The 115,343-nt window shown below is 51.4% G+C and carries 100 protein-coding genes (2 of these 100 only partly in view); 43 read left to right on the top strand and 57 right to left on the bottom strand.

Translation table 11 applies throughout. From position 1 onward, the window contains the following. Positions 1 to 3,509 carry the 3' portion of a sensor histidine kinase gene (locus tag FH871_RS14865; RefSeq protein WP_171062851.1) on the top strand. Its footprint begins 166 nt before the window's first position, so 3,509 of the gene's 3,675 nt are visible here — the last part of the coding sequence; its start codon lies beyond the left edge, outside the window; its stop codon occupies positions 3,507 to 3,509. Positions 3,510 to 3,535: 26 nt separating this feature from the next. Here FH871_RS14865 and FH871_RS14860 read toward each other — a convergent pair whose 3' ends face one another. The 5 genes from FH871_RS14860 to FH871_RS14840 all read right to left on the bottom strand — a co-directional run bounded on the left by FH871_RS14860 (position 3,536) and on the right by FH871_RS14840 (position 6,275). Further along, the gene (locus FH871_RS14860) at positions 3,536 to 4,099 is read right to left on the bottom strand and encodes a DUF4256 domain-containing protein (RefSeq protein WP_138992205.1); all 564 of its coding nucleotides are present in this window, start codon (positions 4,097 to 4,099) and stop codon (positions 3,536 to 3,538) included. A gap of 49 nt (positions 4,100 to 4,148) precedes the next feature. Further along, entirely contained in the window at positions 4,149 to 4,538 is a 390-nt protein-coding gene (locus tag FH871_RS14855; protein ID WP_138992204.1) for a DoxX family protein, read from the bottom strand. A gap of 6 nt (positions 4,539 to 4,544) precedes the next feature. Next, complete coding sequence (locus tag FH871_RS14850; protein ID WP_138992203.1) at positions 4,545 to 5,027, bottom strand: SRPBCC domain-containing protein; 483 nt, start codon at positions 5,025 to 5,027, stop codon at positions 4,545 to 4,547. Positions 5,028 to 5,046: 19 nt separating this feature from the next. Next, positions 5,047 to 5,370, bottom strand: a complete 324-nt coding sequence (locus tag FH871_RS14845) for a helix-turn-helix transcriptional regulator (protein WP_138992202.1) — start codon at positions 5,368 to 5,370, stop codon at positions 5,047 to 5,049. A gap of 137 nt (positions 5,371 to 5,507) precedes the next feature. After that, a complete protein-coding gene (locus FH871_RS14840) occupies positions 5,508 to 6,275 on the bottom strand; it encodes a toxin-antitoxin system YwqK family antitoxin (RefSeq protein WP_138992201.1) in 768 nt (255 codons plus the stop codon). A gap of 106 nt (positions 6,276 to 6,381) precedes the next feature. Here FH871_RS14840 and FH871_RS14835 point away from each other — a divergent pair, with 106 nt between their 5' ends. Continuing rightward, positions 6,382 to 7,944, top strand: coding sequence for a glycoside hydrolase family 43 protein (locus tag FH871_RS14835; protein WP_138992200.1), 1,563 nt, complete (start codon positions 6,382 to 6,384; stop codon positions 7,942 to 7,944). Between the two features lie 16 nt (positions 7,945 to 7,960). Here FH871_RS14835 and FH871_RS14830 read toward each other — a convergent pair whose 3' ends face one another. The 5 genes from FH871_RS14830 to groES form a co-directional block, all read right to left on the bottom strand. Continuing rightward, positions 7,961 to 9,076 (bottom strand): hypothetical protein, encoded by a 1,116-nt coding sequence (locus tag FH871_RS14830; RefSeq protein ID WP_229317304.1) that lies wholly within the window; start codon positions 9,074 to 9,076, stop codon positions 7,961 to 7,963. A gap of 100 nt (positions 9,077 to 9,176) precedes the next feature. Next, complete coding sequence (locus FH871_RS14825; protein WP_138992199.1) at positions 9,177 to 9,554, bottom strand: hypothetical protein; 378 nt, start codon at positions 9,552 to 9,554, stop codon at positions 9,177 to 9,179. Positions 9,555 to 9,701: 147 nt separating this feature from the next. After that, the gene (locus FH871_RS14820) at positions 9,702 to 9,866 is read right to left on the bottom strand and encodes a lmo0937 family membrane protein (RefSeq protein WP_114407910.1); all 165 of its coding nucleotides are present in this window, start codon (positions 9,864 to 9,866) and stop codon (positions 9,702 to 9,704) included. A 366-nt stretch (positions 9,867 to 10,232) separates the two neighbouring features. Next, positions 10,233 to 11,867 (bottom strand): chaperonin GroEL, encoded by a 1,635-nt coding sequence (groL, locus tag FH871_RS14815; RefSeq protein ID WP_114407920.1) that lies wholly within the window; start codon positions 11,865 to 11,867, stop codon positions 10,233 to 10,235. Between the two features lie 95 nt (positions 11,868 to 11,962). Next, the gene (gene groES / locus FH871_RS14810; RefSeq protein ID WP_114407921.1) at positions 11,963 to 12,256 is read right to left on the bottom strand and encodes a co-chaperone GroES; all 294 of its coding nucleotides are present in this window, start codon (positions 12,254 to 12,256) and stop codon (positions 11,963 to 11,965) included. 277 nt (positions 12,257 to 12,533) lie between these two features. Between groES and FH871_RS14805 the strand changes: the two genes are divergently transcribed. Beyond that, complete coding sequence (locus FH871_RS14805; protein ID WP_138992198.1) at positions 12,534 to 13,271, top strand: hypothetical protein; 738 nt, start codon at positions 12,534 to 12,536, stop codon at positions 13,269 to 13,271. A gap of 204 nt (positions 13,272 to 13,475) precedes the next feature. Next, on the top strand, positions 13,476 to 14,588 hold the full coding sequence (locus tag FH871_RS14800) for a DUF2911 domain-containing protein (protein ID WP_138992197.1): 1,113 nt from the start codon (positions 13,476 to 13,478) through the stop codon (positions 14,586 to 14,588). On the opposite strand, the gene FH871_RS14795 is transcribed toward FH871_RS14800, so the two are convergent. The 4 genes from FH871_RS14795 to FH871_RS14780 all read right to left on the bottom strand — a co-directional run bounded on the left by FH871_RS14795 (position 14,539) and on the right by FH871_RS14780 (position 17,329). Beyond that, positions 14,539 to 15,279 (bottom strand): DUF4386 domain-containing protein, encoded by a 741-nt coding sequence (locus tag FH871_RS14795; protein WP_138992196.1) that lies wholly within the window; start codon positions 15,277 to 15,279, stop codon positions 14,539 to 14,541. The genes FH871_RS14800 and FH871_RS14795 overlap by 50 nt on opposite strands. A gap of 16 nt (positions 15,280 to 15,295) precedes the next feature. Beyond that, positions 15,296 to 15,766 (bottom strand): hypothetical protein, encoded by a 471-nt coding sequence (locus tag FH871_RS14790; RefSeq protein ID WP_138992195.1) that lies wholly within the window; start codon positions 15,764 to 15,766, stop codon positions 15,296 to 15,298. Positions 15,767 to 15,845: 79 nt separating this feature from the next. Continuing rightward, positions 15,846 to 16,409 carry a Crp/Fnr family transcriptional regulator gene (locus tag FH871_RS14785; protein WP_138992194.1) on the bottom strand — a complete coding sequence of 188 codons (564 nt, stop codon included), beginning with the start codon at positions 16,407 to 16,409 and terminating at the stop codon, positions 15,846 to 15,848. A 53-nt stretch (positions 16,410 to 16,462) separates the two neighbouring features. Then, positions 16,463 to 17,329, bottom strand: a complete 867-nt coding sequence (locus FH871_RS14780; RefSeq protein WP_138992193.1) for a GNAT family N-acetyltransferase — start codon at positions 17,327 to 17,329, stop codon at positions 16,463 to 16,465. 292 nt (positions 17,330 to 17,621) lie between these two features. On the opposite strand from FH871_RS14780, the gene FH871_RS14775 reads away from it, so the two are divergent. The 9 genes from FH871_RS14775 to FH871_RS14735 all read left to right on the top strand — a co-directional run bounded on the left by FH871_RS14775 (position 17,622) and on the right by FH871_RS14735 (position 33,176). Further along, positions 17,622 to 18,335: a hypothetical protein gene (locus FH871_RS14775; protein WP_138992192.1), complete on the top strand. Its 714-nt coding sequence runs from the start codon at positions 17,622 to 17,624 to the stop codon at positions 18,333 to 18,335. Positions 18,336 to 18,630: 295 nt separating this feature from the next. Next, the gene (locus FH871_RS14770; protein ID WP_138992191.1) at positions 18,631 to 19,329 is read left to right on the top strand and encodes a hypothetical protein; all 699 of its coding nucleotides are present in this window, start codon (positions 18,631 to 18,633) and stop codon (positions 19,327 to 19,329) included. A 225-nt stretch (positions 19,330 to 19,554) separates the two neighbouring features. Then, positions 19,555 to 19,893 carry a PadR family transcriptional regulator gene (locus FH871_RS14765; protein WP_114407927.1) on the top strand — a complete coding sequence of 113 codons (339 nt, stop codon included), beginning with the start codon at positions 19,555 to 19,557 and terminating at the stop codon, positions 19,891 to 19,893. A gap of 132 nt (positions 19,894 to 20,025) precedes the next feature. Then, on the top strand, positions 20,026 to 22,608 hold the full coding sequence (locus tag FH871_RS14760) for an ABC transporter permease (protein ID WP_212768231.1): 2,583 nt from the start codon (positions 20,026 to 20,028) through the stop codon (positions 22,606 to 22,608). 146 nt (positions 22,609 to 22,754) lie between these two features. Next, positions 22,755 to 25,388, top strand: a complete 2,634-nt coding sequence (locus tag FH871_RS14755) for an ABC transporter permease (RefSeq protein WP_138992190.1) — start codon at positions 22,755 to 22,757, stop codon at positions 25,386 to 25,388. An 88-nt stretch (positions 25,389 to 25,476) separates the two neighbouring features. Beyond that, positions 25,477 to 28,086 carry an ABC transporter permease gene (locus FH871_RS14750; protein WP_229317302.1) on the top strand — a complete coding sequence of 870 codons (2,610 nt, stop codon included), beginning with the start codon at positions 25,477 to 25,479 and terminating at the stop codon, positions 28,084 to 28,086. Between the two features lie 102 nt (positions 28,087 to 28,188). Next, complete coding sequence (locus tag FH871_RS14745) at positions 28,189 to 30,852, top strand: permease prefix domain 2-containing transporter (protein ID WP_229317300.1); 2,664 nt, start codon at positions 28,189 to 28,191, stop codon at positions 30,850 to 30,852. A 212-nt stretch (positions 30,853 to 31,064) separates the two neighbouring features. Beyond that, positions 31,065 to 32,222 carry a pyridoxal phosphate-dependent aminotransferase gene (locus FH871_RS14740; RefSeq protein ID WP_138992189.1) on the top strand — a complete coding sequence of 386 codons (1,158 nt, stop codon included), beginning with the start codon at positions 31,065 to 31,067 and terminating at the stop codon, positions 32,220 to 32,222. Positions 32,223 to 32,318: 96 nt separating this feature from the next. After that, the gene (locus tag FH871_RS14735; protein WP_138992188.1) at positions 32,319 to 33,176 is read left to right on the top strand and encodes a prephenate dehydrogenase; all 858 of its coding nucleotides are present in this window, start codon (positions 32,319 to 32,321) and stop codon (positions 33,174 to 33,176) included. 102 nt (positions 33,177 to 33,278) lie between these two features. Here the strand turns inward: FH871_RS14735 and FH871_RS14730 are convergent, their stop codons facing one another. Then, positions 33,279 to 34,523 carry a GTPase family protein gene (locus FH871_RS14730; protein WP_138992187.1) on the bottom strand — a complete coding sequence of 415 codons (1,245 nt, stop codon included), beginning with the start codon at positions 34,521 to 34,523 and terminating at the stop codon, positions 33,279 to 33,281. A gap of 420 nt (positions 34,524 to 34,943) precedes the next feature. Between FH871_RS14730 and FH871_RS14725 the strand changes: the two genes are divergently transcribed. The 7 genes from FH871_RS14725 to FH871_RS14695 all read left to right on the top strand — a co-directional run bounded on the left by FH871_RS14725 (position 34,944) and on the right by FH871_RS14695 (position 41,891). Beyond that, the gene (locus tag FH871_RS14725) at positions 34,944 to 35,720 is read left to right on the top strand and encodes a hypothetical protein (protein WP_138992186.1); all 777 of its coding nucleotides are present in this window, start codon (positions 34,944 to 34,946) and stop codon (positions 35,718 to 35,720) included. A 176-nt stretch (positions 35,721 to 35,896) separates the two neighbouring features. Further along, a complete protein-coding gene (locus FH871_RS14720) occupies positions 35,897 to 37,210 on the top strand; it encodes a TolC family protein (RefSeq protein WP_138992185.1) in 1,314 nt (437 codons plus the stop codon). A gap of 49 nt (positions 37,211 to 37,259) precedes the next feature. Beyond that, positions 37,260 to 38,351 (top strand): efflux RND transporter periplasmic adaptor subunit, encoded by a 1,092-nt coding sequence (locus FH871_RS14715; protein WP_138992460.1) that lies wholly within the window; start codon positions 37,260 to 37,262, stop codon positions 38,349 to 38,351. A gap of 136 nt (positions 38,352 to 38,487) precedes the next feature. Next, complete coding sequence (locus FH871_RS14710; protein WP_138992184.1) at positions 38,488 to 39,744, top strand: FtsX-like permease family protein; 1,257 nt, start codon at positions 38,488 to 38,490, stop codon at positions 39,742 to 39,744. Between the two features lie 3 nt (positions 39,745 to 39,747). Beyond that, positions 39,748 to 40,440, top strand: a complete 693-nt coding sequence (locus tag FH871_RS14705) for an ABC transporter ATP-binding protein (protein WP_138992183.1) — start codon at positions 39,748 to 39,750, stop codon at positions 40,438 to 40,440. Then, positions 40,424 to 41,449 (top strand): sensor histidine kinase, encoded by a 1,026-nt coding sequence (locus FH871_RS14700; protein WP_138992182.1) that lies wholly within the window; start codon positions 40,424 to 40,426, stop codon positions 41,447 to 41,449. Before FH871_RS14705 ends, FH871_RS14700 begins: the two co-directional genes overlap by 17 nt. A gap of 79 nt (positions 41,450 to 41,528) precedes the next feature. Then, complete coding sequence (locus FH871_RS14695) at positions 41,529 to 41,891, top strand: hypothetical protein (protein ID WP_138992181.1); 363 nt, start codon at positions 41,529 to 41,531, stop codon at positions 41,889 to 41,891. Between the two features lie 103 nt (positions 41,892 to 41,994). Here FH871_RS14695 and FH871_RS14690 read toward each other — a convergent pair whose 3' ends face one another. Then, positions 41,995 to 42,447 (bottom strand): PA2169 family four-helix-bundle protein, encoded by a 453-nt coding sequence (locus tag FH871_RS14690; RefSeq protein ID WP_306439237.1) that lies wholly within the window; start codon positions 42,445 to 42,447, stop codon positions 41,995 to 41,997. 86 nt (positions 42,448 to 42,533) lie between these two features. On the opposite strand from FH871_RS14690, the gene FH871_RS14685 reads away from it, so the two are divergent. Further along, entirely contained in the window at positions 42,534 to 43,319 is a 786-nt protein-coding gene (locus FH871_RS14685; protein ID WP_138992179.1) for a LytTR family DNA-binding domain-containing protein, read from the top strand. Between the two features lie 137 nt (positions 43,320 to 43,456). Here FH871_RS14685 and FH871_RS14680 read toward each other — a convergent pair whose 3' ends face one another. The 6 genes from FH871_RS14680 to FH871_RS14655 all read right to left on the bottom strand — a co-directional run bounded on the left by FH871_RS14680 (position 43,457) and on the right by FH871_RS14655 (position 49,950). Further along, the gene (locus FH871_RS14680; RefSeq protein ID WP_138992178.1) at positions 43,457 to 44,752 is read right to left on the bottom strand and encodes a hemolysin family protein; all 1,296 of its coding nucleotides are present in this window, start codon (positions 44,750 to 44,752) and stop codon (positions 43,457 to 43,459) included. Positions 44,753 to 45,020: 268 nt separating this feature from the next. Continuing rightward, on the bottom strand, positions 45,021 to 47,657 hold the full coding sequence (ccsA, locus tag FH871_RS14675) for a cytochrome c biogenesis protein CcsA (protein ID WP_138992177.1): 2,637 nt from the start codon (positions 47,655 to 47,657) through the stop codon (positions 45,021 to 45,023). Positions 47,658 to 47,798: 141 nt separating this feature from the next. Next, positions 47,799 to 48,239 carry a cytochrome c maturation protein CcmE gene (locus FH871_RS14670; protein WP_138992176.1) on the bottom strand — a complete coding sequence of 147 codons (441 nt, stop codon included), beginning with the start codon at positions 48,237 to 48,239 and terminating at the stop codon, positions 47,799 to 47,801. Between the two features lie 84 nt (positions 48,240 to 48,323). Further along, positions 48,324 to 48,533 (bottom strand): CcmD family protein, encoded by a 210-nt coding sequence (locus tag FH871_RS14665; RefSeq protein WP_138992175.1) that lies wholly within the window; start codon positions 48,531 to 48,533, stop codon positions 48,324 to 48,326. A 42-nt stretch (positions 48,534 to 48,575) separates the two neighbouring features. Then, complete coding sequence (gene ccsA / locus FH871_RS14660) at positions 48,576 to 49,274, bottom strand: cytochrome c biogenesis protein (protein ID WP_229317299.1); 699 nt, start codon at positions 49,272 to 49,274, stop codon at positions 48,576 to 48,578. A 7-nt stretch (positions 49,275 to 49,281) separates the two neighbouring features. Beyond that, positions 49,282 to 49,950 (bottom strand): heme exporter protein CcmB, encoded by a 669-nt coding sequence (locus FH871_RS14655; RefSeq protein ID WP_138992173.1) that lies wholly within the window; start codon positions 49,948 to 49,950, stop codon positions 49,282 to 49,284. Positions 49,951 to 50,275: 325 nt separating this feature from the next. Here FH871_RS14655 and FH871_RS14650 point away from each other — a divergent pair, with 325 nt between their 5' ends. Both FH871_RS14650 and feoB read left to right on the top strand, forming a co-directional pair. Further along, positions 50,276 to 50,503 carry a FeoA family protein gene (locus FH871_RS14650; protein WP_114406273.1) on the top strand — a complete coding sequence of 76 codons (228 nt, stop codon included), beginning with the start codon at positions 50,276 to 50,278 and terminating at the stop codon, positions 50,501 to 50,503. Positions 50,504 to 50,562: 59 nt separating this feature from the next. After that, complete coding sequence (gene feoB / locus FH871_RS14645) at positions 50,563 to 52,701, top strand: ferrous iron transport protein B (RefSeq protein WP_138992172.1); 2,139 nt, start codon at positions 50,563 to 50,565, stop codon at positions 52,699 to 52,701. Positions 52,702 to 52,803: 102 nt separating this feature from the next. Here feoB and FH871_RS33145 read toward each other — a convergent pair whose 3' ends face one another. Both FH871_RS33145 and FH871_RS14640 read right to left on the bottom strand, forming a co-directional pair. Next, entirely contained in the window at positions 52,804 to 52,971 is a 168-nt protein-coding gene (locus FH871_RS33145; RefSeq protein ID WP_171062850.1) for a hypothetical protein, read from the bottom strand. 439 nt (positions 52,972 to 53,410) lie between these two features. After that, entirely contained in the window at positions 53,411 to 54,910 is a 1,500-nt protein-coding gene (locus FH871_RS14640; RefSeq protein WP_138992171.1) for an NAD(P)H-hydrate dehydratase, read from the bottom strand. 185 nt (positions 54,911 to 55,095) lie between these two features. Between FH871_RS14640 and rplS the strand changes: the two genes are divergently transcribed. Next, positions 55,096 to 55,473, top strand: a complete 378-nt coding sequence (rplS, locus tag FH871_RS14635; protein WP_114406239.1) for a 50S ribosomal protein L19 — start codon at positions 55,096 to 55,098, stop codon at positions 55,471 to 55,473. Between the two features lie 167 nt (positions 55,474 to 55,640). Continuing rightward, the gene (gene dapF, locus FH871_RS14630; RefSeq protein WP_138992459.1) at positions 55,641 to 56,411 is read left to right on the top strand and encodes a diaminopimelate epimerase; all 771 of its coding nucleotides are present in this window, start codon (positions 55,641 to 55,643) and stop codon (positions 56,409 to 56,411) included. A 4-nt stretch (positions 56,412 to 56,415) separates the two neighbouring features. Here the strand turns inward: dapF and FH871_RS14625 are convergent, their stop codons facing one another. Next, positions 56,416 to 56,724, bottom strand: a complete 309-nt coding sequence (locus FH871_RS14625; RefSeq protein ID WP_138992170.1) for a rhodanese-like domain-containing protein — start codon at positions 56,722 to 56,724, stop codon at positions 56,416 to 56,418. Positions 56,725 to 56,962: 238 nt separating this feature from the next. On the opposite strand from FH871_RS14625, the gene htpG reads away from it, so the two are divergent. Next, positions 56,963 to 58,792 (top strand): molecular chaperone HtpG, encoded by a 1,830-nt coding sequence (gene htpG, locus FH871_RS14620; protein WP_138992169.1) that lies wholly within the window; start codon positions 56,963 to 56,965, stop codon positions 58,790 to 58,792. Positions 58,793 to 58,870: 78 nt separating this feature from the next. Here htpG and FH871_RS14615 read toward each other — a convergent pair whose 3' ends face one another. From FH871_RS14615 to FH871_RS14595, 5 genes are all read right to left on the bottom strand, one after another. Further along, positions 58,871 to 59,458 (bottom strand): hypothetical protein, encoded by a 588-nt coding sequence (locus tag FH871_RS14615; RefSeq protein ID WP_138992168.1) that lies wholly within the window; start codon positions 59,456 to 59,458, stop codon positions 58,871 to 58,873. Between the two features lie 35 nt (positions 59,459 to 59,493). Further along, positions 59,494 to 59,979 (bottom strand): hypothetical protein, encoded by a 486-nt coding sequence (locus FH871_RS14610; RefSeq protein ID WP_138992167.1) that lies wholly within the window; start codon positions 59,977 to 59,979, stop codon positions 59,494 to 59,496. Between the two features lie 31 nt (positions 59,980 to 60,010). Beyond that, positions 60,011 to 60,943 carry an OmpA family protein gene (locus tag FH871_RS14605; protein WP_138992166.1) on the bottom strand — a complete coding sequence of 311 codons (933 nt, stop codon included), beginning with the start codon at positions 60,941 to 60,943 and terminating at the stop codon, positions 60,011 to 60,013. Positions 60,944 to 61,155: 212 nt separating this feature from the next. Continuing rightward, entirely contained in the window at positions 61,156 to 63,204 is a 2,049-nt protein-coding gene (gene rho / locus FH871_RS14600; protein WP_138992165.1) for a transcription termination factor Rho, read from the bottom strand. Positions 63,205 to 63,595: 391 nt separating this feature from the next. After that, the gene (locus FH871_RS14595) at positions 63,596 to 64,741 is read right to left on the bottom strand and encodes a mechanosensitive ion channel family protein (protein ID WP_138992164.1); all 1,146 of its coding nucleotides are present in this window, start codon (positions 64,739 to 64,741) and stop codon (positions 63,596 to 63,598) included. Positions 64,742 to 64,809: 68 nt separating this feature from the next. On the opposite strand from FH871_RS14595, the gene FH871_RS14590 reads away from it, so the two are divergent. The 3 genes from FH871_RS14590 to lptC all read left to right on the top strand — a co-directional run bounded on the left by FH871_RS14590 (position 64,810) and on the right by lptC (position 67,465). Then, entirely contained in the window at positions 64,810 to 65,541 is a 732-nt protein-coding gene (locus tag FH871_RS14590; protein ID WP_138992163.1) for a type III pantothenate kinase, read from the top strand. Continuing rightward, entirely contained in the window at positions 65,525 to 66,811 is a 1,287-nt protein-coding gene (locus tag FH871_RS14585; protein ID WP_229317298.1) for a hypothetical protein, read from the top strand. Before FH871_RS14590 ends, FH871_RS14585 begins: the two co-directional genes overlap by 17 nt. 99 nt (positions 66,812 to 66,910) lie before the next feature. Then, on the top strand, positions 66,911 to 67,465 hold the full coding sequence (gene lptC, locus FH871_RS14580; protein ID WP_229317296.1) for an LPS export ABC transporter periplasmic protein LptC: 555 nt from the start codon (positions 66,911 to 66,913) through the stop codon (positions 67,463 to 67,465). Positions 67,466 to 67,472: 7 nt separating this feature from the next. Here the strand turns inward: lptC and FH871_RS14575 are convergent, their stop codons facing one another. From FH871_RS14575 to FH871_RS14525, 11 genes are all read right to left on the bottom strand, one after another. Further along, complete coding sequence (locus FH871_RS14575) at positions 67,473 to 67,901, bottom strand: cytochrome c (RefSeq protein ID WP_138992162.1); 429 nt, start codon at positions 67,899 to 67,901, stop codon at positions 67,473 to 67,475. Continuing rightward, on the bottom strand, positions 67,898 to 68,545 hold the full coding sequence (locus FH871_RS14570) for an SCO family protein (protein WP_138992161.1): 648 nt from the start codon (positions 68,543 to 68,545) through the stop codon (positions 67,898 to 67,900). The genes FH871_RS14575 and FH871_RS14570 overlap by 4 nt, the downstream gene beginning before the upstream one ends. 72 nt (positions 68,546 to 68,617) lie before the next feature. Next, on the bottom strand, positions 68,618 to 69,040 hold the full coding sequence (locus FH871_RS14565) for a hypothetical protein (protein WP_138992160.1): 423 nt from the start codon (positions 69,038 to 69,040) through the stop codon (positions 68,618 to 68,620). Positions 69,041 to 69,077: 37 nt separating this feature from the next. Then, a complete protein-coding gene (recN, locus tag FH871_RS14560; RefSeq protein ID WP_138992159.1) occupies positions 69,078 to 70,742 on the bottom strand; it encodes a DNA repair protein RecN in 1,665 nt (554 codons plus the stop codon). A 9-nt stretch (positions 70,743 to 70,751) separates the two neighbouring features. Next, a complete protein-coding gene (locus tag FH871_RS14555) occupies positions 70,752 to 70,994 on the bottom strand; it encodes a hypothetical protein (protein WP_138992158.1) in 243 nt (80 codons plus the stop codon). Positions 70,995 to 70,997: 3 nt separating this feature from the next. Then, positions 70,998 to 71,918 carry a DUF4835 family protein gene (locus FH871_RS14550; RefSeq protein ID WP_138992157.1) on the bottom strand — a complete coding sequence of 307 codons (921 nt, stop codon included), beginning with the start codon at positions 71,916 to 71,918 and terminating at the stop codon, positions 70,998 to 71,000. Continuing rightward, positions 71,915 to 73,135 carry a bifunctional phosphopantothenoylcysteine decarboxylase/phosphopantothenate--cysteine ligase CoaBC gene (gene coaBC, locus FH871_RS14545; RefSeq protein ID WP_138992156.1) on the bottom strand — a complete coding sequence of 407 codons (1,221 nt, stop codon included), beginning with the start codon at positions 73,133 to 73,135 and terminating at the stop codon, positions 71,915 to 71,917. Before coaBC ends, FH871_RS14550 begins: the two co-directional genes overlap by 4 nt. A gap of 130 nt (positions 73,136 to 73,265) precedes the next feature. After that, the gene (locus FH871_RS14540; protein WP_114406225.1) at positions 73,266 to 73,586 is read right to left on the bottom strand and encodes a DNA-directed RNA polymerase subunit omega; all 321 of its coding nucleotides are present in this window, start codon (positions 73,584 to 73,586) and stop codon (positions 73,266 to 73,268) included. A gap of 69 nt (positions 73,587 to 73,655) precedes the next feature. Continuing rightward, positions 73,656 to 74,540 carry an outer membrane protein assembly factor BamD gene (locus FH871_RS14535; protein WP_138992155.1) on the bottom strand — a complete coding sequence of 295 codons (885 nt, stop codon included), beginning with the start codon at positions 74,538 to 74,540 and terminating at the stop codon, positions 73,656 to 73,658. Between the two features lie 142 nt (positions 74,541 to 74,682). Then, positions 74,683 to 75,324, bottom strand: a complete 642-nt coding sequence (locus FH871_RS14530) for a T9SS type A sorting domain-containing protein (protein ID WP_138992154.1) — start codon at positions 75,322 to 75,324, stop codon at positions 74,683 to 74,685. A 187-nt stretch (positions 75,325 to 75,511) separates the two neighbouring features. Then, positions 75,512 to 77,506, bottom strand: a complete 1,995-nt coding sequence (locus FH871_RS14525; protein ID WP_138992153.1) for an OstA-like protein — start codon at positions 77,504 to 77,506, stop codon at positions 75,512 to 75,514. A gap of 160 nt (positions 77,507 to 77,666) precedes the next feature. Here FH871_RS14525 and tilS point away from each other — a divergent pair, with 160 nt between their 5' ends. Both tilS and FH871_RS14515 read left to right on the top strand, forming a co-directional pair. Further along, positions 77,667 to 79,037, top strand: a complete 1,371-nt coding sequence (tilS, locus tag FH871_RS14520; RefSeq protein ID WP_138992152.1) for a tRNA lysidine(34) synthetase TilS — start codon at positions 77,667 to 77,669, stop codon at positions 79,035 to 79,037. Between the two features lie 139 nt (positions 79,038 to 79,176). Next, positions 79,177 to 81,483 carry an OmpA family protein gene (locus FH871_RS14515; RefSeq protein WP_138992151.1) on the top strand — a complete coding sequence of 769 codons (2,307 nt, stop codon included), beginning with the start codon at positions 79,177 to 79,179 and terminating at the stop codon, positions 81,481 to 81,483. A 58-nt stretch (positions 81,484 to 81,541) separates the two neighbouring features. Here FH871_RS14515 and FH871_RS14510 read toward each other — a convergent pair whose 3' ends face one another. Beyond that, entirely contained in the window at positions 81,542 to 82,330 is a 789-nt protein-coding gene (locus tag FH871_RS14510; protein ID WP_138992150.1) for an SDR family NAD(P)-dependent oxidoreductase, read from the bottom strand. A gap of 296 nt (positions 82,331 to 82,626) precedes the next feature. On the opposite strand from FH871_RS14510, the gene FH871_RS14505 reads away from it, so the two are divergent. Further along, entirely contained in the window at positions 82,627 to 84,330 is a 1,704-nt protein-coding gene (locus tag FH871_RS14505) for a sodium:solute symporter (RefSeq protein WP_138992149.1), read from the top strand. Between the two features lie 200 nt (positions 84,331 to 84,530). Here the strand turns inward: FH871_RS14505 and FH871_RS14500 are convergent, their stop codons facing one another. Beyond that, entirely contained in the window at positions 84,531 to 85,448 is a 918-nt protein-coding gene (locus tag FH871_RS14500) for a DUF2911 domain-containing protein (protein WP_138992148.1), read from the bottom strand. Positions 85,449 to 85,529: 81 nt separating this feature from the next. On the opposite strand from FH871_RS14500, the gene FH871_RS14495 reads away from it, so the two are divergent. The 3 genes from FH871_RS14495 to FH871_RS14485 all read left to right on the top strand — a co-directional run bounded on the left by FH871_RS14495 (position 85,530) and on the right by FH871_RS14485 (position 87,892). Then, on the top strand, positions 85,530 to 86,063 hold the full coding sequence (locus FH871_RS14495; protein ID WP_138992147.1) for an NUDIX hydrolase: 534 nt from the start codon (positions 85,530 to 85,532) through the stop codon (positions 86,061 to 86,063). 91 nt (positions 86,064 to 86,154) lie between these two features. Then, a complete protein-coding gene (locus FH871_RS14490) occupies positions 86,155 to 86,535 on the top strand; it encodes a hypothetical protein (protein ID WP_138992146.1) in 381 nt (126 codons plus the stop codon). A gap of 154 nt (positions 86,536 to 86,689) precedes the next feature. Further along, on the top strand, positions 86,690 to 87,892 hold the full coding sequence (locus tag FH871_RS14485) for an FAD-binding oxidoreductase (protein ID WP_138992145.1): 1,203 nt from the start codon (positions 86,690 to 86,692) through the stop codon (positions 87,890 to 87,892). Between the two features lie 3 nt (positions 87,893 to 87,895). Here FH871_RS14485 and FH871_RS14480 read toward each other — a convergent pair whose 3' ends face one another. Genes FH871_RS14480 through FH871_RS14470 form a run of 3 tightly spaced genes read right to left on the bottom strand, consistent with a single transcriptional unit; the run spans position 87,896 to position 90,319 of the window. Further along, positions 87,896 to 88,117 (bottom strand): macro domain-containing protein, encoded by a 222-nt coding sequence (locus FH871_RS14480; protein ID WP_229317331.1) that lies wholly within the window; start codon positions 88,115 to 88,117, stop codon positions 87,896 to 87,898. Next, complete coding sequence (locus FH871_RS14475) at positions 88,114 to 89,736, bottom strand: S8 family serine peptidase (protein ID WP_138992144.1); 1,623 nt, start codon at positions 89,734 to 89,736, stop codon at positions 88,114 to 88,116. Before FH871_RS14475 ends, FH871_RS14480 begins: the two co-directional genes overlap by 4 nt. A 58-nt stretch (positions 89,737 to 89,794) precedes the next feature. Beyond that, complete coding sequence (locus FH871_RS14470) at positions 89,795 to 90,319, bottom strand: hypothetical protein (protein ID WP_138992143.1); 525 nt, start codon at positions 90,317 to 90,319, stop codon at positions 89,795 to 89,797. Between the two features lie 362 nt (positions 90,320 to 90,681). Here FH871_RS14470 and FH871_RS14465 point away from each other — a divergent pair, with 362 nt between their 5' ends. Next, positions 90,682 to 91,752: a hypothetical protein gene (locus FH871_RS14465; protein WP_138992142.1), complete on the top strand. Its 1,071-nt coding sequence runs from the start codon at positions 90,682 to 90,684 to the stop codon at positions 91,750 to 91,752. A gap of 66 nt (positions 91,753 to 91,818) precedes the next feature. Here FH871_RS14465 and mnmA read toward each other — a convergent pair whose 3' ends face one another. Continuing rightward, the gene (gene mnmA / locus FH871_RS14460) at positions 91,819 to 93,000 is read right to left on the bottom strand and encodes a tRNA 2-thiouridine(34) synthase MnmA (protein WP_138992141.1); all 1,182 of its coding nucleotides are present in this window, start codon (positions 92,998 to 93,000) and stop codon (positions 91,819 to 91,821) included. A gap of 390 nt (positions 93,001 to 93,390) precedes the next feature. Then, entirely contained in the window at positions 93,391 to 93,837 is a 447-nt protein-coding gene (locus FH871_RS14455) for a putative quinol monooxygenase (protein ID WP_138992140.1), read from the bottom strand. Between the two features lie 130 nt (positions 93,838 to 93,967). On the opposite strand from FH871_RS14455, the gene FH871_RS14450 reads away from it, so the two are divergent. Then, positions 93,968 to 94,870, top strand: a complete 903-nt coding sequence (locus FH871_RS14450; protein ID WP_138992139.1) for an AraC family transcriptional regulator — start codon at positions 93,968 to 93,970, stop codon at positions 94,868 to 94,870. A gap of 32 nt (positions 94,871 to 94,902) precedes the next feature. Here the strand turns inward: FH871_RS14450 and FH871_RS14445 are convergent, their stop codons facing one another. Together FH871_RS14445 and FH871_RS14440 are read right to left on the bottom strand one after the other, a co-directional pair. After that, positions 94,903 to 97,155, bottom strand: a complete 2,253-nt coding sequence (locus tag FH871_RS14445; protein WP_138992138.1) for a xanthine dehydrogenase family protein molybdopterin-binding subunit — start codon at positions 97,153 to 97,155, stop codon at positions 94,903 to 94,905. Between the two features lie 36 nt (positions 97,156 to 97,191). Continuing rightward, positions 97,192 to 97,647, bottom strand: coding sequence for a (2Fe-2S)-binding protein (locus FH871_RS14440; RefSeq protein ID WP_138992137.1), 456 nt, complete (start codon positions 97,645 to 97,647; stop codon positions 97,192 to 97,194). 362 nt (positions 97,648 to 98,009) lie between these two features. On the opposite strand from FH871_RS14440, the gene FH871_RS14435 reads away from it, so the two are divergent. Beyond that, positions 98,010 to 99,230, top strand: a complete 1,221-nt coding sequence (locus FH871_RS14435; protein WP_138992136.1) for a PQQ-dependent sugar dehydrogenase — start codon at positions 98,010 to 98,012, stop codon at positions 99,228 to 99,230. 200 nt (positions 99,231 to 99,430) lie between these two features. Beyond that, positions 99,431 to 102,478, top strand: a complete 3,048-nt coding sequence (locus FH871_RS14430; RefSeq protein WP_171062849.1) for a caspase family protein — start codon at positions 99,431 to 99,433, stop codon at positions 102,476 to 102,478. A gap of 1 nt (position 102,479) precedes the next feature. Here the strand turns inward: FH871_RS14430 and FH871_RS14425 are convergent, their stop codons facing one another. Then, the gene (locus tag FH871_RS14425; RefSeq protein WP_138992134.1) at positions 102,480 to 103,190 is read right to left on the bottom strand and encodes a LytTR family DNA-binding domain-containing protein; all 711 of its coding nucleotides are present in this window, start codon (positions 103,188 to 103,190) and stop codon (positions 102,480 to 102,482) included. Next, positions 103,187 to 104,245, bottom strand: coding sequence for a sensor histidine kinase (locus FH871_RS14420; RefSeq protein ID WP_138992133.1), 1,059 nt, complete (start codon positions 104,243 to 104,245; stop codon positions 103,187 to 103,189). The genes FH871_RS14425 and FH871_RS14420 overlap by 4 nt, the downstream gene beginning before the upstream one ends. A gap of 143 nt (positions 104,246 to 104,388) precedes the next feature. Here FH871_RS14420 and FH871_RS14415 point away from each other — a divergent pair, with 143 nt between their 5' ends. Together FH871_RS14415 and FH871_RS14410 are read left to right on the top strand one after the other, a co-directional pair. Then, positions 104,389 to 106,365: a DUF5995 family protein gene (locus tag FH871_RS14415; protein ID WP_138992132.1), complete on the top strand. Its 1,977-nt coding sequence runs from the start codon at positions 104,389 to 104,391 to the stop codon at positions 106,363 to 106,365. Positions 106,366 to 106,383: 18 nt separating this feature from the next. After that, a complete protein-coding gene (locus FH871_RS14410; protein WP_138992131.1) occupies positions 106,384 to 108,366 on the top strand; it encodes an adenylate/guanylate cyclase domain-containing protein in 1,983 nt (660 codons plus the stop codon). Between the two features lie 48 nt (positions 108,367 to 108,414). Here FH871_RS14410 and FH871_RS14405 read toward each other — a convergent pair whose 3' ends face one another. From FH871_RS14405 to FH871_RS14395, 3 genes are all read right to left on the bottom strand, one after another. Beyond that, complete coding sequence (locus FH871_RS14405) at positions 108,415 to 108,639, bottom strand: hypothetical protein (RefSeq protein WP_138992130.1); 225 nt, start codon at positions 108,637 to 108,639, stop codon at positions 108,415 to 108,417. Between the two features lie 396 nt (positions 108,640 to 109,035). Beyond that, on the bottom strand, positions 109,036 to 109,893 hold the full coding sequence (locus FH871_RS14400) for a sugar phosphate isomerase/epimerase (RefSeq protein WP_138992129.1): 858 nt from the start codon (positions 109,891 to 109,893) through the stop codon (positions 109,036 to 109,038). A 21-nt stretch (positions 109,894 to 109,914) separates the two neighbouring features. Further along, on the bottom strand, positions 109,915 to 112,410 hold the full coding sequence (locus FH871_RS14395; protein ID WP_138992128.1) for a glutaminase family protein: 2,496 nt from the start codon (positions 112,408 to 112,410) through the stop codon (positions 109,915 to 109,917). A gap of 164 nt (positions 112,411 to 112,574) precedes the next feature. Between FH871_RS14395 and FH871_RS14390 the strand changes: the two genes are divergently transcribed. Together FH871_RS14390 and FH871_RS14385 are read left to right on the top strand one after the other, a co-directional pair. Beyond that, the gene (locus tag FH871_RS14390) at positions 112,575 to 112,784 is read left to right on the top strand and encodes an alkylphosphonate utilization protein (RefSeq protein WP_138992127.1); all 210 of its coding nucleotides are present in this window, start codon (positions 112,575 to 112,577) and stop codon (positions 112,782 to 112,784) included. A 163-nt stretch (positions 112,785 to 112,947) separates the two neighbouring features. Next, positions 112,948 to 114,192, top strand: a complete 1,245-nt coding sequence (locus FH871_RS14385) for a lytic transglycosylase domain-containing protein (RefSeq protein ID WP_229317295.1) — start codon at positions 112,948 to 112,950, stop codon at positions 114,190 to 114,192. Here the strand turns inward: FH871_RS14385 and FH871_RS14380 are convergent, their stop codons facing one another. Both FH871_RS14380 and FH871_RS14375 read right to left on the bottom strand, forming a co-directional pair. Further along, complete coding sequence (locus tag FH871_RS14380) at positions 114,193 to 115,230, bottom strand: DUF4249 domain-containing protein (protein WP_138992126.1); 1,038 nt, start codon at positions 115,228 to 115,230, stop codon at positions 114,193 to 114,195. It abuts the gene before it with no gap. Then, positions 115,230 to 115,343, bottom strand: the 3' end of a protein-coding gene (locus tag FH871_RS14375; RefSeq protein WP_229317293.1) for a TonB-dependent receptor. 2,244 nt of this gene lie beyond the right edge of the window; 114 of the gene's 2,358 nt are visible here — the last part of the coding sequence; the start codon falls outside the window, past its right edge; its stop codon occupies positions 115,230 to 115,232. The genes FH871_RS14380 and FH871_RS14375 overlap by 1 nt, the downstream gene beginning before the upstream one ends.

The following is a 115,343-nucleotide window of genomic DNA, read 5'->3' as shown; positions in this document are numbered from 1 at the left end:
AGGATCGGCGGGGCGTCATTTACGTCGGCAATTTCGCCGGGGTGCTCGAATATGACGGATTGAACTGGCGGACGATCCCGACTACCAACATCACGAAAGTGTCGGCGTTGCTGCGGGCCAAAAACGGAACCATTTACGTGGGAGCCAATGGCGAATTTGGCGTTCTGAAAGCCGACAGCACCGGAACGCTCGGTTTTGTCAGTCTGAGTCAGCGGGTCAAAAGCCGGTTTGATGAGGTTCTGTCGGTACTCGAAATGCCGGATGGGATCTACTTCATCACCCAAAACCGGGTGTTTCGCTGGAACGGAAAAGCCGTCAACGAGTGGGCCGTGGAGCAGGCGGTTCTGTCGGCGTTTGAGGTAAATCAATCCCTTTATCTTTTTCGGAAACAAAGCGGTTTAGGCGTGTTTCGGAACGGTTCGATCACACCGGTCAGCCAGAGCGGGAATGTGCCGGTGCTGTTTGACTTGCTCGACATCTTGCCTTTGAATAAAGATCAGTCGTTGCTGATCACCAGCAACCAGGGCCTTTTTCAGTTGTCCAACAACACCATTGACGTTTTCAGCAGCCCGGTCAACGCCTTTCTTTCGGCTCATCAGGCCACCAGTGGCGTGGTGTTGAGTGATCGCACCATGGCGATCAGCACCTTGCGGGGCGGCATATTAATACTGAACCCCAACGGACAACTCAAACAGGCCATTCGGGGCATCGAGGGGTTGACCGATCAACTCGTCAATGCGATGTTTACCGACCGCGAAGGGACCATCTGGCTGGCGCTCAACAATGGTCTGGCGCAAATGGAGGTGCCTTCGCAACTGACCTTGTTCGGCACGTCGTCGCGGTTGACGGGCGAAATCATGGACATCCGGCGGGTGGGAAACACGGTTTATCTGGCTGCGCTGAATGGTCTTTTTCAATTGACCAACACGGCCGTTCGCCCGGTGCCGGGCCTGAACATGAGCTGTTTTTCGCTGGCCGAAGCCGCCGGTTCGCTTTTCGTTGCCACCAGCAAAGGCGTTTATCAACTGACCGGCGACCAAAAAAAGATCTTGACGCAATCCTATGCACTCAGCCTGTCGGTGTCCCGAAAAGACCCGACGCGTCTGTACGTCGGAACGGAAAACGGTGTGGGCATGCTGACGGTTTTCCGCGAAAAACCGGCTTCCTATCGGCCCATTACCGGTTTTTCGGAGCGTGTGGTGGGCATTCACGAAGACCCATCCGGTACGGTTTGGCTCGAAACACTGACGGCGGGTTTACACCGGCTGATCGCTACGACAAACGGGGTTCAGGTGGTGGAAAGTCAGCAGGGGTTGCCCACGTTGTTTTACAACCGCGTTGCGGTTACGACGCAGGGCGTGCTGGTTTTCAACGAAAAAGGCATTTTTCGGTACAATCCGGCACAAAACCGGTTTGCTGCCTATAATCCGTTTGGCACGGACAAACCGGGGACGGCGTATTGGAAAAATAACCTGATGGAAGACCGAAGCGGGAACATCTGGACGGTGGAAGGCGACAAAAAAGGCGTGACACTGTATCAAAAACAGGGCAATGGTTTTAAGGAATTTACGACGCCGTTTCTGCCGGTTTCCACCTCGCCGGTCAACGTCATTTACCTGGATCAGCAGGGGCTGGTGTGGTTTGGCGGGCGCGATGGCGTGATTCGGTACAATGCCGGTATTGCCAAAAAATACGAGTTGCCGTATCAGGCTCTGATTCGGAAAGTCCAGACGCTGGACGAGAAAAACCAGTTCAGCGATGTGAGCTTTGAGTATTCGGCGGCCAGTTTCCCGATTGCAAAAGGGCTGAATTTCCAATACCGGCTCGAAAATTACGACAAAGCCTGGTCGGACTGGACGCCGGAGAGCAAAAAAGAATATACGAACCTGCCGCCGGGCAACTACGTGTTTCGGGTCCGCGCCCGGAATATTTACGAAACCCCGAGTCAGGAAGCGACCTATTCCTTCCGGGTTTTTCCGCCCTGGTATGGGCGTTGGTGGGTGATCACGCTGTTTGTTCTGGCTGCCGGTTTGCTCATTTACCTCGTGGTGCGTTGGCGACTGAAAGTGCTGATGCGGGAAAAGCAGGCACTGGAAACGCTGATTCAGGAGCGGACGGAAGAGGTGGTCAGCCAGAAATCGGAGCTGGAAAAGCAGTCGGAAGAGCTGGCGATCAAGAACGACCAGCTCGAAAAAATCGACCTGATTGTGCAGTCGATCAACGCCGAAATCGACTTCGCCAACCTCTTCCAGACCATTCTGACGAAGTTTTCGGTGATCCGGAACATGACGAGCGCGAGCTTTCTGGTGTATGACAAACCGACGAATTCGTACCACTTCAAGGCGCTGCGGAGCAATCTGGAGTTGGCGCACGTGGCGTCGGTTGGGCTAACGCGCGAACAGGCCGAAAACCGCTACCTGTCGCAAACCGTCGAAATATTCGAAGATATTTACCTGAAAAATGACGTTTACTACGAACCGCTGAACAGCCCGATCGACGATCTGGATACGCCCAAGTCGTTGATTACCATTGTGATCGAAAACAAAGGCCACATCGAAGGGTTCATTACGCTCGAAAACGCCACCCGGTCGGGTGCGTTCGACCAGCGCGACATCAGCATGATCGGGAATCTGCGGGAACACCTGATTGCGGCTTTCATCAAAACCCGGCTGCTCGAAAACCTCGAAAATACCCTGCACGACCTCCGAAACACGCAGCACGAACTGATCCGTCAGGAGCGGCTGGCGTCGGTTGGGCAGTTGACCAAAGGCATCGTGGATCGGATTTTGAATCCGCTCAATTACGTCAGCAATTTCTCCCAGTTGTCGGAAGAAATCATCCACGAATTTACGGACCGGCTTAAAAAGGAGCAGGACGTGCTTAGCGCCGATGTGCGGGACGACATCATGGATGATCTGGATGTGTTGAAGATGAATCTGGCTAAAATCCAGGAACACAGCGCCAGCACGACCCGAATTCTGAAAGACATGCAGGTGCTATTGCGGGAAAAGTCCCGGGATTTTCAGGACACCGATCTCAATCAGTTTGTCGAAAACAAAGCCCGGTTTGCGTTGCACGAAATGAAAGGCGATTACCCGGATTTTGCCATCAGTCTGGTGTTGAATCTGGATAAAAAGCCCATCCGAACCAGCCTGCTGCCGAACGAATTCGGGCAGGTGGTCCAGAACATTGTGAGCAATTCCTATTATACCCTGTTCGAAAAGAGTAAGCTGACCAAAGACTTCATGCCCGAAGTGCGGATTGTCACCAGCCGGGTAGATGATCAGGTCATTTTACGCATCCGGGATAACGGCAAAGGCATTCCGCAGCGGGAAATCGCCAACCTTTTCAATCCGTTTTTTACCACCAAACCCACCTCCAAAGGCACCGGCCTCGGCCTGTTCATGACCAAAGACATCGTGCAACTCCACCGGGGGAAAATCGAAATCAGCTCGAAAGAAGGAGAGTACACCGAGATTCAGATGACGCTGCCGGTTTTGGGTGATTAGGGTATGATGGCGATTTTGTGGACTGGTTAAACCCGCAATGAGCCACGGAACGCCCGGGCCGCATAGTACGATTCGGCACCGTTGTGGTAGACAAAAACCGTGTTGTAGCGACGGTCGCAAAAGAGCGCACCACCGAGTTTTCGGATCTCGGCCGGGGTTTGAATCCAGCTCGATGTTTTGGTATCGAATGTTCCCAGTTGCTGCAAGGCCCGGTATTGTTCTTCCGTTAAAAGCTCGATGCCCATGTCGGTGGCCATCTCAACGGCACTGTGTGCCGGTTTGTTTTCTTTCCTGGATTCCAGCGCTGCATGGTCGTAGCAAAGGCTTCGGCGGCCTTTGGGACTTTCCGCCGAGCAATCATAGAAAATGTATTCGTCCGTCTTCTGATCATAGCCCACCACATCCGGTTCGCCACCCGTGCTTTCCATGTCGTCGAGCGACCACAGTTTGGCCGGATTCGCTTCCAGTTTGGCCTGCACCTTTGCCCAGTCAAGCCCGGCGTGGCGGTTCGTGTTTTTCTCAAAACGGGCTTTTAATAGGTTAAGAAGTTCTTCCCTTTGTTGGGCCGACAATTCGTTTCGATGGCTCATTCTGATTGATTTGTTATACGTTTTTTCTGCCTGTTGATTCAAACCTTCATTATCCTACTGCTTGACTCATCGTAAACCTCCTGTCCACCGGCCTGAAAGACCAGGATACAAGGGTTAAGATTAGTAACAATAGAGGGCCAAACAAGTCTTTAGCGTCATCCCGTACGACTAAATGAGAGAAAACCGCCCCCGACATGGCGAAGAAAAAGCCAGCGTACGTCCACTCCTTGAGTAACGGAAATTTAGGGATCAGGATGGCAATAACACCTGCGATTTTCCAACTGCCGATCAGGGTTAAAAAATAGATGGGATAGCCCAAACGGGTCATCATGTCTACTTCTTCTTTCATTTTAATCAATTGCACGATTCCGGTTGACAGCATTCCCAGGGCCAGCCAGATCGTGGCAATCCAGTAGATGAGTTTATTTCTCTTGGTCATTTCCGGCTAGATTAACTGGCGTACGATGTCCTGCAAACGGTTGTGGGCCATGTTGATACCATGAGCGAAGGGGAGCCGCAGCATCTGGTCCCGGAGGGCCACGGATCGGTAGACAATGTGCATCGTGAGTTTGCTGGTGTCATCGGTCAGGTGTTCAAATTCCAGGAATTCAAGCTGAACCTCAAATCGGATCGCCGAACCGGGCGTATGCTCCATCTCGAAGGTTCGGGTGATTTTTTGGTTTGGTACAAATTCATGGATCACGCCATGGGTCTGCAATACCACGTTTCCCTGCGCATCGGCGGTTTCAAATTGCCAGCTGCCATGCTTTTTATTTTCAAGTTTCAGCACCTTCGTTCCCATCCATTGCGCCACCAGATCAGCTTCTGTATAGGCTTTAAAAAGTAATGATACGGGCAATTCAAATTCCCGGGTAATCACCAATTCCTGTTTGCCGTCTTCAGCCTTAATTTTTGTTTTTCGTTCCATACCAGCCTGGTTTATCTGTCTATTTTTCTGGTTTATAATTTTTCATCAGGGTTTCCAATTTGTTGAATCGATCATCCCACAGCGTGCGGAATGGTTCGATAAAATCCGCTACTTCTTTCATCTTTTTTGCATTGATGTAATAGTAAATTTCCCGGCCGTTTTGGTGCTGTTCCAGCAATTCGCACTCGGTCAGTATTTGCAAATGTTTGGAAACGGTCGGTCTTGCGGTGTCAAAGTTGGAAGCGATGGCTCCTGCCGTCATCGAGTGGGAAGCCACCAGCAGCAGGATGGCCCTGCGGGTTGGGTCGGCCAGGGCCTGGAATACGTCACGTCTTAAATTCATTGTGTAGTCATTTGACTACAAATATACGTGTAGCTATTTGGCTACGCAAATTTTTCTGTTTTTTCTATCAGACAGGGGACGACTGACCGACGACCGATGGAGGAAGAGGTTGTGCGGTTGTCACGACAGAACTGCCATCACTGAATATCGTAACTTCCGCCGTAGACTTTGCCATTGCTGAAATAGATGCTGATCAATAAATCGCTGGCAATGGGCTGGTCATCGACGATAACGGGTTGCCAGCGGGGCATATCCCGCAGGGCCGTTACGAGTTGACGGGCCAGTTCGCGCTCGGCCGGGGGGCGGTTTTGGATGTAGGCCAGCGGCTTGAGTCCAAACAGAATGCCCTCTTCCGACAGGGTTCCTTCCAGCGTGAAAAAAACCGACGGTTCAGTGGGCTGAATGTGACGAAGCCGCTCCTTCAATACGGTGATGAACTGCTTTTTACCGCCTTCAAATTCCGCTTTTTTGATGAGGGGCTGGCACTCGACCGGTGTTCCTTCGGGCGTAAAACATTCGCCTTTCCGGGCAGTTCCCAGTTTGTATAATTCCCGGCGTTTCAGGGTGCCATCTTCGTAATACGAAAAATAAGGCCCGTTGATCTGGCTTTCTTTAAAATCGCAGGTCCAGTGCAGTTGCCCGTTCGGATACCAGGCGCGGGTTTGCCCGTGACGGATTCGGAGCTGAAAATCCCGGTAGTGTTCTTCCAAAAGCCGCCGGTTGGCTTTGTCATACACGCGGAAGGTAGCCACGCGTTTCCAGCGATCGTGGTAGGTGACTTCCTCAATCGAATTCTGAAATTCCCGGCGTTCAATCCGGTTCTTCATCCGGCGACTTTTTTTGTTTTCATCGTCGGGCTGGGCGACCAGTAAGGTGGCCAGGGCTATCAGAAAGAAGCTGTTCATCGGGCGCGGAATGGATTTTACTTTTCACTAACTATATAGCTGCGAACGCGTACTTTTGTTCAACGGAATCGAGTCAGCCTGTTCATTCAGTAACTAAAAATAGCGCATGAAGTCAATTTATATAACCATTACTACATTTTTTTTATTTTTTCAGGGTCTGGCGCAGTCACGTCCGCAACCAGGTCCGACGGTTACGTACCGCAATCCGGTTATTGCCGGTGATTTTGCCGATCCGTCGGTCATCCGCGTGGGCGACACCTATTACGCGGCTGGTACGTCGTCCGAATGGGCACCCGCCTATCCGATTTATTCGTCGAAGGATCTGGTCAACTGGGCGTATGTTGGCCCGGTTTTCACCGCCCTGCCCGAGTGGACCATGGGAAGTTACTGGGCGCCGGAATTGTATCACCGCAACGGTATTTTTTACGTCTATTACACCGCCCGCCGGAAATCGGACCAGCGTTCGTTCATCGGCGTGGCCACCACCCGCGATCTGCGGAAAGGCTTTACCGATCACGGTATCCTGCTCGAATGGACGTCTGAAGCCATCGACGCTTTTGTGCTGGAAGATCAGGGAAAACTTTACATCACCTGGAAAGCCTACGGGCTGGACAAAGGAAAGGCCATCGAGCTATTGGGGGCCGAACTGTCGCCCGATGGCCTGAAGGTGACTGGCAAGGCGTTCACTTTGCTAACAGCGGAACGCGGCAACTGGGAAGCGGGTGGCGCGGAAGGGCAGGCGTTGTTTAAACGGGGGCGGTATTTCTACATGCTGTATTCGGGCAATACCTGTTGCGGAGCCAATTGTAACTACCAGGTCGGTTTGGCGCGGGCCGAAAAGCTACAGGGGCCGTGGCAAAAATACGCCGGCAATCCGGTGCTGGTGGGCGACGACACCTGGAAATGCCCCGGACACGGAACCGTCGTGACGACGCCCGACAACCGGTATTTCTATTTGCATCATGCTTACAATGGCACCGATTTTACGTTTACGGGCCGCCAGGGGGTTCTGAGTGAGCTGGTTTGGGACGAGCAAACACAGTGGCCGGTTTTTCGGTATGGAACCACGACGCCCGCACAGGCCGAATCGCCCATCCGAATGGGGCAGAAAACGGACGGAAGTCTGGCCGTTAACTTTGAAAAACCGGTGGGTGATTTGCCCTGGGTTTGGGATGTGAGTTTGCCAAAACCGGCGTTCAGCGTGGCGGGTGGTTCGTTCAAAATACAGAACACCGTTGCTACGCCAACCGGGAATTTTCTGGGATTTGTGGTTAAAAAAGGTACCTATACCTTTTCCACCACCATTGAGCCGCAACCGGATGTGTTGCAAAGCATCACGCTTTACGGCGATGCCGCGAATGCGCTGGGGTTCGGGGTTCGCCAGGGAACGCTGGAACTCTGGCAGGTGAAAGAGGGTGTCCGGCAAATCCTGAAATCACAACCGCTGCCGACGGCTTCTGCGGTTCATTTGCAGTTAAAAAGCCGTTTCGGCCAGCTTTACGATTTTTCCTGGTCGACGGAAGGAGGGAAGCCCGAACCTTTCCTACCGATGCCGGTCGGTGGCGGCTACCTGCCCCGCTGGGATCGCGCCCCGCGCGTCGGCCTGAGTGTTTCGGGTGAAAAACAGGGCTACGGGGTCGTGCGGTCCATTGGGATGCAGTATCATTGAAAAACCAGACCGGTTTTCAGGGCAAACCGCCCGTAATTTCCTTCAAATAAGCAAAAAACGCTTTCTTCCGGAGGGAACTGATCTGCCAGTTGACGGGAATGGACTGATAGCCGTCGTTGAAACCTTCGTCCTTCATGCGGTAATCGAAGAATCCCCAGGACGCATAGGCAGTGGTAGCGGCCTGAAAATTGTTGGCGGGTTTATCGAAATCAAAATGATCGTCTTCGTTGAAGACCAGCGGCATGGGGCGGTAACCGGCCACGGCGCGGGTCTGCTGAACCATGTCGGCAATTTTGGCGGCCTCTTTCACGCCATTGCCGTGTAGAATCAGATAGTCGGCTTCCCGCACCACGTTCTCCTGCGGGATTTTCCCGCCACTGTAGCTCGCGCTGACCAGAAACCGGTGGCCGTTTCGTTTCTTTGCCTTCACGCGCCGGATCAGCTCGTGAACCCGCTCCGCCTTCAAAATGTCGTGGTCATACCGGATGTCACACTCGTTGTTGATCTCGATCAACACATTCCGATAACCGCCGTCGGCTAAAATTTCCATTGTATTATCAACGGCATCGACGACAGCCGCTTCATTTTTTAAGTACTCATCCTGGCCGAAATAGAACAAACCCAGAATGACCACCATGCCCAGCTCATCGGCTTTGTCCAGAATCCGTTTCAACCGGTTTGCAAAATAAGGGTCATAACTGCCGTTGGGGTTGAACATAGAATTGATCCACGGCTGGTTTTTGGAGTAACCTTCCGGGCTGCCGCCCTGCAAATTGAGCGTGATGGCCAGCAAACCGTGTTTTTTCCAAACCGGCATGGCGGCCACAAATTCCGCGGTGTTGCGGTTGGGGTCCCAGGTTTTGGTGTCGGGATAGGCCCACTTGGGGCGGGTTTCCGGGTTTCGGTCGTCAAAAATGCCCTGCACCATGCGGGAATTAGGCAAGAGCCCTTCGATCTTGTGGCCATTCCAGGTACGTCCTTTGAAGGTGGGTTTGCCGTTGATGTAGAACTGGTCGCCCACGATGGAAACCGTCGTTTTTCGTTTGGGCGGTTTGGATTGGCCGATTGACCAGTGAGGGAGAAAACAAAGAAAAGACAGGCTGACAAGCAGGGCAAGGGAACGGTTTTTCATGAAGGTTCAGGAACGGAATTGGGCGACAAGGTATTGATTTCCCGAAAAAAGAAAAAGGGCACCGTTCGGGTGCCCATCGTTCATTAGTCTGTGCCGGTTTTTAGCTCCGGTTTCGTTGTTCCAGTTGATAAAGCCGGTCGCGTTGCCGGGAGGTCAGCACGGAGAGTAAATCTTTCCGTTTTTGTTGCTGCAACTGCCGGTATTCCCGGCGGTCGTTGCGTTCAGCGCGCGTCAGGCCCCGGCGCTCGTAGCGATCCTGGATGTTCCTGATTTCGCGTTTCTGGCGGTTGGTCAGGTTCAGTTCGTTCTGCCAGCGTTCCAGCTTATTTTCGAGGGGAATCTCCCGCACGTTGGGGTGGTCGTAACGGCCATAGCGATCATCATTTCGGTCGTAGCGGTCGTTCACAGTGGGCCTTTGCGTCGTACAACCGCCGATCGTCAGGGCCACAGCGGTTACCAGGATCAATATCTTTTTCATGTTCGTATCGAATTGTTGTTCGTTGATGTGTTTTGGATGCGGATCGGCAGCGAAGGTTTAACGGGGCATGCAAAATTGATCGAAAAGCAAAAAAGCCCCCGGAAAATTCCGGAGGCTTTGCCTATATGATTTGTTGATTTCGGCTATCTACACAACCCGGTCTCCGCGAATCAATCGTAAAATAATGGCAATGACGGCGATCACCAGCAAGACGTGGATGATGTTGCCCATACCAAAACTACCAAAGCCCAATAATCCTACCAGCCAAATGATGATTAAAATCACCGCAATGACATAAAGCAAATTTCCCATGACGTTTCCTGTTTTGGTTTAATGAAACTGTGATACGGTTATGGTTTAGAAAAATGCGTGCCAATTGTGGAAAAGGCGGTTTTTAGGCCAAAAAAGGCTGTTTTCTGATTTTTTAGTGAAAAGTTGTACCCATAAATGACACAAAACTGGTGTTATAGTGTAGAAAATCCTACCCATGTTTTTCGGATAAAGCGCTTCTATTCCTTGGGAGGGTGGTAAAAAGAATCAGTTTTGGGTTTCTTCCAGAGCAACCAGCCAGCCTGTTTAATAAAGTTGTGTGGTCGTAGTGTATTGGCAAAAGGTACGAACAAAAAAAGCCCCCGACAGATTGCCGGGGGCTTTTGTATGCGTAAGGGGAGGGGATGATTACATCATGCCGCCCATGCCACCTGGGTGACCGTGTCCGCCACCACCAGCCGGTGCTTCTTCCGGTTCGTCGGCGATCACACATTCGGTGGTCAACAACAAGCCAGCGATCGAAGCGGCATTTTCCAGGGCCAGACGGGTTACTTTCGTCGGGTCGATGATACCAGCTTCCACCATGTTTTCGTAACGATCTTCGCGGGCGTTGTAACCATAGTCACCTTCGCCGGCTTTCACCGCGTTCACAACCACGGAGCTTTCGCCACCAGCATTGGCTACAATCGTCCGCAGCGGAGATTCCAGCGCAACGCGGATGATGTTCACACCGGTTTTTTCGTCTTCGTTGCGGGTTTCAACCGCATCCAGGGACTTGATGGTCCGGATGAACGCAACACCACCACCGGCCACGATGCCTTCTTCAACGGCAGCGCGGGTTGCGTGCAGGGCATCATCAACGCGGTCTTTCTTTTCTTTCATTTCTACTTCGGTAGCAGCACCGATGTACAGAATCGCTACACCGCCCGACAGTTTCGCCAGACGTTCCTGCAGTTTTTCCTTGTCGTAGTCGGAAGTCGTGTTTTCGATCTGTGATTTGATCTGGTTGACACGGCCCGTAATATCTTCTTTTTCACCTGCACCATTGATAACAGTTGTGTTATCCTTGTCGATGATGATTTTTTCGGCAGTGCCTAAAAATTCAATAGAAGTGTTTTCCAGTTTGAAACCACGCTCTTCGGCGATGACCTGGCCACCCGTCAGGATCGCAATGTCTTCCAGCATGGCTTTCCGGCGATCGCCAAAGCCCGGTGCTTTCACAGCGGCCACTTTGAGGGCACCACGGATTTTGTTGACAACCAGCGTAGCCAGTGCTTCACCATCGACATCTTCGGCGATGATCAGCAACGGACGGCCGGTTTGAGCAACCTGCTCCAGAACCGGCAGCAATTCTTTCATCGAAGAAACTTTTTTCTCCGAGATCAGAATGAACGGACGGTCCAGTTCAACTTCCATTTTGTCGGTATTGGTTACGAAGTAAGCCGACAGATAACCGCGGTCAAACTGCATACCCTCAACGGTTTTTACTTCCGTTTCCGTACCACGCGCTTCTTCAACGGTGATAACGCCTTCTTTACCCACTTTTTCCATGGCATCGGCAATCATCTGGCCGATTTCCTCGTCGCTGTTGGCCGAGATCGTTGCTACCTGAGCAATTTCTTTCGACGTTTCGATGGCGCGGGATTGTGAACGCAGGTTGTCGACCACGGCAATCACCGCTTTGTCAATACCGCGTTTCAGGTCCATCGGGTTGGCACCAGCCGCTACGTTTTTCACCCCGATCGAGTAGATCGCCTGGGCCAGAACGGTAGCCGTCGTGGTTCCGTCACCGGCTGAATCAGCGGTTTTGGAAGCCACTTCTTTCACCAACTGAGCGCCCATGTTTTCGATGGCGTCTTTCAGTTCAATTTCTTTGGCAACGGTAACACCATCTTTGGTGATCGCCGGTGAACCGAATTTCTTATCCAGAATAACGTTCCGGCCTTTCGGTCCCAACGTTACTTTAACAGCGTCGGCGAGGGTATCAACACCCTTCTTGATCCGATCGCGGGCGTCGATATCAAAAAATATTTTCTTAGACATGAGTGAAAAGGAATTAATGGTTTTAACGAGTAATGCAAACGGGTTTCCGGGCAGCCAGTGTCAGTTAAAACTGAACCGGGGCTGGCGGGAGAACCTTAGATAATGGCAAAAATGTCCGATTCACGCATAATGAGGTATTCTTTTCCCTCAACGGTGATTTCGGTACCGGCATACTTACCGTACAAAACGGTATCGCCAACCTGAACGGTCAGAGGCTCATCTTTCTTGCCCGTGCCAACGGCGACAATCGTTCCACGTTGTGGCTTTTCTTTGGCGGTGTCGGGGATGATGATACCAAATGCGGTTTTTTCTTCAGCAGGAGCTGGTTCAACCAGCACCCGGTCAGCCAACGGTCTTACGTTTACTTTACTTTCCGTTAGTGCTTCCATAATGGGCTTGTGTTTTAGAAGTTAAATTGTTTTGTGCTTAACTAGGGCCCGACATACTGTCGAACTGACGGTCGATTTTGGTCACTTATTGTGCCAGACCACTTTTTTCTGGTAATACTGACAAAATTTCCGATTTATGATGTCAGTTTGGTAATCAGTGGGTTAGGGCAAAGCCTTTTTGGTCGGAGAAAAAAAACGCCAAACACTATTTGGCAGAATGCGAATTTTCGTTAACTTACTTAGCAACAAGACTGTCTGTTCTTCATTCGTTTTCACTATGAAAAAACTTCAGAAAGACTGGTTGACGCAAGGACTGATTGATTTAGAGTACAAAAAATTTGTCGTTCTGGCCTATCTGCAAAACGTTCAGCAACACTTCTCTGACAAAAAGTTATACCCTGACCTGACGGAATTGCGGGATCATTACGAGACCGGCCTCCGTTTTCGGAACCGCAAAGGTACGCTTTCTGCTTCATTCCCCAAGGACGCTACCGGAATTGACCCCGAAAGTCTTACGGTACGGTACCAATCCCGGCAGGAAGACGATGAGTATATGTCCGAAATCGACTCCATCATCAATTTTGCCCTGCCCCGATTCGGGCAAACCCTGACGAAAGGGCAGCAAATGGCCGACGAACTGGCCGCAAACCTGACGCTGACTCCCATCGGTATGCTGCCGCTGCGCCGGGATGAAGGCTATATCTTCCTCCATTGGTCGTCGCATTCCCAGACCCATATCTATTATTTCAGCCTGACCTGGACGGGATTGTCGCTACCGGGATTGGCCCTGTCGACGACGCAAACCGGCAGCCAGCCGATCCGGACGCGCTACATCGACTCCGTGCGGAAGGGCGTCGGGCGGACCTACGAAACCCTGAAACTGGAACTGATCCGCCGTCGGCCTTTTCTGCCCAACCCGGCCACGTTCATGGTAGAATCAAAACGCCGTCTGCCGCTGGAGGAAACACTGCTGCCGATGGCGGAAAAGTTGGTAGAGCGGGAGGTTTCAGAGTAAAAGAGAAATTGTTTCGCGGAGTTGAGCGGAGAAAAAAAGAGTTACGCAGAGATTTTTTTTATTTCCTCCGCTCAACTCCCTTTTTCCTCTGCTCAACTCCGCGAAACAATTAATTACCCTTTCTCGCCAAATCCCCCAGAGTGCGGGAGTTACACCCGGTTTTCATCCGTTTATTTTGACGGTAAACACTTTATCGACAATACCATGAAAGCACGGTTTATCCTATTTCTTCTGGTTCTCAATGCAACGCTGGTTTCCGCCCAGCAACTCACCGCTATTCCCGATGGCGGCAACAAAAAAGCCTTCGTTTCGGAACAAATTGGCCTGACAAAAATCACCATTCACTACAGCCGACCCGGTGTGAAAGGGCGGGAGGGAAAGGTTTGGGGAACACCGGTGGCACATTACGGACTGGTGGACCTCGGTTTTGGCACCAGCAAAGCCGCCCCCTGGCGGGCGGGTGCCAACGAAAACACCATCATTTCGTTTTCGACCGATGTCAAAGTCGAGGGCAAAGACCTCCCCGCCGGAACGTACGGGCTGCACATGCTATTGGGCGAGGCCGAAACAACGGTTATTTTCTCCAAAAATTCGACCTCCTGGGGTAGCTTTTTCTACGAACCTTCGGAAGATGCGTTGCGCGTGACGGTCAAAAACCAGCCTCTCGACAAGAGCGTGGAGTGGCTCAAATACGAGTTCATCAACCAGACGGACAACGCGGCAACGGTGGCACTTGCGTGGGAAAAACGCCTGATCCCGTTTACGGTTGAAGCCGATGTGGTGAAGATTCAGTTGGCTTCTTTTAAAAACGAATTGCGCAATTCGCAGGGCTTTACGTGGCAGTCGTACGTTCAGGCGGCTACGTATTGCCTTCAAAATAAAACCGATCTCGATCAGGCGCTGGCCTGGGCCGATCAGGCCGTTGGATTGCCCTTCATTGGTCAGAAAAATTTCCAGACGCTCAGCACGAAAGCGATGGTTTTGGTGGCCCTCAACAAACAGGCCGATGCCGATGCGGTGATGAGGGAAGCCGTTCCGATGGGAAATATGAATGAATTGCACCAGTATGCGCGCACCTTACTCCAGCAGAAACGGATGAAAGACGCCTATGCGGTTTTTAAGGTGAACTACGACAAGAACCCGAACCAGTTTACGACCAACGTCGGGATGGGCAGGGGGTTGTCGGCCCTCGGTGATTTCAAAAAAGCGTTGCCGTACCTGAAGGCGGCTCTGCCCCAGGCACCGAACGAGCTGAATAAGAATGGCGTCACGGCGATGATTCAGAAACTGGAAGAGGGAAAAGACGTGAATCAGTAAGAAAGGAGTTATTTCGGAATCTTACCCCAATTATGATCAGCCAACCCAGCCACAGCGTGCTTCCAATCAATCCAGCCAACTCGAAAACAGGGAAGTTAGGCATTACTGTAGCGGCTAGTTCGGTTTGCGCCAGCAAATAAATTCCAGAGGCTGTGTACCCGAAAACCGCCACCCATCGCGGAAATACCTGGAGTTGATCGAACATCCACGCCATCAAAACCGTCCAGATAATGGTGAACAATTGCCCGATGTGCTCGCCGAGAAGCACCCCGCCAAATTGGTGAACCACCTGGAAAATAACCGTGATCGATTCGCGAACGGAAGGATCCGAGGTATGAACGTAGCGGTCGGCCAGAGCCGGTACGACGAACACCCAGCGTAATAGTCCGATGATCTGGGCGATGCCGGAAATGACGCCAACTGTGGTGGTCCAGCGAACCAAAGGGTGTTGATTTTCAAAGTATTGTCCTAGCTTGATGTATGCAACCAGGAGGGGAAAACCGCTGAGGGCAAACGCCCACCAGACGGCGATGAGCTGGGAGCCGCCTTTGTGGAATTGAGTCAGGATGATGCCCGGATTCTGGCGGAGAATGTCGGGATAATCGAAAATGATCGTAAGAACCGTGTAGGGAATCAAGACCAGGATGGAGCCAGTAACCAGCAGATTGCCGGTGGTTTTAAGGGGATTCATAATGGGGCTGAGGTAATTACTTAAAGAAGAAAGAATAGCTCAGCCCCGGCGTGGGGTTGATTTTTACAGAATGGTTGGGAGCTGCCAGCAAAGCGGCACCGATTCGTACGTTCAGGCCTTTCCAGATCATCCAGCGAAAACCGGCGTCGACCATCAGGCCGTTGTCGTTTTGATAGGTTCGGTCCAGCCCCCGGACGTATGACAGTGAGGTGTAAAAGGACGACGGGTTTTCCTTGCGTCCTAGCGGAAGGAACCACAAACTGACACCCGCCCGAACAAAGGAAGTGGTCTGGTTTTCGCCGGTACTGTTTTGGGAAACGATGGTGGGGTAATAGCCTGCATGAACGGAAATCTGCCGGTGGCGGTATTCCAGACCAACGGATGGATTTCGGAACGCATTGATGCTGAGTTCGTTTTTGGAGAATGACCGTTGGGCGTAAGCGCTGGAGACTGTGCTGAAGAGTAAAAAAAGGATGACCTGTTTCATATCGTGTTTTGGTAAATGGAACGATACAAAAGTCGGCCGCTGCCCGGCCAGTTTACCGGACATTTGTCTATAAATGCGGTTAACGGCTATTTTTTCGAATACGGCTCAGGTGGCGGGGTGTTACGCCCAGAATCGAAGCCAGATACTGTTGTGGTACTTTCTGGAGCAGGTGCGGTTCTTCGGCCAGGAGTTTCTGGTAGCGTTCCTCGGCGGTGAGGGTGATGAGGTCGAAGCGGCTGTCGTCGATGCAGACGATCTGACTTTCCAGCAATTCGACGTAAAACTGCCGGAAGGATTCGCTTTGGGCCCGGAGGGCGTCAAACTGAGCTTTGGAAATGATCAGGACCTTGGCATCGGTGAGTGCGCGGATGTTTTCTTTCGCCGGAACCTGTTTTAGAAAGCAACCGAGCGAAACCACAAAACTATTTTCCGACGCAATGTAAGTCGTGATTTCGTCGCCATCGTGGTTGAAAAAATACTGAAAAACGCCGGTCAGCACGAAACCAATCTGCTGGGTGGTCTGGCCTTCTTGCAAAAAGTAATCGCCCTTTTGGAAGGATTTCGGTTTGATGTCGACCAGGATCGTTTCCTGATCCGCTCTGGAAATGCCAATTTGCTGGAAATATGTTTCTAAGGCGTTCATCGTTTTTTAGAAAAAAGATCTGTTCCTCCGAGCAACTCTGTGGAAGAGCATCGTTACCGTAGCGGTAACCGGAAATAATCCTGCCCCATCTGAATCGTGAAACCGGATTTCTGGTACAGCTTCAGGGCTGGTTCGTTGGCGGAGTCTACTTCGATTAGAATGGTTTCGGCCATGGACTCCTGTAGAATGTCCAGGATACGGAACAGAATGGTTTTGCCGATTCCCCGCCCCTGAAACGCCGGGCAAACGCCCAAACCAATAATCCAGGCGTCGTTTTGTACAAAATTAATCGCCACCATTCCGATTGGTTTTCCATCCAGCATGGCAATATACTGCGTGAGATGGGGCGTTGTGATGGTGGTTTCCAGCAGTTTACGGGCTTCGTCGAGGGTGCCCCCAAAGATCGTTTGACTCAGTTTCGACAACGGTTCCAGGTCTGCCATGCCAGCCTTGACGAGGGGAATCATCGGCCTGGAAGCCGGAAGCACCACCGACGGCAATGGTTCCCAGCGCAGTTGGTATTCGGTATTGGAATACGTGGCTCCCAACTGACGGGCGAAGGCCTGCCCCGATTCGGAAGCCCGTTCCGTAATTAACAGGAGGTGCTCATAGCCGTAGTTTCGGGCTGCTTCCGCAGCCACTTCGAGCAGGGTCGAAAAGCACCCTTTCCGCCGGGCTTTGGGGAGCGTATAGCCGCAAAATTCAACCACGCTGGTCGTCGGAGCAAAAGCCGATAAAAGGCCAATCAACACGTCATTTTTGTAGAGTAAAAACCAGTGGCACATTGACTGGAAATAATTCATGGATTTATCCCAGTGAATGTGGCCCATCAACCCATCATCGGCCTTACATTTTATTTCGAGAGCCTGAGCGGCCAGGTACTGTTCCTGATTTAATTCGGTCAGTGAAAGGATCTTCATGCTGCAAACTTACGGTAAAAACAGAAAAGCCAGACTCTCCCCATGCAACCTTAAACACTTTTTGGTACTCTATAGCGTACACACATCAACTCCGGCTCGATGGAGCCTGTTCCACTGTCCATTCCGGGACAAAAAGTGTCCACTATTGGACGCGTAGCCTTCGACCTAAACGCAAATACCGTGATTTTGATCGATTAAGCAGACTTCATCAGGTTTGGCAACAGATTTGTTCTGCAAACATTGAAATAATACTTTACCCTTTTATATTCTGTAAACAACAAATGCACAAATCATGAAAACCCTCCTCCAAAAAACAGTCCGCAGATGCCAGAATTGGCTAGTCGTGAGTCTCTTCCTGTACGGTTTGACGGCGACCGCACAGTCCGATTATTATGCCAGAACCGACTCGGCCAGGGGATATTGGAAAATTCAGACCGACTACACGACCCAGCAGACCAGGATCCGTTTTTTTAACCGCTGGCACGAACCGATTTATGAAGAATCGCTGTCGAATCGGTATGTAAAACTGACGAATCGGAACATCCGCTTGTTCGACACGATGCTGGAGCGGCTGTCGACCAACCAATTGCTGTCGGCCGAAGTCAAAAGCCATGAGTTGGTGGCCACCAGCGGCAGTGAGCCTTACCACGTTGTGTCGACGCCGTTGTCAACTCCGGTTTCTACATCTTATATACTGGCATCACCTGAAGAAACCCTGGATGTCAATCCGTTTCGCTCCGATGTCGCCATCAGCAGTACCGGTAAACTGAAAATCCATGTTGCCAATCTCCGGCAAGAACCCATGCTGGTGTTGTTACTGGATGATCAGGGGCGGTATGTATTCAAAGAAAAATCGGCTTCATCAACCTACAACCGGACGCTGAATCTGACCCGTTTGCCGGAAGGGAAGTTCCGGTTTGAAGTCGAAGGAACACAAAAGCGGTACGCCTACCGGTTAATTATTCAAGCCAATCCGCAGTCGTATCAGCTTCGGGCCATTCCCTGAGGGCGCGCCGAAAGCTTGGTAAGGCTCAACTGGCTTTCTGTCCCGCTTTTCCCCTCATTCGTCACTTGCATTGAGCGGTTTGCCGACAATTTTGCTGCTTTGTATTCAGAAATCACCCGCCCGCAAAACCGTACAAAACCGGACAGGCTTTGTACGGTTTCGGACAGTGCGATTTTTGAAAAATGCCCTCCATTGAATCAGAATGGCGTTTCTGATTCTGGTAAGAGATTTGTTTTACAAAGTTTGAAATAATAATAACCAAATTAACAACCTGTAAACAACACGCACAATTCTCATGAAAACCGTTCAAGAAAAAACCGCCTACCGGTTCAAAACTCTCCTGATTCTGCTTCTTCTGGTCAGCACGCTTGTCGGTCATGCTCAACCGGATTACCACTCCGGCCCGGATGTGACCAAAGGATATTGGAAAATCCAGACCGATTACAACACCCGCAGCACGGTCATCCGGTTTTTCAACACCCGGCATGAACCCGTGTATCAGGAAACGCTCCGGGGCCAGTATGTCAAATTGACCAAACGGAATATTCGGCTGTTCGACGAAATGCTGGATCGGGTGGTCAACAATCAACTGTTGGCATCGCAGGTTCGCTCGTCGGAGTTGCTGGCTTCCAATGACGTTGGCTATTCCAAAGCCGCTGCGGTTTATGCCTACGAAGAAACTCCGCCGTCGGTTGTGCCGGAATTCAATGCGAAATTTCTGGTCAATCCGCTGGTGAATTCCTACGGCAAACTCCGCATCAACTATGCTAATCCCGACCGGAAGCAGGTCATCATTGAACTGACCGACGAGTCAACCAACCTGATTCATTACCGGGAACTGAACCGTCAGGCGGGCTACAACCGGTATTTTGATGTAACCCACTTGCTGAGTGGGAAATACCGTCTTCAGGTCAAAGGAGCCGGTGAAACGATAAACTACTGGCTGACCATCGACAAACCGCATCACCGCTACGAGCTGAAAGCGGAGAAGTAAGGCGGTTTACGGTTTTCAGTTTACGGTTGAAGAATGCGTCAGCCAGCATGCGTCAGCAACCTGTAAACTGAAAACCGTAAACTGAAAACCTGTTCGGGTTCGGACAACCGGACTGTACGAATTCGGACAGGTTCGATTTCGGAAACTGCTTAAATGGCCTGATTAGGCCATTTTTTGTTTCTGGCAGCAGATTTGTTCTACAGAAGTTAATTATATCTCTTTTCCATGAGACGATCGTATTTAGGCGAGTTTGAGGAGGTGGTGTTGCTGACAGTAGCGGTTTTAGGAACCGGTGCCTACGGCGTGGCCATCACCGATGAACTGGACCGGCAAACGGGCCGGGCCGTCAGCATCAGCGCCGTTCACGCGGCTTTGCACCGGCTGGAAGAAAAAGGCATGTTGAAGTCACACCTCGGCGAGGCAACCGCCGAACGGGGTGGGCGACGCAAACGCCTGTTTTCGGTTACGGTGCTGGGGAGTCGGACGCTGCACGACATTCGGGCCGTCCGCGACCAGCTCTGGGATTCGATCTCTCCACAGGGGCTGCCAGCCGTGAGTTTGTGAATGAATAGTGTAGAATGAAAAAATAATGAAAAGGAATATCGAACGCCGAATACTGAATAGCGAACATCGAAGGAATCGGGTCACCTTTCCATATTCATTATTCAATATTGAGTGTTCGATATTCCCGCGATCATGAAACCCCAAAAACCGCCACAATGGGCTAGCCGACTTCTGGCCTGGTTTTGCGCTCCGCACCTGCTCGAAGAAATCCAGGGCGATTTGCACGAGCGGTTTGTTCGCCGGGCTAGGCTGTTCGGAGAGCGGGATGCCCGCTGGCAATACGCTTGGGAAGTGCTGAAGTTTATGCAACCCCGATTTTTGAAAAGGAAACCGGATTATTCCCCCAAACCGCAAAGGATCGCTATGTTACGCAACTATTTTACGATTGCCTGCCGGACCATTCTTCAGCAAAAGAGTTACGCCTTCATCAACGTGATGGGCCTGGCCCTGGGGTTGTCGGCCTGCATTGTCATTTTTCTGGTGTTTCGAAATGAACTCACCTACGATGCGTTTAACCGGAAAGCCGATCGAACCTACCGGGTAACGATTTCCGCCGGGGATTATAATCCAAGTGTTTCGTTTGCCATTGCTCCGGCTTTTCGCACCGATTTTCCGGAAATGGAGCAGGTTTCTCAATACTATTATCAGGGAGAAGCCCAGATACAGGTGGATAAGCAACGGTATCTGGAAGAAAGCTTTGCCTACGCCGATGGTTATTTTCCGCAGGTCTTCGATTTTAACTGGTTGGCCGGAGACCCCAAAACGGCTTTGCAGGAACCCAATACGGTCGTTTTGACGGAAAGCATCGCCCGGAAATATTTCGGTGATCAGGATGCTCTCGGAAAAACCATTCGGCTGGATAATGCGTACGATTTGCGCGTCACCGGTGTCATGAAAGATCTGCCGTCGAACACGCACCTGGTTTTTAATTTTCTGGTTTCGTGGGAAACCGTCCGGAAAAAGCTCGACACGCCCCACTTCTGGTCGATCTCGGGTGGCTACCTCTACGTGGTGTTACCGGAAAAATTGCTGCCCAAACGCGTGGAAGCGCGGATTCCGGCTTTCATCCGGAAAAACTGGGGCGACGACATCGCCAAAGATGCCGCGTTGCTGCTGCAACCGTTGCGGGAGATTCATTTCGATAAACGGTACCTTACTCAAATTACGATGCCGCGCTCCAAAGAAACCATCTACGGTCTGGCGGGTGTTGCTCTGGTCATTATCCTGACGGCCTGCATCAATTTTGTCAATCTGGCGACGGCCCAGGCCGTTCGGCGGTCGAAGGAAGTGGGCATCCGGAAAGCCCTGGGTGCTTTTCGGCGGCAACTGGTGGGCCAGATGCTGGGTGAAACGACCCTGCTGGTGGGTTTGGCAACGGTTCTGGCGCTGGGGGCGGTTTGGGCCTTTCTGCCCCTGACCAAACCGCTGTTGAACATCGGGATCGATGCCAGCCAACTGGTTGAACCCCAGGTGATCGCGGTTGTTTTTGGGGTTGTTTTGTCAACGATTCTGCTGGCGGGTTTGTATCCGGCCTTCGTTCAGTCCGGTTTTCAGCCCATCAAAGCCCTGAGATCCCGGTCTACAGAAGCATCGTTTGGCGGAATGACCGTCCGCAAAGCCCTGGTCATCCTGCAATTTGCCATCACCCAGGTGATGATTATCGGGACTCTGGTGGTAGCCAGCCAGATGGATTTTTTCCAGAATCAGGACATGGGTTTTGAAAAAGAGGCCATTGTTTCGTTCCCGACTGGGGCTAAAGCGGATGTCCTGCGGCAGAAACTGCAGGACAATCCCGGTGTTCAGCAACTCAGTTTCGCTTCCGCCGGTCCGGCTTTCAACTTCAACTTTATGCCCTTTGCTTCACCCGAGTTGGGGATGGTCGAAAACGACGTTACAGAACTGAAACTGGTGGATGAAAACTACATTTCGATGTATCACCTGGAACTGCTGGCGGGCGAACCGATCATCAAAACAGCGGAGGATGATACGATTCGCAATGTGATCGTCAACCAGACGCTGATTCGCCGACTCGGTATTCAGAAGGATGAAGATGCCATCGGCAAGCGGGTGCGCGTCGGGGGCGGACCATCCATTATCCGGGGCGTTGTTCGGGATTTTCAGAGTGAATCCAAGCATAAAAAAATCCGCGCCTGTGTTCTGACCTACAATTCGCGGGCTTTCTGGCAGGTCAGTGTCAAGCTGCGTCCGCAGAACCTGCGTGAAACGCTGGCGACGATCGAGAAAGACTGGACTGACTTGAATCCGGAGTCAATATTTCGGTATGAGTTTGTGGATGAGCACATTGCAAAACTATACAAGCAGGAAGAAACCCTGTACAACGCGTTCCGGCTGTTTGCGGGAATTGCCATCGTCATCGGCGGGTTGGGCTTGTTCGGTCTGGTTTCGCTGATGGCCGTTCAGCGGACCAAGGAGGTCGGTATCCGGAAAGTACTGGGCGCGTCGGTGGGCAGCATTGTCGTGCTGTTGTCGCGGGAATTTGTGTGGCTCATGCTGATTGCCTTCGTCATTGCGGCTCCACTGGCCTGGTATGGCATGGATGCCTGGCTACAGGAATACGCCTACCACATTCAGATCGGTCCGTCGATTTTCCTGGTTGCGATATTGGTCACGTTCGTCATTGCGGCTTTTACCGTGAGTTTCCAGTCGATCAAAGCGGCTTTGGTGAATCCGGTGAAGTCATTGCGTTCTGAATGAAGATTAACACTGAATAACGAATATTGAATAAAGAATATCGAATAACGAAGTGGTGCTACTGCCATTAGCGTTCGTTACTGCCTTCCTTTCGTTGTTCAGCATTCGTTATTCAATATTCGATATTAAACTTTATCAGTTTCACTGACATGCCGACACCCCCCCAACCGCCCCGCTGGGCTACCCGACTGCTGGAAATGGCCTGCGCTTCTCCTTTGCTGGAGGAGATGAAGGGCGATTTGTACGAGCGGTTTTTGCGGAATGCCCGGCTGTTCGGAGAACCGTACGCCCGGCGGCAGTATGTCCGGGAAGTACTGGGGTTTGTGCGTCGGCGACCGGGCCGAACGTCGGGGGTAATCCGGAAACAATTCACAGCAGAATCTTCACAAGTGTATCTATTTCAACCGGCTATGATCCGTAACTATTTCAAAACCGCCTGGCGTAATTTGCTGAAAAACCGGTTTTATTCCTTCATCAACATGACCGGTCTGACGGTCGGGCTGGCGGTTGGGATGCTGATTCTGCTGTGGGTGCAGGATGAACTGAGCTTCGACCGGTTTCATGCCAAAGCCGACCAGATTTACCGGCTCGAAAATCGTGTTGGCACTGGCAGCAGTCAGCAAATCTGGCGGACGACGGTTGCGCCGATCGCCGAGATGGGGAAAAGGGAATTGCCCGAAATAAAAGATGCCGTTCGCATCACCCAAAGTAATATTTACAGCCTCTACAGGTACAAGGGAAAAACCTTCACCAGCGAACAGTCGGCCTTTGTCGATCCTACCCTGTTTTCAATTTTTGATTTTGGGCTTATCAAGGGAAATCCGGCGAATCCGTTCCCGAACGACCAGTCGGTGGTGCTGACGGAAGCCACCGCCCGGCGGTATTTTGGCGATGCCGAACCCATCGGAAAAGTGATTACGGCCGACGGGAAAAAACGCTTCACCGTTACGGGTGTGATCCGGAATTTTCCAAAAAACACCACTTTTAACGGAGAACTCGATCTGCTGTTACCGATTTCGCTCTGGTTTAAAACCATCTATGCGGAACGGAAGGATGGCCGAAACCAGGATAACGATTTTCATGAGTTCAATTATGTCACGTTTTTACTGCTCGAACCGGGCGTTTCGACGGAGGCTTTGGCAACCAAACTGCGGAACATTCACCTGCGGAACAAAGCGGATGATACTGATCTGACGTATCTGCTGCAAGCCCTGCCCGACATGCATTTGTACAAGTCGGACGGCAGCGACGGCGGTATCGAAACTGTTCGCATGTTTACCATCATTGCGCTGCTGATTCTGGTCATTGCCTGCATCAACTATGTCAATCTCTCCACCGCCCGTTCCATGCTGCGGTCCAAAGAAGTGAGTATGCGGAAAATCGTGGGCGCGGCAAAAGGGCAGTTGTTTTTGCAGTTTATCATTGAAACCGCCCTGCTTTTCGCGCTTTCGGCGCTGCTGGCAATTGGGTTGATGAGCTTATTGATGCCGTTCTACAACGAGCTTTCGGGAAAACAGCTCGTCATCGATTTAACGGACCTTCGGATGTGGCTGGTGATCGGGTTGACCATTACGGCCACCCTGCTGGTGTCGAGCATCTATCCGGCCCTGTTGCTCTCTTCGTTCGAACCCCTGAAAGCCTTAAAAGGGAAAGTCTCGGCGCGGTTGAGCGATGCGGTTTTTCGAAAAATACTGGTCGTCGTTCAGTTCGCGTTCACTGTCATGCTGATTTCCGGGACCTTGATCATTGGCAATCAGTTGGAGTATATTCGCTCGAAAGAGTTAGGCTATGATAAAAGCCACACGTTTTCCCTGCATATGCGCAGCATGTCTTCTCACTATGAGGTCGTTAAAGCCCGCTTACTGAGCCAGCCGGGGGTGACGGACGTTACCCGTTCCGACGCCCATATTGTATCGCTGAATCAGCAAACCGGGAGCAGCGATTGGGATGGGAAGAAAGTCGGGGAGACCATGATGGTGAGTCCAATGGCCATCGACAAGGATTTTATTCCATTTTTCAAAATAAAACTGGAACAGGGCGAAAATTTTACGGGTGCGGTTTCCGATTCAACGCATTTTATTTTGAACGAAACCGCCGTCAAAGTCGCCCGTCTGAAAGAACCCATCGGCAAGCGGTTTAAACTCTGGAATCGGGAAGGAACGATTATTGGCGTGGTGAAAGATTTTCATTTTGCGTCCCTCAAACAGAAAATCGAACCGGCGATTTTTTATTACAACCCAAAAAATGAAGATCGAATTTACGTCAAAACGACGGGTAAAGAAGCCGCCGGAGCCCTGGCCGCGACCGAGCGTTTGTGGAAGCAATACAATGCCGATTTTCCCTTCAACTACGCTTTTTTGGATGAAACCTTCGATGACCTCTACCGAACCGAGCAACGCACCGGAACACTCTTCAACGTGTTTGCCACCATTGCCATCGTGATTTCCTGTCTGGGGCTGTTCGGTTTGGTCGCCTACACGGCGCAGGTCCGCACCCGCGAGATTGGCGTTCGGAAAGTGCTGGGAGCTACCGTGCCGGGCATCATCGGGTTATTGGCCAAAGATTTCGTGAAGCTGGTATTGATCGCCATCGTTGTGGCGGTTCCGGTGGCGTGGTATGTGATGGCTCAATGGCTCGAAGGGTTTGCGTATCGCATTGATATCCACTGGTGGATGTTTGCCACGGCGGGTTTGCTGGCACTGGCCATCGCCCTGCTGACGGTTAGTTTCCAAAGCATCAAAGCCGCGTTGATGAATCCGGTGAAGTCACTGCGTTCGGAGTGAAAAGTAATACTGAATATCGAATAACGAAGTGCGGTTCGGTTTCTTCCATATTCGATATTCAACATTCAGTATTCGATATTCAAACGATATGAAACCGCCTAAATACGCTGATAAACTGTTGCAATTCTTCTGCGCTCCCCATCTTTTTGAGGAGATTCAGGGCGATTTGTACGAGCGGTTTTTGCGCAATGCGAAGCTATTTGGACTCCCCTACGCCCGGCGGCAATATGTCCGGGAAGTGTTGAGTTTTCTAAAGCCCTTTTTCTTCAAACGACAAGCTAATGAACATCCATCCATCTCTTTCCTGAATCCTGTTATGATTCGCAATTATCTGAAAATCGCCTGGCGGAACATCGCCCACAACAAATCCTTTTCGGCCATCAACATCCTGGGCCTCGCGCTCGGCATGGCGTGCAGCCTGCTCATTCTGCTCTGGATTCAGGACGAATTTAGCGTCGATGCCTATCACGCCAATGGCCCGCAGCTTTACAACGTCATGGAACGCCAGTTCTACGACGGCAAAGTGGACGCAAGCCCGGGAACACCCGCTTTGCTGGCCGATGAACTGAAAAAAGAATTCCCGGAAATTGTCTATGCGTCCGGCCTTTCCTGGGAGCAGGAACTGACGTTTTCGGTGGGTGAAAAACTGAACAAGGAAAAAGGCCGGGCTGCCGGACCTGACTGGTTTAAGATGCACAGTCTTCCCTTGTTAGCCGGAACCGCCGAAACCGCCTTGAACGGGCCGACGAATATTGCCATTTCGCGGCAACTCGCGGAGAATTATTTTGGTAGCCCGCAGGCGGCTATGGGAAAGAGCATTCGACTCGGTAACAAAGATGATTATCAGGTCAGTGCGGTTTATGAAATGCCGGAAAATAGCTCGGAAACCTACGACTATGTGCTGAGCTGGGCCGATTTTATGCGGCACAATGAATGGCTCAAAGAATGGGGTACCAACGCGCTTCAGACCCGCATCCAACTCCGGACCGACCGCAACGGTGTACCGGCTGATCCCGGCCGGCTGGAAGCAAAGATGAAGGCGTTTCTGAAAAAATACAATCCGAAAATGGCCACGAAGGGGTTGGATATCCAGCTTTTTCTGCAACCGTACCCGGAAGCGTATCTCTATTCCAATTTCAAAAACGGCTATCAGGATGGCGGACGCATCGAATACGTCCGGTTGTTTGGCATCGTGGCGGTTTTTATTCTGCTGATTGCCTGCATCAATTTCATGAATCTGGCTACAGCCCGGTCGGTGAAGCGGGCGCGGGAGGTGGGCGTTCGGAAGGTTGTTGGCGCCGGTCGGGGCTGGCTGATCGGGCAGTTCATTGGCGAAGCGCTGGTGCTGACGTCGCTGGCGCTGGTTCTGGCCGTGGGCGTGGTCTGGATGCTGCTGCCGGTCTTCAACACACTGACCGAAAAGCACATTTCGTTCCAGTTTGCAAACGCGTCGTTTTGGGTAACGTTGCTGGTCATGACACTGGCTACGGCTCTGATCGCGGGCAGTTATCCCGCCCTTTTCTTATCTTCATTGAATCCGGTTCGGATCTTGAAAGGAAGCATCCGGTTTGGTTCCGGGGCGCGGCTTTTCCGGCAGAGCCTGGTGGTTTTTCAGTTCGCCCTGTCGATGCTGCTGATCATCGGAACCATCATTGTCTACCGGCAAATCGATTTTATCCAGACCAAAAACCTGGGCTTCGACCGGGAGGGAATGATTTATCTCCAGGCTGAGGGAGATTTGGCCGCCAAATACGAAACGTTCAAACAGGAACTGCTCCGGATGCCCGGCATCCAGACCGTAACGTTCATGAACGGAACGCCAACCACTAGTTTCGGTACGACGGGCAATGTTCAATGGCCGGGTAAAGACCCCGCGACCAGCATTCAGTTTCAGTTTTCACAAGTCGATTATGATTTCACGAAGACCCTGAAAGTCAAGGTTGCCGGGCGTGATTTTTCCAGGGATTTTGCCACCGACTCGGTCAGTTATCTGATCAACAAAACCGCAGCCCGCCGGATTGGCTACCGGGACCCGATTGGAAAACCGCTGACCTTGTGGGGCAAACCGGGTTTGATCATTGGGGTGGTGGACGACTTTCACCAGAATTCCCTGCATGTGGCCATCGAACCGTTCATTGCCAAATTAAGTCCGGCCGCCGAGGGAAAAAACATCATCATTCGCACCCAGCCGGGCCAAACGAAGCAGGCCCTGGCGAGTCTGGAAACGATGTGGCATCAACTGAATCCGACGTTTCCATTCACCTACCAGTTTGCTGATGAGGCCTTTCAGCGATTGTACCGCAGCGAAACCGTGGTCGGCACGCTGGCCAACTACTTCGCGTTTCTGGCAGTTTTTATCTCCTGTTTGGGCTTGTTTGGTCTGGCGGCTTTCATGGCCGAACAGCGCACGAAAGAAATTGGCGTCCGCAAGGTATTGGGTGCTTCGGTGACCAGCATTGTCAGTCTTCTTTCGCAGGATTTTCTCAAACTCGTGGGCGTTGCCATCGTCCTTTCCTCGCCCGTGGCCTGGTATGCTATGAACCGGTGGTTGCAGGATTATGCCTACAAAGTTGAGATCGAATGGTGGGTTTTTGCGTTGGCGGGCTTGCTGGCGGTCGGCGTTGCGCTGCTCACCATCAGTTTCCAGAGCATCAAAGCCGCGTTGATGAATCCGGTGAAGTCGCTGCGTTCGGAATGAAAAGTAATACGGAATATCGAATGTTGAATAACGAATATTGAAGTACGGTCCGATTTCTTCGCTGTTCGTTATTCAACATTCATTGTTCGATATTGAAATGAGATGAAACCGCCTAAATACGCTGATAAATTGTTGCAATTCTTCTGCGCTCCCCACTTGCTGGAGGAGGTGCAGGGCGATTTGTACGAACGCTACGGGCGGGACCTGGCGGAGGTGGGCGTCCGAAAAGCCAACCGCCGGTATGTGGCTAATGTATTGAAATTTATTAAGCCTTTTGCGCTGAAACGTCAGAACTCTGCGTATCCGTCACCTTCTTTTCTGCATCCTGTCATGATTCGCAATTACCTCAAAACCTCCTTTCGCAATCTGATCAAAAACCGGGTCAGTGCGCTGATCAACCTTTTCGGGCTGAGCCTGGGTGTCACTGCCTGTCTGGTGATTTACCTGATTACCAACTATGAACTCAGCTACGATACGTTCCACGCCGACCGCGGACGGATTTATCGCCTGATTGGTACCGAGAAATTTGGCCCCAACGCCGAAACCCATCCGGCGGGTTTTGTTCCCAATCCGGTTCCGCTGGCGATTCGCAAGGAAGTGACCGGGCTGGAAACCGTAGCGGCTTTTCACAACATTACGTCGGCGGTGCTGATTCCCAACGGCACGGAAAACCCGAAGCGGTTTGAGCCGGGGAAACACGGCGTCGATAACCAGGAAATTGTGGTCGTTGAACCGCAATACTTCACTATTTTCAACTACCAGTGGCTGGCGGGTAATCCGAAAACCGCCCTGACCGAACCGTTTCAACTCGTGTTGTCGGAGCAAAAAGCCCGCAAATACTTTGGCGATTTGCCGCTTGAACAGATTCTGGGCAAAGAGGTGATTTACTGGGATTCGGTTCGGGTCAGCGTCGCCGGGATTGTAAAGGAATGGGATAAACCGACCGATTTTACGTTTACGGATTTCATCTCCTTCGCCACCATTCGCAGCAGTCTGATGAGTAAAAGCATCAATCTCGATGACTGGAATGACATCTGGTCGTCGTCCCAGGCTTTCGTAAAACTGCCGGAAGGAACGGACCCGGAGCAACTCACGGCGTCTTTTCAACAGTTTTCCAAACGGCATTTCCAGAAGGAATTTAAGTTTATACCCGGTTTGCAACCGCTGGCCGACTTGCATTTTAATGCGGATTATGTTGATAATTATTCCCGGAAAGCGCACCTTCCAACGCTCTACGGCATGATGGGCGTTGCGGTTTTTATCCTGCTGATTGCCGCCATCAACTTCGTCAATCTGTCGACGGCCCAATCGGTGCAGCGGGCGAAAGAAATTGGTGTCCGGAAGGTGTTGGGGAGCAGCCGGAAAAGCCTGATTTTTCAGTTTTTGAGCGAAACCACCCTGCTGACACTCACGGCGGTCAGTATTGCGCTGGTGCTGGTTGGTCCCATTCTCTCCGCTTTTCAATCCCTCACCCCCAAAGGGCTGGCGTTTGAATTGTTCAGTCTGGAAACCCTGCTTTTTTTGTTGTTCGTCACCGTAACGACCTCGCTGCTGGCCGGTTTCTATCCTTCGCTGGTGCTGTCGTCGTACCGGCCGGCCCTGACGCTCAAAGGCCAGACAGCGCTGAAAGGGGGGCAGAAAGGGTATTTCCGCAAAGGACTGATCGTTTTTCAGTTTACGGTTTCGCTGGTATTCATCATCGCTACCCTGATCGTAGAACGGCAACTCAGTTACATCCGCAACAAGGAACTGGGCTTTTTGACCGACGCCATCATTTCCATCGATGCGGGCCGGGCGGGCAAATCCGATGTGCTGGCGCAGCGAATCCGGCCCTTGTCGGGGGTGGAGCGGGTGTCGATGCAGTGGTTTCCGCCGATGGGTATGAGTTACATGATGACCAAAATGAAATACACTGGCAAGCAGGAAATCGAGATGGATGTTTCGGCCAAAGTGGGGGACGAGAATTTCATTCCTTTATACGGTATTCGTCTGTTGGCCGGGCGAAACTACCTGAAAAGCGATTCGCTCCGGGAACTGGTCATCAATGCCACGTTTGCCAAACGGCTGGGTTTTAAAAAACCGGCGGATGCTCAGAACCAGTTTCTGGATTTCAATGGTAAAAAAATCCCGATCGTTGGGGTCGTGGCCGATTTTCATGAGCAGTCGTTTCACGACAAAATTGATGCGACGTTCATCGGGTATCTGCCACAGCAGTCCCAAAATCTGGGTGTCAGACTGACCAGCAATGGCAAAAACATGAACGATGTGAAAGCTACGCTGGCCAGCATCGAAGAACAGTGGAACGCCATTCATCCCGATAAAAAATTTGAATACGAATTCCTGGACGACCGGATTGCGCGGCTGTACGAAAAAGAGCAGAAAACCAGCCGCCTGGTCAACACCGCCACGGCCATCGCCATTCTGATTTCCTGCATGGGGTTGTTTGGGCTGGCCACCTTTACGGCCGAGCAGCGTACCAAAGAAATCAGCATCCGGAAAGTGCTGGGGGCTTCGGTGGCGGGTATTGTCGCCCTTCTGTCGAAAGACTTCCTTAAACTGGTGTTCATCGCCCTGATTCTGGCCGCACCCGTGGCATGGTGGGCCATGAACGAGTGGCTGAAAGATTTCGCCTACAAAGTGGACATCGAGTGGTGGATCTTTGCCCTGGCCGGACTCCTGGCGGTTTTCATCGCCCTGTTGACGATCAGTTTCCAAAGCATTCGGGCGGCCTTGATGAACCCGGTAAAAAGTTTGCGAAGTGAGTAGTCTGATCGGACCGCCGACGCGGCCGGGATTAAACGGATTCTTGTGATTGACCTGACGAAAGGAGTATATCAGTTTAATCAAAAAAATCAGCTCCATCCCGGCCGCGTCGGCGGTCCGATCAGAACGGTTCTGCTCTTTACACGGAAATACCGTACTTTTGCGGTTCGTTATTTTATCCGTGTAATTTGTCGCTTCAGCGACCCATTCATCCAATGATTATTCCATTAGCTCACCGTGCCGGACAAACGCAGGAATATTACTTCTCAGTCAAATTGGCCGAAGTTCGTAAACTGCTGGCTGCCGGGCACGATGTGATCAACATCGGCATCGGTAATCCCGATATGATGCCGTCCGACAATACAATTCAGGCCTTAACCCACTCGGCACAGCAACCGAATGCCCACGGGTATCAGTCTTACAAGGGGACACCCGGTTTTCGGAACGCCATTGCCGGTTATTACGCCCATACGTACCAGGTTTCGCTCGATCCCGAAACGGAAATCCTGCCGCTTCTGGGTTCAAAAGAGGGCATTACGCACATTTCGTTAACCTTCCTGAACGAAGGCGATGAAGTGCTGGTGCCGGAACTGGGCTATCCGGCATACAACGCCGTGAGCAAAATGGTGGGTGCCCACGTACGGAATTATCCGCTTTTGGAAAATCAGGGCTGGCAACCGGATTGGGAAGCGATGGAAGAACTGGTGTCTGACAATGCCAAGATTCTCTGGCTCAATTACCCGCACATGCCCACGGGCGCTCCGGCGACGCAAAAACTCTTCGAGCAGGCCGTCCGGTTTGCCTACGACTACAGTTTGTTGCTTTGCCACGACAATCCGTATAGCCTGGTTCTGAATAAAAAACCGCCCATCAGCCTGCTTTCCATCGATGGTGCTAAAGAGGTTGTCATTGAAATGAACTCGATGAGCAAGTCGCACAACATGGCGGGCTGGCGGGTTGGCTGGATGGCGTCTTCAAAACCGTACATCGATGCGGTTTTGTCGATCAAAAGCAACGTCGATTCGGGGATGTTCAAACCGGTTATGGACGCAGCCGCCGAAGCCCTGACCAATTCGGATGCCTGGCACGCGGAACGAAATGCGGTGTACGAAGGCCGTCTGGAAGCCGCTACGGCTTTTCTGGATGCCCTGCATTGCACCTACACCAACGATCAGGAGGGCATGTTTCTGTGGGCCAAACTGCCGGATTCGATTGAATCGGCCGAAGCGCTGGTGGATGACCTGCTCTACAACAAGCACGTTTTCATTGCCCCCGGTTTCATCTTCGGCCCAAAAGGAAACCGGTACATCCGGGTGTCGCTGTGTATGCCCAAAGAGCGAATCTGGGAAGCTGTTCAAAGAATCTCTAACTAAACCCTGATTCCCTCTGATGTACGCTGGTCAACTCTGTGAAACAACTATTACACAGAGTTGACCAGCGTACATCAGAGGGAATCAGAGAAACAGAATATGACAATCACAATCGTTGGAGTGGGTTTACTGGGCGGGTCGTTTGCGCTGGCGGTTCGGGAGAAGTACCCGAAGGCGAAATTTATCGGCGTGGATGCGTCCTCCGTGCATGGCAAACTGGCATTGGCCAAAGGCATCGTCGATGAAATGAAACCGTTGGTTGAGGCCGTGGCCGTCAGCGATCTGGTCGTGCTGGCTACACCCGTCAACAGCATTCTGGAATTGCTGCCCCAAATTCTGGATCAGTTGCCAAAAGGGGGCACCGTCACCGACCTGGGGTCAACGAAAGAACTGATTTGCCACTTGGTTGATAGCCACCCGAAACGGGCGCAGTTTGTGGCCATTCACCCGATGGCCGGAACCGAAAATTCGGGTCCGGGGGCTGCTTTTCGGGAGTTGCTGCCCGGCAAAAACCTCATCATCTGCGACCGGGAGAAAAGCGACTCTGACAGTCTGAAACTGGTGGAAGCGCTGTTCAGCGACATCGGCATGAAGCTCTTTTACATGAACCCGCAGGAACATGATTTGCACCTGGCCTACGTTTCGCACCTGAGCCACATTAGTGCGTTTGCGCTGGGACTGACGGTTTTGGAAAAGGAAAAAGACGAGCAGGCCATTTTCGATATGGCCAGCACCGGTTTCAGTTCCACGGTGCGGCTGGCAAAAAGTTCTCCGCAAATGTGGGCGCCCATTTTCGACCAGAACCGGGCGAATGTCTCCCAGGCTTTGTCTGATTACATCGAATTTTTGCAGCAGTTTAAAGCCATTATCGACGATCAGAACCTGGACGATTCATTCGAATTTATGGCCAAAGCCAATCAGATCCGCCGGGTTTTGGAGGGAATCGACCGGAAGTGATGTAAAAAGGAATGATAAATGTAGAATGATGAACGCTGAATGTAAAAGTGCCGGTTTGGCTACTAGTTTACATTTAGCGTTCATCATTTATAATTTTACATTTCAGGTTTTGCTCCGTTCTCCTTCAAAAACCGCTTTCGCGTTCTCAATGCTTTTCTTTTGAATGAAGTGGGCCGTAGCTGCTCTGCCAATCCCCAGGGTTGCGGTGGTTGCAATACCGGCGGAAACCGCACTGCCCACGCCCGGAAAGAAGATTTTAACGGAAGCCCGGGCCAGTTCGCGCAGCACCAGACCGGCACTGATCGTGGCCCCGATGGCGGTCAGGAATTCTTTCGCGGTATCCTGACTCAGTTGGCGACCGGCCACATACGCAATGGCGATGATCAGCGTGATCTGCAAGGAGGTGATCGGTATAATATCGCCCAATGGAATCGGCACGGCGGCAATTCCCCCACAGATGGCCGCCACCACTTTGGTGAGCCGGTTGGCAATCGACTCCTGGAGCGTGCGAACCTGACTCAGCCGGGCAAAAGCCAGCTTGCCTTCTTTCGGCAGTTCATTGAAAATATAATCCAGCAGTTCGTCGATCCGCCAGCGCTCGTCGGAGCGGAGCGTGTCATTTTTCCAGGACTGGTACGATGAGACCCCCAAGACCGTAATCAGCGATTCTTTTAAATACGGATCGGCTTCAAATTTCGTTTTGAGCAGGTTTTCAATGACCTTGACCCGCTCCAGTTTTTCGTTCAGGTCTTCCGGGTCTTCGTCCTCCGGTTGGTGCAAACGCACATTTTTGGGTTCGAGCGTATCGCAATGGGTGGCAACGACCAGAATGGGCGGGCGGTAGTTGTGGACTTTCTCAACGGTTTTACTGATTTCTGTGAGTGCTTCTAAGTCGTGGTTGATTCCGGAATCGGCTTCGGTGGCTTTGATCAGAAACAGGATTAAATCCGGTGATTTCTCCTTTAAGGCGTTGAGGATCGACTCGATGGGAGAGGCTGCGGCATCGGCTTCGTCGGGGCGCGATCCCTCCTGTAAACCACGGGTGTCCAGAATTTCGAGGGTTCCCATGTCGCTCGAATACGGCCACCAGGTAGCCTCGCCGGTTTGGGCTTTTTCGTGACCCACTTCCGCGACTTTACGCCCAAAAATCGCGTTGATCAGGGATGACTTGCCGCTGCCCCGTCGGCCGACGAGGGCAAACCGGGGAGAACGCGTTTCAACGAGCAACTGGCGAAATTCGCGGATTTCCTGACGGACGTCCTTCGCGACAGACTCCGGGACACGATCGAGTAAGGTTTCCAGTTTCTGTAGGACCTCACTGATTTGGGATTGCAGGGGTTGGCTCATGGGAGTCAAGTATAGGCAAATTGGCCGGTATTTTATCCGGAAATTACAGCACCGGTGTAATACTATACACCAGTTGCGCTTTTTTTGTTTGGCGGCTTTTTGGCATCAAACCGTTCCAAGTTTTCGATTGCACCCATATACAATCACCCCGAATTTCCCGGACCAGGTCCGAATTTCCGGTCTGGTACCGAATTCCCCGGACGATATCCGGGGCTAATGATGAGAGCCCTTTGGGCTGGGGTTGGGGGTATGCCGAATTTCCGGTCTGGTACCGAATTCCCCGGACGATATCCGGGGCTAATGATGAGAGCCCTTTGGGCTGGGGTTGGGGGACAATGTCGTAAATATTTTGGGCACTAACTTCCAACGGTTCAGGTGACTACCGGGTCTATCCTCCAAATGACCAAACCCCGTTCTCCTATGAAAAACCGACTACTTCTGCTGCTTTCTGCCGCCCTGTGGCTGGCCTGCCAGCCCGGTGACTCCTCTGAATTTGGCATCGAACCCGGCGGCAATATCTACAACGACGAAGCGTCGCCAACCCAAAAGCTGTATTGCAACGGCACCAATTGTGATAATCCCAACAACATTGAAAAGTACACCTACAACTCGGCCGGAAAGTTGACGCGAATCGATTACGTTGGCCGGGTTGCCAGCGGGAAAATGGAGACCTATTCGTATTATGAATACCGCTATAATCCGAATGGTCAGTTGGTTGCAAAAACCCGGTTTGGCCAGTATGGCGCCGGTTCCAACTGGGTCGCTTACGATGAAACCGAGTATGAATATGCCGATGGTGTACTGAAAACCGAGCGGAATTATTTCAACCAGCGGAATCCGGAGCAACGCGTGCTGACTGGTCTGGTCGAATACACGTATAAAGACGGGAAAAAAACAGAGCAAAAGTGGTTCGATTCCAACCAAAAACTGAGTAGGCGGGTGGTCTATGAATACCAGGAAAATGTGTTGATCCGTGAAACCTGGTATTTGGATACGGATAAAGCTTTCCGCTTATTTACGCACACTTTTGCCGGAAACCGCCGGCAAATCAGCGAACACTTACCGAACAGCAGCGATCAAATTGCGCTCATTGAGAAGACTTACGACAAACAGGGGCGTATTTTGACCGAGGAAACCAAAGTGAACAATCCCTTGCTGTGCGTAATGATTGCGGGTATTATTCGGTATACGTATTGAGAATCCGGTTTCACAAAATAAAACCGGACCAGAAGGCAATCCGCAGTGGGTTGCCTTTTTCTGTTCATTCGCTCGTCAAAATGTCCGGTTTGGAGCTTGATTTTTCCGGTTCGCGGAGGTAAAAAACATAAGGAGAAACCTTTTCTTTTGCTTTGTACAAGAATTTCGATTCGTGTATGAAAAAGGTGTTCATCGTCATCCTGTTATTGATCAGCCGAGAAGGAGGGGCGCAAACCGTCGTTCGGACGGTGCAGGAGGCCCTTCAACTGGCCCGGCAGCAAAATCCCGATCTGAAAATTGCCCGGCAAAACCGCATCACGCAGGAGCAGCAACGGGCCGCCACCCGCGCCAGCCTGATGCCAACGGCGCGGGCCTTTACCAACCTCGACTATAATTATGCGCTGCCGACGCAGTTGATTCCGGCGGAGTTTCTGGGTGGTCAGCCCGGCGAATTCCGGTCGCTGCAATTTGGCGTTCCGTTCAACCTGACGGCGGGCGTGGAGGTTTCGATGCCCTTGCTGAGTCGCCCCAACCGCCTGGATGTCGGATTGACCAACCAGAATTTACGCATCATCGACGACCAGAATCTGGTGTTGCAGGACGAAGTGTCGACGCAGGTCGCCCGGGTGTACCACGCCACCCTGCTGACCCGCTCAGCCATCGACATTGCCCGCCGGAACGTGGCCAATGCCGATACCATCGCGACCATCGCCCGGTATCGACTGGAAAAAGGACAGATCGAACCGCTGGAATACAACCGCTTGCAATCCATCCGGCTGACGGCCGAGGATGTGCTGCGGCAAAATGAACTGAGTTATGTCCGTAACCAAAACCAGATGAAGGTATTGCTGGGGATTGCCTTGCAGGATTCGCTGGTGCTGGAGCAGGATCTTGTTGGGCCGTCTGCGCAAGCCGGGTTTTTGGCCCTGAACGGAACCGTCGAACGTCCACAGATCACCGTCCGCCGTTCGCAACTGGCGTTGTTTCAACAACAGTTGAACCGGGAAAATGCCCTGCGGTGGCCTACGCTGTCGGTGTATGCCCGGTATTCGGCCCAGGCGCAACGGAAACAGTTCGACTTTCTGGATTTTAGCGAAAAGTGGTTTCCCATTGGCGTAGCCGGTTTACAACTCAATATTCCCCTGTATACGGGCGGTTTGCGAACGGCCAACCTGAACCGTGCCCGGCTGCGGATCGAGCAGGCCCAGACCGAACTGGCGTATGAACAAACGCGCGCCGAGGTCGATAACCAGGATATTCTGAATGCGTATAACCAGGCCGTTCGTTCACTGGCTTTTAACCGGCAGAATTTCGAGTTGAACGAGCAGAACACGCAGATTGCCCTGGTGAAATACCGGGCGGGAATCTTCGCGTATGACCAGTATCTGAACGTATTCAATGAGTCGTTAAACGCCCAGAACCGCTACCTGAATACGTTGTCGAACGTGTTTATCAATCAGACGATTTTGCAGATCAGAAATGGACAATAAAGCACACCCCGGATTGAATTACGAACTCCTGCTTCCCACGGTTGCGGGAATGCAAAAGGGCCTCATTCTGCTGGCTATAGCGGTTTTATCCGGTTGTAACCGGAAAGAAGAAGGCACTTCGCCGACTTACAAAGACCTGACGGAAGCGGTATATGCATCGGGCGGTATTTACCCCCGGAATGAGTACAAAGTGCTGGCCAATGCCGACGGTATTTTGCAGCAGAAGCTGGTTCGCGAAGGTGATTCAGTCAAACGCAGTCAGTTGTTGTTTGTGCTGGAAGATATTACACAGGACGCGCGCGAACAGGCTACGGCCAACATTTACCGGCAGTCGCAGGCCAACCTGAGCGACAACTCGCCGGTTTTAGCCGAACTCGAAGCGCAGGTTCGCACGGCGCAAACCCGCCTGGCCAACGACTCGGTCAACTATGCCCGCTATCGGGATTTATACCAGCAAAATGCGACGTCCAAAGCCGAGCTGGAGCGGGTTCAACTGGCCTACCAAACGTCTCGGAACGACTACATTGCCCGGCGCAGTTCGTTGCAACGCACCCGGAATCAGTTGTATGTCGACTTGCAAAACTCCAGGAGTCAGTACGTGGCCAGCGGGCAGGAGCAGGGCAACACCCGCGTCCGGAGTTTTGTGGATGGCAAGGTGTACGAGATTTTGAAAGAACCGGGCGAAGTCATTCGGCGGAACGATCAGCTTGCGCTGATTGGGAGTGGGCATGATGTGTTTGTGAAACTGGCGGTCGATGAAAGCGATTTCGGGAAGATTCGGGAAGGGCAGGAGGTGGTGGTCAAAGCGGATGTTTATCCCAATAAAGTGTTCAGGGCCCGGGTTCGGAAGATTTATCCGAAGCTGAACCGGGTCGATCAGTCGTTCCGGGTCGATGCGGATTTTGTCGGTGAACGACCCGACGCGTATTACGGATTGACGGTCGAAGCCAACATCATCATCAGCCAGAACAAGCGGGTGCTGACGATTCCAAAGTCGTATGTGGTTGGAAATGACAGCGTTTGGGTCAGTGAGAACGGTGATAAGAAGAAGATAAAGATTGTGAAGGGCGCCGAAAATTTCGATCTGGTTCAGGTGAAAGGTGGTTTGAGCGAACAATCGATTTTGATTAATCCGGAATGAATGTAAAAAGATATTTCGGAGAGCTTAGCGGAGTTTAGAAGAGTTAAGCTGAGGGAATTAATAACTCTGCTTCACCGCACGGGCGGCCCCGTCCCTTTTCCTCCGCTAAACTCAGCGAAATATTTCCCCAAAACTCATGAATCTCAGCATCACCACCCAAATTGCCAGAACGCACCTGCTGTCGAAGAAGCGGCAAACCCTCGTTGCCATGCTGGGCGTGACGTTCGGGATTGCCATGTTCATCACCATGATCTCGTTCATGCAGGGCGTCAACCAGTTTCTGGAAGACTCGGCACTGGATGCCAGTCCGCACGTGCGGATGTACAACGAGGTGAACACGCAGCGCCCCGCCCTGATCGATCAGTTGAACCGGAGCGACTCGGCGTTCAACGTCATCTACCACCAGAAACCGAAGGAGCAATTGTCGCGGCTGAAAAACGGTTTTCTGATCGCCCGGCGGATCGAGCAGGAACCGGGCGTGCTGGGGGTTTCGCCCCAGCTCAGTACGCAGGCGTTCTATAACAACGGTCCCATTCAGATTTCCGGCACCATCGCCGGGGTTGACATTGATCGCGAAAACCGGCTGTACAACCTGAAAAGCCGGTTAAAATCCGGAACGATTGAAGCCTTGCGGAGCAACCCGAACGGGCTGATTATGGGCAATGTGCTGGCCCGGAAGCTCAACGTTCGTGAAGGCGATAAGGTGAGTGTGACGACGCCGACGGGGGGGACGATGATTCTGCGGGTGGTCGGCACGTTTGGGTTTGGCATCGGAACGGTCGACAACACCAAGAGTTACGCCAATTTATCGACGGTGCAGGAGATTTTGCAGAAAGATGCGAGCTATGTGACCGATATTCACATCAAAATGTTCGATCCGTTGCTGGCGCTGCCACTGGGTAAAAAACTGCGGGCGATGTACGGGTATTATACGGAAGACTGGGCGACAGCGAACTCGGCCATCCTGGCGGGCGAAAAAATCCGGAATGTCATGACGTTTGTGGTGTCGATGACGTTGCTGGTGGTGGCCGGTTTTGGCATTTACAACATCATGAACATGAATGTCATCAATAAAATAAAGGACATCGCCATTTTGAAAGCGACCGGTTTTGAAGGGAAAGATATCGTCCTGATTTTTCTGCTCCAGGCGGTTTTTATCGGCGTATTGGGTGGATTACTGGGGCTGTTGATTGGCTTTGTTCTCAGTTATTTATTGTCGATAACGCCGTTCAACGCCGGGGATTTTTTAAGCATCAAAACGTTCCCGGTTATTTTTGATCTGAAATACTACGGAATGGGTCTTCTCTTCGGATTGATTACGACGGTTTTAGCCGGTTATTTCCCTTCGCGAAAAGCCTCGAAAGTAGACCCGGTTTCGATATTAAGAGGATAAACGATGGAAAAGGTATTAAAAGCATCGCATTTCAATAAGTACTTCACCGAACCCGATCGATTTCAGGTGCTGAAAGATGTGACGTTTGAAGTCAATAAAGGTGAATTCCTGGCGATCGTTGGCAAGTCGGGGTGTGGCAAATCGACGCTGTTGTATTTGCTGTCAACGATGGATACGGAGTATGAAGGAACGCTGGAAATTAATGGGCAGACGTTAACGGGTCGCAGTCAGGATTATCTGTCGAAGTTTCGGAATGAACACCTCGGTTTTGTGTTTCAGTTTCACTTTTTGTTGCCGGAATTCACCACCTTACAAAACGTGATGCTTCCGGCTTTAAAATTGGGAAAATATTCGCAAGAAGAGGTGGAACACCGGGCCTACGAAAAGCTGAAAATGATCGGAATGGAAGACCACGCCCGCAAACTATCGAGCAAATTATCGGGCGGACAACAGCAACGCGTGGCCATCGCCCGCGCCTTGATCAATGATCCGACCATTGTGATGGGCGACGAACCAACGGGAAACCTGGACAAGACCAATACCGGGATTGTCTTCGATATTTTCCGCGAAATTGCGCAGGAAAACCACCAAACCATTATTGCCGTTACCCACGACCCCGACTTTGCCGCCGGTTGCGACCGGGTTATCGAGATGTCGGACGGCATGATCATTTCCAGCCATGAAAATCAAGTTTAACAAATACGTCGAGCTGCTGTTGCTGTGGGGAGCGCTGGGTGGCGTGGTGGGTCGGCAGTGGCTGATGCCTGATATTACGTGGCAGATTCAGGTTGAATTATTCTTTTTATCCTTTTTTGTTTTGAACGCCATCTGGCTGTTTCATTACTGGTTTAACGACTACCTGAACCGACGCTTACCTTTTGAAAAAAACATCAAATTACGCGTTGTGATTCAGATTATTGGTGGGTGGGGCATTGTAAAAACCGTGTATTTGGTAATTAGTTATTTTGTTTATACCGAGTTATTATCGGCACAATTAACGAGCGTTCCTTTACTGAACCGGTTTAGCGTGATCATTATTGGGATGACGGTTTTTTTAGCGAATACGGTGGTATGTCTGGGCTTTATTGCCAGTCATTTCCTGAAACAATGGCAGGAGAATGCCATTCGGGCGACCCAACTCGAAAAGGAAAAAATTCAGGTGCAACTCGATAGTTTGAAAAACCAGATTAGTCCGCATTTCCTCTTCAATAGTTTGTCGTCGCTGGACGGCTTAATTCACGAAAATCCGGATTTAGCGTCGCAATTTTTGCGGCAATTATCGAAAGTATTCCGGTATGTCATCCAACACAAGGATAAGGATCTGGTGAGTTTAACCACCGAAACCGACTTTATAAATAACTACATTCTGCTCCTGAAAACCCGCTTTAACGGCTCACTTGATATTCAGGTGAAAATCCCACCGGCCTACGCCGATAAAGCCATTGTGCCGGTGACCTTACAAATTTTGATTGAGAATGCCATCAAGCACAATATTGCCAATGCCGGGCAGCCGCTGACCATTCAGATCGTGGCGGATAAAGAGTACGTCTCCGTCGAAAATAACCTGCAACGAAAACCGCGGGTTGAAACATCGAATGGGCAAGGGTTGACCAATCTGAAAGCTTTATACCACTTTTTGAGCGAGAAGGATGTGAAGGTGGAGGAACACAATGACCGGTTTCGGGTGAGCGTTCCCTTGGTTTAATGAAAAATGAACTCTGAAAAATAACAAATGAATGGCCAATCGTCGTACATTGTGCGCAATCATCATTTCGTGAAAAACTATGACGCACGCACACAACGCCGACCAACTGCTGGACATTACGCTCCGGGAGTTGACTACCGATCCGGTTCATTTGCAACCGATGGCCAATAGCTTTATTGATCAATGGGTCCGGGCGCTCGGATCGGGCCACCTGGTTCTGGACGATATTTCGGATGAACTGGAGCAACTGAAGGCGGCACTGGCCACCGGAAAAAGCCTGCTAATTGCCGAGTCGCTGCATTCACTGGCGAAGCTGACCCGGAAAAGTCTGGAGAATGCGGAAGAAGAAATGAAAGGAAAACTTCAGGAACTGGCGACTACGCTGGATGCGGTTTCGACGGGATTGGGAAGGAAAGGAAAACAAAAAGAGAATATTGAATAATGAATGTTGAATAGCGAATAACGAAGTCAGAACCAAAGCAAAAAAATCAGCTCTCTTTCGTTATTCGCTATTCAACATTCATTATTCGCTATTATTTCAGATTTTACTCAGTAACATCCCGCAGCGTCGCGATTTGATCGCGGGTCTGGCGGAGTTCGTCGAGCTGGGCGCTGAGGGTTTGGCGGATGTAAGAAGGAATGCTTTCATCTTCCAGCGTTTCTTCGTATTCTTCAACCGCAGCATTTTCGCCAAAAACGCAGGATTCAAGTACGGTATGGCGATCTTTGCCCGTAAAGGCCGATTTGATGTCGATCCAGGCCCGGTGAATTTTGCTGCCGGTACTGGTTTCTTCAACACCGGGAACCTGTCCGCCAATGCGAACGATGCTGTCGGCCAGTTCGCTCCGGAATTTCCGGCTTTGTGAAGTCAGGTTCTTGAAGAGAGAAGCCAGTTCGGCGTCTTCAATGTCCTCGGCGGCTTTTTCAAAACCATTGATGCGGTCGTTATTTATTTTAACCAGATCATTCAGAGAGTCAACGATTTCGTCGTTTGTCATGATTGCAAGGTGTGTTGATTATTACCTATTTTAACTGGATCATTCAGCGAATGTTTAATAAAATGCGATTTTGAGCGTAAAAAGGCATGACTATTTTACTGATCGAAGATGAACCGCTGGTTGCCAAAACGTTGGCCCGACTGGTTCGGCAACTGGAGCCGGAGGCCCATCTCGAGGGTCCGCTGGAGAGTGTTCAGATGGCGCTGGAGTGGTTTGGCCGCCACCGCGCCACCGATCTACCGGAGCCGGATTTGATCCTGTCCGATATTCAACTTTCAGACGGAGTCAGTTTTGATATCTACCGTGTAATCAATCCGAAGTGTCCCATCATTTTTACGACAGCCTACGACGAGTATGCCATTCGGGCGTTCAAACTCAACAGCATCGATTATCTGCTGAAACCAGTCGAACCGGACGAATTGAAAGCTGCTTTCGACAAATACCACCGTTGGCGGCAGGGCGGTACGTCGGCCGATTTTCGGGATCAGCTCCGGGATTTACTGGCGGACGTATCAGCACCGACGAAAAAGTACAAACACCGGTTTATGGCGCATTATCTCCGGAATATTGTGCCGGTTCTGGAAGAAAACGTGGCGTATTTCTGCCGGGATGAGCTGATTTATCTTTATACGATGGACGGGCAGAAACTGGTGACGGATTATGGCTCACTGGATGAACTGGAAGAACTGACCGACCCGGATGTTTTCATTCGGGCCAACCGCCAGTGTCTGGTCAATCTGCATGCGATCGCGGGTTATCAATCGCATTACAGCGGCAAACTGATTGTCACCCTCCGAAAACCGGCCACGACCGAATTGACCATCAGCAAAGAAAAAGCCGCTGTGTTTCGGGAGTGGTTTGAGCAGGGGTGATTTTAGAATAGAGAAGTGAGAATAGAGAAGTGAGAATAGAGAAGTGAGAATAGAGAAGTGAGAATAGAGAAGTGAGAAAAGAGAGGTGGTAACGGATTTAAGAGAATGTCTTTACTCTCTTGTCTCTGCTCTAGCCTCTAGTCTTCCTTCTGAACAATCTGAACCCGCACCAGATCGATCCGGGCTTCCGTCATCGACAGAATTGTAAACGTAAACGGCGGCATTTCAATCACATCGTTTACGTTCGGAATTTCGCCATTGATCGATAAAATTAAACCGCCCAGGGTGTCATAATCGCCTTCCGGAATGCCCCAGCCGTACTTTTCATTCAGATTTTCGATTTCGTGCCGGGCGCTCAGAAGCCAGGTGTTGTCGTCCAGTTGCCGTTCGTCCCAGTCTTCGTTGGTGTCGTATTCGTCCTGAATCTCGCCGAAAATCTGTTCGACCAAATCCTCGACGCTGACCAGACCCGATGTCCCCCCGAATTCATCGACCACCAAAGCGAGACTTCTGCGTTCGGCCAGAAACTTTTCGAGCAACAACCGGGCGGGCATACTGTCCGGCACAACCCGAATGGGCGTCAGGATGCTCTCGATGGTTTGTGGTTTCTGAAACAGGGCGAGGGCGTGGCAATAGCCGATCACATCGTCAATGTTGTCACGGTATACGACAATTTTTGAGTGGCCGCTGTCCTGAAAACATTTCTTCAACTCTTCAATGCTGTCTTCCACATCCACGGCCGTAATTTCCGTCCGCGGAATCATGCAATCCCGCACGGCTACATTGCGGAAATCGATGGCATTGTTCAGGATTTCGGTGTCGATGTCGATTTCTTCCTGACTCGAATCGACCTGCTGTTTCTGCTGGTTGAACTGCTGAAGGTAGTGGTTCAGGTCGATCAGCCCAAAAACCGGCCGGACTTCGGAGTACTGACTTCCCGGAATAATCTTGACGATGCCTTTGGTGAGCCAGACCATCAGCCGAACGATGGGGGCAATGGCCTTGTAGATGACCCAAATCGGGATGGCCAGCCTTTCCATGAACGCATCGGGGTGAATGAGCGCCAGGCTTTTGGGAACATAATCCGCGAACGGCATGAAAACAACCGTTAGAATCAGCGTTTCGATGACGATCAGCGTAACGGGATGGTTGAACGCATCCGGGACGTAGGCCGACAGAAACGGGTTGAGGGCCGTCACGCCCAGCACACCATATAACACCAGAAAGAGCGTATTCCCGGTCAGGGTGGTGCCAACAAACAGAATGGGTTGTTTCAGAAAGGCTGATACCAGCTTCTCGCCCAAGGGCCCCTGTTTACTGTGCAGTTCAAAATAAAGCCGGTTCACCGATTGGTAGGCCATCTCGACTGCCGAGAAAAAACCGGCCAGCACCAGTGCCACGAATGCTCCGAGGAGAATACTGTAGGATTCCATAGGGTTTCTGAACCGCGGGGCCGTCCGTGCGGTTCAAGACTTTTTCTTCTTTTTTCGGGTTGGTTTCACCGGAACGTTTGGTTTTTGTTTGACCGAATTCAGGTGTACGCCACGAACATACATAAAAGCCAGCAAAAACGCCAGACACAGCATAATTAGCCAGTAATGTTCGCCAAATGTACGCGTCCGCCGGAACTCCAGAACCCATAATATGAGGCAGCCGATGGAAAGGGAAATAAGAACGGTTTCTCTGATTTTCATAAAACGGCTACTGCGAACTGCCCACCAGCGTCGGCTTCTTTTTGTCCCGCATCTTGGTGAATTCCCGGTAGCGACGAATCGCAGCCATCGAAAAACCGATGACGAGCACAAACGTCCCGATCCAGAGCAGGTTGATGAGCGGCATTTCCTTGGCTTTCATCACGATGTAATCGCGCTGGGTGGTGTTGGCCGTGAAGGTAAACAGGCCGGTTCGCGGGTCGATTTCGTTCAATTGAAGCCGTAAACCGAGTTCTTCGTTGGTTTCGGCCTTCCGGCCCACCATGCGGTCCTTGATGATGAAGGCCGGCGACAGGGTATATTCCCGCTCCTTGTCCAGCACACGAACCACGGCTTTGACGGCCGCATCGTTTGGCCCGAGGGGCGTTCCTTCGATTTCGCGGGTTTGAATGATGTTATCAAAAACCGCTACGTAGTCATTCACAAAGAAGGTGTCTTTGGGGGCAATCCGGTAGGTTTCCGTCGGGCTCCAGGTGCCTTCGCTGCTGGGGTCAGGAACCGTCGCGACGTAGGTATACAAGTCTTTGCCCGGCATCCGGCGAATGTCCGGCGAGGGCAGAAAACCGCCTGCGCCCATTTGCTCGTTGATCTGACCACGCGGATACAAGGTGAAAATTTTGCCTCCCGGTTCGCGGTATTCCACTTCGTAATAGGTGTTTTCGGGGTGCAGGGCAACGGTATCGCCTTTTTTGTGGTACAGCTTGCCGTTTTGTTCAATATCCCGGGTCGCAATGCCGTGAAAACTCAGCTCCGGCGTGGCGCCCACAATTGGCTCGACCCAGTTGCGGGGAACGTAGTCCGGCACGTCGCGAATTTCGATCCGCTGGCCCCGGTAGGTCAGCAGATAACCGCTCATTTTCTGCGGCTGATTCAACCACAGGATGACGTTTTCCTTGTTTTCCTTGTTGTCGTTTTTCGTAAAATCTTCCCCTTTCGAAATCAGCAAACCGGTGTTGTTCAGGGAGACAATTTTGGAATAACCCGACGAAAACAAAATCCCGATCAGCATCAGAGCCACGCCAATGTGCGCCACTGCGCCACCCGACAGCTTGTAATTCCCCCGAACGACGCCCCACAAAATGCTGGAATTCGCAACAATGGCGAAAACCGATGTGGTGAGCAGCACCATGAAGGCCGGTTTCGTAATGTCCCCATACGCAATCAAACCGCCACTGATGAACATCGTAATGATGCCGGAAGTAATGAGGGAGTTCAGGTTGCCTTTGCCCACTTTCCGCCACCAGATGAATTGCCCGATCCCTGTCAACAGCGCAATGGCCGAGAAAAACCAGATCTGGAATTTGTTGTAGTGCGCCACCTGATCGGCGGGCATGGCGATGTTGGGGCTGAATCCGAAGGCTTCACCAATTTTGTTGTAAACCGGAAAAGAGGTGGTGTTCAGGACCTGAAAACCGGCCAGACAGAGCACAATGGCACCGATGAACAGCCAGAATTCTTTGGAATACACGGAAGTTTCTTCTTCGTCTTTCTCGATCAATTTCCACTTGAAACTGATCAACACCACGGCCATGGCCACGAAAACCAGCATGTAAATCAGCAACTGACCAGAAAGCCCTAAATCCGTAAAGGAGTGAACCGAGGCATTGCCCAGAATACCGCTGCGGGTCAGGAAGGTCGAATACAGAATCAGAAGAAAAGTGGCTACGGAAAGAATGATGGCGGTTTTCAAACCGGTTGAACTCTTTTTGGCAATCAGCATGGCGTGAATGGACGCAATCAGGACCATCCAGGGCACCAACACCGAGTTTTCGACCGGGTCCCAGTTCCAGTACCCCCCAAAATTAAGCGTTTCGTAAGCCCAGTAGCCGCCCATCAGAATCCCGACGCCCAGCACCATCGCCGAAAACAACGCCCAGGGCAGCGCGGGACGCATCCATTCTTTCGGCTCGTTTTTCCACAAACCGGCAATGCAAAAAGCAAACGGAATCAGCGTGGTAGCATAGCCCAGGAAGAGAGTCGGCGGGTGAATAACCATCCAGTAATTTTGCAGCAGCGGGTTCATGCCCTTGCCGTCTTCCGGAATGTAATTCGGATTGCTGGTGAAAATGGGTATATCGGCCAATGCATCCCGCATTAATATGAACGGTGAACTACCCACTTTGAAAGTATCACCAAAAACTACACCCAGAATCATGGACGCCAGAAACGCCTGAACCAGCGCAAAAACCGTCATCATGGGGGCTTCCCACTGGCGCGAACTGAGGCTTTTCGCCCGGTCGTCGCGGTTGGTTTGAATCAGGACAATGCCCAGAATCACGTTCCAGAACAGCCAGAGCAGAAAACTGCCTTCCTGTCCGTGCCAGAAGCTCGAGATGATGTATTCGGCCGGCAACGCGCGCGACGAGTAATTCCAGGCGTAATGGTATTCGTAATAATGATTGGAAATGATGTAGAACAGACAGGCGACGATACCGAAAATGGCCACACCGTGGAGGTAAAAAGCACCCCGGGCCAGCCAGCGCCACTGCGTTATCTCCCGCTTGTTTTGCAACAGTTCGCTACCCGCCAGTGAAATCCGGAGGTAGGCAAACGTGGACATCAGGGCCGTAACAAAGGATATAATAACAAAAAGGTGGCCGATATTACCGACGGTTGTATGAATCATGCTTGGAATGATTGAATGGTTTTGATGGTTAAAAATGGTTGAATGGCTTTGATGGTTAAAAATGGTTAGGTGATCGAACGCTTTCAATCATGACCTATCCACTCAACCATTTTCACCCATCAGAACCATCTCGCCATCCGTTTATAACTTTGCCGTTTTTGCTTCGTACTCCTTCGTTTCCAGCTTGTTATCCTGGTATTTCGACGGACATTTCAGCAGGATTTTGTCGGCCCGGAAATGATCGCCCTGCATGCTGCCGATGACCACCACCTGTTCGGAACGGTCGAAGTCCTGCGGTTTGGGCGAGTTGTAGACCACTTTCTGGAGGTGGTTTTCGGTGTCGACCAGCGTAAATTCAAAGCGGTTGGGGTCGACCTGGGGTTGATACACCATGTTGATGATCTTGCCCTGAGCGTCTTTAGTCAGCGTGCCCACGACGTGAACGCCGTCGGATTCGCCACTTTTCGCCAGTTCAGCCGCCTGGGTGAAAGTCACGTAGGAACTGGCATCCCCCGCCGTGGAGATGATGATACCGATTGCCAGGGCAATCACGACAATACCGAGAATATGTGTTTTTTTCATGATTGAGAGGAAAGAAGCGAGACAAGAGAATAAAGAAAGTTAGGATGCATTTTTGTCTTTACTCTCCTGTCTATCGTCTCATGTCTATTTAGAAATCTCTTTTTCCAATTTACTAATTTTCGTATCCAGTCGGATGAGGTAGGCAATGACCCCCGCAAAGGTGACCAGAAATACGGCCACCACGACCCAGATTTTACCATCGGCCCGAAGCCGGTCAGCCATCTCAATTTCCTGAGCCTGACTGCTGAACGACAGCAATACCAATAAGCAAAGGACTAGGAATTTAGGTATCATAATAGTGAGTAGTGTAAAGTGGTAACAAGTTTGGTCAGCTAATCATTCCGCAGTGGAATGGGCTTTGGGCAGAGCATCGTTGACATGATCCAGCCGGTCGCGCAGTCGACGCAGCCGCACCCGCAGTTGGGTAATCCAGACGCCCAGTAACGTCATCCCGATCACAGACGGATACAACACCAGCCGCATGCCGCTGTCCATGTCGTATTTGCCAAAAGCCGGGTTGCCGCCGTTGCCCGGATGCAGTGAATCGGTGAGCCGTGGCAGGATAAAAATGAGCGGCACAAAAACCGCAAAGGCAAAAATGTTGTAGATCGCCGAAATCCGGGCCCGGCGCAGTTCGTCGTCGAACGAGTTCCGCAGAATCAGGTAGGCAAAATACATCAGCATTCCGACCGCAACGCTGTTTAGTTTCGGGTCATTAGGCCACGGATCACCCCAGGTGACGCTGGCCCAGAGTGAGCCGGTGGCACACCCCAGAATACCGTAGAGAATGGCGCTGTTGGCAAACTCCACGGAAATGTGATCGTCGTCCATGCGCCCTTTTCGCAGATACCGGATCGAGTAGATCATGGACGTCAGCATTAGGATGATCATCGAAAACCACAGCGGAACGTGAAAGTAAACGTTGCGAATGCTCTCATTCAGAATGGGTTGACGGGGAACCGTTCCCAGAAGACCGACCCAGATCACGTACGTCATGATGACGACGGCCAGGGCTTTCCACCAGTTTTTTTTCATAGTCATTTCAACTTCTCCACAAATAGGGAAATAACAACACCGACAACACCAGAACGATGGCATCGATGGCCAGCAAAGTTCCGATTTCGTCCAGACTAACGCTACGATCCAAGCCATCAAGTGCATTTTTTGATACCCGAATCAGCATAAGCAACAAAGGAAGCACCACCGGAAAACTCAAAACCGCCATGAGCGTCGCACTATTTTCGGCTTTGGAGGCAATGCCCGCAACCAGCGTCAGCGAAGCCGCGAAGCCGATGGCACCCAGCAGCAGATTGACCACAAACAGCGGCATGTCCATCCCCTCACCGGGAACGCCCATCACCAGCGTGTAAATCCCGAACCCCAAACCGGCCAAAACCAGCATCAATAGGGTGTTATACACAATCTTGGACAGGATGATTTTCTGCGGGCTGACCAGCGTGTAATAGTACAAAAGCCGCCCGGCGCGTTCCTGAACAAAACTTTTGGCAATGGCATTGATGGCCGTAAACAGCAGGATAATCCAGAACAAGGCGTTCCAGACCATCGGTGTCAGTTGGTTTCGGCGCAGGCTGAAGCTCAGAAAACAGACGAAAACCGTGCTGACGATGTAGAGCAGCATCCCATTCAGGGCATATCGCTGCCGCCATTCCAACCGAAATTCTTTGCTGATTAATACTCTGAGCTGTTGCATCGCGCTGTTGCCTGAGGGATTTTACCCTCCGTCATCCGGCCAAAATGTATGAATTTCGAGTGTTTGTACCAGATTCTACAAAATTACAACACAAACCCCAGTTCAGCTTGATACCAGGACGGTTTTTTCACGGGCAGGGGAGAAGGATCTCCGGAATTAATCCGGTTTGTGGAATCTATTCGTTTTAACTAATTATTTCGTTTACGCGCTCTGCCAGAAAACCCCGGTTTTTTTGAAACATTTCTTGTAAAAGCGAACGGATATCCGTTAACTTGCATTAATTTGTAATGAGTCTAAATATCATACGCGAATGTCCCACCGAAAAATACAGAAGCGCAGTGTCGCCGATTTAAAGGTTGGCGAAAAAGCGGTAATCGAGTCATTCAGTGACCAATGGATGTCGCTGAAGTTGCTTGAAATGGGATGTTTGCCCGGTACGGAAGTGTGTCTGCACTGCAAAGCACCGTTGGGGGATCCCATTTGCCTGAATGTTTCCGGGTATTGTTTATCGATGCGGAAATCAGAAGCGGCTACCATATTAATCGAACAATAATATCGCCAGGGGGCCGGGTGTTGTAGGACAGTTCCCGGCTTTTTCATTCTATAGTACCCTTGAAATCAAAACCTGTCATCGCCCTCGTGGGCAATCCGAACTCCGGAAAATCATCGCTGTTCAATCAATTAACCGGCCTTCGCCAGAAAGTGGGCAACTTTCCCGGTGTAACCGTCGATAAAAAATCGGGAACGGCTTTTCTGAATGAGACCACCGAAATTTCGGTCATCGACTTGCCGGGTGTTTATAGCATTTATCCCAAGTCTGTCGACGAACAGGTCGTAACGGATATTCTGGCCAATCCGCAGCACCCTGATTACCCGGATGTGGCCGTGGTGGTGGTCGATGCCTCCAATCTAAACCGCAACCTGCTGTTGTTCAGTCAGATTCAGGATTTGGGCGTGCCGGTTATCATGGCGCTGAATATGCTGGATATTGCCCGGCAGCAGCACCTGGAAATCAACGCCGTTCGGTTGTCGATGCAACTGGGCGTGCCGGTGGTGAAAATCAATGCGCGGATCGGGGAGGGGCTGGAACTGTTGAAGGTTGCGATCGAGCAGCAAATCGGTCAGCCGACGGTTTCGGAAACGCTTTTTTTCGATCCCGGACAGCAGACGGTTTTAACGGGGCACGACATGAAGGGGCTGATTGCCGATGTTCGGCAGCAATACCAGCTCACCAATAATTATCTCGCGCTGCAATACCTCATTCAACACGACGGATTTTCGTTTCTCGGACAACCGCAACGGGTTAAACTGGACGGCCTGATTGAAAAATACCAGTTCGACGAGGTCGATTTTCAGGCGAAGGAAACCATTGGGCGGTACAAGCGCATTGGCGAAGTGGTTAAAACCGTCGTGAAGGACAAACGTCCCCTCGACCAGTCGACCTGGAGCCAGCGGATCGACCGGATTCTGCTGCACCCGGTCTGGGGATATGCCATTTTTGCCACGGTTTTGCTCCTGATTTTCCAGGCCATTTTTGCCTGGGCGCAGCCCTTTGTCGATGGCATCGACGCGGGTGTGGCCTGGCTCAACGGCACCCTGCACGAACAACTTCCCGACAGTCCGCTCACGGATTTACTAACGGACGGAATCATCGCCGGGGTGGGCGGAGTCGTCGTTTTCATTCCGCAGATTGCCTTCCTGTTTCTACTGGTTTCGCTGCTTGAAGAATCGGGTTATATGTCGCGGGTGATGGTGCTGATGGATCGCATTATGCGGCAATTTGGACTAAACGGCCGCAGTGTGGTGCCGCTGATTTCGGGTGTGGCCTGTGCCGTTCCGGCCATCATGGCCACCCGCAGCATCGGTTCCTGGCGTGAGCGACTAATCACCATTCTGGTGACGCCCCTGATGAGTTGTTCTGCCCGCTTGCCTATATACACCATTCTCATTGCGCTGGTGGTCCCGGAAAAAACCGTCTTGGGCTTCCTGAATTTACAGGGCGTTGTGATGATGGGGTTGTATCTCTTGGGGCTGGTGGCGGCTCTGTTGGCGGCCTATGCCTTCAAACTCATCATCAAAGCCAAAGAACGGAGCCTGTTTGTGATGGAACTGCCGACCTACAAATGGCCGCGCTGGAACCACGTCGGCATCACGGTATGGGACAGTGTGACCTCATTCGTCTGGCAGGCTGGGCGGGTCATCGTCGCGATCTCCATTGTGCTGTGGGTGCTGGCGTCCTACGGTCCCGGTGATGCGCTGGAACAGGCCGAAAACCGGGTACGGAGTCAAAATGCCAACCTGCCCGCTGAACAGGTGGAAAACCGGGTCGCTTCCGAAAAACTGGAAGCCTCATATGCCGGTCGGTTCGGGAAAATTCTGGAGCCGGTGATCAAACCGCTGGGCTACGACTGGAAAATCGGAATTGCCCTCATTAGTTCGTTTGCGGCCCGTGAAGTGTTTGTCGGAACCATTGCAACTATCTACAGCATCGGGAGTGCCGACGAAGGAAACGACAATACGATTCGGGAAAAACTGGCGGCAGAAATCAACCCGGAGACGGGCGGACCGATGTATACGCCCGCAGTGGCTTTTTCGTTGCTGGTTTTTTACGTATTCGCGATGATGTGCATGAGCACGATCGCAACCGTTTACCGCGAGACCAAAGGGTGGAAGTGGCCCCTGATTCAGTTAGCCTACATGAGCGTTCTGGCGTATGGGTCCGCTTTTCTGGTTTATCAACTGATGAAATAAAAAAACAGATTTCATCAGGAGCGGCCGGTTTTGAAATCCGCTTTTCCTGATGAAATCTGTTTTGGTGTGGATTATGCTTTGGTGTGGATTACTCGGTTTACATTACCAGAACAACCCTTTTGAAATGATCGGGTAAACGAAGTGGAAGAGAATGTAGGCAAAAATCATGACGGTCAGGACGCCCAACAATGAAATCTGGTCAATTTCAAATCGAGCACGGCGGCCTCCTGTACGATTCGCTCTCCATTCTTTTGGGACAACATTTCTCATGGTAATGTTCAATTATGGTGTTGATATAGGATATGCTGGATATAGGCTACAAAATTCGGCAATTCAGGCGGTTTTGGTATGCGTACAACTACGTGATTTTCAAAACAGGTAGTTTTTACATGTCAAGTTGTAGCAGATTACTTAATCTCCAGTCAAATACTATTCCAGTGGATACCGGTTTTTCAACTTGACTTACCAAAAGGAAAACTTGCTTGATTTTCAGTCTGTTATTTATTGTAAAAAAAAGCTAAAAAGCATTTTTTTGTTTTTTATAAACAAGAGCCGATGGGTAAGTGTAGATTTTTTTCTACACCCCTTGGGAACGTATTACACAACGTTAGACCCGCTTGTATCTACGATGGTTGTAAGAAAATAGATGGAGGAGGAGAAATCTTTTTTGATGACGAGTATTTCTACGATAAAACACTCGCCACCGGCTTTAATCCCACCGCAGGGATTCGATGATGTCGGAAGCCGTCAGACCAATCGGGCCATGATGTTCGGCGGCCCGGTCGCCCGCCCGCCCGTGTTCAAAAACGCCCAGTACTGCTGCTTCCACCGGGTCATACCCCTGAGCGATCAGGGCCGTTAGAATGCCCGTCAGAACGTCGCCGGTTCCGCCGGTACTCATGCCCGGATTTCCGGTCGAATTGAAATGGGTGGTGCCGTCCGGCGTCGCAATGGCCGTATGGGCACCTTTCAAAACGACGACAAACTGGTTGCGCTGGGCAAAATCCCGCAGAATACCCAATTTGTCATAATCGCTCGTCCAGCGTCGCGTCAGGCGCTCAAACTCTTTGGGGTGGGGTGTTAAAATGCTGTTCTTCGGTATTTTATCGATCAGGTCGCGATTCCGGGCAATCAGGTTAATGGCATCGGCGTCGATCACCATCGGTTTTTGGGCTTCCGAAAGCAGTTTGCGCAACATCGCCAGGGTTTCGGGAGCGGTGCCAATGCCGGGGCCAACACCAATAGCCGAATAGCTGCTTAGCTCGGGTGCTTCCAGTTCCGACTGTCCTGACAGAATGTGTAAATGGCCATCGGGCAGGCACATGGCTTCCGGGACTGTGGTTTGCAGGATTTCGTAGCCGCAACGGGGCATCTGTACGGTCAGCAGCCCCACTCCCGACCGCAAACACGCTCTGGCCGAGAGAACACCGGCCCCAATTTTTCCGTAACTGCCGACCAGCAACAGGGCGTGCCCGAACGATCCTTTGTGCGAGAACCGGTTTCGTGGGCGTAACAAATGGCGGGCTTCCTGTTCGGTGGTGTAAAAATAAGTCGTCGGCGTTCGTTCGATAAAGACCCGGCTCAGACCAATATCGACCCAGTGCCATTCCCCCACGTAAAGCCCCAGGGTCGGTTGCAGAAAAGCCAGTTTCGGCAGATGAAAGGCGACGGTATAATCCGGCTGAATGATGGTAGAATTGGGGCCGTTGGCGGTGTCGGCAAAGAGACCGCTGGCAATATCGACCGCAACGACTGTGGCCGGACTGTGGTTGATGGCGTCGATCACCGCCTGAACAATGCCCTCTGTGGTTCGGGAGAGCCCGGAGCCCAGAATGGCGTCGATCACCACTTCCCGGTTTCGAATAATCGGTATATCGCGTTCATTTTCAATGTAATTGATCGAAGAAATCAGCTTCAGCCGCCGGTGGTTGTGCATGAAATCATCGGATTCGCGGGGAGCGTAGCGGACCACATACGTCTGCACGGAATATTCCAACTGGGTCAGCAAACGCGCAATTGCCAAACCGTCACCGCCGTTGTTGCCTAATCCGCAGAAAATCCGAACGGGACGGGTTTTGTCAAACCGGGCCGTATACCAGTCGGTAAACGCCTGAGCAGCCCTTTCCATGAGGTTGATGGGCGCAATGGGTTCATGCTCAATGGTATATTGATCGAGGGTACGGGTTTGTTCAACGGTCAGAATTTTCATCAGGCTGGATCAACTGGGACTAACGGGTTCGGGTCTTCAATGGCGAATTAGCTAAAAACCCGTTAACTTTCCACGGTTCGGGGGGCAATCAATTTATTTTAAGGGCAACTATTTATAAAACGGAATCTTTTGGCTATATTTGCGGCTTATTAGGAAATTTCATACCCCCGAAGATATCTACGGTCATGAGTGAATTAATTAAACTGGTCGAAGCTGAGAATGCAGGTCGGCGGAACAATTTTCCGGACTTCCACTCAGGCGATACAGTCAATGTACATGTTAAAATCCGTGAAGGAAACAAAGAGCGGATTCAGGTTTACTCGGGAACGGTAATCCAGCGCCGGAATCCGAACACCAACGGAGAAACGTTTACAGTACGCAAGATCTCAAATGGTATCGGTGTAGAACGGATTTTCCCGATTCTGTCGCCGAATATCGACAAAGTTGAATTGGTTCGTCTGGGCCGCGTTCGCCGGGCACGTTTGTTCTATCTGCGTGGCCGTCAGGGTAAAGCAGCACGGATCAAGGAACGCAAGGCTAAAGTAAGACAGCCACAGGCGTAGTACTGCCCCTCTTCTCAGTAAGAAAGCTGTCTGTCCGGACGGCTTTTTTTGTACCCCAAAAAAAGAGTTAAGAATTATTAATTAAGAGTTAAGAGTTAAGAGTTAAGAGTTTTGTGTGCGTCAGCCAACTCTTAATTTTTAACTCTTAACTCTTAACTCTTAAAATGATCGATTTCTTCAAATACCAGGGAACCGGCAATGATTTCATCCTGATCGACGACCGCGCCGAAACCTTCCCGGTTTCGCAGGAACGCATCGCCCGGCTTTGTCACCGTCGGTTCGGAATCGGAGCCGATGGCTTGATTCTGCTTCGCAATCACCCGGAGTATGACTTTCAGATGGTTTATTTCAATGCGGATGGCGCCGAAGGCAGCATGTGTGGCAATGGCGGACGCTGCATCGTTCGTTTTGCGCACGATTTAGGCCTGTTTGAAACGGAAACCCGTTTTCTGGCGGTCGATGGCGAACACCAGGCTTCGGTCAACGAAGCGGAAGTATCCCTGAAAATGAATGAGATTGCCGGGATCGACCAGCAGGCGGATTACGCTTTTCTGAATACCGGTTCTCCGCATTACGTGAAAGTGGTGGAGGATGTCGAGTCGATGGATGTCGTAGCGGAAGGTCGGCCGGTTCGCTATGACAGTCGGTTTGCACCCGGTGGGACCAACGCCAATTTCATGCAGCCTATTGGTGCTAATGCCTTGTTTGTCAGAACCTACGAGCGGGGTGTTGAGGACGAAACCTATTCCTGCGGTACGGGTGTAACGGCCTCGGCTTTGGTTGCGCACCAGCAACTCGGCATGAGCAGTCCGGTTTCGATTCAGACGCTGGGTGGAAATTTACGCGTCTCTTTTGTGGTCAATACCGACGGAGGTTTTAGCGATCTTTATTTAATCGGCCCGGCGGTTCGGGTATTCACTGGTTCGGTAGCAGTTTAAATAATTATTCTTCGGCTCCAAGAATACCGCCTTTGAGGTGATACAACTGTTTTTCTTCCATTTCGGGATGGCGGCAGAAATCCTTCACCGCCACCCGGCTGCGGACGCCATTGGTGCAGACCACAATCACGTTGTCATATGGCAGCAGATAATGCCGTTTGCTGCGGATTTCGGCTAGTGGAATGTTCAGGCCGCCGATGTTAAATTCTTCAAATTCCCATTCGTCGCGCACGTCGACAATGACGGTTTCCGGTTCCATCACCAGCGACTCCATTTCTTCCGTTGTAATGTCGGTATATGTTTTCGGATTCACAGGCGATAGGGCAGTGTAGATGGGTGGTTCATTCGGTGTCATTGCATACGAAACACGAAAATAGGAAAGGGTGTTTTCTCAGTCCGGAAAATAGTAGCGGATCCGCGATCTTTTATTTTCCGTCGACCTTTTACCGGCTTTTTACTGCCAACTTGTCACATTCTGACGCTCTGGAACAGTTGTTGGTGCCGTCTGGGCATCAGTTTATTGCGTCAATCATACTCTAATTTTTATTGTCATGAGCTCGACCATTCAGGAAAAAGGTCAAATTTCGATTCATACGGAAAACATCTTTCCGATCATCAAAAAATTTCTCTATTCCGATCACGAGATTTTTTTACGGGAACTGGTTTCAAATGCCGTCGATGCATCACAGAAACTGAAAAAACTGGCTGGATTCGGCGAATTCAACGGTGAGCTGGGCGATTTGAAAGTGACCGTCACCCTCGACGAGGAAGCCAAAACCATCACTGTCAGCGACCGGGGCATCGGGATGACAGCGGAAGAAATCAAGAAGTACATCAACCAGATTGCGTTTTCCGGTGCGTCGGAATTTCTGGAAAAGTACAAAGACAAGCTGGACGAAAAAGGCGCGATTATCGGTCATTTTGGCCTGGGCTTCTATTCGGCCTTCATGGTTTCGGATCACGTAGAAATTATCACCAAATCCTACCGCGACGGTTCGGAAGCGGCCCGCTGGATTTGCGATGGTTCGACCGAGTTTGAAATTACGGAAGCCGAACGCGCGGAACACGGAACGGACATTATTCTGCACATTGCCGCTGATTCGGAAGAGTTTCTCGATAAAGACCGCCTTCGGTCGATTCTGGAAAAATATGGCCGTTTTCTGCCCGTCGACATCGAGTTTGATGGTACTATCATCAACAATACGGCCCCGATCTGGACCAAGTCGCCTTCTGATCTGACCGACGAAGATTACCTGAATTTTTACAAGGAACTCTATCCAATGTCGGAGGAGCCTCTGTTCTGGATTCACCTGAATGTCGATTATCCGTTCAACCTGACGGGCGTGCTCTATTTCCCAAGGGTCAAAAATGATTTTCAGATCCGGCGCGAAAAAATTCAATTATATAGCCGCCAGGTGTTTATCACCGACGAGGTCAAAGATATTGTGCCGGACTTCCTGATGATGCTGCACGGTGTGATCGACTCGCCGGATATTCCGCTCAACGTGTCGCGGAGTTTTCTGCAAGCCGACAGCAATGTCAAGAAAATCAACGGGTACATCACGCGTAAAGTCGCTGATAAACTGGGTGAACTGTTCCGCAATGACCGCGCCGGTTTCGAACAGAAGTTCGATGACATCGGTCTGTTTGTCAAATACGGTATCATCAGCGACGAGAAATTCTACGAAAAAGCCAAAGACTTTTGTCTGGTGAAAAACGTAGACGGAAAATACTTCACGTTTGAGGAGTTTAGCGCGGCCGTTAAAGAAAACCAGACGGATAAAAACGGCTCGGTTGTCTGGCTGTATACGAATGATCTGCAGAAACAGGACGGTTTTATCGAATCAGCCCGGAAACGGGGGTATGAGGTGTTGCTGTTCGACACGGTAATCGACAGCCATTTCATCAACCAACTGGAATACAAACTCGAAAAAACCAGCCTGAAACGCGTCGATGCCGATACCTTCGACAAGTTGATCGATAAGGGAATCAACAACGAAAGTGTGCTGTCGGAAGATGACAAAACGAAACTGAAAACCTTGTTTGAGGAAGCGCTGGATACGAAAACCGGCACGGTTTCCGTCGAAGCAATGCCGACCGACGAATTGCCGGTGATTATCACCCTGCCCGAGTTTTTCCGCCGGATGAAGGATATGTCCGCGTTGAGCGGGGAGCGTGGCATGTTTGGTGCCATGCCGGACAGTTACAACATTGCCGTGAATGCAAACCATCCGCTGGCCGATCGCATTTTGAAATTAAGCGATACGGACGAGCAAAAGGTACTGGTCAAACAAAGCCTTGATCTGGCCAAACTGGCGCAAGGTATGCTTTCCGGCTCCGCTCTGACCGCGTTCATCCGCCGGACGGTTGAGACGTTGTAAAATGGGTTTACGGTTTTCAGTATTTGGTGGCTGACGCATTCAAATGCACGCGTTAGCCACCGAATACTGAAAACGTTTTTAAACCTCCCGCCCGTACTTATTCTTATACAGTTGTTTGGCCTGTCCAACCCAGTCTTCGCGCTCGATGCGGTCGGGGAAAAATTCAATAATATCACTCACCTTCTCCACATCTTCGGTCGTAAAGTTGGCCAGTTGCCGGAAACTGAAGATGCCGAGTGTGTGCAGTTTGCGTTCAAAAAATGGACCGACGCCCACGATCTCCTTCAGATCATCTGCATCATTCAGGGTGGCATAGCCAATGCGGCTAAAATTTAATTCCGAAGCGCGTGACGCAATTTTACGAAAAACCGTTTCTTCATCGTTTTCTGCTGCTATTTTTTCATTGCTTGTCGCTGCAATTGATTGGGTGCTCGTATACTCGACGGTTTTGGTTGCTGGAGAGGAAGCCATCGCTACCGTCTCCTTCCGCTTGCGTTGGCAGTCATCCAGGGCCGCTTCCTGATCGGCCAAAGCGGCTCTTAATTCGCTAATGCGGCTGTTGGTGATCAACCGGGCGAGGAGATAACCCACCAGGGCGGCAAAGGCCAGCAAGATCAGGATTTCAGTAATGGCAACGCCCCGGCTAAACGGATCTAAATTGAACATAATGTCAGTGCTTTTTTAGGTCGAACAGTTGAATTCTAAACGCCGTATTTTTTGCGGTGTAACTTTTTTGCCTGACCGATCCAGTCTTCCCGTTCGATGCGATCGGGGAAGAACTCAATGATATTGGCAATCTGGTTGGTATCTTCCGTGGTACAATTGGCCAACTGCTGAAATGTATAGATTCGGAGGCTGTGCAGTTTTTTCTCGAAAAACGGGCCAATCCCGTTGATTTCCTTCAGGTCATCGGCTTTAGCGAGCGAGGAATGGCCGATCCGTGTGAAATTCAGTTCATTCGCCCGGGAGGAGATACGCTGGAGAACGATGTCTTCCTGCTGGGCCTGACTCAATTTCAGGCACTCTTCCACCTGGCTTTCTGTGGCATTGATCTGACTTTCGAGCTGGCGAATCGTAACTTTTCGACCGATGTAACCGATGATGAAACCGAACGTTCCACAAACCAGTAACATAATCCAGTGTTGCAGGACGGCGTCGGGCAACTGATGGGGATTCATTTCAAACATAGTGGTAATGCGTTTTTGGGAGCGGAGGGAATTAGGGTTTCACAACAATCGAAGCCCGGCGGTTGGCCCGGCGACCGTCTTCAGTTTCATTGGTGCCGACGGGCTGGATTTCGCCTTTGCCCTGAACTTCCAACTGACGGGCTGGAATACCCTCGTTCACCAATTGCATTTTCACGGCGGTGGCCCGTTTCTTAGACAGGGCTAGATTGAGCGCATCGGGACCCACATTATCGGTATGGCCGGTAATGACCAGTTTCTGATCCGGATGGTCTTTCAGGTAGGTCCGGGTCTTCTCCAGAAATTCACGCGTACCGGCGGTTTTGATGTAGTCGATTTTGCCGGTGTTGAAGTATAGGTCCATTGGTTCGAAAATGGATGCAAACTTCTGACTGTCAGCTAATTTTTCTTCGGCCGGTTTGGGTGCTTTTACCAGTACTTCTTCCAGAAACGCAAATCGAATACCGCCGTAGAGCGAATCGCCGGCTGGCGTGAAGGCCAGATCGGTGGTTGATTCGCCTTGTATCGTGAAGAGCGTATCCGCTACACCCAGCGTTTTCAGATAAGACCGGACGCTGTTGGCGCGGGCGAGCCCCAGATTGGCGTCAGTCGAAGGGTTTTGTTCATTCGGATCATAGAAACCGGTCAGTTGTACGCGTTTTCCGGGGTTTGCTTTCAGATAGAGTGAGAGGGAATCCAGCAAAGCCTGAACGCCCGCCGGGTTGACTTCGGCCCCGGATTTGGCAAATGCCAGATGACCCGCCGACTGAAAGGTTGCGGTTGTTCCATCCGCAAATTGCAAACCGGGAACTGTAAAGGCAGGCGTTGTTTTTGAATCCGCAGAAAGGGCTGACTGGGACGTATCGTCGTCGGCGCACAATTGTTTGATGTGGCAGACGTGCCAATAGGTTGAACCGCCCATCCAGACAAGGAGCAGCACAACCCAGGGAGTTTTATTGGTGAACATGAAATAACGACGGGTTTGAAGTTTATATTCCTTCATTGAGACTCGATAAGGGCCGTGAAGTCATGCAAACCCGAAATTATTTTTTTGAAAAACTCCTTCTGCGGTAGTGCCTTTCTCAAATGCAATGGGACTGTCCGGTAACTAAAAAACCGTATTGCAACCCTTACGGGCTGCAACACGGTTTTCTTTTAAAAAAAGACGGAAGATGAACGTTAGCGGTTCATCGATACCAGAAATTCTTCGTTGTTGCGGGTTCCGCGCATGCGGTCGAGCAGGAAGTCCATTGACTCCATCGCGTTCATATCGGCCATGTGCTTGCGAAGAATCCAGATGCGTTGCAGGGTTTCTTTGTCAAGCAGCAGGTCTTCCCGACGCGTGCCGGACGACAGAACGTCAACCGCCGGATAAACGCGCTTGTTGGACAGTTTCCGGTCGAGCTGGAGTTCCATGTTACCGGTTCCTTTGAATTCCTCAAAAATTACTTCGTCCATTTTCGAACCGGTGTCGATCAGCGCCGTGGCAATGATCGTTAATGAGCCGCCAAATTCAACGTTTCGGGCGGCCCCAAAGAAGCGTTTCGGCTTGTGGAGGGCGTTGGCATCGACACCACCCGACAAAATCTTCCCGGACGAAGGCACCACCGTGTTGTAGGCCCGTGCCAGACGCGTGATCGAATCGAGCAGAATAACCACATCATGACCACACTCGACCATCCGTTTCGCTTTTTCCAGGACCATCGAGGCCACTTTAACGTGCCGCTCGGCCTGTTCATCAAACGTTGACGAAATGACTTCGGCGTTCACACTCCGGGCCATATCCGTCACTTCTTCCGGGCGTTCGTCGATCAGCAGAATGATGAGGTAAACTTCCGGGTGATTTTTGGTGATGGCGTTGGCGATGTCTTTCAGCAGCACGGTTTTACCGGTTTTGGGCTGGGCCACAATCATCCCACGCTGCCCTTTTCCAATCGGTGCGAAAAGGTCCACAATCCGCGTCGAATACTGATCGGAACGGTAGCTCAGGTTCAGTTTTTCTTCCGGGAAAAGCGGTGTGAGGTATTCGAACGGAATCCGGTCGCGGATTTCCTCGGTCGTTTTGCCATTGACCGATGAAACACGAAGCAGGGCAAAATATTTTTCACCTTCTTTGGGTGGACGGATCTGACCGCGTACGGTATCCCCGGTTTTCAGGCCAAAGAGCTTGATTTGTGACGGTGATACATATATGTCGTCCGGGCTGGCCAGATAATTGTAATCGGCCGAGCGCAGGAAGCCGTAGCCACCATCGGACATGATTTCCAGAACGCCTTCGTTTTCGATGATTCCGTCGAATTCCCGAACGTGCTGGTTATACTGTCGGCGAATGCGGTTGGTATACTCATCCGGGCGCACCACGTCACGCTGCTGGCGTTCGGGTTGTTGTGCCGGGGTTTGACTGGTTGCTTCGGGCTGATCGGCCTGAACCGGGGTTTCAGGCGTGGCCGGGCTAACAGCGGTTCCCTCCGACGGCTCGCCATCGGTTTCAGTGGGCGCGGTGTAGAAGTCGTCGGTTTCGGTTTCAATCGACAGATCCAGCGCGGGTTGTTCCAGTTCTCCTTTGCGGTTGCGGAGTTGTTCCGGGCGCTGGGGCTGGTTGGGAAGTCCCTTTTTTTCAATGGATTTCTCCGCAGAAGGGGCTGCGGGAATAATATCTTCGCCAACCTCCTCGTCTTTGCGAATCCGTTGACGCACCCGCCGGGGATCGTGGGAATCGGAGTTTTCGTTTCGGGTGGGGCGAATGGAGCCGGTTTGTTCCGGACCACGCCGGTTTTGGGGGCGGGTGCCTGCAACATCGGCGGGTCGGCCATTTCGGGCCGCATTGTCACGATTGGGCCGTACGACCGGTATGCGTGGTTCCTCAGTTCGGGCTTCCGGAGTGGGGGTTACCATTTCGGGCTGAACGGGTTCGGGAGTCGAAGCCGGCGTTTCCAGGGCAACAGGAGCGGGTTGCGCACCGGGAGTCGTCTCGGCTACCGGTGTTGGTTCCGGTCTTGGACGGCGTCCACGGCGCGGGGCTTCGGCGACCACCGCCGGGGCGGCTTCCGCGCTTTTGCCGTTTTCTGTAGGAGCCGGAACGGGGTCGGGGAGTAAGGATTGCTGGTCTAAAATTTTGTAAACCAGTTCCTTTTTGTTGAATTTACTAATGTCACGAATACTGAATGATTCAGCAATCGCTTTCAATTCTGATAAGAGTTTCAGATCGAGTTCTTCCTTATTATACATAAAAAGCCAGAGTAAGCAAAGGGGGCTTTACTTGAAAATGTGTGAGATAATTGTCGCTACGGCAAGCCGTGGATGAATGAATCCAAATGAGGAAAAGTAGTGCTTTAATGGTACGATTGATTACAAGTCAGATATTTGCTTGACCTATGCACTTGCAGCAACTGTTTCAGTGTAATAACACAACTACGCTGGTGCGTGGTGGGGTTTAACAGGGACAGTTTGTTCAGGTGGATTTGGCTTGCGGCCTCAGATTACATGGATAGAGGCAGAACACCTGGGATAGCGGGTCAGAACCTATATGACCACAATGTTAATAGTTTAATCCCGCTTTGTCAACAAGAACGACCAAAAGATGCAAATGTTTTAAAAAGTATTCAAAAGTAGCCAGGAATTATTTTTGATTTTCGAGCGGGAACTCAGCTTCTGACCGAAGGTAAACGATTCTTGATGGAAATGCAAACTGTCCGCTATGTTTTTTAACAATGGCTATCAACTGATAGTTCACTTCTTCTTTTATGGCGTTAAATTCCCGGTAGTCGCTGGTAGCCACGTAATATTGAATCAGAATATCGAGCGAGCTTTCGCCAAAGGTGTCAAATTGGATAAGGGGAGGAGACTGGTTCGTTTTAGGTTGGTTTTCAAGCCATTGGCGGGTATCGTCAACAATTCCCCGGAGCGTCTCGGCCGGTGTATCGAGGGCAAGCCGGAGATAGAACTTGGCCCGTCGCTGGCTCCGCTGGGTCAGGTTATCGAGGGATTGCGAAATCATCAGGCGGTTGGGAACGGCGATGCGGCTGCCGTCGTCGGTGCGGAGACGCGTGCTTCGGAAACCGATTTTTTCCACGGTACCGGTCACCTGATTGGGGCCGGTACCGGCGGTAACCGTATCGCCGGTAACAAAGGGACGATCGAGCAGAATGGCAAAGGAGGCAAATAAATTTTCGAGCGTTTCGCGGGCCGCCAGGGCAATGGCCAAACCGCCGATGCCCAGACTGGTTACGAGGGCAATGACATTGACATCGAAAACGACACTCAGAATCGAAAAAAACGCAATCGCGGAGACGGTAAGAATCATCAGATCGCGAACAAACGGCACCAGTTGGTCGTCCAGCTTGGTTTCCGTTTGTTCAGCCCGTTTCTGAAAAATCAGGCCTACGAACTTCACAAACCGGATGGCAATCCAGGCCAGCGTAATCATCAGCGTCGTTTGGTACAGCCGGATTATCACCAGGCGGTAGCCGAACTCGGTGCGGGGAACAAATCCCCACTGATCGGGGATAGCCAGTCGGTCGAAGGCCAGAAAGAGCATGATCAGCAGGATGAGAAATTCAATCGGTTGGCGCATCAACCGGAGAAAATCGCTGATCGGAATGGAATTGGATTCGGGCTTGACGAGCCGGTAGAAAAACCGGCTCAGCAACATCGACAGAATGCGTTTCAGCCACAAACCCAACAGAATAAGGAGAGCGAACAGGACCAGATTGCCGACGGAATTGCCCATCAACTGCTGCTCAAACCACGTTTTTACCGATTCCATGCCGCATTTTAAGCATTTTTAACACACAAGAGTGAGGAATCTGGTCTCTATTTGCAATTTTTGCAGGAATGAACATCGCCATCGACTGGGGGAACAGTGCCATCAAAGCCGGAATTTTCGCGCATGGAAAGTCCATGGAAGTCTATTCGCAGTTATCGGTCGAGAATCTACAAACCCTGATTCAGAATGCTCCGCCCGACGCGGTCGTCGTTTCGTCGACCAACCGCCCGGCCGACCAGTTGCGGGACCAGCTTCCGTTAAAACCGGGAACGTACTGGCTGGCGGTCGATGGCTATACGCCGGTGCCGATGGAAAAGCGGTATGATACGCCCAACACGCTCGGCACCGACCGGATTGCGTCGGCTGTTGGGGCTAAAGTCCGGTTTCCGGATGAAGCCTGCCTGGTGATCGATATGGGGACCTGCGTCACGTATGACTACGTGGATGCGGCTTCGGTCTTTCACGGCGGAATGATTTCTCCCGGCTTCCGTATGCGATTCCGGGCGATGCATTCGTTTACAGAAAGGCTACCTATGGTCGAGCCGGACGAGTTACGGCCCTCGCTGTTGGGGAAAAATACCCGGCAGGCCATGCAGGCCGGTGTGGTCAATGGATTGCTGGCCGAATTGAACGGTATTATCGATGCGCATCGCCGGGAACACCCCGATGTGAGGGTACTAATCTGCGGGGGAGACGCTCCGTTTTTTGAAAGTAGCCTGAAACCACCCATCTTTGCAGTACCGGAACTGGTACTGATCGGATTGAATCGTATTTTACAACATAATGTCGACCTCTCGTAACGGATGGTATTCCGTCTTATTTACCGGCCTTTTCCTGTTTGGAACGGCTCAATTGACCGCTCAGGCACAAGGTTTAGGCAATTCTCCTTATTCTTCGCTGGGTATTGGTGAAATCTACGGCAACAGCAACGTCACCAACCTGGGCATGGGCGGCATGGGAACCGCGTATGCCAACAGCTTTTTTCTCAATAGTGTCAACCCCGCTTTGCTGGTTCGGAACCGCTATACCTTGTTCGAGGTGGGTTTGCTGGGGCAAAGCAAAGGACTTACCGATGGTCGTGGACAAAAACAACAGGATTTTGGGGCCAACCTCAGCTACCTGACGTTTACCTTTCCCGTCACCCGCTATTGGTCAACGGGCATTGGCTTGCGGCCCTACAGCTACGTGGACTACCAAACCACGCAATACCAGAAAGTGCCGGGCACCATCTACGAATCCGAATACATTTACCGGGGACGGGGTGGGCTCAACAAGGCAACGTTTACCAACGGCTTTAGCCTGACCAAGAGCCTGTTCTTCGGCTTTGAAGCGGCTTTTCTCTTTGGCAACACCACCAAAGATTCCGACTCCCGCCTGCTGATCGGTGGGGATGATATTACCGTGAAGCGTTCAACACAAACGAGCTACAGTGATATTGTCTGGCGACTTGGAGCGGCCTGGCGACCGAAACTGAAAAATGACTGGTTTCTGAACATCGGCGCCACCATCGATCCGATGACAAAATTAGGTGGCAATTCAATCGATACCTATCAGCAAATCGATGCCAGTGGCACGCAGATTTCAAATCCGGATACGGTTAGTACCCGAAGTGGCGGTTCGGTTACGCTGCCTACCCAATTTCGGGGTGGTATTGTGTTGGAGAAATCGCAGAAATTAGCCGTTGGGGTTGAATTTGGGTACCAGCCCTGGTCAAAATTTTCGGATCTGGAGGGCAATTCAGGGAGTTTACAAGATAGTTATTCGATTGGCGCCGGGCTGGAATACACGCCGAAAACCCGTTCGACGCGCTATCTGGATCTCATTCCGTATCGTTTGGGCTTCAATTATTCCAAGTTGCCGTATTCGGTAGGAGGGAAACAACCCAACGACGTGAACGTCAGTTTAGGCGTTTCCCTGCCCGTGGGTCAATTTGTAAACTCGGTTACGATCTCGTTGATCGGCGGTCAGCGGGGAACGGTTACGAACGGTCAGATTCAGGAACGGTATTTCAAAATTGGCCTGGGTCTGTCGCTCAATCAGCCCTGGTTCCAGCGGCAGAAAATCGATTGACCGATGGTTTCACTGCTGAGCCATACCGTTTAGTCAAAGCTACGAACCAGGGCGCTCAGACTTTCGTTCTAGGGATTGGAATGATTCACACTGAAAACCATGATGAGTAAGTATATTTTTCGGGCCGTCTTTTTGGGCCTGTTTGGGAGTGCCTTGATGAGTTGTACGGAAGAACCGGCTGCAAAAAAATCAAAACCGTATACCGGCCCGCTGGAAGAAATCAACGATGTTCAGATTCTGTACAGCGAAATGGGGTTGTTGAAGGTCAAGATGAAAACGCCCTTGCAGTACAAGTACCAATCCAACGACCGCGTTTACCCCAAAACCGTCAACATCGAGTTCTACGGCCCTGACCAACAGGTCGAGACCACCCTGCGGGCGGATTCGGGCCGCTATGTACAAGCCCAGAATTATTACCGCGTCATGGGGAATGTGGTGGTGGTCAACAAGAAAAAGAATCAGGAACTCTACACGCCGGAACTCAACTGGAACCCGACCACCAAGAAGGTTTACACCGAAAAAAAGGTCAAAATCCTGAGCAAAAACTCAAACGAACGACTGGAAGGGGTGGGGTTGGACACCGATCAAACGTTTTCGCACTACTTTATTCGAAAAACGTCGGGGATCTTCCGGATGTCGGGCAGCGGAAATTGATGTTGAACTAACGTTGACGTTGCACCCGGCAGGTATCCAGTATTTTACTGGCTTCTTTTACGTCCGTAATTACAGCTTCTCCGCCCCACTGATTATAAATGTAGGTTGTGATTTCCGCCACATCGATGTCGGTTAATTGTGGATTGGCGGGCATCGGCCGGTTGAATCGCCGACCGTTTACGACAATCGGTTCGTTCTGCCCATACCGAATCAGGCAGATGACCTTTTCCTTATTTTTCAGATAGTCGGACCCGTTGATCGGCGGATAAAGCGCTTCAAGACCCTTGCCGTCGGTTTGGTGGCAATTGGCACAATGTTCGGTGTAAAGCTGGTAGCCCTCCACAAAATATTTCTCCTGCTTTAACTCCTCCTGGCTCTGGCAAGCGGTTTGGAAGAGAAGCGGTACGAGCAACCATCCCAGCGTTCGTCTTCTCATTTCGTTTTATATTCGGCGAGTAACCGGTCGATGTCCGCTATCAGTCTGTCTGCACCTTCTTCCGTGGTGCCGTCATACATGCCCCGGACGCGTTTTTCCTTGTCTACCAACACAAAGTGGCCACTGTGGAGAAGACCGCCCGGCGCGCCGGCGTCTTCCTGGGCTACCACCATATAACTCTTGCCGGTTTTAAAGATTTCTTCTTTCGGGCCGGTTGCAAATTGCCACTGCGATCCGGTAATTCCCAGACTGGTCGCAAACTCTTTCAGCACCGCCGGGGTGTCGTGTTTCGGATCGATGGTATACGACAGCAACATCACGTCCGGATTGTTCTTGAATTGGTCGTAAACCCGTTTCATCTGGGTTTTCATCTTCGGGCAAATCGTCGGGCAGGTAATGAAAAAGAAGTCAGCGACATAGATCTTTCCATCAAAGGTTTTATCCGTTACCGGCAAGCTGTCCTGGTTGGTAAACTGGAAACCCGGTATCTGATAATAGGCCGTATCCGTAACGGTTTTACCGTCGACTTCTTTCGTGATGACATCCCGTTCGCCCATGATGGGCAACCGGGATTCGGTGGATGAGCAAGCCGCTAAAAAAAGGAAGACGGCCAGCGAAATACTGCTTTTTAGCACTGAATACATTCTGAAATTTAGTTTAATGGCAAAAACTCAGACGGCGAAACCGCATATACAATCAACAGCCCGCGTCCGGAATTAGTTACCCAGGAATTTCTTCGCCTGTGTAATTCCGCTGTTTATTTTTGCTTTCACCTCACTGATTTTCTTCAATTCCAGATCCAGGTACGCCTTTGCCTGTTTTTCGTCCATGCCTTTGACGGTATCGGCGTTGTAATGATTCATCCAGGCAAACATCAGACTGTCGGTTTCGGTCAGGCTTTTATTGATGGTCAGACCTTCTTCCTGCCGGGCTTTGACGCTGGCTGAAGCGGGTGTGATTTTGGAAAGACTATCAATCTGGTGGCTTATTTTTTCCTTCAAATCCATCAGATCATCGGTGCGGGGCATGATCTCGTCATGAACAACCATCACCTGATCCTGCATTTGTTCAATGCTTTTTTTGTCGTTGGATGACTGACAACCCGCCAGTGCAACAAGGCAAATCACTAGTTTTTTCATGGTATTGATGGAGGATTTTAAATCGGTGGGTTTTCATTCAGGACGGCGCTTTCTGCGACAGCAGTTCTTTTGCATTTTTCAAAACGCTGGCCGACGGATTATTTCCGCCAATCATCTGGGCGATTTCCTGAACCCGTTCGTTAAAACTAAGTTTTTTTACCCGGCTTACGGTGCGATTGCCGGAATTGTCTTTGTACACGAAGTAATGGGCTTTGCCCTGCGCGGCAATCTGGTGCAGGTGCGTAATGGCGATGATCTGGTGACTGTTCGCCATGTCGCGCATCATGTTTCCCATCTTGATTGCAATTTCGCCGGAGACGCCCGTATCAATTTCGTCAAAGATAATCGTGGGCAGCGAACGTTTGCTGGCCAGGATGTATTTAATCGCCATCATTAACCGGGAAAATTCCCCTCCTGAAGCGACATTTTTCAATTGCTGGTTCTTAACGCCTTTGTTGGCACTGAACAGGAAAGAAACTGTATCGACACCCGTGTCGGTCGGTTTGCCGGTTTCCTGGTTGATCTTTAACGAGGCATTCGGCATACCCAGATCGGCCAGCAAACTGCCCACCCGCTCCTCAATCTCCGGGTTTGCTTCCCGGCGTGAGGCAGAAAGGGCATCGGCACTCGTCATGAGTTGCTCAAAAGCCGTTTCGCTTTCGGCTTTGGCCAACGCCAGTTCGGCATCGGAATTCAGAATTTTACTGACTTTTTTCTCCAGATCCGCCTGAATAACCAGCAGTTCGGCGATGGTTTTTACCGCGTGTTTGGTTTGCAACTGATAAATCAGATTCAACCGTTCCCGAATCATCTCGACCCGCGCATCGTTGGTCTCGATGTTATCTTCTTCGGTGTTTATTTCATTGGCGAGGTCACGCAGTTCGATCAGGGCACTTTGTGCCCGGTCCCGAAGCTGGCTGAACCGGTCCGTCAGGCGGGTGACGTAGTTCAGGTTGTTAACCACATTTTTGAGGTAAACGACGACCGATTGCTCCGCATTGTCGAGGTAATCAGACGAGAGCTGAAGCCGTTCTTTGATATCTTCGGCGTTTTCCAGAATCGTGAGTTCCTGTTCCAGCAACTCCTGTTCGTCGGTTTGCAACTCCAGTTTATGAAGTTCTTCGTACAGAAAGCTGTTGTAATCGAATTCCTTTTTCATCGTCGCCGTTTCGGACAGCAGGCGCTCGTAGGCTTCCTGTTTGAGTCGATATGTGCGGTAATCGATGCGGTATTGGCGTAACAGGGCGTCGTTTTGGGCGTAGGTGTCGACAATTTCCAGTTGGTATTCATTCGACCCCAGCAGAATGGAATCATGCTGCGAATGAATATCCATTAAGTGGCTCGTCACCCGTCGTAGAATATCGAGGGTTACGGGTGTATCGTTCACAAAAGCGCGGGACTTTCCACTTGGGCTGATCTCCCGCCGAACCACGCAGGTTGTGTCGTAATCGAGGTCAGCCTCTTCGAATAAATTCTCGATAAGGTAGCCTGATACCTTGAAAAAACCCTCGATTACGCATTTTTCGTCCGGATTATAGAGCGCCTTTGTATCGGCCCGATTGCCCATCAACAAACCAATGGCACCCAGCATGATGGATTTTCCCGCCCCTGTTTCACCCGTAATGGTGTTTAGCGCGGAATCCGGATCCATTTCCAGTAGTTCAATCAGGGCGTAGTTTTTTATCAGTAAATGCGAAAGCATGGTAAAAGTCTAGAAAGGAGCTTTTTCATCCAGGATGACTTCATCAACGGTTTGGATCAGGACCGTATGACCGTGACCAATGTTGTCACGAATCGATAATTCCGACCCACGGACGTCGATCAGCCGACCGTGCAAGGTGCGTCCGTCAAGAAAAACAACATTGACTTCGGTGTTTTCAAGTCCGGCGGCCGATTCGGATGTCCACTGGTTGAGAAGCTCCGATGCCCGAATGCGAATTAAACGTTTACCCATGAATTATCTGAGTAACTTCCGGTAAACTTCTGTTTTGGCCGGGTCGAGGGTGGATAGAAGCGTGAAAGCTTTTTGCCGTTCATCGCGCGGACCCTCGTTCATGATGTTAAAGAGTTCTTCGCCCTTGGCGTCAAAAAATGTGTTGATCACCACGGAATTGAGTCGCTGTTGACTGACCTGCTGGAGGGTTGATAAAACGCCCAACACCTGCTGACGCGCCCCCGATGGGTTGGTGGTGAAGGTATCCAATGCCTGGCGGTGGTAGGTATACAAGGCTTCGTGGTAAGGAATAAACTGCTGACTTTGCAGATTTTCGATCAGCCAGTACCGGTTGCGGATGTCGCCCTTGGCAGCCCACGCTCCGCCGGCGTCTGCCCGTTGATTCGCCAGGGTCATCACGTTATAGGCCCGTTGAAAAAACGGTTTCCCGCCCTGCTTGCTAAACGTATTGTAATCGACACCCAGCATGATGAGCGCATGAAAAGCAAGCAAAGACGTTAATTCATGGGAATTGGTATTTTCGTTAAAAAACATCGCATCGTTGGGGCGGTAGGGGAAATCAAACGCATTGTCGATGTAACGCAGCGTAACGGTCTCATAATTGGTACCATACACCGGGCGGGTGACAATAATCTGGGCACGACCCTGGTAGACATTCTGTGCGGGAACTTTCAGAATGTCGATGATCAGTTTGCAGTTAATGCGTTCTTCCGGGTTAAACGCATCGGTAGTCCAACGGCGGGTATTGATGAAATCCGTAATGAAACTCTGAAGCTGGGGAAAAATCTGACGGTCGGTGACCTGCGTCGACTGGGCCTGGTTGAAATTTACCGTCACCTGGCAATTAAGTTCCTGGGCCAGACCGGTTTGGGTCGACAGGGCGATGAATGCCGCAACACTTCGCAATAAGGATTGAAATTTCATACCATCGATAGCTGTTCCTGAACGAGATTGAGCAAATCTTCGGCCACTTTGTCCTTCGATTTCAGATCAAATTCATACATCCGCTCGTCTTTGTCAATAACGGTAATTTTGTTGGTATCGTGCCCAAAACCGGCTCCCGGATCGCGCAAAGAATTCAGAACGATCAGATCGAAATTTTTGGCCCGGAGTTTTCCCAGCGCATTGGCCAGTTCATCGTTGGTTTCCAGCGCAAAACCGACCGTAATTTGGTCCGGGCGTTTTTGCTGTCCCAGGGTGGCGGCAATATCGACGGTTTTGGTCATTTCCAACCCAAAAACCGCTTCCTTTTTCTTGATTTTCTGGTCGGCGGGTTGCAAGGGGGTGTAATCGGCCACGGCGGCTGCCAGCACAACCACGTGCGCTTTCGGAAACTCTTCCGCCGTTGCTTCAAACATTTCCCGGGCCGAGCGTACCGCTATGCGCCGGATGGCCGAATCGGGGAGGGGTTGCACCGTGGGGCCGCTGACGAGCGTAACGTCGGCTCCGGCCTGGGCAAAAGCGCGGGCAATGGCATAGCCCATTTTGCCGCTCGAGTGGTTGCTGATAAAGCGAACCGGATCAATGGACTCCTGCGTGGGGCCAGCGGTAATCAATATTCGTTTGTGCCTAAAAACCGGGCGGTGGGCAAAATGCCGCTCCAGTTCATTCACAATGTGTTCTGGTTCTGCCAGCCGTCCTTCGCCCACCAGTCCGCTCGCCAGTTCGCCGTGTTCGGCCTGAATGAGGTGATTGCCAAAGGATTCCAGCCGCCGGAGGTTCTCCAGGGTCGTAGGGTGGCGGTACATGTCCAGATCCATGGCGGGTGCCAGAAAGACCGGGCATTTCGCCGATAGATAAACCGCCGACAGCAAATCGTCACAAAATCCATGGGCCAATTTCGCCAGCGTGTGTGCCGACACCGGCGCAATAACCAGCAAGTCGGCCCAAAGAGCCAGCTCGACGTGGTTGTTCCACTGCCCTTCGCCCTGCCCGCCAGACTGGATGAACTCCGAAAAAACGGGACGTTTCGACAGTGTGGCCAACGTCAGGGGCGTGATGAAATCTTTGGCTGCGGGTGTCATGATCACCTGCACTTCGGCTCCCGACTTGATCAGAAGCCGGATCAGCAGGGCTGATTTATACGCAGCGATGCTCCCCGTTACGCCCAGCAGAATCTTTTTTCCGGTGAATTTGGACATGATAAGCAGGATAAACACACAAAACGAACCGAAGAAGCACAAAGGACACAGAGAGAGGTCGCCGGTGCGATTTTCTCCGTGGTCTCTGTGCTTCTTCGGTTCGTTTTGTATCTAACGTAAAGATAAAGAATTACAGCGAGCTGCTCGTGTCTTCTTCAACCGTGCGCCATTGCAGTTTGCCTTCCAGGAACTCGTCCGTTGCCACCGTGGTCGGTTTGGGAAGACGCTCGTAGTATTTTGAAATTTCAATCTGCTCCCGGTTTTCGAACACTTCTTCCAGGTTGTCGACGGCCGACGCAAATTCTGAAAGTTTGTTGCTCAGTTCTTCTTTCATTTTGCTCGAAATCTGCCGCGCCCGTTTTGAAATGATCGATACTGATTCGTACAGATTACCCGTTGCTGCCGCAATTTTATCGGTATCGCGGGTGATGATCGAAGGATTATTTGCCATAGTTTTTTGGTTTTCTCTTCTCGGTTTTCGGCCACCGAACGCTGGTGTATTCGGGCAACCGTTTATTGATTAATTGGCCGTTGTCGCCGTGACTTTGGCCGGTTTTTGTTGCTGATTCAATTTCTCTTTTTCCTGATTGGCGATGGTTTCCAGCTCCTTCCGGCTGTCTTCATACATCCGCTCGGCTTTTTTAAGATCCGGGCTTTTCGGGAATTTGTCTACGAGTGCCAGGTAATAGGTCACCACTTCCTGGTGCCGCTCTTTCAGTTTGTCGGCAAAACTGTTTTTGGCCAGGTTATACTGCGCATCCACGCGCAGGTAGGCCAGTTCTTCATTGTATTTCGAATCCGGGTACTCGCGGAGGAAATTGGTAATGGAAACCACCGACGACCGGTAATTGGCAATGTTGGCGGCACTCGTCTTGTAGTACTGCTTGGCTTTATCGTAGGCTTTCAATTCCAGCTTATCGCGTAAAACGGCGATATACTGGGTACATTCCTGCCGGAAAGGACTCTGCGGGTGGGCATTGATGAAGTCCTGCAAAGCGGCCATGGCCGTCAGGGTATTGGATTGGTCCAGGTTGTAGTTCGGCGAATCTTTGTAGAGCGAAAGGGCGTAGAAATACATCGCTTCGTGGGCGTAATCGCTTCGGGCAAAGGTTTCGTAAAATTGCTTGAAGTGAAACGACGATAACTGGTAGTTCTGCTGCTGGTATTCGCAGTGAGCCCGGTAGAACTGGGCCATTTCCGATTCCGTGCTTCCTTTCAGAATGGGAATCAATTCTTCAAACAACAGGCCCGCCCGGTAAAATTCTCCTTTTTTAAAGTACGTGACGGCCGCCTGATACTTTTGATCATCGGTACCCGTTTTCTGTAGTTTCTGAAATGGGCTGCATGACGTAATCATCACCAACAACACAACCGCTACTGTACCTGCTTTCAAACAATGCTGCATAAGGATGCAAAATTAATAAAAATCTCTGTAAGACTAACGATCATTCCCCGTAAATAGTGCTAACGTTGAAGGTGTTGTCAGGCAAAAAAATAAGCAGTAAACAGAAAAACTGCCTACTGCCTATCGAACTACCTATCGACAGTCATTGATGACTGACCATTAACTTTTTGGTTGCAATTTTTTGCCCTTCCAGAGACAGTTGATAAAAGTACATACCGGAATTCATTTCGCTGGTTGCAATCCGAATTTTTCGCTCGTTCCGATCCAGAACATACTCTTTCACCGGAGCTCCTAACACATTGTAAAAGATGAGTTTAGCGTCTTTTACACCGCCAAAAATCTGGTAATCAATTTCGGCTCTTTCATTGGCTGGATTCGGGTAAATATTAGAAACCGTGATCCGTTCGTTGGCATACATCCAATCCTCAACCTTTCGTGTTTCTTCCGCAGAAACGCGGGCTTCAGGCGTGGGCAGATTGCCGGTATCCGAGCTGGCCGCGCGAACCGGGGTTTTACCCGCCGAGGTATGCAGAAGCTGATTGCGGTAAAATTGGTTAATGGCGGTATTTTTCTGAGCAGTAACGCCACGATCCAGACTGGAAACGCTGGGATGCTTCAGGAAAGGGAAGTTGCGGGAGTGAATCACACGACTCGTCGGTGCGGGTTTTTGCCCCAACTCCAACCGGCTTTTGGGCCTGCTGCTATCGCTCTGAGCCATCAGACTCTGCGATACCAGAAGTGCCAATCCGGTTAACCAGGCATATAAACGTACAGGTTGTTTCATATAATTTCATTCAATAATCGGGTGGATATAATACCCCATCACAAACATATTTAAAAAAACGAGAAAGTCAACGACCACTTCCTCAAAAAATTGCAATTCAAATCCTTTTTTGTCAGTTAGAACCGAACGTTACCCCAAAGGTTTAAAACAAATTCAAAAATTTATTTACAAACCACTGGACTCCCAATCAGTTACCGGTTTTTCGAACCGGTTTTTTATTGAGTTCCTTTTCCAGATCGCTCTCTTCCACCGGCGTTGGCGTAGTGCGAAGCGCCGGTTTCGTAATGGTATTTTTCGAGGTTTCTGTCGACAAACTGTCCACCCGTTGCACCTTTTTCTCCGAAACGGTAGCCGGTTTCAGTTTTTCAATTTCTTTTTTCGGTTCAACTGTCGGAACGGGTGCCGGTTTGTTCACCGAAACCGCTTCTTTGACGGGTGCGGTTTCGACGGTGTTGCTTGTCGTTTTCCGGATCAACCCCTTCATCTTTGATTCGTTTAACGGAACCTCCCGTTTGGTCGTCGCCGATGCTTCGGGCGAAACGGCTGCTGCCGCTTTTGTGACGGTTTTTGCACTTAAAACCGTTGCCGATGCAGGCGTCGTTGGCTCCGGTAATCCCAGAATCCGGGCTTTGGTTGGCTTTTCGGCCATCCGCCAGTTAAAACCGTCCAGTTGTTTGTCCGCATCCTTTAACTCCTGGGGAGGAACCAGTTTGGAATCCGGCTGGCCGTAAAAGCTAATTTTGTTAACCTTTCGGTCCGCAAACCGGATCGTCATTTTACTGCACAAAACCCGGTTCATACCCACCATTTTGTTATTGTCGTCGACGGCGAAATACAGACTCTCCCCATTGCCTTCAACTACCACATGATCGATATCGGAGCGATCACTTTTCTTGTCATACGCAAAATAACTGGTCAGCGTCCGGCCTTTTACCTGGTTAAAATTGAGCAGTGTATCTTGTGATATGACGAAAGAATGGCCCCGAAGTAACATTTTATGGATGCGATTATTTTTCATCAATGCCGTTATCGAGTCACCTTCCATCTGATAATTCGTGCTCCAGACAATGGGATCCTTGAAAAAGTAGATGGTCGAGTCTGCGGTTTCGTACACGATTGAATCGCATTTGCTCTGCAAATCATTCTTGAAAACCAGGACATTTCGCTGCCCGATCAACCGACGGTACGTCGAATCCGTGTTGGTCTTTCCCTTTTTGTATTTCGGATTGGGTAGTTCAAACGACCAGAGAGTATCGGCCCGCATGAACAAGGTATCCGATCTTGAAATGCTCTTGACCAGGGCGTGCCCAATCATGCGGGCAACACCGGCTTTTCGGTTGTATCGACCGAAATCGCCCGTCAAAATCGTTTGATCTCCCTTCGCAAAAAGAACGACGTTGCCACGGGCGGTGTAATAATCGTTGGCGTTGTTCCCAAACAAAGTATCGCCCGTCAGCGTATATTTTTCCGTTTCAATCGTGGCCCGGCGCTGGAAGTTCGACAGGCGCGAGACGGTATTGTAATCTCCATCTTTGGCAAGCAGCGTTCCTTCCTTGCTCACAATTTTGGTTGGCCCCTGAAACGTGGCAATTTTGCTCAGCGAGTTGTAAAGCAACGAATCAGCGGTCAGCGTATACTGCGGATTGACCAGTTTGACGTTCTCATGAAACGTAAACAGTTTCGTCCGCGTGTTGTAATAGCCTTCCCGGCTCGTCAGAATATTCTCCCGGTCAACAATCCGGCCTTTCACCGGATAATGGGCAATTCCGTTGGCCATGTCGTAATCAAGTCGGCGGGTGGTCAAAGTCATTTTCCGATCTTTCAACACCACCGTCCGACCCGTTACATTGGCTTGCCGGGTGGCCCCGTAATAGAACAACGTATCACCTTTGACACTCAGCGTATCGCCCTGAATCAACCGTACATTGCCGTAGGCTTCAATGACGTTGGTGGTCAGATTCTGAACCGCCTGGTCGCAAAACATCAGCGTATTTTTGTGCAGAAGCTCGACGTTACCAGTCAGTTTTTTAATCTCTTCGGTTCCCGATTGCAGGCCTTCCAGTTGGTCGGCCCGTTTCAGAATCACAATATCGGTTGCGCCACCCGCTGCCGGATTGCCAAACTGGGCGTTTGCTGAACCGGCCAGCAAAACCAGAAGCATTACCAGGAGCTTGTGAATCATTCTATTGCTATAGACGCTCGTTTTATTCAAAGGGTTGCGATGCATGGAAAAAAATCTTCTGAATCATCTGAACTGGGATTACGCGGATTAAATGATTAACTAGGAATCTTTTCTCCTTAACCGACGTAACGGCATTTCAGACTATTTCGGATACAAAATTATGGCTTTAGCGCGAAACCGGGCGATAGAACACCAGTTTTTAAGTTTTATTAACAGAGAACAACTTTTTGGCCAAACTGATTGCATCCTCCTGACGGTTAGTGGCGGGCTGGATTCGGTGGTGATGGCAGAATTGTTTCGAATGGCAGGGTTTCAGTACGGGATCGCTCACGTCAATTTTCAGTTGCGCGGAGCCGAGTCCGATGAGGATGAAGCCTTTGTGAGAGCCCTGGCGGAGCAGCATGGCGTACGGTTTCATACCACCCGTTTACCGGCAAAACAGCAGGCCGAAGAGCAGGGAATTTCGACGCAGATGGCGGCCCGGCACCTGCGGTATGCGTGGTTTGAGCAACTGGCGGAGGTGAACGGCTATGCCAGTATTGCGACGGCTCACCACCAGGATGATGTTTTGGAAACGATCCTGATCAACCTGGTTCGGGGTACTGGCTTGACCGGATTGCGGGGCATTCCCATTCGGCAGGGACGCATTATCCGGCCGCTGTGGTTTGCCGATCGTGAAACCATTGGCGACTACGCGCGGGAAAAGGGATTGGTTTGGCGCGAAGACAGTTCCAATGCGTCCGACAAATATCGCCGAAACCGCCTTCGCCATCAGGTGATTCCTATTTTGAAAGAGATGAATCCTAATCTGTTGCAAACCCTCCAAACCACCGTTGCGCGTTTGCAATCAGCGGACCAACTGCTTGAAGCGGAAATACGCCGGTCCTGGGAGGAGATAGCCGTGAATCGTCCGGAAGGCGTCTTTCTTTCGGTTCAACAACTCCTCAACCAGCGGGAGTGGGCGTTTCGGTTGTCCGAATGGCTGAAACCATACGGTTTTCAGTATGTTCAGATAGACCCGCTTGCTGAGGCTGTTCGGGGAGACGGTTTTGGGCAAAAATTCCAGTCGGCGACTCATCAAGTGCTTCGTGATCGAGACTATTTGGTTCTTTCATCATTACAAGCAGTTGCCAATCAGGAGATTCAATTGGTTGAGTTGCCGTCTGGCGATCTATCGGTTTCTGACCACTTTTCTTTGCGGTTCGAAATCATTGAGTTTTTAAACGGTTTTCAGATCCCGTCCAATCACGAGATAGCCTGTCTGGACGCCGACCGGATTTCCTGGCCGCTGACCATCCGGCGCTGGCAAACCGGAGATCGTTTCCAGCCGCTCGGCATGAAAGGCAAGCAGTCGGTTGGCAATTTTCTGACCAACCAGAAAGTCTCCCTGACCGACCGGCGTTCTGCCTGGGTCGTAGTGGCGGGTGATGCCATCGCCTGGCTCATCGGATACCGGCCCGACGACCGGTATCGGGTGACGGATCAGACCCGAAAAATTCTGAAAATTGAGCGTCGGTTTGTCGGTCAATAACCCTTTTATTCTTCAAAAATAGTCACCCTTTTTTGTCACCCATTGCCGGGTACGGGATTTTAGTATCATTGAATGTGATGTACATGCAAATTTTGGCATTCGTTTTGATGCTTTACAGGAGTAACCCTTTCAATTCACTATGAAATACGTACGATTGTCCCTGCTGAGTGCCATTCTGAGTATTCTGGCGTTGGCCGTTCAGGCGCAAAGTGCGCGGCTGAAGGCGGCTAACAAACAGTTTGAGAATCTGGCCTACGTGAATGCGGCCCGGGCGTATGAGGATTTTTTGCGACTTGATAAGAAGAAAGACCCCGCTGAGGTGCAGGAGGCTTATACCAAACTGGGCTATAGTTACCGCGCGTTGCAGGATACTAAAAATGCCGAACGAATCTACGCCGATTTGATCCGGGAGTTTCCCGAAACCGACTCCAAAAATTACCTCTACTACGCCCAGGCACTGGCCGCCAATGGGAAATACCGCGATTCGCAAAAACTGTACAGCAAATACGGAGAAAAACAGAATGAAGACTTGCGGGGCCGGAAATTTACGGTTTCCTACATGGACATGAACCGGTTTTTTCAGGATTCCTCTTCCTATAAAGTGGAATTTCTGCCGGTCAACTCCCGCCAGGCCGATTTTAGCCCGATGTATTATCAGAACGGTCTGGCTTTTGTGTCAGCGCGCGACGAAACAGGACCGGTCAAACGGGTTTTTGGCTGGAATCAAACCCCGTTTCTGGACTTGTACTTTTATCCCGATACGGCTGAACTGCAAAATAATGCAGAACTCGTGGCCCGGGCGGCTTCGCTGGGTGGAAGTAATGCGACGGCTGACGCGGTTGAGGTAGCACCCGTGGAAGAAAAGTCGCTTTCCAAAACCGAATTGTTCAGCCGGACGCTCAACACGAAATACCACGAGGGGCCGATGACTTTTTTCAAAGACCAGAGCCGGATCATTTTCACCCGTAACAACACCGCCAAAGGGAAAGGCGGAAAAAGCAACGATGGCATTCGGAAACTGAAATTATACATCGCTGAAAATAACAAAGGGAGTTGGCAGAAAGTCGAGGAACTTCCGTTTTGCAGCAACGATTATTCGGTCGGACATCCGGCTCTATCACCGGATGATACCAAACTGTATTTTGTGTCGGATATGCCGGGCGGTTTTGGCGGAACCGATATTTATGTGGTCGAGTTCAAGGACGGGCAGTGGTCGTCGCCGGTGAACATGGGCAAGGAAATCAATACGGAAGGTAACGAGATGTTTCCGTTTGTTGACGAAAACAGCAACCTCTACTTCTCCTCGGACGGCCACGAAGGGTTGGGCGGTCTCGACCTGTTTTATGCCGAACTGCGCGAAGGAATCGCATTTAAAGGAGTTCAGAATATGGGATATCCGATTAATTCGGAAAAGGATGACTTTGGCCTGATTACCACCAAAAACCGGACGTCCGGTTATTTCAGCAGCAATCGGAAACGGGGTGTGAGTGACGACAATATTTACAGTTTCCGGCGAACCTGCAAGCAACTCAACATTTTTGTTTACGATGCCAAAACCAGCGAGCCCATCGCCGTAGCGGATGTACGGGTGATCAAAGCCGGGGTGAATCAGGATTTACGCTTTACCGGGGTCGATGGCAAAACCGGTTTTTGTCTCGATGCCAACGTCGACTATGAATTTAAAGCGATCAAAGAGGGGTATGCAACAAACAGCATCCGGTTTTCAACCATGACGCAATCGGAAAGACCGGTGATGACGGTATCGATTTACCTGGAAAAAAGCGAAAATACGCTGGTGAAAGGAACGGTGAAAACCGAAGTCAACCAGCAACCCGCACCGGGTGTAACGGTGACCTTGCGGAATGACAAAGACAAATCGGAACAGCAGGTTGTGACGGGAACGGATGGGAAATATGAATTTGAAATGAAACCAGGAGCTCCCTACACGCTGACCACCCAGAAAAACCGCTATACGGCCAACAGCGAGCAGATTCCAAAAATGAAACCCGGCAAAAATCCCAAATTGATCGAAAAACAGCAGGGAATCTACGGTGAGGGCGATGTATTCGAACTGAAGAACATCTATTACGATTATAACAAGTTTTTCATTCGCCCGGATGCCGCCCGGGAACTGGATCATTTAGCCGGGCTTCTGAAAAAATACCCGGAAATGAAAATTGAACTCCGGTCGCATACGGACAGCCGCGCCAACGATGCATACAACCTGCAATTGTCGACCTACCGGGCCAGAGCCACGGTCGATTATCTGGTTAACCATGGGATAGACCCTTCAAGGCTGGATGCTCAGGGGTATGGTGAAACCGAAATCCTGAATGGCTGTACGGATGATGTGGCCTGTCCCGAAAGCAAACACCAGAAAAACCGGAGAACGGAGTTTAAAATTGTGTCGGTTCAGGGCAATCGTCCAGAAACCGCCGGAAAGTAAAGGTTAATGGTGTGATGCCTGTTTTCGGATATTCGGAGGGGTATAACCCGGTCGTTCTTCAAATCAATGTTCCGCCATCCGCGTGGAACAGACTGCCTGTACAATACGCCGATGCGTCGGATGCGAGAAATAAGGCCAGCGGGCTGATTTCGTCGGTGGTTCCCATGCGGGCGATGGGCAAACGGTGGGTGAAATGGGCCAGAATCGCTTCATCCTGCCAGAGCGCCTGACTGAATTTGGTTTTGATCAAACCGGGGCAAATGGCATTGACGCGGATGTGGTCGGCTCCCCATTCTTTGGCCAGAACTTTGGTCAGCATGTTCAAACCCGCTTTGCTAACGCTGTAGATGCCCAAACCGGGATCGGGTGTTTCGCCGGCAATGCTGCTCATCATGATGATGCTCCCACCGCCCCGGGCTTTCATAATCGGATACACCATTTTACTCAGCTCAAAAGGAGCCTTGACATTCACTTGCATGATTTTATCGAAAGCTGCCAGATCGCAGTCAATCGTTGGCCCGAAAATGGGATTCGTAGCCGCGTTGTTGACCAGAATGTCGATGCCGCCGTATATCTCCACGGTTTTGTCGACGAGATGCCGAAGCTGGTCGTGGTCGCCGGCATGGGCGGCAATGCCACTGGCTTCTCCACCTTCTTTCCGGATTTCGGCAACAACGCCGTCGAGGCTGCTTTGCCGACGGCTGCTGATGACGACTTTGGCTCCAAACCGGGCAAAGATGCGGGCAATGTCTTCGCCAATTCCTTTGCTGGCTCCCGTGATCAGTGCCACTTTGCCGTCCAAACCAAAAACGGATTTCTCTGCGTCTTTTCCGGGTAGTTTTGCCATATTTGACCGTATCTTGTGGGGTGATCGAGGAATGTCTGTCTGCAAACTATCTTTAAAATTGAATAATTCAAAAATAAGGTAGGATAGTTTTAATGATTGGATGGGTAAGTTGTATACGAGAGATTTGCCTATTTTCGTTGCCATAAAGAAGAAAGAACCAACCACCGTTCTGCGATGACCCAAAAATCTACGGATTTACCTCCTTTCGCGCGTTCCTGGCGCCAGTTATACAGCATTGTCATTGGCAGTTTGCTGCTCGAAATAATCTTGTTTTACGGGTTTATGCGGTATTTTTCATGAGCAATCTCGATTGGCTCATCCTGGCCGGCACACTGGCAATTATCATTGTTTATGGAGTGGTGCGTAGCCGGGGGAATCGCAACATGGGCGACTACCTGCTGGCCAACCAATCATTGCCGTGGTACCACGTTTGCCTGTCGGTGATGGCCACCCAGGCCAGTGCCATTACTTTTCTTTCCACGCCGGGGCAGGCTTTTACGGACGGAATGCGGTTTGTTCAGTTTTATTTTGGACTTCCGCTGGCGATGGTTGTACTGGCTGTTACGTTCGTTCCCATTTTCCACCGGCTGAAGGTTTTTACCGCTTACGAATACCTGGAGTCCCGGTTCGATGCCCGGGTTCGCGTTTTTACGGCCTTGCTCTTCCTGCTGCAGCGCGGTTTATCGACGGGTCTTTCCATCTACGCGCCGTCCATCATTCTGTCGACCATTCTGGGGTGGAACATCTTCTGGACCAACATCATCATGGGCGGTATTGTGCTGGTGTATACCGTGACGGGGGGCGCCAAAGCCATTTCCTACACCCACCTCCAGCAAATGCTGATTGTGACGGTGGCCATGTTTATTGCCGGCTGGATGACGGTGCATCTGCTGCCGGCGGATGTTGGTTTCGTGGATGCGCTGGAGGTAGCCGGAAAAGCCGGAAGGCTCAATACCATTGACCTCAAATTTGACCCCGATAGCCGCTACAACCTCTGGTCAGGACTGATTGGCGGTTTTTTCCTGCAACTGTCTTATTTCGGCACCGATCAGTCGCAGGTGGGACGCTATTTAACCGGGCAATCGATCGGCCAAAGCCGACTGGGGCTGCTGGCTAATGGGATGTTGAAGGTTCCGATGCAGTTTTTGATACTTCTGGTGGGCGTATTGGTATTTGTATTCTACCAATTCAACCCCTCGCCGGTTTTTTTCAATAAAGTAGAAACCGACCAACTGCTGAAAAGTCAATATGCGGATCAATACCGGCAGTTGGAAACGGAACACCAAACCATTGCAGCCCGTCGCCAAAAGGCGGTTTTGACGTTAAACAAGGCACTTTCTGAAGAAAATGACGCTTCCGTTGAACAAACCAAGGCGGTGATCCTGAAAACCGATGAGGAAGCCAAAGCGGTGAAAGGGCAGGTGGTCGATCTAATCAAAAAGAACAATCCGGTGGGCGATACGAGTGATGTCAATTATGTTTTTCTCCGTTTCGTGCTCGACTTTCTGCCCCACGGATTGATTGGGCTGCTGATTGCCGTTATTTTCAGTGCATCGATGGGGTCGATTGCCGCGGCCTATAGTTCACTCGCTTCCACCACGGTAGTCGATATTTACAAGCGACTTTTTTGCAAAGACTATTCCGATGGGCACTATTTGAAAGCATCAAAAGTGGCGACCATCATTTGGGGCGTATTCTGTATCATTGTGGCCCAATTTGCCAGCAAGCTGGGGAGCATGATTGAAGCCGTCAACATCCTGGGGTCACTTTTCTACGGCGTTATTCTGGGGATATTTCTGGTGGCTTTTTATGTCAAATCCATTGGAGGGAAGGCCACCTTCTGGGCCGCCGTGATTACCGAGGGGCTCGTCGTCTGGTGCTGGCTGGCTGAACTGACCGCATTTCTATGGTTGAATGTGATCGGTTGCGTCCTGTTAATCGGGATTGCCTGGCTATTGGAACAGGTGATGCCTTCGAAGAAAACGGCAACTCCCGCTTAATGTTTAGGGCCAGAGACGCTCTCGAAGATAAGCCAGGAGCAGGTCGAGCGTCAGTTGCATACGGCCCCGGAACGCGCTCCGTTGGTATGCCCAAATATACTGAAAACTATTTTCAGGGTGTATAGTTGTATGTAAAAATAAAAAACGCTTTCAATTTCAATGATTGAAAGCGTTTTTTATGAGTATTGCTTGTCAAAAGCCTATGCTTTTTTCTTCTTGCCTTTCAGGGCTTTAGTGTCCACCGGAATCAGGGCCTGGTAATCGGAAACTCCTTTTTGGATACCCTCTTTGTAGAATCGGAAAACCGGATCATTGGATGCTTCACCGACTACAAGTGCCTTTTGAGCCAGGGGCAATGCCTCGGCTACTTTGCCCATTTTTGATAAAATCTGCGCCTTAATCCACAGGTTCGAATAGGTTTCTTTCAGCCCAATCGACTTATCGGCCCACGCCAGTGCCTGGTCCAGGTTGCGGTTTTTGGAGAGGTTCCAGTTGGCAGCCGCTTGCAGAATACCGGCATCTTCGGGTTTGTCGGCAACGGCTTTTTCGACGTTAGCCTGGGCGTTGGCCATCACATCGACTTTGAGGTTGGCGATGGCCCGGGTATCTGCCCAATAGAAGTTTAAATTGGCAGTACTGTCGGTCAGGTCGCTGATGTCGATGGTGAACGTTTCGCGGGGGCGGGATACTTTTTCTGCTTTTATTTGCACCCGAATGGCATCTTCTTCTTTTTTGTACCCGTTTGGAATGCCTTCTTCCGCACTGGCGGTCGGGTTTTTATTGAAAATCAGGGTCCATTCGCTTTGATTCGGGATCGTAAAAACGGAGTAGCTTCCGGCGGGCAATTTCTGACCCTGCACCATTACGTCCGTTGTCGATTTAAAATTGGTAGCGCCATTGGCACCGGTCCGCCAGAGCTGTCCGAATGGCGCCAGCGGTGTTTGCGCACCCAGGGCTGCCCGTCCTTTTAAACTGGGTCGCGAATACGTTATCGTAAAATCAGTCGTGCCAACCGTCTGGATTAGTGTCGCACCCGGACTGGCTTGCGGCAATTTAATCTGGGCGCTGGCAAGCTGTGCAACCAGCGTCAGTGTGGCCAGAATGGAAATTTTTTTCATGGTTTCAGTTAATTGTATGTCGTAGTAAAATCGGGACGAAATTGCAGTTTTTTCTCTGCATTGCCAACTTGATTATCAAATATGCACCGTCAACCTTTGTTAACGCTGTTACAGCGTCACCAGCCTTTCGATGAAGATGAAAGCACCATGCTGGAACAAATTATTCACTTTGTCAGGAACCATCCCGACTGCTTTGAACGGCATCTGTCCATTGGCCATGTAACCGGTTCGGCCTGGATCGTCAGTCCCGACCACCGACAGGTGGTTCTTCTCCATCATGCCAAACTCGACCGCTGGTTTCAACCCGGCGGACACGCCGATGGTGATCCGGATCTACTCGGGGTGGCACTGCGGGAAGCCGAGGAGGAAACCGGTCTTCAGAATCTAAAAGTGGTCAGCCCGGCCATTTTTGATGTCGACGTCCATACGATCCCGGCAAGGGCTTCGGAGCCTGAACATCTTCACTACGACATCCGGTTTTTACTGGAGGCCCCAACAGACCAGCCATTCGATCAGACAGCAGAAACGAAGGAGGTTCGATGGGTAAATGTAGCTGAAATTGAGAAATTGACGACTGAAAAATCGATAATTCGGATGAATACTAAGAAAAAATAGAATAACGAAAAATATAGTTATTGTTTGTGGTGTTATATTGGCAACGAAAACAACTTTATTGTTTTCCCGGTACAACAAAACCACAGCTCCTATGAAGACGATACGAATGACCTGTCTGGGTCTGCTGGCGATAGCTTTGGCTATTCCGGCAACTTCGCAGGATAAAGTGAAGCGAGACCATACGTATTCAACGGCAAACTACAAGCATCCGAATAAAGTTAAAGCTGCTCGCGAGTGGGAACCCGAGTCGGGGATTACCTTCCGGATTCGGAAACGCCAGCCGCAGAACATCGCCAGTTACCGCGAGCAGCAACGCCGGGGCGGCATCGGAGACCCGGCCATTGCCATTCCGGCGAAACCCTCGATGGCCAACCGAAATTATAAGCAGCAGAATTTGATGGTCAGTCCTCCACCGGCTAACAAACCGGAAGTTGCCAACCGGGCTGAAGCCGACGAAAGCGTTGGGAATTAGAGTGAACCTTCCAATCCAGGCCACCTCCGAAATGGGGTGGCTTTTTCTTTAAACCCTGAGCCTGCTCAGGCGGTTATGCTTGTAACAGGAGAAACGGGAAATGAATACAGACATTGTCTTGTTTCTCTTGTCTATTTTCTCATTTCTCCCTTTTATGGACGTTCACTCTCAGGAACCTTTCTGGCTGTTGAAAAACGGCTTGTTACACACGTATCCATCTCTACGCCAACCCATTTCCTGCGATGTACTCATTGTGGGGGGCGGCATCACGGGTTCGCTCATGGCCCATTCTCTCGTTCAGGCGGGTTTCGACACCGTCGTGATCGACAAACGGGATGTGGCAACGGGCAGCACATCGGCCAGCACGGCCATGCTGCAATACGAAATCGACACGGCTTTGCACGAATTGATTCCGATGATCGGCGAGGAGGGAGCCCTCCGTGCCTACGAATCGTGTCGGGATGCCATCGGTAAAATTGACCAATTGGTCAAGAAACTCAAAAGCCGGTCCGGTTTCAAACAAAAGAAGAGCATTTACCTCGCGGCCATCCCGGACGACGAAGAATTTCTGCGGAAGGAATATGAATCCCGCCGGAAACACGGTTTTAAGGTGGAGTGGCTTAACCGGGCCAGTCTGCGCAAACGCTTTGGACTGGCGGCCGTTGCGGCCATTTGCTCGTCGGATGCGGCCGAGATCGACGCCTACCATTTCGCCCATGATCTGCTGCGGGCTTCTGTCGCCAAAGGTTTACGGGTTTTTGACCACGTTGAAATCAAGGCCACGGATTATGAACCCAACGGCGTTCGGGTGTTAACCACCGATCTGGCTCTGATTGAAACCCGGAAAGTGGTGTATTGCACCGGGTACGAAGCGCAGGAAATGCTGCCGGAAAAAGTGGTCAAATTGAAAAGTACCTTCGCCGTGGTGAGCGAACCCCTGGCCGAACTGCCTCCGGAACTGCGGTCGGTTTTGCTCTGGGACACGCAAAATCCCTATCTCTATTTGCGGACTACCGACGACAACCGAGTATTGGTCGGGGGGGGAGACGAACCGTTCAAAAACGCGTTGCTGCGCGATAAACTGATTGACCGGAAACGCGAAATGCTGACCGAAAAAGTGCGGCAATTATACCCGGATCTGCCGTTTATTCCGGATCTGGCGTGGGCGGGCACCTTCGGTGAAACCAAAGATGGGCTGCCTTACATTGGCGAACACCCGGCTTTTCCGCACAGTTATTTTGCGCTCGGCTTTGGCGGCAACGGCATCACGTTCAGTGTGACGGCGGCTGAACTGATTCGGGATGTGTTGCAGGGCAAAAAAGCCGACGAATTGCAGTGGTATCGGTTTGGTCGCTAACGCTCAGCGCGCTACTTTTTGCTGATAAAGCCGGAAATTGTCGTCATCGAAGCAAACAAACTGAATTTCCCGGATCGACGTTTCCCGTTGCGCAAGAAAATCCCGTACGGTTTTGATGGCAATTGGGCTGGCCAGCTCTTTCGGGAAACCGTAGATTCCGGTGCTGATGTTGGGAAAGGCGATGGAATGCAGACCGTGTTCCGCTGAACAACCGCCATACCTCAGTATTTCATCAACTTTACGGTTCGTTTGGTACTTTCGCTCGAAAGCGTCAGAAAATACAGGCCGGGCGATAAACTCAGCGATTGCAAGGAAAAGGTAGCCATTCGGTCGGACGAATACTTTTGCTGCCAGACCACCTGACCCGCCGAATTGGTCACCATCGCATCGATGGTCTGATTCAACGGGATTTCATTCCACTGCACCGTCAGGCGGTCGGCGTTGGTGAACGGGTTAGGGTAAATCAGCAGTGAATATTCATTGGCAGCAATGGCCGAAGCCCGTTCAAAGTTGGGAATACCGTACCCTAATTCACTATTGGGTTGGCTAAACTGACTGCCCGACTGGCGCAGGCAGGCAATCACCTGTTGGGCGGTCAACCGGGGATTGGCCTGCCAGAAACCGGTCGCCAAAGCTGCCACGAGCGGAGCGGAGTAGGACGTTCCGCTTCCGGTGGCTACGGTGCCACCGGGCGAACCCAAAACCGTGCCGGATCCCAGGGCGACCAAATCCGGCTTGACGCGACCATCGGCGGAGGGGCCAAACGAACTGAACGGTGATTTGACGCCATTCCGGTCGACGGAGCCAATGGCCAGAACCGTTGACACATCGGCGGGGGCGCCGATGTAGCGCCAGGTGTCATTGCCCTCGTTTCCCGCCGAATTAACCACCAGTATACCGGCTTCAGCGGCCCAGCGGGCGGCCCGGCTGACGAGCGTCGTTTGGCCATTCAGATCATTGTAGGTATGACTTTGGGTCGGATCGTCGAAGGTGGTGTAGCCCAGGGAGGAGTTGATGACATCGGCCCCGGTACTGTCGGCATACTCGGCCCCGAACAGCCAGTTCGCTTCTTCAACCGGCGTTTCGCTGGCAGCATCCTCGGTTCGGAGCAGAAGGTAAGAGGCCTGATAGGCCGGGCCTACCAACTGATTGGCCTGATACCCGGCCATGATCGACAATACTTCCATACCATGTTTATCGTCTTCGTAAACGCTGGTTTCTTTTCTAACAAAATCGTAGGTGCCAACGACGCGGTTTTGCTGGAATAAAGGACTCAAAAACGGCACCTGGTTGGCATTCCGAAAACCGGCATCGAGAATGGCGACCAGCATGCCTTCGCCGTGGTAACCCTGCGCGTGCATTTTATCGACGCCAATCTGGATCAACTGCTCGCTCGAAATACCGTAGACGCTCGGATCGGCCTGTTCAAATTTGTTCTTTTGGGGATTGGACGTTAACTGGGCATAACCAACCCGGGCGTTGCCGATGGAACGATTTCCCTCGACGCCCTGAACAAAGGCCAGTGCCCGAATGGTGGCCAGGTTAGCCTCGGTCGTTTCGACCAGCACGGCATTGGCCCAACGCGAACTGAACCAGATTTTAGCCCCGGTTTGCCGTAGGGCGGAGACGTAAGCCGGATTGACGGGCAGGTCTTTTTCCTGCACCGAAATGCCCTGTTTGCTCCGTCGCTGAATCGCTCGTTGAGAAAGGAATTGCTCTGGTCGGCTGATCGAATAGGGCGTGTTGGCTTTATCCTTCAGCAGGATCAGGTATTTGCGGGTTTGGGCCTGGGCCGACAGTCCGCCGGTGATCAGAATAAGCAGGAAAAGTACGGTTTTTTTCATACGTCTAATCAGGATATAATTTCCATCCCGCCTTTTTTCAGGAAGGACAAGCTGCCACTTACTTTAATTCAATAGAGCCCTCGTACGTTTTGGGTTGCGAATACAGGGAGATTCCCAGCAATTTCCACTGTAAAATCGATACTACCGTATACGCGTATTCCTGGCCCGTTGTTGCATGAACCGAAATTGATACTGGTTTCCAATGGTAGCCAGTAATTGAACCCCACCAGACCGAATTGGCTTCAACAGGTACGGGTTGGTTTGACGATTTTTTAACCCCGTACGAAACCGTCAATTCAATTCGGGAAATCCAGGTTTTATCAATCCTGGCATGGGCGAATTTTAAACTGCCTGGTATAATACTGTCTCTCGGGACGTAAGTCCTCTTTTTTACATCCTGATTTTTACTGAAACCAACTCTTTTTTTGCCTGAATTAGCAGCAATGGATAACAGCCCAAACGTGAAAATAACGGCAGCGTACAGTCCAACTCGTTCTTTTAGTAAGCGAGCGGCTTGAAAACACAGCACAATGAAATAAACGGTTAACGCAACGTTCAATAAAGTCCAAATCAGGTATAACATGGAATGGATGGAGCACGTCGATTACTTTTCGACTATCAAAAAGTGTTTGGTTTGACGCACAAAGTTGCACGGTTTTTTAATCTCATCCACGCTCAACTGATTTTTCCTCCTTCTGCTTAACCAGGCTGACTCCATTTTGTTGAAAAAGTACGGACAATCAGGCAACTGCCTGATTTAGAACGGTAATAATATTCCTTGTATTGCAGGGGGGAAATGGTCTTCGGGAGAAATAAGTGAGCGGGATACAGAAGGGGAGTTTCCGATTCAGTAGCACAACAACCGTTAAATAATCCTTTCGGAACGTATATAGGAACGGTATGCTTTATTGCGGATATCCTGAAATTCTAAATCCCGCTTCGCACATGAAAGTACTGGCCTGTGGCTTGCTTTTAAGTAGCCTCTTCGGTTTTGCCAGAAAACCGGAAATTGCCCCCAAAGCGCCCTTTACGGGAATGACGACCATCACCTGGATCGGTTTTGATAAGCAAACCAGCACATCCCCGGTTCCCGTTGGCGTTACCAGCCTGGCGATGCCGGCTCTGGTATATCCGAAGAAGGTAGAAGGTCAAAACGTTTTCTATCAGGAAGTTGTGCTGGTCAACCCAACGTTCAAGCCTGCCAACCCAATCACCAAACCACCCACGCAGGGAAACTGGTTTGTCCGGCGACAGGTTCTCCGGGTCAAAGACGGAAAAACCGAGGTGTTGCAAACAACACACCTGGCGATCAACAAAAATGCCGCTGCCACCAGTCTGGCTGATCTGCCGATTTCGATCAATGCAACCCACATCGAATACCGGATCGGGCGAACTGAAAAGGTGATTGGCAAGCTCAAACCCGGCGAGAAAACGCCAAAAATAAGCACGACCGAAGTGTATCCGCACGATGCGGTTCGGGTTGCGATGCCGATGTCAGCGATTTTGGCAAATACCTGCGCCGTAAAATTTCAGGTCACCAGACCCATTCCGTGTGAGTTCCAAACCGTCAGGTTTCAAATTTTGGGGAAGAGCGGAAACGTGTTGTATGAGACCAGCGAGGTAAAAGGCGCACCGATCAAGGTTTCCGATCAGGATGCCAAGAAAACCGTGGGACCCAATGTGTTTTATGACGCTAAATGGATTGTCAAACGAATTCACAAACCGAATTACCCGGTTAAGGATGGCTACCAGGTGATGTGGGGGCAGTCGGGATCAGATTTTAACGCCGAAGTCGATTCACGACCCCCCATGGTAACGGGTCTGCAACTCGACGGAACCGTGGGCAAGGAATTTACCATTCCGGTTGAACTCATGAAGGCATCTTCAACCGGTGGTTTTGCGGGGAGTATGCGCGAGTTGTTACTGGAAAATGATGTGACGAAAACAAAATTTCCGATTAAGACGCAGGCCCCGGCTGCCCCCCGGTCTGATTGCTACATTCAACTGAACTGGTGAGAATAAAAAAACCGGAAAGCCGCTCCTGATCTGGAATGACTTTCCGGTGATAAGACAGCGAGCGGCTTAGGCAAACAGGGGGAAAGCCACCTCCGCCGTTTCCGGATTGGCGTCGGATTGGCGGAAACTTTTCATGATCCAGCCCCCGCCGATTACGTCGTCACCTTCGTAGAAAACCGCAGCCTGACCCGGCGCAATGGCCGAAACGCCCTGCTCGAACAGTACCTTGATCTTGTCGCCATCCTGCGAAATAACCGCCGGGGTGCCGGGGTCCTTATACCGAACTTTCGTAACGGTTTCGAGCGGTTTTTCGATGGAAGTGTATTTTTGAAGATTCAACCGGCTGACCATCATGCCATCGCGGTACAAATCCTTGTCGATTCCGAGAATAACTTCATTGGTGTCTTTCCGAATGTCGGTGACAAAAACCGGGTAGCCGAAGGCAATGCCCAGCCCTTTCCGTTGGCCGATGGTATAAAATGGATAGCCTTCGTGTTTGCCCACTACTTTCCGGGTGCCGGTCGAGGAGTCTTCGAGAATGAAATTTCCGCCGGCCACTTCCTGTTCGAGTCCCGGAACGCGCCGTTTCAGGAAGCCCCGGTAATCGTTATCGGGCACGAAACAGATTTCGTAGGATTCGGACTTGGTGACCAGTTCCGTAAAACCGCGTTCGGTCGCCATCGCGTAGATTTCGGATTTCCGGAGGTGGCCTAACGGTAATTTGGTTCGGCTCAGGCTATCCTGCGAAACACCCCACAGCACGTAGGACTGGTCTTTCAGGGTGTCGATGCCGCGGGAGATGACAAACCGCCCGTTGGCGGAACTGTCGTCGTGGATTTGCCGGATGTTGGCGTAATGGCCGGTGGCAATGGACTCACAATCAAGGCGGTCGGCCCGGCGCAGCAGCGCGTCCCATTTGATGTGGGTGTTGCAGAGAACACACGGATTGGGCGTCCGGCCTTCCAGGTATTCACCCGTAAAGTGGTCGATGACGGAATCGCCGAATTCGGCCCGGATGTCGAGAATGTAATGCGGGAAGCCGAGGTTGACGGCGATGTTGCGGGCGTCGTTGATGGAATCGAGGCTACAACAGCCGGTTTCTTTTTTACTGCCACCCGATGAGGCATAATCCCATGTTTTCATGGTCATGCCGATGACTTCGTAGCCTTCTTCGTGCAGCAGAACCGCTGCCAGGGAGGAGTCGATGCCGCCACTCATGGCGACCAAAATGCGTCCGTGTTTGCTCATGGCGTATCTGACAAGGTTCAAAGCCTTGCGATAACTAATTTTATTGGTTGATTGCAAAGATACAGCTTAACACGGTTTTATTGAAATCCATTCCATTCGTTGGGGACGGTCTTAGCCGGTTCGGACCACTTTTGAGGCAATCACACTCAACGAAGCTGTCGTATCGTGACACGGTTTTATTGAAATCCATTCCATTCGTTGGGGACGGTCTTAGCCGGTTCGGACCACTTTTGAGGCAATCACACTCAACGAAGCTGTCGTATCGTGACACGGTTTTATTGAAATCCATTCCATTCGTTGGGGACGGTCTTAGCCGGTTCGGACCACTTTTGAGGCAATCACACTCAACGAAGCTGTCGTATCGTGTTCCGAACAGTTAATGAATCTTCATCATTTATCTTCCTTTACTTTTCTAAACAACAGGGGCATTGTGGCCACATCGATCAAGCCCATATCCACTAACTTTAATGATTTTACCATTTTAAGGGTCGTAGTTTTGTACTTCAGGAAGTGTGGTGTTTTCAAGTGTTGCTCGTAGGCGGTTTTGCTGGCGTACATTTCCAAAATCCGTATTGATGTGGGGTTTTCTTTTTGGTACATCGGAAAGATGGCAATGACTCCCGGTTCTAATTTTACTGATGCCGCCGATTCTTCGGCCAGGATGGTTTTATACTCTTCCAGAAAAGCCGGATCTATTTCAATTTCTGAAATCCGCACCATCCTCTCTGGCTGCTGCGCTAAAGCGATATGGTAGCTAACCAACAGGAATACACCGACTAAAAAAAAGATGACTGCCTTTGGTGCTTTGGCTCTTAAACTGGTTTTTTCCGTGTTCATGGTTTATTCAGGTAAATTCAGGTCTAGTATACAGATTACGGTTTTATCTACCAATATTCCTGATTAGGAAATGCTGGTTGGTGAAGGGCTGAATAAAGCGGTAATTTTAGGTAACTAAACCAATCGTGATATGGACACGCTACGCCGGTTTGAGACCATCAATGACTACAATGTCTTCAATAACAATGAAACCCGTCATCCCCTGGTGAGTGTGGTTGACTTGTCCAAGGCCGACCCCCGACAAGGGTCCCGGATGTTTTTTGGCTTCTACACCATCTTCCTGAAAGATGTCAAATGCGGTGATCTGGTGTATGGTCGGCATACCTATGATTACCAGGCGGGAACGCTGGTTTTTCTGGCACCGGGACAGGTGGCTGGGGTGAACAGCAATGGCGAAACCTATCAGCCCAAAGGGTATGCGCTGGTCTTTCATCCCGATCTCATCCACGGTACGGCCCTGGGACGGCATATTCAGGAGTACACTTTCTTTGGCTACCAATCCTACGAAGCGCTGCATTTATCCAAACGGGAACGGGAAATTGTTCTGGATTGCTTTTCCAAAATCGGCTACGAATTGGAGCATGCCATCGACAAACACAGCAAGCGGTTGATTGTATCCAACATAGAGCTGTTTCTAAACTACTGCGTCCGTTTTTACGAGCGCCAGTTCATTACCCGGGACTATGCGCACAAGGGCGTTTTCGAACGGTTTGAGAATTTGCTGAATGCGTATTATCAGTCCGACAAACCCCAGACGATAGGCTTGCCTTCGGTCGCCTATTGTGCCAATGAATTAAATTTGTCGGCCAACTATTTTGGTGATTTAATCAAGAAAGAAACCGGCAAAACCGCGCAGGAGTACATCCAGTCGAAGGTGATCGATGTGGCCAAAGAACGCGTCTTTGATCCTGGCAAATCCATTAGTCAAATCGCCTATGAATTAGGCTTCAAGTATCCCCAGCACTTCAACCGCTTGTTTAAACAACGGGTTGGCCAATCGCCCAACGAATACCGGATACTCCATTACAACTAACCCTGGTGTGCCGGAGACCAGGCCAATGGACGTTACATCCGTTTCTCCATCTCATTCTGAAAGGGCTGATTGTAAAAACGTTTCCCTTTGTTTTTATACAACGCATTCGCCACGGCACCAAACACGGGAGGGAAGGGTGGTTCGCCCAGGCCGGTCGGATCGAGGTCATTTTCCACAAAGTAAACGTCAATCGATTTCGGTGCCTCATTGTGCCGGATCAGGCGGTAGTTGTGGAAATTGCTTTGCTCGGCGGCCCCGTTTTTATGGGTTAAGGCCCCGTAAAACGCATTGCCAATTCCGTCGACCACCGCTCCCTGCACCATGTTCGTGGCGGCATCGGGGTTGATCACAATGCCACAGTCCATCGCACTGAAGACCCGTTCGACATACGGCTGCCCATCCCGGGTGACGATGTCGACCACATGGGCCGCGTAGGAATTATGGCAGAAATAAGCGGCCACGCCCCGGTTGTACTTCTCATTTCCCGGCTTGTTCCAGCCCGATTTGTCCCGTACCAAGGTGAGCACGCCCGCATACCGGTCGGGGTCATACTCGTTGTTTTTGCCCACCGGATTTTCCTTGGCGCGTTTCAGGAGTTCCAGGCGAAACGCGATGGGGTCTTTGCCCATGGCCTCGGCCACTTCGTCCAAAAAGGATTGTTCGGCGGCTGCGTTAAAGTTGGAGCGCGGAGCCCGGAAGGCCCCAATGGTGATATTGGACGGAATCTGCCAGCCTTCGGCCAGGTAGTTTTCCACGGCCCCGGCCGGAAACCGGTTGGCATGGATCGCATGTTCCGGTATGCCGCCCCCTTTCACATGGAACGCAATCAGGTTTTTATTGGCATCCAGAGCCGCGCGATACGTTGCCGTGTACATCGGGCGATAAATGCCGTAGGTCATGTCATCTTCGCGGGTGTAGATGAGCTTAACGGGTGCTTTCGCTTTTTTCGAGATCAGTGCCGCTTCAGTCAGGTAATGGCCATACGCCCGGCGACCAAAGCCCCCACCCATCCGCGTCATCTGGATTTCAATCTTGTCGGCAGGCAGATTTAAGATTTTCGACAGCGTCGGCTCGATCCAGCCGGGAGCCTGCAAAGGGCCAGCCAATATCGCTTTATCCGCCGTTACATGGGCGAAGAAATTCATTGGCTCCATACAGTTATGGGCCAGAAAAGGGGCATTGTAAGTGCGTTCGATGACCTGAGCCGCATTCTGGAAAGCCGTTTCGGGATCGCCGTCTTTCCGTAACTGCTGCGCCGGTTTTTGGGCCTGTTCCTGCATTTTTTCAAGCTGGGTGCTGGTGCTTTCCAACCCGCCCGGAACCACAACCTCCCGTTTTCCGCCCCGACCACTCATGGTATCTCTGGTGTCGCCGATCGGTTCCCACTGGGCAACGAGCTTCTTACGGGCATTCATGACCTCCCAGGTGGTTTTGCCCACAACGACCAGCAAATCGTTGAACGTCCGCGTATCGAAACCGCCCTGCTCGAAACCGTCTTCATACAATTTCAGACTGAAAACATCTTGGATGCCCGGCATTTTGAGGGTTTGGGACGCATCGAACGATTTCAGTTTCATGCCGAAGGCTGGCGGATGCTGAATCATGGCAATCAACATTCCGTCGACCCGATAATCCAATCCGAAGAGCGGCTTGCCGGTTATTATTTTTTGGCCCTCAACATTTTTCTTCGATTTTCTGACGATCGTAAAATCCTTTGGAGCCTTCAGTTTCAGGTCTTTCGGCACCTCCAGGCTAGCGGCTTTGCCGGCCATTTCGCCGTAGTTCGCCGATTTTCCGCTGGCATGATGCAATACCCCCGCTTTCGTGGTCACTTCCTCAACCGGCACGTTCCATGTCTGGGCGGCTGCCTGGCGCAATAGGTGTCGGGCGGCTGCCCCGGCCTCCCGGAGTGGTTTCCAGTACATGCGAATCGAATTACTGCCTCCCGTAAACTGGGGACCTAACTTCGTGTTGTCGTGCGGACCCATTTCAACGACCACGTTTTTCCAGTCCACATCCAACTCCTCGGCAACGATCATGGGCAGCGAAGTCATCACATTCTGCCCAAATTCAGGATTGGGGCACAGGAGTTTGATCACGTTGTCGGCGGTAATCTGAATATAACCATTGAGCATGACCGATTGCTCAGGCAGGTTCAGGGCTTGTTGTTTGTCGGCGGCCTTAAGGCTGGATAACCAGCTCACGCTGAGCATCATGCCGCCCCCCGAAAGCAGGGAAGTTTTTAAGAAAGAACGCCGGTTATGGGTTGTTTTGGTCGTGTTCATGGTCAAGGTCTGGTATACGCGTGGAGAACAGCGGCATTACTTCTTCGCCGTCGATTTGATGGCTTCTTTGATGCGCAGGTAGGTGCCGCAGCGGCAGATGTTTCCGCTCATGTACGCATCGATCTCCTCGTCGGTGGGTTTCGGATTGGTTTTCAGCAGGGAAGCCGCGCTCATCATTTGCCCGGCCTGACAGTAGCCGCACTGGGCTACGTCGTGTTCCAGCCACGCCTTCTGGACGGGATGGTCGCCTTTGGCCGACAAGCCTTCAATCGTGGTGATGGCCTGTTTGCCAATTGCCGAAGCGGGCAGTTGACAGGCGCGAACCGCCGTTCCATCCAAATGCACGGTGCAGGCCCCGCACTGGGCGACACCGCAGCCGTATTTGGTTCCGGGTAAGTCCAGATGATCACGTAGTACCCAAAGCAGGGGCGTCGAAGGGTCGACGTTCACCTGCCTGATTTTTCCGTTAATTTTTAGGTTATAGGTGGCCACGGTGAACAGGGTTTACGGGTGACAGGATGCGTTTAAACAGGGATAGTTTCGTTGCAAAGGTCGCGTTTAAGCTGGAATCGATCGGTATACAAATTACGGATTTTCCTACCATTTTCACTGATTTACCAGTTAGGAAGTCGCTATTCAACTATTTTTACCCTGCGTCTCTTTCAGGTGTTAGACGTAGACGCTAATAGCCTGACTATCCGGATTACCAAGGTGTCCCCGGCAGGTGCCTGTATGCAAGGAAACCGGAGGAAGTACTTCAACGGAAGGAAGCCAAATTAGGTGTTTAGCGTTAGCAGGTTTAATATTGTAGTAAATTACATTAGAACAGAAAGAAGCCACCAGGCTGAACCAACATGAGCAATCGATTTATCATGATCCTGACGGGTACTTCACTCGCTTTTTTAGCGTGTGGTCAAAGTGCATCCGCTCAAACCGCATCGTCTGCACAGGCGCCGGTAGAAACCAAAGAACCCAATTCGGCCTACAAATCGGCTTTTGCCGGACAAACCCGGGTTGCCGGGATCAAATCCGCCACCCCTTATGAAGGCAAGGTGTTAACGGAAGAGCTCAAGAGCCCCTGGGGCATTACCAGCCTGCCCGACGGACGCCTGCTCATTACGGAAAAGAAAGGCACGTTGCGCATCGCCACCGCCGACGGAAAACTGAGCGAACCGATCACGGGTCTGCCGAAGGTAAATTCTGCGGGCCAGGGTGGGCTGCTGGGTATTCGGGTCGATCCCGCCTTTGCGAAGAACCGCATGATCTATTGGGTGTTTGCCGAACCGTTGGAGGAAGGCAATTTGACAGCGGTTGGCAAGGGGAAACTCTCTGCCGATGAAAAAACGGTGGAAGGCGCAACGGTCATCTACCGTGCCACTCCCGCTTATAAAGGAAATCTGCACTACGGTGGCCGGATTTTGATCGATAAAGCCGGTAATCTGGTGATTAGCACCGGCGAACGGTCGGATCTGGTGACCCGCCCGCAGGCCCAGTCGGTCAATTCGGGTCTTGGGAAAGTTATTCGCATCACGAAAGACGGAAAACCCGCTGCCGGTAATCCGTTTGCGAAACAGGCCGATGCCCGGCCCGAATTGTATTCTTACGGACACCGCAACGTGCAGGGGCTGGCTTTCCATCCGGTTACCGGCGATCTGTGGGAGGCTGAATTCGGCCCCAGAGGAGGGGATGAAATCAACCGGATCGAGCCCGGAAAAAATTACGGCTGGCCAACCATCACCTACGGCATCGAGTACAGTGGAAAGCAAGTCGGGGAGGCCATTCAACAGAAAGACGGCCTGCAACAACCGGTGTATTACTGGGACCCTTCCGTGTCGCCGAGCGGGATGACGTTCTACAGCAGTGATCGCATTCCGGAATGGAAGAACAACCTCTTTGTGGGTTCGCTGAGTGGCATGCACATCGTGCGGCTGAAAATTGAAAAGAACAAAGTGGTAGGCGAAGAACGGCTGCTTTCGGGTGAATCTCAGCGGTTTCGGGATGTAACGCAGGGCCAGGATGGGGCCTTATACGCGATTACCGACCAGGGAAGGCTGTACCGGATCGATAAAAAATAAGATTCCAGGTTCTGTTTTGACCAGAGTATCCTGCCTTTAAAACGGAGGGAATGGTTTGGCTAAATCCCGGCTTTACGGAAAAAACCGCTTGGTTTACAAGCGGTTTTTTCCGTAAAGCCGGGATTTGTGATTATTTTCCTATATTTCTGGCGATCACCGGTTTAGGCCGTGGTACCACGATATTCCTCCCAACTCTGACGATGAACCCTTCAACCTCTGTGCCCACCCATTCCGCAGCCATTTCGAAACTGTACTCCTTCGTGGTAGGCATCAACGCCTATCAGCAGGTACGCCCGTTGAGCGGGGCCGTGCAGGACGCGGCCACCATCGAACTCTACCTCGAAAGCCTGACCGATGTAGAGCACCATCCGCTCCACCTCAGCGACCGGGAAGCCACCAAAAACGCCGTCGTCGCGGGTTTCCGAACGCACCTGAAGCAGGCCGGGCCGAACGATACGGCCTTGTTCTATTTCGCGGGCCACGGTGCGCAGGAAGCCGCCGACCCGACGCTCTGGCCAACGGAAGCTGACGGCAAACTCGAAAGCATTGTCTGTTTTGACGGCGATGCAGCCCATACCTGGGATTATTTGCTGACCGATAAGGAGTTAAGGTATCTGATTGCGGACCTGAGCCAGACCGGGGCGCACGTCGTTACGATCTTCGATTGTTGCCATTCCGGGGATAATACCCGGTTTTTTGATCTGCTCGCGGCAACACCCGAAGGGCAGAAAATGCAGGAGCGCCGGTTGTCGCAATCGGCTCCCATGCGGCCGTACGCCGGTTTTATTTTTCAGGAACAGTTTACGGAAGACGATTTTCGGCAACAGGGACTCGATCAGCTTATTCCGTTGGGGACCCACATTCAGCTAGCGGCCTGCGAATCGGACGAAGCGGCTGTGGAAGACCGGGAAAACAAGGAAGGCGTTTTTACCAAAAATCTGGTGGCGGTTTTGAAAGCCGCCAACTCGGCCATTTCATACCAGGCCCTGCACAACCGTGTGCGGCAATACATGCGGTTTGCCTACGAACAACGCCCCCGCATTTCGGCAGCGGGCGACGCGTCCGATACGCTCTTGCTGACCGGTTTTTTGAACCGGCCGATCGACGCCCAAACCGCCGTCGCCGAGATTACTTTCAATCCGAACAAACGGCAGTGGCTGCTCGATGTCGGAGCTATTCACGGGGTAGGGCGGACGACGAAATCCATTCAGTTGCTGGACGACAGCGGAAAACCGGCTTTTTCGGTGACACCGCTGAAAATCGGGGCCGATTACACGCTGTTGAAAATCGGTGCGGAGCAGGAAGCCGGCCTCGACCGGGGCAAGGCCTACCGGGCCGAAGTGGAGGGCCTGCTGACCGAACCCATCAAACTCCATTTCATCAACCACAACGGTGATGTGGCCGAACAGGCGCTTTTGTTGAAAACACTGACTGAAAAAGCCGGGGCGTTTTTCATCCCGGAAGAAGACGAACAAACGGCGGATTACACGCTGCACGTACGCAACGGTCTGTTGTACTTTTCCCGGCCCGGTGACGAAAACCGTCCGCTTATCCGCACCGTACCGGCAGACAATCTGGAGCGGGCGTATGAGCAGTTGACCCAGTATCTGCGGCATCTGGCTGCCTGGCAATACCTCAAGGAACTGCGCAATCCCGAAGCCCCTGAACCGATTCTGACCATTGCCGTTACGCCCGAAGTTGCACAAACGGTGGTATTGAAAGGTGCACGGCCGACGCCGGTGACGATTCCGTTGCAGGAGAGCACAACGCCGTCTGGCAAAACCGTCTGGGCCAATAAAGTCAGCATCCAATTGATCAATCCAACGGCTCAGGTGCTGTATTGCACGGTGTTATACCTCTCCCGGGATTTCATAGCGATGAAGGATTTTCTGCCGGTGAACGAGCGTCTTCAGGCGGGAAACTACCGACTCGAACCCGGGAAATCGGAACTGCTGGGATTGCCGAGCCGGAAATCACTGACGGGTCGGAATGATTTTGTGCGAATGAGCCTGGAAGAAACCGTCCGGCAATACAACTGGCCGGAAGTGACGGAATACTTTAAAGTCATCGTTTCCGTGAATCCCCTCTCCGAATCGACGCTGGCGATGCTGGCACTGGATGTTTTGCCGTCGCCCCACACGCTGGGTGAGAAATTGAACGCTGACGAAAACCGCGCGTCGGCCTTCGACACCGAAGAAGACGAGGAGGAGTTTCCGGACTGGAGTACGCAACTGGTCACGCTCCGCATTCCGAATCCGGTTTTCAACCGCGTCGATCTGGGCGAACTGAACCGGATGCTGGAACCGGTGCTGGTCGAGGGCGTGCCGGTGGCCAATCCGATGTCTGATTTTGCGCTGGGGCTGTATTTTCAGCCGGACCCGATCGATTCGGAGCTGGTGCTGCGGGACGATCTGGCCGTGACGGGCGAAGAACAGCGCGGGCTGTGGGGCGATGTGAAAACGTTCGTGAGCAACCAGATTGCCTACCAGATCCGAAACCGGCAGTACATGCAGAATCTGATCAAATACCCGGACCGGGTTCGGCTGGTGGCGGGTGGGGATTCGTGGTTTCAATACCCGCTGCTGAGCGATATTGTCGATTACCTGGCGCGGGTCTACTCCGTAAATAGCACCCCGGCGGTGGGGAAATCACTGAAGAATTACATCGAGAAATCGAAATTTCTGGAAACCATTGCGCAGGTCAGTCCGCGTTATTTTTTGCTGAGTGGTGGAGGAACGCATTTCTTTGGGGATGAATTTCCGACCTATATCCGGGATCAGGCAGCGGAAACCCTGCCTGCGCCACAGCGGTATGTAGCCGATGGATTCACGGCTGCCCTGGACGAACTGGAAACGGATTTTCAACGCCTTTTTCGCCTGATCCGGCTGCAAAATGCGAAAGTTCGGGTGCTGGTTCACGGCTACGATTACCTCCTGCCCGACGCCAGCGAAACGCAATCCGGGAAGCCGGGAAATTTGGAAAAATGCCTGACGGAAAAGGGGATAACGGATCTTGCGGAACGAAAAAACCTGATCCGGTTTATGATCGACGGCTTCAACGAGCGGTTGCAACGGGCCGCATCGGCGTATGACAACGTGATTTACATCGACTTGCGCGGGAGTATCCGGCCGGCCACCAGCCAGTTGAAATACTGGTACGATGAATTTCACCCGAACGACAAAGGGTTTCTGAGCATTGCCACCAAATACGCCCAACTGATCGGAAAAATGGAGAGGGAACGCGCCTGAGTTAGCCCTGAAACCGCTTGAAAAACTCGGCTTCGTAGCTCATGCCGACCGGTATTTCCTCCCCGGCGAGGGTGATCATCCGGTTGCGAACGGTTTCGATCCGGTTGAAAGCCACGATGTAGGAGCGATGAACGCGAATAAACCGCTCGCTTCCCCCGTCGGCTTCCCGGAGTTTTTGCAACATGGTTTTCATCGTCATGCGGGCCACAATCGGGCGGTTGACCTGGTGGATGTGAATCTTGAGGTAGTCGTCCAACCCTTCGATGAACAGAATGTCCGACAAGGCAATTTTGTGCAGCGTATAATCGGCGCGGATGTAGAGGTACGCTTCCATAGCCGGATCGGTTGTCTGCCGGAATTTGTGCTGTGCGTTTGCTTTTTGAACCGCTTGCTGAAACCGCTCGAAGGTAAACGGTTTCAACAGGTAATCGACGGCATTGAGCGTGAAGCCTTCCACGGCGTATTCGGCGTAGGCGGTGGTGAAAATCACCAGCATGGGTTCCGGAATCGCTTTGTGAAATTCAATGCCGGATACCGACGGCATATTGATGTCAAGAAAAAGCAGATCGGTGGGTACTTCGTGCAGGTGCGAAAGGGCTTCGTCAGGGCGCAAAAACGTCTTTTGCAGGTCGATGGTGTTAAGCTGGCGGCAAAAATGGGTCAGTACCCGCAGCGCAGGGGGTTCATCGTCTAATGCAATGGCTCGGATCATGCCAGGTTCAGGGTTAGGTCAACGGCGAACCCGGTGGGGTTGTCGTTGATGGTCAGGACATGTTGGTTGGGATACACCAGTTTCAGCCGGGCTTTGGTGTTGTCGATGCCAATACCGCCCGACGCTTCGTCATTGTGATACAACCGCACTTTTTTGTTATACACATGCAACCGCAAGGTGTTCTCATTCAGCGAAATCGTGATGTGAATAATCGATTTTACTTCCGGATTGACGCCGTACTTGAATGCGTTTTCAACAAACGAAATCAAAATGAGGGGTGCAATCTGTTTCCCATTAAAGAAGCCGCTGACGGCGTACTCAATCTGAACCGTATCGTCCAGCCGCAGCTGCTGCAAGGCGATGTAATCGCTGATGTAGGCCACTTCTTTCGCCAGCGGAACCTCGTGGCTTCCGGCATCCCGAATGACGTAACGCATTAACGACGAGAGCTTTACGACGGCATCGGCGGTTTTGTCCGATTTTTCGATGGCCAGCGAATAGATGCTGTTGAGCGTGTTGAACAGAAAATGCGGATTAATCTGGGCTTTCAGGTACGACAATTCGGTCGATAGTTTTTCCTGTTCGGTTTGTCGCCAGCGGTTTTTGATCTGGAGATACAGGGAAACGAAAATGCCTACCAGATACAGGAACAGCGCATGACTCAACTCAAACCCAAAAGGCGGTTTGGCCTGCGGACCGCCCGGAACCGGCCCCTGGGGGCGGGGAGGATGGGGCAACGCAGGTATGGGAACAGCAACCAGATCCCCGCGATCGACCAGCACAACGGCCCCGATCAGAAGCAAAAAACTCCCCACAAGGCTGGTAACATAAAGGATATACTTTCCTTCTAAATACAATTTTGGAATCAGGTAATAATAGTTGGCGTAAAAGAAAACCAGCATGAAGAGGTACGACAGAAAATTAGTTCGTTCGTGCGGGTTGCTAGTCAGTTTGGTGAGGCCCGAAAAACCGTCGGGCGCAAAAAGATAGGGAAGAGACAAAAAGGCCAGACCAAGCAGAATATGAATCAGGATGGGCGGAATGGTTCGTTTCATGGAATTGATTTTCACCGTAAACTACAAAATGCCGTAACCCGGTGAAAACGATAGCGGTAGAAAGCGCGAATGTGCCGGAGAAATTGGAAATGAGTTACTAAAATAGTTATTTGTGGTAACGTTAACGTTTGTCCTTCCTCCCGATGAATACCCCTTCCCTTGCTACCTGGACTGATGATTTTCTGTGGAGCAAACGACGGATGGGCGACCCGCTCGCCGACGGAACCATTGCCGCCATTTTGCTGGACAATCAGAAAGGGGAGGTCGATCAGATTTTCCAGATGCTGGTGCAAAACCGCAACTTCCCCAACCCGGCTTTCGACGTGTTGCCGGATCGGTTGAAGCAGATTGTGGAAGAGTATTTTGTCAAAACCCGCCAGCTTCCCGACTGGGCCGAACCGTTTAAACTCATGGTGGCGGCCGATGTTTTCAAGCAATATGGCCCCAAAATTCTGCTGCTGCTGCTTTGTAAATCGCTGCCACTGTGCTACACCTGTTGGCGGGGGGCCAAGGTGTTGTACCGAACCGGCCGTCTGCGCGTTCACGATGGTTCGCTCGATTCGTTTACCCGGCGGCTGATGGAAACCGCCCAGTTTGTAGTCAACATCCTGACCCTGAATAGTTTTGAACACGATGGCCTGGCCGTTGTTTCCATCCAGAAAGTTCGGCTGATTCACGCCGTGATCCGGTATCACGCCCAGCAACACCGCTGGGACGTTGAGAATTTTGGCATTCCGATCAATCAGCAGGATCTGGTTGGCACTTTACTGTCGTTTGGCGTCGTGATCATCGACGGGCTGAAGCAGATGGACATCGAACTGACGCCCGAGGAACGGGAGGCCTATCTGCACCTCTGGAAAGTGGTGGGGTTCATGATCGGCGTCGATGATGACCTGAATTCGGAAAACGAAGACGACTGTCGGCATCTGATGAACGCCATTCTGGAGCAGCAGGCCGGCCGGTCGCCCGATGGCGGTCGGGAAGGTGCCGAACTGACCGATGCCTGCATCGACCTCATGAACTCCCGGCTGTCGTTCGGGCCGCTCAAAAATCTGTCACCCCTGTTTGTACGGTTTTTTATTGGTGATCAATACGCCGATCTGCTGGAGGTTCCCAAAGACGACGACAAGGATGATTCGCCGGTGATGAACGCCATTCAGTGGCTCGACAAAGGGTTTCGCTCCGTCGGCGACCGTCATTTGCTGATGGGTGCGGTGGGCCGGGCGTTCAGCAACCAGATGATCGATCTCGTGATGTCGTATCACAACGGGGCCAAAAGCGAGCAGTTTTACCTGCCCTCGGCCCTCACCGACACCTGGCAGTCGGAGGCTCCGGACTTCCGGATTCCGCCCGCGCAGACGATTGAGGAAGTGCTATTTTACCTGGATAAAGTGGCCCGGCACCTGCGCTCACAGAACAATCCGATCGGGTTGTTTGCCGCCGTGTATAAACTGGTGACGCTGCGCGTGCAGGACGGTTTGAAGGCGGGACTATTCGAAAATCCGGTGGAAATGGAGCAGGTCGATGTCGGATTTGGCAACCGGTATTTTGAAGCGCTCAATCGGTATTTCGATGGCAAACCGGCGTCTGCTCCCTGGCAGTTGTCGTTCGATGCTGCCAAAACGGTGATCACCACCAACCAGTACATTTTTTCGGCAGCTAACGCCCACATTTCCTACGATCTGCCGATTGTGGTGGCGGAAGTTTATAAAGGAAAAGACCTGGAGTTATTTAAGAATGACTTTGATAAAATGAATGGGTTATTTGAAGATATGTACGACCAGATGAACGACGACATTGGCCGGATTTTTCGGCCCTTTGGAACGTTTGTAACCTATTTCTCGGACAAAATCAAAGATATTGAAAAGGCAGTTATGGCGAAGGGCCGCGAACAGGCCTGGGCCAATACGCTCGGATTTCACCAGTCGCGGTCCGAAACGGAATGGAAAGATCGGTTAGCTATTCTGGAAGCCCAGTCGGCCAAAATGGGCAATCTGGTGGCCCGGCCTCCCTGGCTGCTGCGGCTGCCATTGGTTTACGTGGCCCGGAAGGAATTTGGCACCACGGCCCACAAGGTCGACGTGATGTTGCGAACGGCTCTGCTTCCGACGATTTCATAAACGGTAAACCCCCATTCTATGAACCGACTTGTACTGATTTTGCTGATAAGTCTGTTGGGTGAGAGTTGGGCAGGAGCCGGGCCCATTCGCATCAGCGACCTGACCGAGCCCTACGATTTGTATAAAGCCAGTGAACTGCTGGAAGTCAAAGCCGGTCGTATTTCTATCGATGACCTGCTCCAGAATCCGGGTCGATACCGGTTTGTTCCCACCGAAAACCGCCTGATCAAGCCCTATGACCACCAGTTTGGCTACTGGTTCCGGTTTCAGATTACGAACGAGACGGATCGCGAGGTGTTCATGCAGTTTATCTACGCCGGGACGGAATTCATCCGCGTGTATGAAACGGTGGATAACCGGATTCTGACCCTTCATAAGCTGGGATCGCTTCAGCCCGAACCGGCCGCCCCCTTTCGAAAAAGCATTCAGTTTTGCCCGATTCAGGCCCGCAACGGCCAGACCCACACCTTCTATGTTTATATGGAAGGGGTTTATACGGGCGTTTTGCCGATTTATGCCCTATCGACCACCCGGCTGATCGAAAGCCAGCACTACTCCGATTTATTTTACGGAATTTATTACGGATTCATTCTGATTATCATCGTTTATAGCCTGGTTCTTTACATCCGTTTGCGCGAACAGGGGAATTTAAGGTATGCAATCTGGGTGTTTTTTATCGGACTCCTGATGGCCCTGTTCCGGGGCCATACCAGCGAGTTTTTTTGGCCCGCCAATCCATCCATTGAACGGTATTCAGCCGCCCTTTCGTCCATTACCGGCGTTCTGCATATTCTCTTCACGCTGACGTTTCTCCGGCTGCGTTTGCAGGCTCCCCGGTTTTATAAAATCGGTATTGGCATCGTCGTTCTTTACCTGATTAGTTTCGTGCTGAATGTGGCGAATGTCAGCCTGAATTATCAACTGGGTCGTCAGATCGACATCGTGCCGGTGGTCGTCCTGCTGGAGGGGACGTTCAGTATCGTTGCCGGGCTTGTTACGCTGCGCAAGGGTTTTCGGCCGGCCTTGTTTTACATCGCCGGCAACCTGTTTTTCTACATCGGCATCTTCGTTTTCCTGATGTATACCTACGGTCAGCTACCGTTCAGTTTCTGGACCTATGAAAGCATTCACCTGGGCGTCGGGGTCGAAATTCTGTTTTTTGCCGTGGCACTTACGTACAAGGTAAATCTGCTGAAAAAACGGCGTCAGGAAGCCGAACAGGAGCAAATCCGGTTGCTGGTTGAAAACAAGCGGCTGGTGAGCGAGCAAAATGCCATGCTGGAACAAAAAGTGCAGCAGCGCACCGAAGAACTTCAGGTGGCCAAGCAGCGGTCGGAGGAGCTGTTGCTCAACATTCTGCCCGCAGAGGTGGTCGAAGAACTGAAACAGACCGGACGTTCGAAGCCGCGCCGGTTTGATCGGGTCACGGTGCTGTTCACCGACATCGTCAATTTTACGAGTATGGGCGAGCGGCTTTCTCCGGAAGAACTGGTCAGCGAGATCGATTATTACTACCGCTCATTCGATGCGATTCTGAGCCAGTACCGCATCGAGAAAATCAAGACCATCGGGGATGCTTATTTATGCGCCGGGGGATTGCCGGTTGTATATCCCGAAAATCCGGTCGAGGTGGTTCGGGCGGCTTTGGAAATGCGGACGTTCCTGCTTCGAAACCAGCACGAGCGGCAGGCCAACGGGCAGCAGCATTTCGAGTTTCGGATCGGCGTTCATACCGGGCCGGTGGTGGCCGGGATTGTGGGCGATCGCAAGTTTGCCTATGACATCTGGGGAGACACCGTCAATACGGCGGCCCGAATGGAGCAATACGGAGAAGCGGGGAAAGTCAACATTTCCGAAACCACCTTTCGTCTGGTGAAAGAGCAGATTCGGTGTAGCTACCGTGGGAAGATTGCGGTTAAGAATAAAGAAGCGCTGGATATGTATTACGCTGAAGAACTGGTAGAAGAAGGGATACCAGGTGCTGTAAAGCAAACCGGTTAAAAATGCACGGTGGTAGTGCCTAGCAAGATTCAGGCCAAAAAAGTCTGTTTATTCCAGAATCAAAACAATCAGCCTGGCAATCAATTTGTACCACAAAAACGCAAACCCCGCAGCAACAGACAGAATTACAAACCAGAGGGCTGCTTTCCGTATATTGAGTTTATAAGGCGTTTTTTTACGGTATTTTGCCATTTTATGAGTACCCGGTATAGCTTCGACTCGGTTTACCCCGATTTGATTAAAGGCTTCGTTAAAAACAGCTTTCGTAATCATAAGATCGTTCTAAGTATAGCGTATACCGTCCTGCGACAGATAGCTATCTAATCTCAAACTTTGTGCCATTTGTTTCCCGGCCTTGTGAATTTAGTAACAATATGTCACCTGCATTCCGTGGATAAAAACGTGAAGCAGGACGGTTTTGTACTTATTTAGCGGTTATTATTACATTTTTCAGGGAAGAACTACTGAGCAATGTGGTAAAACCGCGCTTTGATGCCTGTAACAAAAGTAAAGGCAATTCTCAAGTTATTGTCACCAATAGATAACAAGCGGTAACCGATTAGTAAATAGGTGAGGCTCTGAGAAAAGGTAGCAGGCGTAAAAAAGGACAGGATGAAGCCGCCTGCGCCACTCCGTCCTGTCCTTTACATTTCGGTCTTTCAAAAACCGTTACTCCGTCAGGTTCTTCAGGTACGCAATACTTTTCGGAACCTGGTAACTCCAGATATTGCTTTCGTCTTCAATAAAATAATGCTTGATGCCGACTTTTTTGGCGGTTTTCAGCACCATTGGCATATCGATCTGGCCCGTTCCCAGAATCACGTCGTTTTCCTGGGGGGTATTGCCGGTAAAATCGCCTTTCACGCCTTTTTTAAGGTCTTTCAAGTGCATCAGTTTCCAGCGATTGCCGTATTTGTTCAGCAACTTGACCGGATCTGCCCCGCCGTGGGTCGCCCACAGAATGTCCATTTCGAAGGAAACATACCGGGGATCGGTGTTTTTTACCATGTAATCGAACAGCGTGCCGTCTTCATACGGCTGAAATTCAAAACCGTGGTTGTGGTAACAGAACGTCAGGCCGTTTTCTTTCAGGACTTTGCCCACCCGGTTGAAATCTTCCACGGCTTTCTTGGCGTTCTCCAGCGTGAAATTGCCTTTTTGATGCGGAATCCAGGCGCACATCACAAACTGGGAACCGAGTTCTTTGGCATTCTTGACTACCGCCATCGGGTCTTTCACCAGTTGTTCGTAGCCCGCGCCGGTGCCCGGAATCGAAATGTTACGGTCCTTCAGCATCTTCTTGAATTCTTCGGTGGTCACACCTTTCGGCGTTCCGCCTTCCATCTCCGTAATGCCCAGCGACTGAATCGTATCGAGGGTGGCAGCCACGCCTTTCGGGAAGCTGTTTCGGTACGTATACGACTGAATACCAATTGGGAAGGTGTAAATCTTCTTTTGGGCAAAACCGCTGCTGAAATCCAGCAGCAGGGCCGTAATCAAGACAAGGGATAATCGGTTTTTCATCATGGGCTCAGTTAAAAAAGTGAATTAATGGAGTTTATCGTGTAACAGTTTAATGAAATAACCGCCCACCACCGAACGGGCCTGAAACCCAACCTGCTTGCCGTTGGTGGTTTCGTGCCAGTCGCCCAGCGGTACCCGGCTGGGGGTCTGGTCGGCATACTTGAAAACCGGCAGCACCAATTGCTGAAAGTCCTGCGGTTTGTCGGCGATGGTGGCCGTCCAGATAATCCAGTCCGATTTGGTGTAGGTTTTGCGGCTGTCCAGCGGCAGGCCAAAGGGCTGCTGTTTGGTCAGGTAATACCGGATTTCTTTTTCGGCCACGTCCTTCGGAAAGATGTTCAGATCCAGGAGTTTATCCCACACCAGGTTGTATTTCTGACTCCAGCTTCCCTGCGGTTTATCGAACGTCAGCGCATAATGATCGCCATCCTGCGCCATTTGCACCCATTTTTGTGCCAGCTCGCGGGCCAACTTCAGGTGTTGGTCACCAACTTCCGACTGTCCCAATAGCTTCGCCAGATGTCCATACGACGCAATGCCCATGATGGCTTTGATGCTCAGGTTGGCGTTGCGGGCGAGGTGACCGGCGAAATCATCGGTGCAAAGCTGATTGGCGGGATCGAAACCGTCTTTTTTGAGGTAATCGACCCAGGTGGTCAGGGTTTGCCAGTGTTGTTTGGCATAATCGGCATTTTTTTCGGAGGCAGCAATGGCGGCTGTCAGAATCAGCATGTTGCCGCTCTCTTCCACCGGCATGTCCTCGCCGTAAGTCTGGCCGTTGGCCAGCGGATAGGTCCCCACATCGTGGGCGGCAAACGGCTTGGTCCATTTTCCGCTTTCCGAATACTGGAAAATCGGCTCCATCATGCCTTTCAGCAAGGTCGGATTATAAATCAGAAAAAGCGGAGCCGACGGATAGGTCACGTCCACCGTTCCGATGGAGCCGTTGCTGAAATTTTCTTTGGACAGAAACAGCACTTCACCTTTTGGACCCGCCACAGTTTTATGGGCCGCAATCGCCTGACGGTAGGCCAACTGGCACAGATCGGCATACGGTTTTCCACCCGATTTTTCGGCTTCGGCGTGCAGTTTCTGATCAAACTGGCGGCATTTTTCGGTGAGTTGGGCATAATCCTTTTCCACCGCAGCCAGCATTTTTTCGGTCGTCATGGATTCGTCCCGGCGCCACCACGCCCGCAGGTTTTTGCCAAAATACTGAACGGCATACAGGTCATCGTATCCCAGGATCACGTGCGCGGTTTTCGGCGTTTGCGTCACCGTTCCCAACGCTTGCGAAACCGCCAGCGACCGGTTGTCGGCCGCGGTCGGCTGGTTGGCTTCATCGACCACTTTTCCGGTGCTGACAAAACTGCGGAACAGAGCAGCCGGTTGCCCGATGCCGGTCTGCGTGGTCGACGCCGTTGGAACCGCCAGGAGCGCATAGCCCCAGTCGATCCGGACATCATCGCCTTTGCGCCCCAGAATGTTCTGCTCCGTCGTGCCGATCGACAAAACCGTCAGTCCTTCGGCCGATGAACGTTTGCCGACCACTTCCTGATTGGGCTGATTCACACTCAACAGGCCCGAAGCCGCTGTGTAGACTTCGACGGTATGCGGTTTTCCGTCGGTCGATTGGGCGGTGTAGGTCAGGTACGAAGCCGGGCGGGTGGCCACATCCAGATCATCCAGCAACAAGGGCGTTGTGAAATTGACGGTAAGGCTGACGGGCCCGGCGGCAAACCGGTATTCCGTTTGGGTCGCCCGAACCGTCACGTTCTGTTGTTGAGCGAGCATTACCGGCGCACCCAGATTCACTTTCCGCTGATCTACCAAACCCACATCGACATACCCACCGCCGACGGGGTTGATGCAACTCACCGCCAGCAGGTTGGTTCCTTTTTTCAACGCTGCTTTGGCCGCCGGAGACAAGGCGAATGTCTTGTAATCACCGATGTAACCGGGGCCGCTTTCGAAAGCCTTCACGCCATTGATGTACACGACCACATCGTTGTCATGACTCAGGTACAAAACCGGTTTTTCAAAATTCAGATCCGAAACGGTCACGGTGCGTCGGTACCAGACTTCTTTGGTTTTCCAGAGTGTGGCGGGTTTGACGGGATTGCTGGAGGCTCCGTCGCCGATGGGTGCCTGTCCGGTTTTCCAGTCGCCGGAGGGTTTGAAACCCGGTTTTTCCCATCCGTCACCCGGTTTCTGAAAAGTGTACTGCAATTCGTAACCTGCCGTTAGTGCGGTTGGAATCACCGTTTTGAGCGTAGTCATTTCGGCACCCATAAACCGGTAGGCCCGGCCATCGACGCGAACCAAGCCGTCGAGCGGCTGATTTTTGCCCGTCCAGTGGCGGGTCGGCGATTCGTTGAGCTTGTCGGTAAATGCCCAGATACTCGTATACGGATCGATGGTGACCAACGGGTAGGCGGGAGGCCGTTGAGCCAGCACCGGATGTTTGGCAATGGAAAGAAGCAGGCTGAGAAAAAAAAGAGCGGTAAATCGAATCTTCATTAGAGTGAATGGTTGGTTGAGTGCTATTCCGGTGTAAAAATGTTCAAAACCGCGGGAACGCACGAATGTATTAAAAATCATTGGATGGTCTTTTTCTACTTGGTTGGGAAATGATTGAAAGGAGAAGTCCTATCTTCGCGGCCACAATTCAAAACGGAAACGAAATGGACGTAAAAGACAGCAATGGCACAACGCTTGCCGAAGGCGATTCGGTGAAATTGATCAAAGATCTCAAAGTGAAGGGCAGTTCAACGACGCTGAAAAGAGGCACGGTCGTGAAAAACATCCGGCTTACGGATGATGCGGAGGAAATCGAAGGGAAGGTGGATCGGACGGTGATGGTGTTGAAAACGCAGTTTTTGCAGAAGGTGTGATGAGCGATCGGTTGAGACATTGACCTATATTCCGGTTGAAATGGCCTCTGTGCGCTGCGGATTTATTGACCAGCAGACCGTAACCTTTTCCTAAAAACCGCGTCTAAAATGAACACAAAAGCCTGTGTGATCGTTTTACTCATTGACAACCAAGGTTATAGGCGTGCATCAACAACGATTCTTTTTTTCGATTACCCTGATTAGTCTCTTCAGCCTCACGGTGGCAACAGCGGTTTTTGCCCAACGGTCTTCCCGCAAAATGGCTCGTAAATTGCCCGCCCGGTCGGTAGCCGTACCCAAACCGATGGGTGTAAACTTTTGCGGGGAGCCGGTTCCGGTGGAAAGCGGAGCCGTTGCGCACAACCTGTCGATGGCGCTGATGCGGAATGTGTCGTCGCAGAATCACCTGATCAATTTCCGCCGTCGGGCCATTGCCCAGTACTTCCCGATCATCGAGCCGATTCTGAAAAAACACCGCATTCCCGACGATTTCAAATACCTGGCCGTGGTGGAAAGCGGACTCAAAGCCGATGCGGTTTCCCACAAAGGCGCGACGGGCTACTGGCAACTCATGCCCGAAACGGCCGATGAACTGGGTTTGAAACGGAACGACAAGGTGGATGAGCGCAAAGACCTGCTCAAATCGACCGATGCCGCGTGTCGCTATTTGCGGATTCTGTACCGAAATCTGGGTTCGTGGACGATGGTGGCGGCTGCCTACAACGGCGGGATTGGCCGGATGCAATCGCACATGAAAAAGCAGCAGCAGAGCAATTACTACTTCCTGTCGATGAACGCCGAGACAAGCGATTACCTCTACAAAATCGTGGCCGTCAAGGAGTTTTTTCAGTTTCCGGGTCAATACCTGACCAATAACCTGATGGCATCGGCAGGCAATTCGTACGAACGGGAACGGGCCGAAGCCATTGCAAAAGGGTTGATTCCGGCTGAGGAACCGGAACCGGTTGGGCTGGCCATCGAGCCAAAGGAAAGCCTGGAATTACGGTTTGAAACCGCTTCGGTCGATAGTTTGCTGGGAACCCTGTCGAAGTTGAAAGCGTCGAATGCAGTTTTGTTCAAGGGTGAAGTTGAAGCCGAACTGATCAAACCCGGTAAGGTGGCGGTCGGACAAACGTGGGAATTCAAACTGACAAAAGACGTGGTGATCGGTGATCAGAAACTGGGCAAGAACGATGTGCTTTATGCGACGGTGGATGATGTGGACCGCCAGTCGGGCCAGATTTTTCTGCGCTCGACCAAACTGGTGGCCGATGCCGACAAAAAAACGTATAAACTCACGCTGATTTGTCTTAATCCGCAAACCGGGCTGGCGGGGGTGCCGCTCCCGAAAGCCGACCAGCTCAAACCGGGTGGCCGCACCTGGCTGGTGGGCTGGAAAGTATTGTGATTATTGCCAGCCGCTGGGCTCGGTCACGGGAGTAAGCCAGCCGTAGGTTTGGCGGCAATCGCCCTGCGGAACCATAACGGAACTGATATACCCGTAAATGGCCGTGCCGTAGGTCGCATCCCCACGCTCCCGAAACCGCTTCCGAACAACCGCCGACGCACCAAAATACCCCAGCGCCTTCTCTTCAGCATGGCTGGCATTGGAAATGTTGCCGATTACCGAAGCCGGTAGCGGATCGAAAATAGTCCCGGTTCGGGATTGTTGTTCCTTGAAGAGTTTCCAGAACTGAAAAGCCGCCGGCGTCAGGCTGAATTGCTGCACTTCGACGAGCGTGGGACCGGGCGTGTAGATCGGTGAGCGCATGACGAGTTGCTGCCGAAGCTGGTTTCCATTGATGCCGTTGTCCGACAGAATGTTGACATCCTGACTAAAATACTGCACCCAGCAGCGATCAAAACAAATGGCCGTACAGCCCAGGCAACACGGCACCCCGGTTGAACGCCGGGCGGTGTAGGCATATGCCGTCCAGCGGTAAAAATTTTGCTGTGCGGAGGGGTCCGATGCGTCGAGGTAAAAATAATACTGGTAGGGTAGGGTGATGCTTTCGGTGGGCGTAAACCGGGCGTAAACGCTGTCGATACCGGGAACGGCGGGCATTTTTTCGGGTGCCGAAACGAACGTTTTTCCATTAGCCAAACGAATCGTCAGGGTATAACTGCGGCCCGGTTGCCCCACAAACGCAGCGTCCGTCGTTCGATAAAAACCTGCATTCAGTACATCGTGCGCCATTGGCGTCGAATGCCCCGCGTCATCGTTCAGCGTCACGACCGCATCCGTCACCTTTTGGTCCTGCGGATTTTCCTGATCGAATGTAAAACTGCCAGAATACGACAGCCGGACGCTGTAAGGCGGTTTTTCGTTGGTAATCAGCCCATCGACCACCAACTGCGGAGCTTCATTGCGGATGGGCAACGAAACCGGATCGATGCAGGACAACAACCCGCTCAAAATCACCAACACAAGTGCCAACTGCTTCATTAGAAATTGAAATTATAGGTAATCGACGGAATCAGGGTGCCAAATACAGACAGCCGGTACGCGTCTGTCCGGGAATTGGAACGGTTGAAATACACCGAATACGGGTTTTTGCG

The sequence above is a fragment of the Larkinella sp. C7 genome, from assembly GCF_006149005.1.
Taxonomy (GTDB): Bacteria; Bacteroidota; Bacteroidia; order Cytophagales; family Spirosomataceae; genus Larkinella.
This window is presented reverse-complemented; position numbering and strand designations above follow the sequence as displayed.

What these genes read in the sequence shown, in the direction of transcription:
- FH871_RS14860 (WP_138992205.1), bottom strand. Translation starts at nt 4,099, where the DNA reads ATGAGCCATCGAAACGAATTGTCGGCCCAACAAAGGGAAGAACTTCTT.
- FH871_RS14855 (WP_138992204.1), bottom strand. Translation starts at nt 4,538, where the DNA reads ATGACCAAGAGAAATAAACTCATCTACTGGATTGCCACGATCTGGCTG.
- FH871_RS14850 (WP_138992203.1), bottom strand. Translation starts at nt 5,027, where the DNA reads ATGGAACGAAAAACAAAAATTAAGGCTGAAGACGGCAAACAGGAATTG.
- FH871_RS14845 (WP_138992202.1), bottom strand. Translation starts at nt 5,370, where the DNA reads ATGAATTTAAGACGTGACGTATTCCAGGCCCTGGCCGACCCAACCCGC.
- FH871_RS14840 (WP_138992201.1), bottom strand. Translation starts at nt 6,275, where the DNA reads ATGAACAGCTTCTTTCTGATAGCCCTGGCCACCTTACTGGTCGCCCAG.
- FH871_RS14835 (WP_138992200.1), top strand. Translation starts at nt 6,382, where the DNA reads ATGAAGTCAATTTATATAACCATTACTACATTTTTTTTATTTTTTCAG.
- FH871_RS14830 (WP_229317304.1), bottom strand. Translation starts at nt 9,076, where the DNA reads ATGAAAAACCGTTCCCTTGCCCTGCTTGTCAGCCTGTCTTTTCTTTGT.
- FH871_RS14825 (WP_138992199.1), bottom strand. Translation starts at nt 9,554, where the DNA reads ATGAAAAAGATATTGATCCTGGTAACCGCTGTGGCCCTGACGATCGGC.
- FH871_RS14820 (WP_114407910.1), bottom strand. Translation starts at nt 9,866, where the DNA reads ATGGGAAATTTGCTTTATGTCATTGCGGTGATTTTAATCATCATTTGG.
- groL (WP_114407920.1), bottom strand. Translation starts at nt 11,867, where the DNA reads ATGTCTAAGAAAATATTTTTTGATATCGACGCCCGCGATCGGATCAAG.
- groES (WP_114407921.1), bottom strand. Translation starts at nt 12,256, where the DNA reads ATGGAAGCACTAACGGAAAGTAAAGTAAACGTAAGACCGTTGGCTGAC.
- FH871_RS14805 (WP_138992198.1), top strand. Translation starts at nt 12,534, where the DNA reads ATGAAAAAACTTCAGAAAGACTGGTTGACGCAAGGACTGATTGATTTA.
- FH871_RS14800 (WP_138992197.1), top strand. Translation starts at nt 13,476, where the DNA reads ATGAAAGCACGGTTTATCCTATTTCTTCTGGTTCTCAATGCAACGCTG.
- FH871_RS14795 (WP_138992196.1), bottom strand. Translation starts at nt 15,279, where the DNA reads ATGAATCCCCTTAAAACCACCGGCAATCTGCTGGTTACTGGCTCCATC.
- FH871_RS14790 (WP_138992195.1), bottom strand. Translation starts at nt 15,766, where the DNA reads ATGAAACAGGTCATCCTTTTTTTACTCTTCAGCACAGTCTCCAGCGCT.
- FH871_RS14785 (WP_138992194.1), bottom strand. Translation starts at nt 16,409, where the DNA reads ATGAACGCCTTAGAAACATATTTCCAGCAAATTGGCATTTCCAGAGCG.
- FH871_RS14780 (WP_138992193.1), bottom strand. Translation starts at nt 17,329, where the DNA reads ATGAAGATCCTTTCACTGACCGAATTAAATCAGGAACAGTACCTGGCC.
- FH871_RS14775 (WP_138992192.1), top strand. Translation starts at nt 17,622, where the DNA reads ATGAAAACCCTCCTCCAAAAAACAGTCCGCAGATGCCAGAATTGGCTA.
- FH871_RS14770 (WP_138992191.1), top strand. Translation starts at nt 18,631, where the DNA reads ATGAAAACCGTTCAAGAAAAAACCGCCTACCGGTTCAAAACTCTCCTG.
- FH871_RS14765 (WP_114407927.1), top strand. Translation starts at nt 19,555, where the DNA reads ATGAGACGATCGTATTTAGGCGAGTTTGAGGAGGTGGTGTTGCTGACA.
- FH871_RS14760 (WP_212768231.1), top strand. Translation starts at nt 20,026, where the DNA reads ATGAAACCCCAAAAACCGCCACAATGGGCTAGCCGACTTCTGGCCTGG.
- FH871_RS14755 (WP_138992190.1), top strand. Translation starts at nt 22,755, where the DNA reads ATGCCGACACCCCCCCAACCGCCCCGCTGGGCTACCCGACTGCTGGAA.
- FH871_RS14750 (WP_229317302.1), top strand. Translation starts at nt 25,477, where the DNA reads ATGAAACCGCCTAAATACGCTGATAAACTGTTGCAATTCTTCTGCGCT.
- FH871_RS14745 (WP_229317300.1), top strand. Translation starts at nt 28,189, where the DNA reads ATGAAACCGCCTAAATACGCTGATAAATTGTTGCAATTCTTCTGCGCT.
- FH871_RS14740 (WP_138992189.1), top strand. Translation starts at nt 31,065, where the DNA reads ATGATTATTCCATTAGCTCACCGTGCCGGACAAACGCAGGAATATTAC.
- FH871_RS14735 (WP_138992188.1), top strand. Translation starts at nt 32,319, where the DNA reads ATGACAATCACAATCGTTGGAGTGGGTTTACTGGGCGGGTCGTTTGCG.
- FH871_RS14730 (WP_138992187.1), bottom strand. Translation starts at nt 34,523, where the DNA reads ATGAGCCAACCCCTGCAATCCCAAATCAGTGAGGTCCTACAGAAACTG.
- FH871_RS14725 (WP_138992186.1), top strand. Translation starts at nt 34,944, where the DNA reads ATGAAAAACCGACTACTTCTGCTGCTTTCTGCCGCCCTGTGGCTGGCC.
- FH871_RS14720 (WP_138992185.1), top strand. Translation starts at nt 35,897, where the DNA reads ATGAAAAAGGTGTTCATCGTCATCCTGTTATTGATCAGCCGAGAAGGA.
- FH871_RS14715 (WP_138992460.1), top strand. Translation starts at nt 37,260, where the DNA reads ATGCAAAAGGGCCTCATTCTGCTGGCTATAGCGGTTTTATCCGGTTGT.
- FH871_RS14710 (WP_138992184.1), top strand. Translation starts at nt 38,488, where the DNA reads ATGAATCTCAGCATCACCACCCAAATTGCCAGAACGCACCTGCTGTCG.
- FH871_RS14705 (WP_138992183.1), top strand. Translation starts at nt 39,748, where the DNA reads ATGGAAAAGGTATTAAAAGCATCGCATTTCAATAAGTACTTCACCGAA.
- FH871_RS14700 (WP_138992182.1), top strand. Translation starts at nt 40,424, where the DNA reads ATGAAAATCAAGTTTAACAAATACGTCGAGCTGCTGTTGCTGTGGGGA.
- FH871_RS14695 (WP_138992181.1), top strand. Translation starts at nt 41,529, where the DNA reads ATGACGCACGCACACAACGCCGACCAACTGCTGGACATTACGCTCCGG.
- FH871_RS14690 (WP_306439237.1), bottom strand. Translation starts at nt 42,447, where the DNA reads ATGACAAACGACGAAATCGTTGACTCTCTGAATGATCTGGTTAAAATA.
- FH871_RS14685 (WP_138992179.1), top strand. Translation starts at nt 42,534, where the DNA reads ATGACTATTTTACTGATCGAAGATGAACCGCTGGTTGCCAAAACGTTG.
- FH871_RS14680 (WP_138992178.1), bottom strand. Translation starts at nt 44,752, where the DNA reads ATGGAATCCTACAGTATTCTCCTCGGAGCATTCGTGGCACTGGTGCTG.
- ccsA (WP_138992177.1), bottom strand. Translation starts at nt 47,657, where the DNA reads ATGATTCATACAACCGTCGGTAATATCGGCCACCTTTTTGTTATTATA.
- FH871_RS14670 (WP_138992176.1), bottom strand. Translation starts at nt 48,239, where the DNA reads ATGAAAAAAACACATATTCTCGGTATTGTCGTGATTGCCCTGGCAATC.
- FH871_RS14665 (WP_138992175.1), bottom strand. Translation starts at nt 48,533, where the DNA reads ATGATACCTAAATTCCTAGTCCTTTGCTTATTGGTATTGCTGTCGTTC.
- ccsA (WP_229317299.1), bottom strand. Translation starts at nt 49,274, where the DNA reads ATGAAAAAAAACTGGTGGAAAGCCCTGGCCGTCGTCATCATGACGTAC.
- FH871_RS14655 (WP_138992173.1), bottom strand. Translation starts at nt 49,950, where the DNA reads ATGCAACAGCTCAGAGTATTAATCAGCAAAGAATTTCGGTTGGAATGG.
- FH871_RS33145 (WP_171062850.1), bottom strand. Translation starts at nt 52,971, where the DNA reads ATGAGAAATGTTGTCCCAAAAGAATGGAGAGCGAATCGTACAGGAGGC.
- FH871_RS14640 (WP_138992171.1), bottom strand. Translation starts at nt 54,910, where the DNA reads ATGAAAATTCTGACCGTTGAACAAACCCGTACCCTCGATCAATATACC.
- rplS (WP_114406239.1), top strand. Translation starts at nt 55,096, where the DNA reads ATGAGTGAATTAATTAAACTGGTCGAAGCTGAGAATGCAGGTCGGCGG.
- htpG (WP_138992169.1), top strand. Translation starts at nt 56,963, where the DNA reads ATGAGCTCGACCATTCAGGAAAAAGGTCAAATTTCGATTCATACGGAA.
- FH871_RS14615 (WP_138992168.1), bottom strand. Translation starts at nt 59,458, where the DNA reads ATGTTCAATTTAGATCCGTTTAGCCGGGGCGTTGCCATTACTGAAATC.
- FH871_RS14610 (WP_138992167.1), bottom strand. Translation starts at nt 59,979, where the DNA reads ATGTTTGAAATGAATCCCCATCAGTTGCCCGACGCCGTCCTGCAACAC.
- FH871_RS14605 (WP_138992166.1), bottom strand. Translation starts at nt 60,943, where the DNA reads ATGTTCACCAATAAAACTCCCTGGGTTGTGCTGCTCCTTGTCTGGATG.
- rho (WP_138992165.1), bottom strand. Translation starts at nt 63,204, where the DNA reads ATGTATAATAAGGAAGAACTCGATCTGAAACTCTTATCAGAATTGAAA.
- FH871_RS14595 (WP_138992164.1), bottom strand. Translation starts at nt 64,741, where the DNA reads ATGGAATCGGTAAAAACGTGGTTTGAGCAGCAGTTGATGGGCAATTCC.
- FH871_RS14590 (WP_138992163.1), top strand. Translation starts at nt 64,810, where the DNA reads ATGAACATCGCCATCGACTGGGGGAACAGTGCCATCAAAGCCGGAATT.
- FH871_RS14585 (WP_229317298.1), top strand. Translation starts at nt 65,525, where the DNA reads ATGTCGACCTCTCGTAACGGATGGTATTCCGTCTTATTTACCGGCCTT.
- lptC (WP_229317296.1), top strand. Translation starts at nt 66,911, where the DNA reads ATGATGAGTAAGTATATTTTTCGGGCCGTCTTTTTGGGCCTGTTTGGG.
- FH871_RS14575 (WP_138992162.1), bottom strand. Translation starts at nt 67,901, where the DNA reads ATGAGAAGACGAACGCTGGGATGGTTGCTCGTACCGCTTCTCTTCCAA.
- FH871_RS14570 (WP_138992161.1), bottom strand. Translation starts at nt 68,545, where the DNA reads ATGTATTCAGTGCTAAAAAGCAGTATTTCGCTGGCCGTCTTCCTTTTT.
- FH871_RS14565 (WP_138992160.1), bottom strand. Translation starts at nt 69,040, where the DNA reads ATGAAAAAACTAGTGATTTGCCTTGTTGCACTGGCGGGTTGTCAGTCA.
- recN (WP_138992159.1), bottom strand. Translation starts at nt 70,742, where the DNA reads ATGCTTTCGCATTTACTGATAAAAAACTACGCCCTGATTGAACTACTG.
- FH871_RS14555 (WP_138992158.1), bottom strand. Translation starts at nt 70,994, where the DNA reads ATGGGTAAACGTTTAATTCGCATTCGGGCATCGGAGCTTCTCAACCAG.
- FH871_RS14550 (WP_138992157.1), bottom strand. Translation starts at nt 71,918, where the DNA reads ATGAAATTTCAATCCTTATTGCGAAGTGTTGCGGCATTCATCGCCCTG.
- coaBC (WP_138992156.1), bottom strand. Translation starts at nt 73,135, where the DNA reads ATGTCCAAATTCACCGGAAAAAAGATTCTGCTGGGCGTAACGGGGAGC.
- FH871_RS14540 (WP_114406225.1), bottom strand. Translation starts at nt 73,586, where the DNA reads ATGGCAAATAATCCTTCGATCATCACCCGCGATACCGATAAAATTGCG.
- FH871_RS14535 (WP_138992155.1), bottom strand. Translation starts at nt 74,540, where the DNA reads ATGCAGCATTGTTTGAAAGCAGGTACAGTAGCGGTTGTGTTGTTGGTG.
- FH871_RS14530 (WP_138992154.1), bottom strand. Translation starts at nt 75,324, where the DNA reads ATGAAACAACCTGTACGTTTATATGCCTGGTTAACCGGATTGGCACTT.
- FH871_RS14525 (WP_138992153.1), bottom strand. Translation starts at nt 77,506, where the DNA reads ATGATTCACAAGCTCCTGGTAATGCTTCTGGTTTTGCTGGCCGGTTCA.
- tilS (WP_138992152.1), top strand. Translation starts at nt 77,667, where the DNA reads ATGGCTTTAGCGCGAAACCGGGCGATAGAACACCAGTTTTTAAGTTTT.
- FH871_RS14515 (WP_138992151.1), top strand. Translation starts at nt 79,177, where the DNA reads ATGAAATACGTACGATTGTCCCTGCTGAGTGCCATTCTGAGTATTCTG.
- FH871_RS14510 (WP_138992150.1), bottom strand. Translation starts at nt 82,330, where the DNA reads ATGGCAAAACTACCCGGAAAAGACGCAGAGAAATCCGTTTTTGGTTTG.
- FH871_RS14505 (WP_138992149.1), top strand. Translation starts at nt 82,627, where the DNA reads ATGAGCAATCTCGATTGGCTCATCCTGGCCGGCACACTGGCAATTATC.
- FH871_RS14500 (WP_138992148.1), bottom strand. Translation starts at nt 85,448, where the DNA reads ATGAAAAAAATTTCCATTCTGGCCACACTGACGCTGGTTGCACAGCTT.
- FH871_RS14495 (WP_138992147.1), top strand. Translation starts at nt 85,530, where the DNA reads ATGCACCGTCAACCTTTGTTAACGCTGTTACAGCGTCACCAGCCTTTC.
- FH871_RS14490 (WP_138992146.1), top strand. Translation starts at nt 86,155, where the DNA reads ATGAAGACGATACGAATGACCTGTCTGGGTCTGCTGGCGATAGCTTTG.
- FH871_RS14485 (WP_138992145.1), top strand. Translation starts at nt 86,690, where the DNA reads ATGGACGTTCACTCTCAGGAACCTTTCTGGCTGTTGAAAAACGGCTTG.
- FH871_RS14475 (WP_138992144.1), bottom strand. Translation starts at nt 89,736, where the DNA reads ATGAAAAAAACCGTACTTTTCCTGCTTATTCTGATCACCGGCGGACTG.
- FH871_RS14470 (WP_138992143.1), bottom strand. Translation starts at nt 90,319, where the DNA reads ATGTTATACCTGATTTGGACTTTATTGAACGTTGCGTTAACCGTTTAT.
- FH871_RS14465 (WP_138992142.1), top strand. Translation starts at nt 90,682, where the DNA reads ATGAAAGTACTGGCCTGTGGCTTGCTTTTAAGTAGCCTCTTCGGTTTT.
- mnmA (WP_138992141.1), bottom strand. Translation starts at nt 93,000, where the DNA reads ATGAGCAAACACGGACGCATTTTGGTCGCCATGAGTGGCGGCATCGAC.
- FH871_RS14455 (WP_138992140.1), bottom strand. Translation starts at nt 93,837, where the DNA reads ATGAACACGGAAAAAACCAGTTTAAGAGCCAAAGCACCAAAGGCAGTC.
- FH871_RS14450 (WP_138992139.1), top strand. Translation starts at nt 93,968, where the DNA reads ATGGACACGCTACGCCGGTTTGAGACCATCAATGACTACAATGTCTTC.
- FH871_RS14445 (WP_138992138.1), bottom strand. Translation starts at nt 97,155, where the DNA reads ATGAACACGACCAAAACAACCCATAACCGGCGTTCTTTCTTAAAAACT.
- FH871_RS14435 (WP_138992136.1), top strand. Translation starts at nt 98,010, where the DNA reads ATGAGCAATCGATTTATCATGATCCTGACGGGTACTTCACTCGCTTTT.
- FH871_RS14430 (WP_171062849.1), top strand. Translation starts at nt 99,431, where the DNA reads ATGAACCCTTCAACCTCTGTGCCCACCCATTCCGCAGCCATTTCGAAA.
- FH871_RS14425 (WP_138992134.1), bottom strand. Translation starts at nt 103,190, where the DNA reads ATGATCCGAGCCATTGCATTAGACGATGAACCCCCTGCGCTGCGGGTA.
- FH871_RS14420 (WP_138992133.1), bottom strand. Translation starts at nt 104,245, where the DNA reads ATGAAACGAACCATTCCGCCCATCCTGATTCATATTCTGCTTGGTCTG.
- FH871_RS14415 (WP_138992132.1), top strand. Translation starts at nt 104,389, where the DNA reads ATGAATACCCCTTCCCTTGCTACCTGGACTGATGATTTTCTGTGGAGC.
- FH871_RS14410 (WP_138992131.1), top strand. Translation starts at nt 106,384, where the DNA reads ATGAACCGACTTGTACTGATTTTGCTGATAAGTCTGTTGGGTGAGAGT.
- FH871_RS14405 (WP_138992130.1), bottom strand. Translation starts at nt 108,639, where the DNA reads ATGATTACGAAAGCTGTTTTTAACGAAGCCTTTAATCAAATCGGGGTA.
- FH871_RS14400 (WP_138992129.1), bottom strand. Translation starts at nt 109,893, where the DNA reads ATGATGAAAAACCGATTATCCCTTGTCTTGATTACGGCCCTGCTGCTG.
- FH871_RS14395 (WP_138992128.1), bottom strand. Translation starts at nt 112,410, where the DNA reads ATGAAGATTCGATTTACCGCTCTTTTTTTTCTCAGCCTGCTTCTTTCC.
- FH871_RS14390 (WP_138992127.1), top strand. Translation starts at nt 112,575, where the DNA reads ATGGACGTAAAAGACAGCAATGGCACAACGCTTGCCGAAGGCGATTCG.
- FH871_RS14380 (WP_138992126.1), bottom strand. Translation starts at nt 115,230, where the DNA reads ATGAAGCAGTTGGCACTTGTGTTGGTGATTTTGAGCGGGTTGTTGTCC.